Source organism: Nonomuraea sp. NPDC048882, assembly GCF_040649755.1.
GTDB lineage: Bacteria > Actinomycetota > Actinomycetes > Streptosporangiales > Streptosporangiaceae > Nonomuraea > Nonomuraea maheshkhaliensis.
The window spans coordinates 111,883-224,247 of sequence record NZ_JBEZGB010000004.1 but is presented as its reverse complement, the minus strand read 5'-3'; the positions used below and the strand labels follow the sequence as shown (position 1 = coordinate 224,247).

General features: G+C 70.1%; 90 protein-coding genes and 1 pseudogene. 42 read left to right on the top strand and 49 right to left on the bottom strand.

The genetic code is table 11. The features are described 5' to 3' along the window. Positions 1–441: 441 nt before the first annotated feature. Complete coding sequence (locus AB0C27_RS15430) at positions 442–2,508, bottom strand: DNA topoisomerase IV subunit B (RefSeq protein ID WP_357843612.1); 2,067 nt, start codon at positions 2,506–2,508, stop codon at positions 442–444. Positions 2,509–2,755: 247 nt separating this feature from the next. Here AB0C27_RS15430 and AB0C27_RS15425 point away from each other — a divergent pair, with 247 nt between their 5' ends. Further along, the gene (locus AB0C27_RS15425; RefSeq protein WP_357843609.1) at positions 2,756–2,986 is read left to right on the top strand and encodes a hypothetical protein; all 231 of its coding nucleotides are present in this window, start codon (positions 2,756–2,758) and stop codon (positions 2,984–2,986) included. A 312-nt stretch (positions 2,987–3,298) separates the two neighbouring features. Beyond that, positions 3,299–4,048 (top strand): peroxide stress protein YaaA, encoded by a 750-nt coding sequence (locus AB0C27_RS15420; protein ID WP_357843606.1) that lies wholly within the window; start codon positions 3,299–3,301, stop codon positions 4,046–4,048. Positions 4,049–4,746: 698 nt separating this feature from the next. On the opposite strand, the gene AB0C27_RS15415 is transcribed toward AB0C27_RS15420, so the two are convergent. From AB0C27_RS15415 to AB0C27_RS15405, 3 genes are all read right to left on the bottom strand, one after another. Next, a complete protein-coding gene (locus AB0C27_RS15415) occupies positions 4,747–6,405 on the bottom strand; it encodes an RNA polymerase sigma factor (protein WP_357843603.1) in 1,659 nt (552 codons plus the stop codon). 242 nt (positions 6,406–6,647) lie between these two features. After that, positions 6,648–8,741, bottom strand: a complete 2,094-nt coding sequence (locus AB0C27_RS15410; RefSeq protein WP_346112002.1) for a SpoIIE family protein phosphatase — start codon at positions 8,739–8,741, stop codon at positions 6,648–6,650. 264 nt (positions 8,742–9,005) lie between these two features. Then, positions 9,006–9,575, bottom strand: a complete 570-nt coding sequence (locus tag AB0C27_RS15405) for an HhH-GPD-type base excision DNA repair protein (RefSeq protein WP_357843599.1) — start codon at positions 9,573–9,575, stop codon at positions 9,006–9,008. A 154-nt stretch (positions 9,576–9,729) separates the two neighbouring features. Between AB0C27_RS15405 and AB0C27_RS15400 the strand changes: the two genes are divergently transcribed. From AB0C27_RS15400 to AB0C27_RS15375, 6 genes are all read left to right on the top strand, one after another. Next, positions 9,730–9,954, top strand: a complete 225-nt coding sequence (locus tag AB0C27_RS15400; protein ID WP_106250249.1) for a hypothetical protein — start codon at positions 9,730–9,732, stop codon at positions 9,952–9,954. Positions 9,955–10,096: 142 nt separating this feature from the next. Then, a complete protein-coding gene (locus AB0C27_RS15395; RefSeq protein WP_357843595.1) occupies positions 10,097–11,647 on the top strand; it encodes a hypothetical protein in 1,551 nt (516 codons plus the stop codon). A 33-nt stretch (positions 11,648–11,680) separates the two neighbouring features. Then, the gene (locus tag AB0C27_RS15390; RefSeq protein ID WP_357843592.1) at positions 11,681–12,451 is read left to right on the top strand and encodes a thioesterase family protein; all 771 of its coding nucleotides are present in this window, start codon (positions 11,681–11,683) and stop codon (positions 12,449–12,451) included. A 22-nt stretch (positions 12,452–12,473) separates the two neighbouring features. After that, the gene (locus AB0C27_RS15385) at positions 12,474–13,229 is read left to right on the top strand and encodes a 5-oxoprolinase subunit PxpA (RefSeq protein ID WP_346112007.1); all 756 of its coding nucleotides are present in this window, start codon (positions 12,474–12,476) and stop codon (positions 13,227–13,229) included. Continuing rightward, on the top strand, positions 13,226–13,843 hold the full coding sequence (locus tag AB0C27_RS15380) for an allophanate hydrolase subunit 1 (RefSeq protein ID WP_357843589.1): 618 nt from the start codon (positions 13,226–13,228) through the stop codon (positions 13,841–13,843). Before AB0C27_RS15385 ends, AB0C27_RS15380 begins: the two co-directional genes overlap by 4 nt. Further along, positions 13,840–14,676, top strand: a complete 837-nt coding sequence (locus AB0C27_RS15375) for a biotin-dependent carboxyltransferase family protein (protein WP_357843586.1) — start codon at positions 13,840–13,842, stop codon at positions 14,674–14,676. Before AB0C27_RS15380 ends, AB0C27_RS15375 begins: the two co-directional genes overlap by 4 nt. Here AB0C27_RS15375 and AB0C27_RS15370 read toward each other — a convergent pair. Further along, positions 14,654–15,484: a PhzF family phenazine biosynthesis protein gene (locus AB0C27_RS15370; protein WP_357843584.1), complete on the bottom strand. Its 831-nt coding sequence runs from the start codon at positions 15,482–15,484 to the stop codon at positions 14,654–14,656. The two genes, AB0C27_RS15375 and AB0C27_RS15370, sit on opposite strands and share 23 nt — an antisense overlap. 60 nt (positions 15,485–15,544) lie before the next feature. Here AB0C27_RS15370 and sthA point away from each other — a divergent pair, with 60 nt between their 5' ends. Then, positions 15,545–16,960 (top strand): Si-specific NAD(P)(+) transhydrogenase, encoded by a 1,416-nt coding sequence (sthA, locus tag AB0C27_RS15365; RefSeq protein WP_357843581.1) that lies wholly within the window; start codon positions 15,545–15,547, stop codon positions 16,958–16,960. A 22-nt stretch (positions 16,961–16,982) separates the two neighbouring features. On the opposite strand, the gene AB0C27_RS15360 is transcribed toward sthA, so the two are convergent. The 4 genes from AB0C27_RS15360 to AB0C27_RS15345 all read right to left on the bottom strand — a co-directional run bounded on the left by AB0C27_RS15360 (position 16,983) and on the right by AB0C27_RS15345 (position 22,340). Then, entirely contained in the window at positions 16,983–18,836 is a 1,854-nt protein-coding gene (locus tag AB0C27_RS15360) for a ricin-type beta-trefoil lectin domain protein (RefSeq protein WP_357843578.1), read from the bottom strand. A gap of 129 nt (positions 18,837–18,965) precedes the next feature. Continuing rightward, on the bottom strand, positions 18,966–20,006 hold the full coding sequence (locus AB0C27_RS15355; protein WP_357843575.1) for a LacI family DNA-binding transcriptional regulator: 1,041 nt from the start codon (positions 20,004–20,006) through the stop codon (positions 18,966–18,968). Between the two features lie 70 nt (positions 20,007–20,076). Then, positions 20,077–20,775, bottom strand: coding sequence for a DoxX family membrane protein (locus tag AB0C27_RS15350; RefSeq protein ID WP_357843572.1), 699 nt, complete (start codon positions 20,773–20,775; stop codon positions 20,077–20,079). Positions 20,776–20,810: 35 nt separating this feature from the next. Next, complete coding sequence (locus AB0C27_RS15345; protein ID WP_357843569.1) at positions 20,811–22,340, bottom strand: MFS transporter; 1,530 nt, start codon at positions 22,338–22,340, stop codon at positions 20,811–20,813. A 260-nt stretch (positions 22,341–22,600) separates the two neighbouring features. On the opposite strand from AB0C27_RS15345, the gene AB0C27_RS15340 reads away from it, so the two are divergent. The 7 genes from AB0C27_RS15340 (at position 22,601) to AB0C27_RS15310 (ending at position 33,566) form a co-directional block, all read left to right on the top strand. Then, positions 22,601–24,346 carry a tetratricopeptide repeat protein gene (locus tag AB0C27_RS15340; protein ID WP_357843566.1) on the top strand — a complete coding sequence of 582 codons (1,746 nt, stop codon included), beginning with the start codon at positions 22,601–22,603 and terminating at the stop codon, positions 24,344–24,346. A gap of 79 nt (positions 24,347–24,425) precedes the next feature. After that, a complete protein-coding gene (locus AB0C27_RS15335) occupies positions 24,426–25,322 on the top strand; it encodes a haloalkane dehalogenase (protein ID WP_357843563.1) in 897 nt (298 codons plus the stop codon). 64 nt (positions 25,323–25,386) lie between these two features. Continuing rightward, complete coding sequence (locus AB0C27_RS15330) at positions 25,387–27,738, top strand: AAA family ATPase (RefSeq protein ID WP_357843560.1); 2,352 nt, start codon at positions 25,387–25,389, stop codon at positions 27,736–27,738. Positions 27,739–27,867: 129 nt separating this feature from the next. Further along, positions 27,868–28,851: an ABC transporter permease gene (locus AB0C27_RS15325; protein ID WP_357845266.1), complete on the top strand. Its 984-nt coding sequence runs from the start codon at positions 27,868–27,870 to the stop codon at positions 28,849–28,851. Beyond that, positions 28,851–29,762, top strand: a complete 912-nt coding sequence (locus tag AB0C27_RS15320; RefSeq protein WP_357843557.1) for an ABC transporter permease — start codon at positions 28,851–28,853, stop codon at positions 29,760–29,762. Before AB0C27_RS15325 ends, AB0C27_RS15320 begins: the two co-directional genes overlap by 1 nt. Further along, the gene (locus AB0C27_RS15315; RefSeq protein WP_357843554.1) at positions 29,759–31,840 is read left to right on the top strand and encodes an ABC transporter ATP-binding protein; all 2,082 of its coding nucleotides are present in this window, start codon (positions 29,759–29,761) and stop codon (positions 31,838–31,840) included. Before AB0C27_RS15320 ends, AB0C27_RS15315 begins: the two co-directional genes overlap by 4 nt. 31 nt (positions 31,841–31,871) lie before the next feature. Beyond that, the gene (locus tag AB0C27_RS15310; protein WP_357843551.1) at positions 31,872–33,566 is read left to right on the top strand and encodes an ABC transporter family substrate-binding protein; all 1,695 of its coding nucleotides are present in this window, start codon (positions 31,872–31,874) and stop codon (positions 33,564–33,566) included. Positions 33,567–33,660: 94 nt separating this feature from the next. On the opposite strand, the gene AB0C27_RS15305 is transcribed toward AB0C27_RS15310, so the two are convergent. Together AB0C27_RS15305 and AB0C27_RS15300 are read right to left on the bottom strand one after the other, a co-directional pair. After that, a complete protein-coding gene (locus AB0C27_RS15305) occupies positions 33,661–33,912 on the bottom strand; it encodes a hypothetical protein (protein ID WP_346102880.1) in 252 nt (83 codons plus the stop codon). 114 nt (positions 33,913–34,026) lie between these two features. Then, positions 34,027–35,124, bottom strand: coding sequence for an MFS transporter (locus AB0C27_RS15300; RefSeq protein ID WP_357843548.1), 1,098 nt, complete (start codon positions 35,122–35,124; stop codon positions 34,027–34,029). Between the two features lie 78 nt (positions 35,125–35,202). Between AB0C27_RS15300 and AB0C27_RS15295 the strand changes: the two genes are divergently transcribed. From AB0C27_RS15295 to AB0C27_RS15285, 3 genes are all read left to right on the top strand, one after another. Further along, a complete protein-coding gene (locus tag AB0C27_RS15295) occupies positions 35,203–35,652 on the top strand; it encodes a hypothetical protein (protein WP_357843545.1) in 450 nt (149 codons plus the stop codon). 101 nt (positions 35,653–35,753) lie between these two features. Further along, positions 35,754–36,197, top strand: coding sequence for a carboxymuconolactone decarboxylase family protein (locus AB0C27_RS15290; RefSeq protein WP_346102875.1), 444 nt, complete (start codon positions 35,754–35,756; stop codon positions 36,195–36,197). 311 nt (positions 36,198–36,508) lie between these two features. Beyond that, positions 36,509–36,670, top strand: a complete 162-nt coding sequence (locus tag AB0C27_RS15285) for a hypothetical protein (protein ID WP_357843542.1) — start codon at positions 36,509–36,511, stop codon at positions 36,668–36,670. Positions 36,671–36,698: 28 nt separating this feature from the next. Here AB0C27_RS15285 and AB0C27_RS15280 read toward each other — a convergent pair whose 3' ends face one another. Together AB0C27_RS15280 and AB0C27_RS15275 are read right to left on the bottom strand one after the other, a co-directional pair. After that, on the bottom strand, positions 36,699–37,319 hold the full coding sequence (locus tag AB0C27_RS15280) for a pyridoxamine 5'-phosphate oxidase family protein (RefSeq protein WP_357843539.1): 621 nt from the start codon (positions 37,317–37,319) through the stop codon (positions 36,699–36,701). A gap of 25 nt (positions 37,320–37,344) precedes the next feature. Next, positions 37,345–37,872 (bottom strand): helix-turn-helix domain-containing protein, encoded by a 528-nt coding sequence (locus AB0C27_RS15275; RefSeq protein ID WP_357843536.1) that lies wholly within the window; start codon positions 37,870–37,872, stop codon positions 37,345–37,347. Positions 37,873–37,917: 45 nt separating this feature from the next. On the opposite strand from AB0C27_RS15275, the gene AB0C27_RS15270 reads away from it, so the two are divergent. Continuing rightward, positions 37,918–39,261 (top strand): MFS transporter, encoded by a 1,344-nt coding sequence (locus AB0C27_RS15270; RefSeq protein WP_357843533.1) that lies wholly within the window; start codon positions 37,918–37,920, stop codon positions 39,259–39,261. Positions 39,262–39,287: 26 nt separating this feature from the next. Here the strand turns inward: AB0C27_RS15270 and AB0C27_RS15265 are convergent, their stop codons facing one another. After that, entirely contained in the window at positions 39,288–40,373 is a 1,086-nt protein-coding gene (locus AB0C27_RS15265; RefSeq protein ID WP_357843530.1) for a PrsW family intramembrane metalloprotease, read from the bottom strand. A gap of 59 nt (positions 40,374–40,432) precedes the next feature. Next, complete coding sequence (locus AB0C27_RS15260) at positions 40,433–41,644, bottom strand: amidohydrolase (protein ID WP_357843527.1); 1,212 nt, start codon at positions 41,642–41,644, stop codon at positions 40,433–40,435. Between the two features lie 37 nt (positions 41,645–41,681). Here AB0C27_RS15260 and AB0C27_RS15255 point away from each other — a divergent pair, with 37 nt between their 5' ends. The 3 genes from AB0C27_RS15255 to AB0C27_RS15245 all read left to right on the top strand — a co-directional run bounded on the left by AB0C27_RS15255 (position 41,682) and on the right by AB0C27_RS15245 (position 43,902). After that, positions 41,682–42,080: an ester cyclase gene (locus AB0C27_RS15255; protein ID WP_357843525.1), complete on the top strand. Its 399-nt coding sequence runs from the start codon at positions 41,682–41,684 to the stop codon at positions 42,078–42,080. A 32-nt stretch (positions 42,081–42,112) separates the two neighbouring features. After that, positions 42,113–42,706, top strand: a complete 594-nt coding sequence (locus tag AB0C27_RS15250) for a TIGR03618 family F420-dependent PPOX class oxidoreductase (protein ID WP_357843522.1) — start codon at positions 42,113–42,115, stop codon at positions 42,704–42,706. 350 nt (positions 42,707–43,056) lie between these two features. After that, the gene (locus AB0C27_RS15245) at positions 43,057–43,902 is read left to right on the top strand and encodes a glycerophosphodiester phosphodiesterase family protein (RefSeq protein ID WP_357843519.1); all 846 of its coding nucleotides are present in this window, start codon (positions 43,057–43,059) and stop codon (positions 43,900–43,902) included. A gap of 14 nt (positions 43,903–43,916) precedes the next feature. Here the strand turns inward: AB0C27_RS15245 and AB0C27_RS15240 are convergent, their stop codons facing one another. After that, positions 43,917–44,507, bottom strand: a complete 591-nt coding sequence (locus tag AB0C27_RS15240; protein WP_357843516.1) for a hypothetical protein — start codon at positions 44,505–44,507, stop codon at positions 43,917–43,919. Between the two features lie 96 nt (positions 44,508–44,603). Between AB0C27_RS15240 and AB0C27_RS15235 the strand changes: the two genes are divergently transcribed. Both AB0C27_RS15235 and AB0C27_RS15230 read left to right on the top strand, forming a co-directional pair. Beyond that, positions 44,604–45,806 (top strand): leucine-rich repeat domain-containing protein, encoded by a 1,203-nt coding sequence (locus AB0C27_RS15235; protein WP_357843513.1) that lies wholly within the window; start codon positions 44,604–44,606, stop codon positions 45,804–45,806. Positions 45,807–45,953: 147 nt separating this feature from the next. Next, entirely contained in the window at positions 45,954–46,460 is a 507-nt protein-coding gene (locus AB0C27_RS15230; RefSeq protein WP_357843510.1) for a methylated-DNA--[protein]-cysteine S-methyltransferase, read from the top strand. 186 nt (positions 46,461–46,646) lie between these two features. Here AB0C27_RS15230 and AB0C27_RS15225 read toward each other — a convergent pair whose 3' ends face one another. The 7 genes from AB0C27_RS15225 to AB0C27_RS15195 all read right to left on the bottom strand — a co-directional run bounded on the left by AB0C27_RS15225 (position 46,647) and on the right by AB0C27_RS15195 (position 56,809). Continuing rightward, positions 46,647–48,278, bottom strand: coding sequence for a hypothetical protein (locus AB0C27_RS15225; protein ID WP_357843507.1), 1,632 nt, complete (start codon positions 48,276–48,278; stop codon positions 46,647–46,649). 674 nt (positions 48,279–48,952) lie between these two features. Then, positions 48,953–49,276 (bottom strand): helix-turn-helix transcriptional regulator, encoded by a 324-nt coding sequence (locus AB0C27_RS15220; protein ID WP_357843504.1) that lies wholly within the window; start codon positions 49,274–49,276, stop codon positions 48,953–48,955. Continuing rightward, complete coding sequence (locus tag AB0C27_RS15215) at positions 49,273–50,307, bottom strand: site-specific integrase (RefSeq protein ID WP_357845263.1); 1,035 nt, start codon at positions 50,305–50,307, stop codon at positions 49,273–49,275. Before AB0C27_RS15215 ends, AB0C27_RS15220 begins: the two co-directional genes overlap by 4 nt. 192 nt (positions 50,308–50,499) lie before the next feature. Further along, positions 50,500–51,555, bottom strand: a complete 1,056-nt coding sequence (locus AB0C27_RS15210; protein WP_357843501.1) for a CHAT domain-containing protein — start codon at positions 51,553–51,555, stop codon at positions 50,500–50,502. Between the two features lie 226 nt (positions 51,556–51,781). Then, positions 51,782–54,604, bottom strand: a complete 2,823-nt coding sequence (locus AB0C27_RS15205; protein ID WP_357843498.1) for a vitamin B12-dependent ribonucleotide reductase — start codon at positions 54,602–54,604, stop codon at positions 51,782–51,784. Beyond that, complete coding sequence (gene nrdR / locus AB0C27_RS15200; protein WP_090941385.1) at positions 54,601–55,056, bottom strand: transcriptional regulator NrdR; 456 nt, start codon at positions 55,054–55,056, stop codon at positions 54,601–54,603. Before nrdR ends, AB0C27_RS15205 begins: the two co-directional genes overlap by 4 nt. A 1,411-nt stretch (positions 55,057–56,467) precedes the next feature. Beyond that, on the bottom strand, positions 56,468–56,809 hold the full coding sequence (locus tag AB0C27_RS15195; RefSeq protein ID WP_357843494.1) for a LysM peptidoglycan-binding domain-containing protein: 342 nt from the start codon (positions 56,807–56,809) through the stop codon (positions 56,468–56,470). Between the two features lie 1,238 nt (positions 56,810–58,047). Here AB0C27_RS15195 and lexA point away from each other — a divergent pair. Next, entirely contained in the window at positions 58,048–58,755 is a 708-nt protein-coding gene (lexA, locus tag AB0C27_RS15190; protein ID WP_357843491.1) for a transcriptional repressor LexA, read from the top strand. 1,546 nt (positions 58,756–60,301) lie between these two features. Here lexA and AB0C27_RS15185 read toward each other — a convergent pair. Next, positions 60,302–61,144 carry an aminoglycoside adenylyltransferase domain-containing protein gene (locus AB0C27_RS15185; RefSeq protein ID WP_357843488.1) on the bottom strand — a complete coding sequence of 281 codons (843 nt, stop codon included), beginning with the start codon at positions 61,142–61,144 and terminating at the stop codon, positions 60,302–60,304. Between the two features lie 140 nt (positions 61,145–61,284). On the opposite strand from AB0C27_RS15185, the gene AB0C27_RS15180 reads away from it, so the two are divergent. Further along, on the top strand, positions 61,285–62,319 hold the full coding sequence (locus AB0C27_RS15180) for an aminotransferase class I/II-fold pyridoxal phosphate-dependent enzyme (protein ID WP_357843486.1): 1,035 nt from the start codon (positions 61,285–61,287) through the stop codon (positions 62,317–62,319). Positions 62,320–62,449: 130 nt separating this feature from the next. Here AB0C27_RS15180 and AB0C27_RS15175 read toward each other — a convergent pair whose 3' ends face one another. Further along, positions 62,450–65,638: a PDZ domain-containing protein gene (locus AB0C27_RS15175; protein WP_357843483.1), complete on the bottom strand. Its 3,189-nt coding sequence runs from the start codon at positions 65,636–65,638 to the stop codon at positions 62,450–62,452. A gap of 147 nt (positions 65,639–65,785) precedes the next feature. Between AB0C27_RS15175 and AB0C27_RS15170 the strand changes: the two genes are divergently transcribed. Both AB0C27_RS15170 and AB0C27_RS15165 read left to right on the top strand, forming a co-directional pair. Next, positions 65,786–66,214: a hypothetical protein gene (locus AB0C27_RS15170; protein WP_357843480.1), complete on the top strand. Its 429-nt coding sequence runs from the start codon at positions 65,786–65,788 to the stop codon at positions 66,212–66,214. 50 nt (positions 66,215–66,264) lie between these two features. Further along, positions 66,265–67,233 carry a TIGR03557 family F420-dependent LLM class oxidoreductase gene (locus AB0C27_RS15165; RefSeq protein WP_357843477.1) on the top strand — a complete coding sequence of 323 codons (969 nt, stop codon included), beginning with the start codon at positions 66,265–66,267 and terminating at the stop codon, positions 67,231–67,233. Between the two features lie 99 nt (positions 67,234–67,332). Here the strand turns inward: AB0C27_RS15165 and leuS are convergent, their stop codons facing one another. Then, a complete protein-coding gene (leuS, locus tag AB0C27_RS15160) occupies positions 67,333–69,780 on the bottom strand; it encodes a leucine--tRNA ligase (RefSeq protein WP_357843474.1) in 2,448 nt (815 codons plus the stop codon). A gap of 493 nt (positions 69,781–70,273) precedes the next feature. Further along, on the bottom strand, positions 70,274–70,744 hold the full coding sequence (locus tag AB0C27_RS15155) for a hypothetical protein (RefSeq protein WP_357843471.1): 471 nt from the start codon (positions 70,742–70,744) through the stop codon (positions 70,274–70,276). On the opposite strand from AB0C27_RS15155, the gene AB0C27_RS15150 reads away from it, so the two are divergent. Beyond that, positions 70,743–72,179 (top strand): hypothetical protein, encoded by a 1,437-nt coding sequence (locus AB0C27_RS15150; protein WP_357843468.1) that lies wholly within the window; start codon positions 70,743–70,745, stop codon positions 72,177–72,179. The two genes, AB0C27_RS15155 and AB0C27_RS15150, sit on opposite strands and share 2 nt — an antisense overlap. A gap of 16 nt (positions 72,180–72,195) precedes the next feature. On the opposite strand, the gene AB0C27_RS15145 is transcribed toward AB0C27_RS15150, so the two are convergent. From AB0C27_RS15145 to AB0C27_RS15130, 4 genes are all read right to left on the bottom strand, one after another. Then, a complete protein-coding gene (locus tag AB0C27_RS15145) occupies positions 72,196–73,437 on the bottom strand; it encodes a cytochrome P450 (protein ID WP_357843465.1) in 1,242 nt (413 codons plus the stop codon). A gap of 127 nt (positions 73,438–73,564) precedes the next feature. Continuing rightward, on the bottom strand, positions 73,565–74,404 hold the full coding sequence (locus AB0C27_RS15140; protein WP_357843462.1) for an alpha/beta hydrolase: 840 nt from the start codon (positions 74,402–74,404) through the stop codon (positions 73,565–73,567). Between the two features lie 42 nt (positions 74,405–74,446). Beyond that, positions 74,447–75,700, bottom strand: coding sequence for a cytochrome P450 (locus tag AB0C27_RS15135; protein WP_357843459.1), 1,254 nt, complete (start codon positions 75,698–75,700; stop codon positions 74,447–74,449). 31 nt (positions 75,701–75,731) lie between these two features. Next, positions 75,732–77,279, bottom strand: coding sequence for a GMC family oxidoreductase N-terminal domain-containing protein (locus AB0C27_RS15130; RefSeq protein WP_357843456.1), 1,548 nt, complete (start codon positions 77,277–77,279; stop codon positions 75,732–75,734). 149 nt (positions 77,280–77,428) lie between these two features. Here AB0C27_RS15130 and AB0C27_RS15125 point away from each other — a divergent pair, with 149 nt between their 5' ends. From AB0C27_RS15125 to AB0C27_RS15115, 3 genes are all read left to right on the top strand, one after another. Continuing rightward, on the top strand, positions 77,429–78,967 hold the full coding sequence (locus AB0C27_RS15125) for a long-chain fatty acid--CoA ligase (RefSeq protein ID WP_357843453.1): 1,539 nt from the start codon (positions 77,429–77,431) through the stop codon (positions 78,965–78,967). Positions 78,968–79,062: 95 nt separating this feature from the next. Then, on the top strand, positions 79,063–80,040 hold the full coding sequence (locus AB0C27_RS15120) for an aminoglycoside phosphotransferase family protein (RefSeq protein WP_357843450.1): 978 nt from the start codon (positions 79,063–79,065) through the stop codon (positions 80,038–80,040). Positions 80,041–80,176: 136 nt separating this feature from the next. Then, positions 80,177–81,478 carry a PHB depolymerase family esterase gene (locus AB0C27_RS15115; RefSeq protein ID WP_357843447.1) on the top strand — a complete coding sequence of 434 codons (1,302 nt, stop codon included), beginning with the start codon at positions 80,177–80,179 and terminating at the stop codon, positions 81,476–81,478. 89 nt (positions 81,479–81,567) lie between these two features. Here AB0C27_RS15115 and AB0C27_RS15110 read toward each other — a convergent pair whose 3' ends face one another. The 6 genes from AB0C27_RS15110 to AB0C27_RS15085 form a co-directional block, all read right to left on the bottom strand. Further along, positions 81,568–81,801, bottom strand: coding sequence for a DUF6289 family protein (locus AB0C27_RS15110; protein WP_357843444.1), 234 nt, complete (start codon positions 81,799–81,801; stop codon positions 81,568–81,570). 108 nt (positions 81,802–81,909) lie between these two features. Then, complete coding sequence (locus AB0C27_RS15105) at positions 81,910–85,263, bottom strand: family 16 glycoside hydrolase (RefSeq protein WP_357843441.1); 3,354 nt, start codon at positions 85,261–85,263, stop codon at positions 81,910–81,912. Positions 85,264–85,647: 384 nt separating this feature from the next. After that, positions 85,648–86,907: a cyclopropane-fatty-acyl-phospholipid synthase family protein gene (locus AB0C27_RS15100; protein WP_357843439.1), complete on the bottom strand. Its 1,260-nt coding sequence runs from the start codon at positions 86,905–86,907 to the stop codon at positions 85,648–85,650. A 4-nt stretch (positions 86,908–86,911) separates the two neighbouring features. Further along, on the bottom strand, positions 86,912–88,261 hold the full coding sequence (locus tag AB0C27_RS15095) for an FAD-binding oxidoreductase (protein ID WP_357845260.1): 1,350 nt from the start codon (positions 88,259–88,261) through the stop codon (positions 86,912–86,914). A 130-nt stretch (positions 88,262–88,391) separates the two neighbouring features. Beyond that, the gene (locus AB0C27_RS15090; protein WP_357843436.1) at positions 88,392–89,375 is read right to left on the bottom strand and encodes a 2-hydroxyacid dehydrogenase; all 984 of its coding nucleotides are present in this window, start codon (positions 89,373–89,375) and stop codon (positions 88,392–88,394) included. Further along, positions 89,372–90,913 carry a protein kinase gene (locus AB0C27_RS15085; protein ID WP_357843433.1) on the bottom strand — a complete coding sequence of 514 codons (1,542 nt, stop codon included), beginning with the start codon at positions 90,911–90,913 and terminating at the stop codon, positions 89,372–89,374. The genes AB0C27_RS15090 and AB0C27_RS15085 overlap by 4 nt, the downstream gene beginning before the upstream one ends. 187 nt (positions 90,914–91,100) lie before the next feature. On the opposite strand from AB0C27_RS15085, the gene AB0C27_RS15080 reads away from it, so the two are divergent. Further along, positions 91,101–92,222, top strand: a complete 1,122-nt coding sequence (locus AB0C27_RS15080) for a CaiB/BaiF CoA-transferase family protein (RefSeq protein WP_357843430.1) — start codon at positions 91,101–91,103, stop codon at positions 92,220–92,222. Here the strand turns inward: AB0C27_RS15080 and AB0C27_RS15075 are convergent. Then, positions 92,196–93,437 carry an FAD-dependent monooxygenase gene (locus AB0C27_RS15075; protein ID WP_357843427.1) on the bottom strand — a complete coding sequence of 414 codons (1,242 nt, stop codon included), beginning with the start codon at positions 93,435–93,437 and terminating at the stop codon, positions 92,196–92,198. The genes AB0C27_RS15080 and AB0C27_RS15075 overlap by 27 nt on opposite strands. Before the next feature lie 79 nt (positions 93,438–93,516). Between AB0C27_RS15075 and AB0C27_RS15070 the strand changes: the two genes are divergently transcribed. Next, positions 93,517–94,041 carry a helix-turn-helix domain-containing protein gene (locus tag AB0C27_RS15070; protein WP_357843424.1) on the top strand — a complete coding sequence of 175 codons (525 nt, stop codon included), beginning with the start codon at positions 93,517–93,519 and terminating at the stop codon, positions 94,039–94,041. 67 nt (positions 94,042–94,108) lie between these two features. Here the strand turns inward: AB0C27_RS15070 and AB0C27_RS15065 are convergent, their stop codons facing one another. Then, entirely contained in the window at positions 94,109–94,561 is a 453-nt protein-coding gene (locus tag AB0C27_RS15065) for an effector binding domain-containing protein (protein WP_357843421.1), read from the bottom strand. A gap of 98 nt (positions 94,562–94,659) precedes the next feature. On the opposite strand from AB0C27_RS15065, the gene AB0C27_RS15060 reads away from it, so the two are divergent. Next, positions 94,660–96,099 carry a GuaB1 family IMP dehydrogenase-related protein gene (locus AB0C27_RS15060; RefSeq protein WP_357843418.1) on the top strand — a complete coding sequence of 480 codons (1,440 nt, stop codon included), beginning with the start codon at positions 94,660–94,662 and terminating at the stop codon, positions 96,097–96,099. Between the two features lie 61 nt (positions 96,100–96,160). On the opposite strand, the gene AB0C27_RS15055 is transcribed toward AB0C27_RS15060, so the two are convergent. Then, positions 96,161–96,916 carry an SDR family oxidoreductase gene (locus AB0C27_RS15055; protein WP_357843415.1) on the bottom strand — a complete coding sequence of 252 codons (756 nt, stop codon included), beginning with the start codon at positions 96,914–96,916 and terminating at the stop codon, positions 96,161–96,163. 77 nt (positions 96,917–96,993) lie between these two features. On the opposite strand from AB0C27_RS15055, the gene AB0C27_RS15050 reads away from it, so the two are divergent. Both AB0C27_RS15050 and AB0C27_RS15045 read left to right on the top strand, forming a co-directional pair. Beyond that, positions 96,994–97,368, top strand: coding sequence for an FKBP-type peptidyl-prolyl cis-trans isomerase (locus AB0C27_RS15050; protein WP_346102799.1), 375 nt, complete (start codon positions 96,994–96,996; stop codon positions 97,366–97,368). A 268-nt stretch (positions 97,369–97,636) separates the two neighbouring features. Further along, the gene (locus AB0C27_RS15045; protein WP_357843412.1) at positions 97,637–99,163 is read left to right on the top strand and encodes an ATP-dependent DNA ligase; all 1,527 of its coding nucleotides are present in this window, start codon (positions 97,637–97,639) and stop codon (positions 99,161–99,163) included. Positions 99,164–99,254: 91 nt separating this feature from the next. On the opposite strand, the gene AB0C27_RS15040 is transcribed toward AB0C27_RS15045, so the two are convergent. After that, positions 99,255–100,406, bottom strand: coding sequence for a transposase (locus AB0C27_RS15040; RefSeq protein ID WP_357845257.1), 1,152 nt, complete (start codon positions 100,404–100,406; stop codon positions 99,255–99,257). Positions 100,407–100,443: 37 nt separating this feature from the next. On the opposite strand from AB0C27_RS15040, the gene AB0C27_RS15035 reads away from it, so the two are divergent. Both AB0C27_RS15035 and AB0C27_RS15030 read left to right on the top strand, forming a co-directional pair. Beyond that, on the top strand, positions 100,444–100,593 hold the full coding sequence (locus AB0C27_RS15035) for an Arc family DNA-binding protein (RefSeq protein WP_357843409.1): 150 nt from the start codon (positions 100,444–100,446) through the stop codon (positions 100,591–100,593). A gap of 521 nt (positions 100,594–101,114) precedes the next feature. Then, the gene (locus AB0C27_RS15030; protein WP_357843406.1) at positions 101,115–101,819 is read left to right on the top strand and encodes a septal ring lytic transglycosylase RlpA family protein; all 705 of its coding nucleotides are present in this window, start codon (positions 101,115–101,117) and stop codon (positions 101,817–101,819) included. Positions 101,820–101,928: 109 nt separating this feature from the next. Here the strand turns inward: AB0C27_RS15030 and AB0C27_RS15025 are convergent, their stop codons facing one another. From AB0C27_RS15025 to AB0C27_RS15005, 5 genes and pseudogenes are all read right to left on the bottom strand, one after another. Further along, the gene (locus tag AB0C27_RS15025; protein ID WP_357843403.1) at positions 101,929–102,969 is read right to left on the bottom strand and encodes an alpha/beta hydrolase; all 1,041 of its coding nucleotides are present in this window, start codon (positions 102,967–102,969) and stop codon (positions 101,929–101,931) included. Positions 102,970–103,199: 230 nt separating this feature from the next. Continuing rightward, complete coding sequence (locus tag AB0C27_RS15020; RefSeq protein WP_357843401.1) at positions 103,200–103,790, bottom strand: TetR/AcrR family transcriptional regulator; 591 nt, start codon at positions 103,788–103,790, stop codon at positions 103,200–103,202. 93 nt (positions 103,791–103,883) lie between these two features. Beyond that, positions 103,884–105,206 carry an MFS transporter gene (locus AB0C27_RS15015; RefSeq protein ID WP_357843399.1) on the bottom strand — a complete coding sequence of 441 codons (1,323 nt, stop codon included), beginning with the start codon at positions 105,204–105,206 and terminating at the stop codon, positions 103,884–103,886. A 364-nt stretch (positions 105,207–105,570) separates the two neighbouring features. After that, positions 105,571–106,392: pseudogene (locus tag AB0C27_RS15010) on the bottom strand (SDR family NAD(P)-dependent oxidoreductase); the annotation flags it as partial. A 298-nt stretch (positions 106,393–106,690) separates the two neighbouring features. Next, positions 106,691–107,536 carry an NAD(P)H-binding protein gene (locus tag AB0C27_RS15005; RefSeq protein ID WP_357843396.1) on the bottom strand — a complete coding sequence of 282 codons (846 nt, stop codon included), beginning with the start codon at positions 107,534–107,536 and terminating at the stop codon, positions 106,691–106,693. 606 nt (positions 107,537–108,142) lie between these two features. Here AB0C27_RS15005 and AB0C27_RS15000 point away from each other — a divergent pair. After that, positions 108,143–108,376: a hypothetical protein gene (locus tag AB0C27_RS15000; protein ID WP_357843393.1), complete on the top strand. Its 234-nt coding sequence runs from the start codon at positions 108,143–108,145 to the stop codon at positions 108,374–108,376. Positions 108,377–108,471: 95 nt separating this feature from the next. Here AB0C27_RS15000 and AB0C27_RS14995 read toward each other — a convergent pair whose 3' ends face one another. After that, complete coding sequence (locus AB0C27_RS14995; RefSeq protein WP_357843390.1) at positions 108,472–109,425, bottom strand: C45 family peptidase; 954 nt, start codon at positions 109,423–109,425, stop codon at positions 108,472–108,474. Positions 109,426–109,908: 483 nt separating this feature from the next. Next, positions 109,909–110,493, bottom strand: a complete 585-nt coding sequence (locus AB0C27_RS14990) for a DUF1707 and DUF4870 domain-containing protein (protein ID WP_357843387.1) — start codon at positions 110,491–110,493, stop codon at positions 109,909–109,911. Positions 110,494–110,635: 142 nt separating this feature from the next. Between AB0C27_RS14990 and AB0C27_RS14985 the strand changes: the two genes are divergently transcribed. Then, positions 110,636–110,980 carry a hypothetical protein gene (locus AB0C27_RS14985; protein WP_106250354.1) on the top strand — a complete coding sequence of 115 codons (345 nt, stop codon included), beginning with the start codon at positions 110,636–110,638 and terminating at the stop codon, positions 110,978–110,980. Positions 110,981–111,115: 135 nt separating this feature from the next. On the opposite strand, the gene AB0C27_RS14980 is transcribed toward AB0C27_RS14985, so the two are convergent. Continuing rightward, positions 111,116–112,159, bottom strand: coding sequence for a DUF4192 domain-containing protein (locus AB0C27_RS14980; protein WP_357845254.1), 1,044 nt, complete (start codon positions 112,157–112,159; stop codon positions 111,116–111,118). Positions 112,160–112,365 lie beyond the last annotated feature (206 nt).

Genomic DNA, 112,365 nt, shown 5'->3' with positions numbered 1-112,365 from the left:
GGCGACGGATGCTAGGCGGCCCTGTCATCCAGGCGGGGCCGTTCCCTCGTCGGCCGAGCGGTTCCGTTCACCGTCCCTGGCGGTCACCCCGGCCGCCGGGGCGCCCTTGTAGTTGGGACGCGCGCCCCAACAAGGCCAGATGCGCCCCAGAAGGCCCTGAAAGCCCGCAGGAGAGCCCAGGAGGCCCGGGACCGCCCAGAACTCCCTCCAGCCCCGACCGGCCGCCTGAGCCCCAGCAGGAGGCATCCCCCGAGAACACGCCCGAACGACCCGACGCCGAGCCCGAGGACAGGACCGGACGAGGAGACCGGCCCAGGCATCCGGCGTCGCAGCGCCGGACGCTCGGCGAGACGTCAGACCCGAGCACCGGCTCGGACGCCGAGCGCCGGCCCCGGCACAGCGGGTCAGGCGCTGAGCACCGGCCCCGGTGACAAGGCGGCGTCAGGCGTCGATGTGGTCGCGGTCGACCTCGGCCGCGCTGTTGACGATGAACTCCCTGCGCGGTGCGACCTCGCTGCCCATCAGCAGGTTGAAGATGCCCTCGGCCCCTTCGGCGTCCTCGATCCTGACCCGGCGCAGGATGCGGTGGCGCGGGTCCATGGTCGTCTCGGCCAGCTGGTCGGCGTCCATCTCGCCCAGACCCTTGTAGCGCTGCACCGGGTCCTTCCACCGCTTGCCGCGCCGTTCGAGATCCCGCAGCGTCTTGTGCAGCTCGGCGTCGGAGTAGCAGTAGATGTACTTCTCCTTGCCCCGCCCCGGGTTGGTCAGCTCGATGCGGTGCAGCGGCGGCACGGCCGCGAAGACCCGCCCGGCCTCCACCATCGGCCGCATGTAGCGGTGGAAGAGGGTCAGCAGCAGGCAGCGGATGTGAGCGCCGTCGACGTCGGCGTCGGCCATCAGGATGACCTTGCCGTAGCGGGCGGCCTCGATGTCGAACGAACGCCCGGAGCCGGCTCCGACCACCTGGATGATGGCGGCGCACTCGGCGTTTTTGAGCATGTCGCTCACGGACGCCTTCTGGACGTTGAGGATCTTGCCCCGGATCGGCAGCAGGGCCTGGAACTCCGAGTCGCGGGCCAGCTTGGCGGTGCCGAGCGCGGAGTCGCCCTCGACGATGAACAGCTCACTGCGGTCGACGCCGTCGCTGCGACAGTCGACCAGCTTGGCCGGCAGTGCCGAGCTCTCCAGGGCGCTCTTGCGGCGCTGGTTGTCGCGGTGCTCGCGGGCCGCGATGCGGGCCTTCGCGGCGGCCACGATCTTCTCCAGCACGGCGCGCAGCGGCTGCTTGTAGCCGCGCGGCGGGTTGGCGAACAGCTCCTTGAGCTCGCGCGAGACCACATGGGAGACGATGCGGGTGGCCGCGGAGGTGCCGAGCACCTCCTTCGTCTGGCCCTCGAACTGCGGCTCGGGCACCCTGACCGTCACCACGCCGGTCAGGCCCTCGGAGATGTCGTCCTTGGTGACGGGGTCGTCGCCGTTTTTCAGCAGGCGGGTCTCACGCAGCAGCTCGTTGATCGTACGGACGAGGCCGCGCTCGAAACCGGTCAGGTGGGTGCCGCCCTTGGGCGTGGAGATGACGTTGACGAACGAGCGCACGGTGGACTCGTAGCCCTTGCCCCAGCGCACGGCCACGTCGACGCTCAGCTCGCGCTCGACCTCGGTGGGCGTCATGTGGCCCTGATCGTCGAGGACGGGCACGGTCTCGTGGAAGTGACCGAGCCCCTGCAGCCGCAGCACGTCGCAGACGGGCTCGTCGCGGGCCAGGAACTCGGTGAACTCGGAGATGCCGCCGTCGAAGTGGAACTCGTCCTCGATGCGCTCCTCGTGCCGGCTGTCGACGACCGCCAGGGTCAGGCCGGGCACCAGGAACGCCGTCTGCCGCAGGCGCACGTGGATCTCGTCGAGCGAGACCTCGGCGTCGGGCAGGAAGATCTGCTTGTCGGCCCAGAAGCGCACGCGTGTGCCGGAGGGGTTGGTCGGAGGCTTGGAGCCGATGCGCAGGCCGGACTTCTTCTTGAACTTGGCCGAGGGCCCCTCGCCGTCGAAGATCCCGGGCACGCCGCGGCGGAAGCTGATCTCGTGGACCACGCCGTCGCGGTCGACCTCGACGTCGACCCTGGCCGACAGGGCGTTGACCACGGAGGCGCCCACGCCGTGCAGACCGCCGGAGGCGCCGTAGGAGCCGCCGCCGAACTTGCCGCCCGCGTGGAGCTTCGTGTAGACGAGCTCGACGCCCGCCAGACCGGACTTCGGCTCGATGTCGACGGGAATGCCCCGCCCGTTGTCGCGCACCTCGATGGACCCGTCGGCGTAGAGCTCGACCTCGATCCGGTCGCAGTGCCCCGCGAGCGCCTCGTCGACGCCGTTGTCCACGATCTCCCAGAGGCAGTGCATGAGCCCGCGACTGTCGGTGGACCCGATGTACATGCCGGGTCGCTTGCGAACGGCCTCGAGGCCCTCAAGCACCGACAGGTGACGAGCCGTGTAACCCGCCTCCACTAGCGTCACTCCAGCTCCTCCGGTCTAGGCATCGAACATGTGTGCGTAGCCTATCGCTCTTCCCCTACGCGCGCGTACAAGCTTGCCACGGTGGCGCGTTTGGTGTTACCAACCGGCTGATCGCCATTACTTTCGGGCACATTCTGCTCTGGGCGTAGCGAGGGGGCGGTTGGGAACGTCCACGTCCGGTTAGATGTTGTTCCAAGTGACTGACGCCAGATCCTCGCTTCGGCGGGGGTGACCCGAAAGGCGATACGTGACTGGAGCTCTCGCCCCCGTTAAGCCGCTGACGGCCCTCGACCGCTGCGACCGCTGCGGCGCCCAGGCCTACATCCGCGCAACCCTACCCGTGGGTGGGGAGTTGCTGTTCTGCGCTCACCATGGGCGTCAGCACGTCGCAGCGTTGCGTGAAAAGGGCGCCGACATCCTGGACGAGTCGGCTCGACTCAGCGAAACCCCTTCAATTGCCCCCAGCGACGAGCGCTGACAACGCCCGTCGTGTGAGATAACCACATATCGCGTGACACAACGGCGACCCCGGCACGTCCGGGGTCGCCGTTCTGCGTGGAAACCCCTGGCAGGGCAGGCGGCTGGGCTCGCGGTGGCCCGTCGTCGAAGCCGGTCGGCTTGGCGACGAAGGCGCCGGCGTGCGGCCGGTAGGTGCCATGCCGACAACCAGGTGCCATGCCGGCATCGGCGCGACCTGGCCGATCGGCCGCGACCTCGCGGGCCACGGGTCCGCGGGGCCTTGACCGGATCCGCGAGAGGGCGCGGACCAGGGCCAATAAGCTAGTGAGCTGTGCTGATCCTGCTGCCGCCGTCCGAAGGCAAGGCGTCCGAGGGCTCCGGCCCGCCCGTCGGCGAACTGTCCTTCCCCGCCCTTGACCGGTCCCGCCGCCGGGTGCTGAACGCGCTCGTACGCGCCTCCAAGCGCCGCGACGCCCTCGACGTGCTGGGGCTGACCCCTGGGCTGGCCGGTGAGCTGGCCAAGAACGTCGAGCTGAAGACCGCCCCGACACTGCCCGCGGCCGAGCTCTACACCGGCGTGCTCTACGACAATCTCGGTCTGGCCACCCTCTCCGCGGACGCCAGAAGGCGGGCGGAGGAGTCGCTGGTGATCTTCTCCGGGCTGTGGGGTGTGGTGAAGATCACAGATCACATTCCGCCGTACCGGCTGTCGATGGGCGTCAATCTGCCGCCCCTGGGAGGGCTGGCGGCGTTCTGGCGCGCACAGGTGACCAAGGAACTCGACCGCATCCCCGGGCTGGTGGTGGATCTGCGGTCGAGCACGTACGCGGGAGCCTGGCAGCCGGGCGAACGTTCTGTGACGGTACGGGTGTTCCGCGACGGCAAGGTCGTCAGCCACATGGCCAAGGCGACCCGAGGCGAGATCGCCAGGGCGTTGCTGTCCCAGGACGCGGAGCCCGCCACCCCGGACGACCTGGCCAAGCTCCTCGACAACCTCGGCCACACCGTCACCCTCACCACCCCCACCCGCCCCTCCCGCCCCTCCCGCCCCTGGACCCTCGACGTCCACATCCCCTCCTGACCCCACCCACGCGAGGACCCAACGGCTTTGGACACGCAGGGATCAGTCGGGCGGCCAAGTCCAGAGGCGCGCAGGGCCGGGAAGTGCGAGACGCCATCCGCTTCGATGGGACGTCATCGAAGCGCCCGGGGCCCGAAGTCGAAGGACGCGAAGGGCTTGGCGTTGGGAAGCCCAAGGTCCGGAGCCCCGGGAAGCCTCAGGTCGACAGCCGACAAGGTGCGAAGCCCGCGACACGTGAGGCAGGGGTGCGCGTGGACCTCAGCTGACACGCCGCGTCCGCCGGCAGGACATCAACACCACCGCACAACACACCTCGGCCGGCACGCCTCACCGGGCCGTGGGGTTTCCAACCGCTCAGCCGTCTCCACCCAGGTCGGCGATACGCGACAAGGCCCCTGCGCCACCTTTCGACGGGACGTGATCCACGATGCCGACCGTCACCAGGCCGACCCGACCGCCGCTACGTAAGCAAGAGCGCAGCCGCCACGAAACCAGACCCGCGATCACGAAGGCTTGAACAACGACCGTCACGAGACCAGGTCCACCATCACAGCAACGACCGTCACGAGACTAGGCCAACGTTCACGAAAGGCATGGGCACGACCGTCACCAGACAAAGCGGACGCCCCGCCGGGAAAAGTCCCGGCGGGGCGTGCCGTTACGTCTGGATCGGCCCGAAGGCCGACCATGACCGCATCTCAGTCCAGGTAGTCGCGCAGAACCTGGGACCGGGACGGGTGGCGCAGCTTGGACATGGTCTTCGACTCGATCTGGCGGATGCGCTCACGGGTCACCCCGTAAACCTTGCCGATCTCGTCGAGCGTCTTCGGCTGCCCGTCGGTGAGTCCGAAGCGCATCGACACGACGCCCGCCTCCCGCTCCGACAACGTGTCGAGAACGGAGTGCAGCTGCTCCTGGAGCAGCGTGAAGCTGACGGCGTCGGCCGGAACGATGGCCTCGGAGTCCTCGATGAGGTCGCCGAACTCGCTGTCTCCCTCCTCACCCAGCGGGGTGTGCAGGGAGATGGGCTCGCGCCCGTACTTCTGGACCTCGACCACCTTCTCGGGGGTCATGTCCAGCTCGCGGGCCAGCTCTTCCGGCGTGGGCTCGCGACCCAGGTCCTGCAGCATCTGCCGCTGGACGCGGGCCAGCTTGTTGATCACTTCGACCATGTGGACCGGGATGCGGATGGTCCGCGCCTGGTCGGCCATGGCCCGGGTGATCGCCTGCCGGATCCACCACGTGGCGTAGGTGGAGAACTTGTAGCCCTTGGTGTAGTCGAACTTCTCCACGGCCCTGATGAGGCCCAGGTTGCCTTCCTGGATCAGGTCGAGGAAGAGCATGCCACGCCCGGTGTAGCGCTTGGCCAGCGAGACCACGAGCCGGAGGTTGGCCTCCAGCAGGTGGTTCTTGGCGCGCCGGCCGTCTTCGGCGATCCATTCGAGCTCGGCCTTGACGTCGACGGGCAGCCCGTCGGTCTCGCCGCCGCCCAGCTGCTCCTCGGCGAACAGGCCCGCCTCGATGCGCTTGGCCAGCTCGACCTCCTGCTCGGCGTTGAGCAGGGGGACCTTGCCGATCTGCTTGAGGTAGTCCTTGACCGGGTCGGCGGTGGCGCCTGCGGCGGCGACCTGCGCGACCGGGGCGTCATCGTCGTCGTCGGAGAGGATGAGGACCTCGTCCTCGGTCTTCTCCACCGTGACGACCTCGGCGGCGGCCTTGGGCTCGTCGGTGTCGGTCTCGGTGTCGTCGTCGGAGTCACCCTCGGAGTCGGCCTCGGCGACGATCTCCTCGTCGTCGACGTCGATGTCTTCGAGGTCCTCCAGCTCCACGTCGCCGTCGAGCTCGAGATCCTCGTCGTCGTCCGACTCGCCCCGCGGGGCCTCGGATGCCTTCTTGGTGTCGGCAGGCCCAGCGTTCTTCTGCTCGGCCTTCTTGGCGGCGGCGGGTGCCGCGGCCTTCTTGGCCGCGGGGGCGGCCTTCTTGGCAGGGGCCGCCTTCTTGGCGGCCGGCTCGGCTTCAGCGGTGCCCACGACCGCGGTCACGGTCTCGGGCTGCTGCTCTTTGGCGGCCGCCGCCGTCTTGGTCTTGACGGGGGCGGCGGTGCGGCGCTTTGCTGGACCACGAGACTTCTTCGGCGCAGCCGAATCCGCGGCGGTCACCACCACGGTCACGCCCTCTTTGCTGAGGTTCCGCAAGAACGCGGCGGCGTGCGACATGGGGATGTCCGCCTCCTCGAAGGCCTGACGAACATCCTCAGACTCGAGGAAACCCTGCGAGCGCCCACGCTCGAGCAGTCGCTGAATGACGGGCTCGTTCAGCTCTTGTGGCTTCGAGCGAGTCGAACTTGCAGGCGACACGAACACCTCTCGAACGAACGCGTGGCGACAATGGACCCAGATGCCCGCTGGGGGGCTGTTGCCTCTCTCGGAGATCGGTGAGGCCGTGCGGACCGCGACGGACCTGCACAGCATTGTGGCACGACCCCGCACTCCATACGGCCACCTCCCGGCGGTTGACCTCCACCCTAGGCCGACCGAGACAGTAGTGCGTACGTAAGCGGGGCACTGATACCCGAAAGCAACCGTTATGACTGTTTCATTCAGTCACTCTTCGTGGCTGGTGGGACGTGGATTGCGAGCGCGGTAACGTCATCATCCTGTTCATATCCAGACAACATCCGGTCAACCAGGAAGTCCAGCAGCATGTGCGGACTACTGACGACCTCAGGCGGCGCTTCGGTCACAACACTGCATATCTCTGCGAGACCGGCATCCAGCCCGCGCTTCCTGTTCTCCACGAGTCCGTCGGAGTAGAGCACGGCGGTATGGCCGGGCGGCACCACGAACCGGAACTGCCTGCGGCTGGTCGGCCAGCCTAGCGGAGTGCCGGGCTCGGCGTCGCACAGGATCGCCGTGCCCTGGGGCGAAACCAGCACGGGTGGCGGATGACCGGCCATGGCCAGCGTGCCCTCACCGGTGACCGGCTCGACGACCATGTAGGCCAGGGTCGTGACCTGCTCTTCCTCTTCCGTGGCCTCGAAGACCCGGTCGAGGCCGGTGAGCACGGCCGCGGGCGGCGGGTTGGTCAGCGCCAGTGCCCGCATGGCGTTGCGGATGCGGCCCATGCCGGCGGCCGCCTTGACGCCCTTGCCCATGACGTCGCCGACGACGGCCGCGACGCGCCCGTCCTGGAGCACGAAGGCGTCGTACCAGTCGCCGCCGACCTGGACGTGGCGGCTGCCCGAGCGGAAGCGCTGGGCCAGCACCAGGCCCTTGACCACCGGCAGGCGGTCGGGCAGCAGGCTGCGCTGCAGCGTCTCGGCGGTGCGGTGCTCACGCTCGAACAGCGTGGCCCGCTCGACCGCCAGCGCGCACTGGCCGGCCAGCGCCTCCAGGAAGACGCCGTCCTCCTGGGAGATCTTCTGCGGGCGCGTGAAGGAGAATCGGAGCGCTCCCAGGGCGCGTCCCGCGGCGAGCAGCGGCAGGCCCACCCAGGCGCGCTCGTCGCCGTGGGCCAGGAACCCGGCCAGGACCTCCTCGTCGCCGCCCGCTTCGAGCAGCTGAGCCTTCAGCGACTCGGGGGACTCGGCGAACACGGGCCTGCGGCTGTTGACCGCCATGGTCATCACGTTGGAGTGGGACAGCGGGATCTCGTCACCGGTGGCGCCGGACGCCTCCAGGATGCCCTCGCCGTTGATCAGCTTGAGCGCGGCGCGGTCGGTGTCGAGCAGCGCGACCGCCGAGCGGTCGGCGGCCAGGGCGGTGCGGCCGACGTCGATGATGACCTGCACCACCTGCTCGACCGTGAGCGCCTCGGCCAGCATGGCCGTGGCGCCCTGGAGGCGGGCGGTGCGCAGGGCGGCGGCGCCGAGCTGGTCGGTCAGCCTGCCGCGCATCTCCTCGGCCTCGCGCTGCGGGGTCACGTCGGTGTTGGCGCCGACCCACTCGACCACCCGGCCGTGGCGGATGATCGGCACGGCGCGGACCTCGAAGTGGCGGTAACCGCTGGCCCTGGTGCGCACGCGGTAGTTCCACTCGAACATGGTGCGGCCGCGCAGCGCCTCGCGCCACGCCTCCTCGGTCTGCTGGCGCTCCTCGGGGTGGACGACCTCCAGCCAGCCGCTGGCCAGGTATTCCTCCAGGCCCTGGCCGGTGATGGCGCGCCACTGCGGGGCGTCCTCGACGACCGCTCCGGTGGGCGAGGTGATCCAGACGAGCTGGGACTGCGCCTCCACCAGCGAGCGGTAGCGCTCCTCGCTGCGGCGCAGCGCCTCTTCGGTCTGACGGCTCTCGGTCACGTCGAGTCCCACCAAGGCGATGGCGCGCAGCTCGCCGGCATCGTCGTGAACCGGCGAGAACGACAGCGACCAGTGCCTGGTGTCGCCCTCGGCGGACCGGACGCGCACGCGGCCCTCGGTGACCGGCGCGTCGCTCTCGATGACGGCCTGCACGGCGTGAGTGATGATCTGGCTGAGGTCGGCGGCCAGCACCTCGACGGGCGGCCGGCCGACCATGCGGTCCGCGGGCACGTTGACGACATCGCTGAACACGTCGTTGACCCGCTGGATGCGGCTGTCGGCGTCGAAGAAGGCGAAGGCGAACTCCGCCTCAGACAGCATGCCCTTGAAGAGGGCGGAGTCTGAGATGTCCACATCCGACTCCCGGGGACGGGGAACGGAGGTCTCGGCGCTCATGGTCCGCACCTCCGTCGCGTGCCAGGGTCTCCCACGCGGCACATCTCCATAACTGTGTATCGGCGTAGCGCAGCTCCGGGCGACCGGATCCTGCAGTACATCATCGACGATGGGCATGTACGGACGGAAGCCCCCGCCGCGGCCCGGTCGCCTTTAGGGTCTACGCATCCTGTCAAAGTCGCTCCACATTGCGCAGCAAGATCAGGTTACAGCGCCCAATTGCCGGGCCCGTTTCCCGGGCCGCGGGGGCGGCCGGCGGCACGGCTACTGGGCCTTGGCGGTGCGCTTGGCCTCCTGTTTGGCCTCCCGCACGCGGGCCAGGGAGTCGCCGTCGACCACGTCGGCGACCGATCGGTGTGAGCCCTCCTCGCCATAGGCTCCCGCCGCATCACGCCAGCCTGACGGCTGGACCCCCAACTGCTTGCCCAGCAATGCCAAAAAGATCTGGGCCTTCTGCTCACCGTATCCCGGCAGGGCCCTGAGTCGTTTCAACAACTCTTGACCGTCAGCGGCATCGTTCCATATCCGCTCGGGACGCCCGTCATAGTGTTCGACGAGATGGGCCGCGAGCTGCTGCACCCGCCCCGCCATCGACCTGGGGTAGCGGTGCACGGCCGGCTTCTCGGCCAGCAGGGCGACGAACGCCTCGGGGTCGTAGGAGGCGATCTCCCCGGCCGTGAGGTCGTGGCCGAGCCGCTGGGAGATGGTGTAAGGCCCCGTGAACGCCCATTCCATGGGGATCTGCTGATCGAGCAGCATGCCGACGAGCAGGGCGAGCGGGCTGCGGCCGAGGAGCTCGTCTGCCTCGCTCCGCTGGGCGAGCTGGATGCGCATGGAGACAGCTTCGCACGAAAGGGCGCCCGGTGAAGTGAACACAGGCGTCGTGGAGCCTTGACACATCGCGGCAAAGGGGTGGAATGAGAGCGCAAGTCGCCCTGCATGCATTCCTGGGGGTTTGCCCCCCGGTTTCTAGAGGAATCTCACATCTATGCTCGCTCTGGCCACACGTTTCCTGCGGGAACCGGTCAGTCTCAGGCTGGCCGAAGAGTTCCTTACCGTACCCGTGGACACGATCGACCGCTGTGTGGCCGACGTGTGCGCGTGCGCGCAGCATCTGGGCATCTCAGCGACGCCCGAGATCGTGGAACGCATCGCCCGCGAGCACCTGCTCGCGATCGTGAACTCCGCACCTCCGCCCCGGGGCATCCGCTAGCGCGCCCGGGGAGGAAAGTCCGACGGCGTACGGTGCGCCCATACCGGCCTGCCCAGGCGGAAAACGCCACTCCCGATAACATCGGGGTCACCGGGCCGAGTTCTACGCACCGTTTGCGCCTGGAATACGAGAGAGTGAGGGTGTGCGCCGACACCGACGAGATCCCCGGGAGAGCACCCCGCCAGACGACGTGTTCAAGGAGATGGTGCAGGCGGCTCGCGAGCTGCTGGCCGTACGCAGCCCTCTCGACGCGGAGCTGATGGTCTCCGACATGATCGGAGCCTGGTGGGGCAGGCGGGTCCGTGGTGGCGACGTCGAGCAGGTGCTCGGGGAAGGTCTGGTCGACTACGCGGCCAAGGCCGGCACGCCCGCCTCGCTGACACTGCTGATCTGCCTGGCCTATCTGGGCAACGCCCGCCAGGGCGCCAAGGCCGAGGGCGCGGCGCTGGCGATGATGGAGTCGGGCGTGGCCAGGCCGGGCTGGGCCGACCGGGTGGGCGCGGTGAAACCGGCCGGCTGCTACGTCTCCCGTGACGCCTACGGCGACGAGGACACGGTGATCTGCACCTTCGCCTACCGCTGGAACGACAGCGAGCAGCCGATCGACCGGCACGCGCTGGTGATGGTGGTCGACTACAACATGAACGGCATGGCGCGCGACGCCTGGGTCTCCTCCCACGTCGACAAGCTTCTTGAGCAGGCCAGGGCCGAGGCGGCGGGCAACCCGCTGCTGCTGTTCGAGGAGATCCAGCCCGAGCAGGCCAGGGCGCTGCTGGAGTCGGCGATGAAGGCCACCAGGGAGCCGAAGACGCCGCCGCCGGTGAGCGACAGCTACAGCGCCTACCACGCCTTCGCACGTTCCAGGCTCAAGGCCCTGCCCCCCGGCCGCAAGCGGCCGGCGCCGCTGCACATCGAGGCGCCCTACAGCAGGGAGCGGCGGGCCATGCTGGCGGCGGAGTTCCTCGCCTCCGACGCGGCCGAGCACCTGTCGGACCCGTCGGCGGCCTCGCGCTGCGCCGACCACATCATCGACTACGGCTGCGAGCAGGACTTCAACCGCCCGCTGCGGGTGAGCCCGACCAAGTGCCGCACGTTCCTGCTCGACTGGCTGCCACGCAAGGTGATGCTGAGCGTGGCCGAGCAGGAGGCGATGCCGCACGCGCTGTCGGCGTGGGTCCGCTTCGCCGCGGCCCGCACGCAACTGCCCGAGCAGGGGCTGAAGGCCACGCTGGACGCGGTGTGGGAGGCCATCGGGAAGTTCCCCGAGGCCTACCGGGATCCGACGTCGTTCGGGCTCGACCGGCCGCTGCTGGAGCGGCTGCTGCCGGACGGCGACCTGTCGGCGCTGGCCAGGCGGGCCTTCGCCTTCCCCTACCTCCAGGGCACGCACAACGGGATCGAGCTCGACCGGCTCGATCCGGCCGACCAGGCCGACCGGCGTACGTTACTCGAGATCGACCACGGCGGCGCGATCGACCAGGAGCACCTCGCCTGGCACGAGGAGATCGCCACCCGCCTGTGGGACGGCGACCCGCCGCAGCTCTGGGAGGCCGCGCAGCGCCTGCTCGATCTCGGGCACGACCGTCACGACGTGCTCCACGTGCTGATCGAGATCGCCGAACGGATCGGCGGCGACCCCGAGGAGCTGGCGGCGGCGCTCGACGACATCGCCGACATCCCCGACGAGATCTGACGGCGCGACCCCGAGCACGAGAGAAAACGTTCCATGGCGATGTTCAGCAAGACCGGGCAGGGCTGTTACCTGGCGTCGGAGCACACGCAGGGCCCGTGGGACCCGCGTACGCAGCACATGGGGCCGGTCACCGCGCTGATCGTCCACGAGCTGGAGCGGGCGTTCCCGCGGCCGGAGCTGGAGCTGTCCAGGCTGGTGGTGGACGTGTTCGCTCCGGTGCCCGTGGCGGAGCTGGAGGTCACGACCGGCGTGGTACGCGACGGCAAGCGGGTGCAGTGCCTGTCGGCGAGCGTGTCGTCGGGCGGGCGCGAATACGTCAGGGCGAGCGCGTGGCGCATCCGCACGGCCGGCACCCCGCCCACGCCGGTCCAGGCCCCGCCCGCGCCCGTGCCGCCGCCCTCAGCCGAGCACACCGGCTCCTGGCTCGGCTCGGGCTTCGGCTACGGCCGGGCGATGGACTGGCGTTTCGTGACCGGCGGCCCGATGGCGCCAGGGCCGGCCACCGTGTGGGGCAGGCTCACGATGCCGCTGGTCGAGGGCGAGGAGCCGACTCCGGTCGAGCGGGTGGCGGTGCTCGCCGACAGCGGCAACGGCGTCAGCATGGCCCTCGACTTCGGCACCCACCTGTTCGTGAACGTGGACCTGACGATCTCGCTGTTCCGCGCGCCGGCCGGCGAGTGGGTGTGCATGGACGCCGCCACCGTGATCGGCCCGTCGGGCCGCGGGCTGACCCGTTCCACTCTCTACGACTCCGCCGGCGAGATCGGCGCCGCCACACAGACGCTCTTCGTCGCGCCGAGGTAGCCGATAGCGCCATGATGGTGCCATGGTGATCGACCTCAACGCGGACCTCGGCGAGGGTTTCGGCATCTGGCGGCTCGGCGACGACCTCGCGCTGCTCGACATCGTCACGAGCGCCAACGTGGCCTGCGGCTTCCACGCGGGCGACCCGGTGACGATCAGGCGCACGTGCGCGGCGGCCGTCGACCGCGGCGTGGCCATCGGGGCGCAGGTGTCCTATCGCGACCTGGCCCACTTCGGGCGCAGGGAGATGGACGTCGAGGAGGAGGAGCTGTGCGCCGAGGTGCTCTATCAGCTCGCCGCCGTGGACGGCATCGCCAGGGCGATGGGCGGGCGGGTGTCGTACGTCAAGCCCCACGGCGCGCTCTACAACCGGATCTGCCGCGACGAGGCGCAGGCGGCGGCGGTGATCGACGCGGTGGCCGACTACGACCCTTCGCTGCCGGTGCTGACGCTGCCGGGGTCGGTGGTGCACAAGGTGGCGGCGGCCGAGGGGGTGCCGACGGTGAGCGAGGCGTTCGCCGACCGGGCGTACACGCCCAGGGGCGCTCTGGTGCCGCGCCGCGAGCCTGGAGCGGTCATCCACGACGCCGCCGCGGTGTCCGCCAGGGCGCGCCAGATGGTCGTGGAGGGCTCTGTGACGGCCGCTGACGGCAGTTCCGTCCCGATTTCCGCCCGTTCCATCTGCGTGCACGGAGACACGCCTGACGCGGTCAGGCTGGCGCAGGGCGTGCGGGACGAACTGCTCGCGGCCGGAGTGGTCCTCCAGGCGTTCGCGTGATCCGCACGGCCGGGGAGCACGGGCTGCTCGTGGAGACCGGCTCGCTGGAGCTGTCGCACCGGCTCGACGCGACGCTGCGGGCGGAGCGGCCCGAGGGCGTGGTGGAGATCGTTCCAGGCCCCGAGACGGTGCTCGTGGTGGCTCCGGGGGTGGATCGGGCCAGGTTGCTGGCGCGGGTGGAGGAGCTCGCGGTGCGGGAACGGGCCAAGGCCGACCGCGGCGCGGACGAGGAGCAGCCGCTGGTCACCATTCCCGTCGTCTATGACGGGGCGGATCTCGATTCCGTGGCGGCGCTGGCGGGCATCTCCGTCGGCGAGGTGGTGGCCCGGCACACCGGGCGGGAGCTGGTGGTGGGCTGGCTCGGGTTCGCGCCGGGGTTCGCCTATCTCACCGGGCTGGATCCGGTGCTGGAGATGCCCAGGCTGGACACGCCGCGCACCTCGGTGCCCGCCGGGTCGGTGGCGGTGGCGGGGCCCTACTCCGCGGTCTATCCGTCGGCCTCCCCCGGCGGGTGGCGGTTGCTCGGGCGCACCTCGACGCGGGTGTGGGACGTCACGGCCGATCCGCCCTCGCTGTTCCGGCCGGGCATGCGCGTGCGGTTCGAGCCGGCATGATCGAGGTCCTCTCGCCCGGCCCGTACGCGACCGTCCAGGATCTCGGCCGGCCCGGGCTCGCCCACCTGGGGGTGCCGTGCTCGGGAGCGGCCGACGCGCCGAGCCTGCGGCTGGCCAACCGGCTGGTCGGCAACCCCGAGGAGCTGGCGGCGATCGAGCTGACGTTCGGCGCGGCGCGGCTGCGGTTCCTGGACGCGGCCTGGGTGGCGCTGGCGGGGGCGCCGCTGGTGTCGGGGGCCGACATGGGCGTGCCGATCTGGGTGCCGGCGGGCGGCGAGCTGCGGCTGGGCACGACCGTGTGGGGGCTGCGCACCTATCTGGCCGTGCGCGGCGGGATCGCGGTGGATCCGGTGCTGGGCAGCCGGTCCACCGACTCGCTGTCGGGTCTTGGTCCCGAGCCGCTGCGGGCGGGCACGCTGCTGCCGGTCGGGCCGCCTTCCGGGGTCATCTCCGTGGACCTCGCGCCGCAGCCGAAGCCGCGGCCCGCCGTGCTGCGGGTGCTGCCGGGGCCGCGCGACGACTGGTTCGTGCCGGGGGCGCTGGCCGCGCTGTGCGGGAGGACGTACACGGTGAGCCAGGACAGCAACCGCGTCGGCGTGCGCCTGAGCGGGCCCGAGCTGGCGCGGGTCAGGGAGGGCGAGCTGCCCAGCGAGGGCATGGTGACGGGAGCGGTGCAGGTGCCGCCGAGCGGGCAGCCGATCGTCTTCCTCGCCGACCATCCCCCGACCGGCGGCTATCCGGTGATCGCCGTGGTGCGCGGCGCCGACCTGCCCGTCGCCGCCCAGCTCCGGCCGGGCGACGAGGTGCGGTTCACAGCTCGACCTGGCCGATGACGCACGTACGGACGTCGCCGCCGACCCACACCTCCCCCTGCTCATCGGCGGTGATGCGCACCCGGCCCGCGCGGCCGATCACGGTGCCCTGGGCCGCCACGTACGGCGCCGAGGCCCGCCCTGTACGCAGCAGCCACTGCGCCAGCGAGGCGTTCAGGCTGCCCGTCACCGGGTCCTCCACCATGCTGCCCTGAGCGGGGAAGAACGCCCGCACCTCGAACGCGACCTGCGACCCCGCCGGATACGGCCCTGCCACGCCCACGTCGTGCGGCACCGTCTCCGGGCGCAGCGCGAGCACCTGTTCGGCGTCCTTGAGCAGCAGCCCGACCCAGCCGGGCCCGTTGTCGGCCCATTCCGCGGCCACGACGTCGGCGCGCGTGATCCCGAGCGAGGCGACGATCCGGTCCAGGAACTCCTCCTCCACCGGGCCCGAGCGGATCAGCGGCGGCGCCGCGAAGGCGAGCCCCGCGTCCGTGGCCGCGATCCGGACCAGCCCGGCCCCGCACTCCTGCACCACCCGGCCCTCGGTGCGCGGCCGGCCGCCGGACTCCAGCCAGGCGTGACAGGAGCCCAGCGTCGGGTGCCCGGCGAAGGGCAGCTCGGCCTCGACGGTGAAGATCCGTACGCGGTAGTCGGCCTCCTGCGTGGTCGGCGGCAGCAGGAACGTGGTCTCGGACAGGTTCGTCCAGCGGGCGAAGCGCCGCATCTCCTCCGTGCTCAGCCCTTCGCCGTCCACCACGACCGCGAGCGGGTTGCCGGTGTACGGGCCCGAGGCGAACACATCGACTTGCGTGAATCTGCGCAACATACCCAGGAGTCTTCCAGGAAGGTCTTTTCCCACCGACATGCCGCCCCCAGACTGGTCGTTGTGGCGGATTTCGATGTGGTGGTCCTGGGTTCCGGACCTGGTGGGCAGAAGGCGGCCATCGCGGCCGCGAAACTCGGCCGGAGCGTGGCGGTCATCGAGAAACGGAACATGATCGGCGGCGTCTGCATCAACACGGGCACGATCCCGTCGAAGACACTGCGTGAGGCGGTCCTCTATCTCACAGGGCTGAACCAGCGGGAGCTGTACGGCGCCAGCTATCGCGTCAAGGACGAGATCACGGTCACCGACCTGGGCATGCGCACCCAGCACGTGATCGGCAGGGAGATCCAGGTCATCCGCAGCCAGCTCGCCCGCAACCACGTGACGGTGCTGCAGGGCACCGGACGCTTCCTGGACCCGCACACCATCGGGATCGTCCACGACGAGGGCAAGACCGAGGAAACGAAGATCACCGCCGAGAAGATCGTGATCGCCACGGGCACGTCGCCCGCGCGGCCGTCCAGCGTCCAGTTCGACGACAGGACCGTGATCGACTCCGACGCCATCCTGCACCTCGACCGGGTCCCCGAGACGCTGGTCGTGGTGGGGGCCGGGGTCATCGGCATCGAGTACGCCTCCATGTTCGCCGCCCTCGGCACCAAGGTCACGGTGGTGGAGCGGCGTGACCGCATGCTGGAGTTCTGCGACCTGGAGATCGTGGAGGCGCTGAAGTACCACTTGCGCGACCTCGCGGTGACCTTCAGGTTCGGCGAGAACGTGGCGGCCGTCGAGCGCCGCCCGCGCGGGGCGCTGACCCTGCTGGAGAGCGGCAAGAAGATCCCCGCCGACTGCGTCATGTACTCGGCCGGCCGCCAGGGCAAGACCTCCGAGCTGTGCCTGGACGCCGCCGGCCTGGCCGCCGACGACCGGGGCCGGATCAAGGTGGACGAGAACTACGCCACCGAGGTGCCGCACATCTACGCCGTCGGGGACGTGATCGGCTTCCCCGCGCTGGCGGCCACGTCGATGGAGCAGGGGCGGCTGGCCGCCCAGCACGCCTGCGGCGAGCCGGGCGGCGACCTGAACGAGCTGCCGCCCATCGGCATCTACACGATCCCCGAGATCAGCTTCGTCGGCCGTTCCGAGGACGAGCTGACCAGGGACAAGGTGCCGTTCGAAGTGGGCATCTCACGTTACCGGGAGCTGGCCAGGGGGCAGATCATCGGCGACTCGTACGGGATGCTCAAGCTCCTGGTGTGCTCGGAGACGCGGCGGCTGCTCGGCGTGCACGTGTTCGGCACGGGGGCCACGGAGCTGGTGCACATCGGGCAGACCGTCATGGGGTGCGGCGGCACCGTCGACTACCTGGTCAACGCGGTGTTCAACTATCCGACGCTGGCGGAGTCGTACAAGGTGGCTGCGCTGGACGCGATGAGCAAGATGCGGACGATCGCCCGGCTCACCGCGGAGATGTGAGCCGGGCGACCTGCCGGGATGCTCAGCTGAGCGTCCACTTCTGGTTGGCGGCGCCCGTGCAGGTCCAGAGCTGCAGGCGGGTGCCGTCGGCGGAAGTGTTGCCGGTGACGTCGGCGCACTTGCCCGCGGCCGGGTTGACCAGGTCGCGGCCGGCGGTATGGGTCCACTGCTGGTTGGGCGCGCCCGTGCAGGACCACAACTGCAGCTTGCTGCCGTCGGCGGTGCCGTGGTCCACGACGTCGAGGCACTTGCCCAGGGCACGCAGCGTGCCGTCGCCGGGGCGGGCCCACTGCTGGGCGGCGGTCCCGTTGCAGGTGTACAGCTGTACGGCGGCGCCGTCGGCGCTGCTGCCGCCGGCCACGTCCATGCACTTGCCGGCCAGCCCCGTCACCTGGCCGCCGCCACCTCCCGGGTTCTCGCCGGGCGTGCCGTTCCAGGTGAACGTGGCGGTGGTGCGGGCGGGCAGCGAGTACGTGAAGGACTGGCCGCCCCAGTTCACCCTGATGGACTGGGCCGAGCCGCCGCCGTTGTGGGCGATGAGAGCCTTGGAGCCGTCGGGGTTGCGGTAGGCCACGTTCTGGACGGTCGCGTTGGCGGTCGAGGCGATCCGGAACGCCCCGGGCTTGACGAACTTGGTCAGGTGGCCGGTCGTGTAGTACTCGATCGTGTAGTCCACCTGGCCGGCCCGCGAGCCGCCCTCCTGGACGGTGATCAGGCCGGTGCAGGTGCCGCAGCCGCCGTTGTGCGGGCCCATGTTCTGGTTGAGCGCGAGGCTCCACTTGACCAGGCTGCCGCTCCAGTTGCGGGCATAGGTCACGATGTCGGCCATGTCCTCGTTGTGCTGGTTGCCGACCCAGGTGCCGCCGGAGTGCTCGGTGCTGAACTGGCGTACGGACGGGTACTGGTCGTGCACCTGCGTGCCGACGGCCGGGTCACCGAAGTAGCCGTGCCAGGCGATGCCGCCGAACAGCGGGTCGTTCCGCACCGCGGAGTCGGCCAGGATGGGGCCGCCGATCTGGCCGTAGTCGCCGTAGTTCCAGTCGTGAACGAGCACCTTGGTGGTGATCCCGGCCGCGCGGAAGGCCGGATAGACGAAGTTCTTCGTCAGCTCGACGAGGCCGGAGGCGTTCCACGACATGCCGGGGTAGTTCATCGCGGTCGGGTTGCCGGCCTGGCAGCAGTTGGGCTCGTTCTGCAGCGAGACGTAGTCGACCTTGACGCCGGCGGCCTGGTAGCTCTGCACGTACTTGACCAGGTACTGGGCGTACGTGCCGTAGTGCTCGAACTTCAGCCAGCCCATCTGGTCCATCCGGCCGTTGTCCTTCATCCAGCCGGGCGCGCTCCACGGCACGCCCTTGACCCGCAGCGCCGCGTTGAGCTGCTTGGCCTGGACGGTCAGCAGGCGGACGTTCGTGTCGTAGCCGTTGGCGCCGAAGTCGTTGAGGTCGCAGCAGGTGTCGTCGAGCGAGACCATGCCGGGCCTGGACAGGTCGGAGGCGCCGATCGGGTTCCGGACGAAGGACAGGCCGATGCCGTCCGTGGGCGAGAACAGCCTGCGCATCACCTCGTCCCTGGTGGCCGCGCTGATCGCGCCGCCGCGCAGCAGGTGCGCCGTGGTGTCGGTGATCGACGCCCCACCGCCCTCGAACTGCTGGTACGTGGTGCCCTCGTCGACGGTGACGGTGTGACCGGAGCCGCCCGGCGGCCCGAAGGCGGTCGGTGACTGCTGCTGGAGGCCACGGGTGACAGCCCGGCCGCCCGCGTCGGAGGTGGTGGTGAGCCAGACGTTCACGGGTTCGCCGGCGGCGAGGGCCGGAACGGGCGCCGCCAGGCACAGGGCGGCGGCGCATGCGAGCGCGATGAGGATTCTGGACAAGGCGAGTCCCTTCAGGGCGGGGGGGTGATTGCCCTTGAAACAAATGAAACAAACTCGTAACGAGACTTGCACTGAGCAGAGAAACACAAGTCAGAGTGGGCGGTCAACCGATGTAACAGATGAAACAGATCAGCGCGGGGCCGGCCCGGTCGAGCCCCTGACGACCAGCTCGGCGCCGAGCGAGACGTGCAACGCCTCCAGCGTGTGCCTGCTGAGCAGCCTCATCAGCAGCGTGACCGCCATCCGGCCCATCTCCTGCAGCGGCTGGCGCACCGTGGTCAGGGCCGGCGAGGTCGCCCGGCTGACGTCGATGTCGTCGAAGCCCGCCACCGACAGGTCCGCGGGCACGCGCAGCCCGCGCTCGGCCGCCGCCCGCAGCGCGCCGACCGCCGTCTTGTCGTTGAAGGCCACCAGCGCCGTCGGGCGCTCCGGCAGGTCGAGCAGCTCGCACGCGGCCAGGTAGCCCTGCTCGATGTTCGGCTCCGGTACGTGCCGCAGCAGCTCGGGGGCCTGCAACACCCCCGCGTCGGCCAGGGAGGCGGTGTAGCCGGCCAGCCTGGCCTCGCTGGGCAGCCACTCCACCGGGCCGCCGATGATCCCGACCCGGCGGTGGCCCAGCTCTGTCACGTGGGCCATCAGCTTGCGCCCGCCGGCGAAGTGGGCGGCCGACACGGCGGCGATGTCCTTGGGCGGCGGGGTCCGGGGGTCGATCACGACGAAGGGGAAGCCGCGGTCGCGCAGGCGTACGAGAGCGTCGCCCGGCTCGGGCGGCAGGATCAGGATCGCCCCCGCGACGCCCGGCCGGTCGGGCAGCCCTGGCAGCACCTCGCTCTCCTGCGCCGCCTCCCCCGCGCCCAGGATCATCTCCCTGCCGTGCAGTTCGATGGTCTCGCCCACCGAGGAGACGATCAGCCCGAAATAGTCGGTCAGCACGTACGGGCAGCGTACGTAGACGGCCCCGCCATCGGCCGGGCCGTGCACGTCCGGCGCCACGCGCGGTCTGGGCGCCTGGTCGCCGAGGCGGCCGACGGCGCGCAGCACCAGGTCGCGGGTGTGCGGAGCCACGTTGGCCTGGCCGTTGAGCACGCGCGAGACGGTGGCGATGGACAGGCCGGTCTCGGCGGCGACGTCACGCACCGTCGCGCGCGCCCTGCCTTCCCTGGCCGCCATGCACGCTCCCCGCTCGGCTGTGCGGCCAGGATATTCACCCGGCCGAGCCGATCACCACCCGCTGGCGCGGTCAGTCGGCGGTGGTGCGGCGGCCGCGGGCCGGGGGTTTCTTGCGTCCCGCCACCAGCGTGTCGCCGGGCGCCGGTGCGGGGGCCGGCTCCTCGCCGCGCTTGTTGTCCGCCGGACGCGTACGGGGCCGGGGATGCGGCGCCGTGTCCTCGGACGCCTTGGCCTCGGCCTCCTTACCGGAGGACTCGGTCGCGGGGCTCGCGGACTCCGCCGATTCGCCGGAGTCGCCGGGACCGTCGGGGTCGCGCAGCGACGCGATGACCCGGTCGGCCTCCGAGTCGGCGGCGAACTCGTCCGCCGCCTCCGATTCCCTCCGCCGGATCACCACCATGTGATCGACCGAGACCCGCCCCGCGCCGACCACGGCCAGCAGCAGGGACGCGGCTCCGAGCAGGATGAGCTCGTTCAGGCTGATGGGGTTGAGCGGCGGGGCCACCACGAAGACCGCAAGCGCCTCGGCGAAGAGGATCAGCCCGGTGACGGAGACGGCGAGCCCGGCGATGAGCAGGGCGCCGCCGATGAGCTCGGCGAGCATGGTGACCGTGGCCCACGCGCCGGGGGCAGGGGCACCTTGCTGCAAGAACTTCGCGCCGGTGGTGATGAGACCGTCTTCGAGCTTGGTCCAGCCGTTGGCGAAGAAGATACCGCCCACACCGATGCGGGCGACTAAAGCGGCAAGATCACGAAGGACCTGTTTCACGGTAGTTGTCTGCCCTAATCGGGACATGGCACACCTCAATCACGGCTGAGCAGCATGGCCACCGCGACGGCGGTCAGGCTGAGCAGGACGACGCTCACGACCACTGTCGTGTGCAGGGCGTTGACGAAGGCCCACCGGGCGGCGTCGAGCAGCGCGCCGCCCGTGTTGCCGCCGATCTGGTCGGCGACGTGGGCGGCGGAGGCCAGTGACTGCCTGGCCTGGTCCATGCCGCCCGCCGAGACGCCGGGAACGGCGGGCAGGCCGGGCGCGTACACGATCGCGGTGATGGTGCCGAGCACGGCGACGCCCAGGCCGGCGCCCAGTTCGTACGCGGTCTCCTCGATGGCCGCCGCCCCGCCCGCCTGGGCCTCGGGAGCCGACGCCATGATCGTGTCGGAGGCGGCGAGCAGCGCCACCTGGACCCCGAAGCCGATCCCGACGAAGCAGACCGCCAGCATCACAGGATGCCCCTCGACCCCCCAGGTCAGGGTGGGCGTCAGGGCGAGCGCGACGAGCGCGAGGCCACCGCTCATGGTGGCCCGCATGCCGACCCTGGGCAGGATGTGCGCGGCGGCGAGGCCGCCGGAGACGGCGGAGATGACCAGGGGCAACATCCTGAGCGCGGCCCGCACGGGGCTGTCGCCGAGGACGAGTTGCAGGTATTGGGCGAGCATGAGCTGCAGCCCCACCAGCGCGAACACGCCGAGCAGCACTCCGAGGACCCCGGTGGTGAACTCGCGCCGCCGGAACAGCCCGATCTCCAGGAACGGGGCCGGCAGCCGGGTCTGCCGCCGGACGAAGGCGATCAGCAGCCCCAGCCCGGCCGCGAAGACCAGCACCGAGGCCCAGAGCGGCAGCAGGCTGCCCGAGCCCGCCTCCTTGAGCCCGAACGCCAGCGCCAGGATGCCGAACACCGACAGCGCGGCGCTGACCGCGTCCCACGGCCGGTCGCGGCGCCCGCGCGACTCGGGCAGCAGGCGCTTGGCCGCGGGCAGCAGCACGAGCAGGATCGGCACGTTGATCAGGAAGACCGCGCCCCACCAGAAGCCGACGAGCACGCCGCCGACGAGCGGCCCGATCGCCGCGCCGGCCGCCGCGACCGCGCTCCAGACGCCGAGGGCGATGGCCCGCTCGCGTCTGTCGGTGAACACCTGGCGGATCAGCGAGAGGGTGGCGGGCATGATCATCGCACCGCCGACGCCGAGCAGCGCCCTGGCCAGGATCAGCGTCAGCGGGGTCGGGGCGCACGCGGCGGCGGCCGAGGCCACGCCGAAGAGTACGAAGCCCCACAGGACCAGGCGTTTACGCCCGTATCTGTCGCCGAGCGTGCCGAACATGATCAGCAGCGGCGCGACCACCAGCGAGTAGATGTCGATGATCCAGAGCAGCTGCACTGCGGAGGGCTCCAGCGCGGCCGTGAGCGCGGGCACCGCGATGTGCAGGACCGTGGCGTCGACCGTGATCAGCAGCAGCGCCAGGCAGAGCAGCACGAGAATGGACCAGCGGCGGTCCTGATGCTCTCGGTCTGCGGTCCGTACGAGGGGTGCGGCCTGCGTGACGGTCATGGCCCTCCTTGCAGGCCGATCCGTTGTCCAGGGCCCGCACGTGCTGTGGTCGGTGGCGTCGGAAGCCGCGGCTCGGCGCTCGCTCCTCCCGAGCTCTGCCGCCTGACTCCGGCCCTCCGGCTTGCGTGGCAGCTTAGGCCATGTCACGGACTTGTCATAGCGGTATCGGTCGATCCACGGTCACCCCGTACCTCTCTAGAGAGATACAGCCATATGTCGGTATCTATCCAACGATCACGCGCCAGCCGATCATGGGACGTGTGGGGACCGACGCACGTGGCACCAAAGGCGATCATCCCGACCGGTCCTCACGCGAATGGTGCGACGAGGCCCTGACCAGGCTCGACGCCGGACGTCCCGAGTCCGCGCTGGAGGCCGCGCGGCGGGCGGCGGACCTCGACCCGGTCGCCGAGTGGCCGCAGCGGCTGATCAGCCTGGCCCACGAGCGGCTGGGCCGCGACGCCGACGCGGTGCCCGCCGCCGAGCGGGCCGTAGACCTGGCCGGCGGCTCATGGCCCGCCCGGCTGCGGCTGGCGGGAGCGCTGCGCCGCGTGCCCGGCCGGTGGAGGGAGGCGGCCGGACACGCGGCGCTGGCCAGGAAGTTCGCGCCCGAGCGGGCCGGGCCCCAGGTCATGCTGGGCGACCTGGCTCTGCTGCGGGGCGAGCACCGGGAGGCCGAGCGGGCCTACCGGGCCGCGCTCGCCATCGACCCCGGCGACCCACAGGCCCGGGTCAATCTCGCGCTGGCCCTGCTGCGCTGGGACCCGCCGCGGCCGCATCACGACCCGGCCTGGCCCGTCGACCCGCGCGAGACCGGGCGGGCCAGGCGGGCGTTCGAGGTCTGGTCGCGGCAGGTCCGCCTGCTGGTGGCCGTGGCCACGATCGCGATCGCCGGGTCCGCGCTGCTGCTCGACTGGGGCACGCAGGCGCGGCTCGCCGGCTTCGCCGTGCTCGTGCTGCTGGTGCCGGTGACGGTCCGGCAGGCACGGCGGGTGGGCCTGTGGCCGTACGCGGGCGCGATGCTCGCCCGGGACCCGTGGCTCGGGGCCTCCGTGGTGTCGGCGGCACTGTCGGCGCCGGCCTTCGCCGGCTGGCTGCTGCTGGGTTCTGTGCACGTGCTGCCGGCCGCGCTCGACCCGGTCTGGGCCGGGCTTGCGGGCATCGCCGTACTCGGCTGGCCGGCGCTCGCGGCCCTGCGTGCCCTGACCGAGGCCTGGCGCGGCCACCCCCTGCGCGCCCTCGCCGAGACCGAACGCGCGGGCGAAACAACGCGGGAGGCCGAGCGGGCGGTGCGGCGGAACGCCGGGGTGGCGTTGTGGCTCGTGCTCGGACGGACCTGGTCGGTGCTGGTGGCGCTGCTGGGTGCGGCACTCGCGGTGGAGCCGGGGCTGGCGGTGGCCGCCGTGGTGGTGCCGTACCCGCTGGTGCGCGGTTATCTGCGCGCCCGGCGGCGCGGCGATCGGTGGCTGGCCGCCGCGACCTGGCTCGTCGTGCTGGCGGCCGGCGCGGGCGCGGCCGGCGGGCTGCTGGGAGCGGCGTGGGCCTGGCGGGCCGGTACGGGCGCGCTCGGGGCGGCGGCGGTCGTGTTCGTGGCGCGCGCCCTGCACGCGTGGTGGCGCGGCGGCCCGGGCCCGTGGCGGTCGTCGCTGCTCATGTGCGACCTGCCCATGGGCGCCGAGCCGTCGGTCGCGCTGGACTCCGGGGTGCGCCAGACCTTCTCCTACGCCCGCAGCATCGTCCTGGCCTACGGCGACGCGTACGGCCCCAGGGTCGCCGGGGCGGTGGCCTCGGTGACCTCCTCGGGCGAGCTGCGCCTCATCGCCGAGACCGAGGCGTGGCAGGCCATCGAGGACGACCCCCGGGTGGCGGTGTTCGCCTCCGACCCGCTCCAGCGGCGGTTCTGGGTCGAGGTGCGCGGGATCGCCCTGGCCGACTCCGACGTCATGCGCGTCACGCCGAAGCAGGTGCTGGTGGGCGAGTTCCCCGGCCGCCACCAGCGCCGCTGACCGCCCGCCGGATCCGGCGCGCACGCGTGCCACGGACCGGTCACTGGACGCGGCCACACCCACGGTAGAACATTGTTCTATGGACATCCTGCGCACCCCGGAAGAGCGCTTCGCGGACCTGCCCGGTTTCCCCTACGAGCCCCGCCACACCGAGGTCACCGGCGGCCTGCGCATGGCGTACGTGGAGGCGGGCCCGGAGGACGGCCCGCCCGTCGTGCTGCTGCACGGCGAGCCGAGCTGGTCGTTCCTCTACCGGCACGTCATGCGCGAGCTGGCCGCGGCCGGGCTGCGCGCGATCGCCCTCGACCTGATCGGCTTCGGCCGCTCGGACAAACCGGCCGACCCGGACGCGCACACCTACGCCGCGCACGTCGAGTGGACCCGCTCCCTGCTGTTCGACGCGCTGGAGCTGAAGGACGTCACCATCGTCGGCCAGGACTGGGGCGGCCTCATCGGGCTGCGCATCGCCGCCGAGCACCCCGCGCACATCGCCAGGATCGTGGCCGCCAACACGGGCTTGCCGACGGGTGACATTCCCATGCCCGACGTCTGGCACCGGTTCAGGGACACCGTGCGCAAGGCGCCGGTGCTGGACGTCGCCCGGCTGGTCCAGGCCGGCTGCCGGACGACGCTGCCGCCGGAGGTGCTGGCGGCCTACGACGCGCCGTTCCCCGGCGAGTCGTACAAGGCGGGACCGCGCGCCATGCCGGGCCTGGTGCCGATCACGCCCGACGACCCGGCGGCGCCCGCCAACCGCGCTGCCTGGACGATCCTCACCACACTCGACCGGCCGTTCCTGGTGGCCTTCTCCGACAGCGATCCGATCACGGGAGGCATGGCGCCCGTTTTGCGGAAGAACATGCGCGGGGCGGCTGGCCTGCGACATCCCGTGATCAAGGGCGCAGGCCACTTCCTCCAGGAGGACGCGGGGGCGGAACTCGGCCGTCAGATAGCCGGTTTCGTGACCTCCGCCTAGCGTGTCAGGACCGCCCAATCGTCGGTCTGGTGCGGTATAACCGGGGGCGGACCGGGGAGGCGTGATGCGTGAGTCCGACAGGGCCCAGGCCGCGGGGCGGGCCGCGGCGCGGGATCTGTTCGAGAAGGTTCGGCAGCGTTATTTCCAGATTCCCCCGGCCGTGCGCCGGGTGCTCTACGTGGCCGCGCTCGTGGCCACCATGGGCCTGGGCGCCGCACTCGGGTGGGATCTGCTCAAGACCTTCCCGCTCGTGCTGCTGCTGCTCGCGTTCGTCGCGCTGACCATGCGCTATCCCAGGGCCGCCGCCACCGCGCTGGTCGTGGCGGGCTGGGCGGTGCTGGCGCTGGTGGTCTTCAGCACGCTGTTCATCCCCGGCGCGCCGACCGTGCACCTGATGGTCTTCCTCGCCCTGCCCGTCGCCGGGGCGGCCCACCTCATCCGCTGGGTGACGCCGTGGGTGACCACGCTGATGGCGCTCGCCCCCGCCGGGCTGCTGGCCGCCGCCCTCTCCCCCGTCTCCGACCGGATCGCCGTCTGGGTGGCCTGCGCCGCCGCCGCGGCCGTCCTCGTCCACCGGTTCCTGCTCGCCCGCCGGGCCAAGGCCGCCAGCGCCGCGGCCGAGGCGCAGCAGGTGCGGGTCAGGGTGCGCGAGGGCCGGCCCGACGCGCCCGGCGACAAGCAGGGCGCGCCGCCGCAGATCTCGGTCGAGGAGGCGCTCGGCGAGCTGGAGGCCATGATCGGGCTGGTGCCGGTCAAGGAGCAGGTACGCTCCATCGCCGCCTCCATCGAGGCCGGCCGGCTGCGTGCCGAGGCCGGCTACACCACCGGCAGGCCCACCAGGCACTTCGTCTTCGTCGGCCCGCCCGGCACCGGAAAGACCAGCGTGGCCCGCGCGCTGGCCAAGATCTTCTACGCGTTCGGCCTGCTGGAGACCCCCTACGTGGTCGAGGCCCAGCGGGCCGACCTGGTGGGCGAGTTCCTGGGCGCGACCGCGATCAAGACCAACGAGCTGGTGGACCGGGCGCTCGGCGGCGTGCTGTTCATCGACGAGGCGTACGGGCTGATCAACTCCGCGGACGGGCAGCCCGACCGGTTCGGCGCCGAAGCCGTGCAGACCCTGCTCAAACGGGCTGAAGACGACCGCGACCGGCTCATCATCATCCTGGCCGGCTACGAGCAGGAGATGGGCGCGTTCCTGTCCAGCAACCCCGGCCTGGCCAGCAGGTTCGCCACCCGGGTGCGCTTTCCCGGCTACTCCCCCGCCGAGCTGGTCGAGGTCACCGAGCTGCTGCAGCGGCGCAGGGGCGACACGATGGACGACGAGACCCGGCGGGTGCTGCTCGGCCTCTTCGACGACGTGCACCGCCGCGGCCTGATCGACGAGCTGGGCAACGCCCGCTTCGCCCGCAGCCTGGTCGAGGCCGCCGCGCAGGCCCGCGACGTGCGCGTGGTGGGCGCGGGCGGCACGCCGAGCACCCACGACCTGGTGACGACCATCACGCCCGACGTGACCAAGGCGTTCGACGAGCTGACCGCGCGCTTCCGCGGCTACGTGGCCACCCCCACGCTGGAGGAGGCGCTGGCCGACCTCGACAGGATGGCCGGCCTGGCGCCGGTCAAGCGACAGGTGCACGCCATCGCCGCTCAGCTCCAGGTGGCCAGGATGCGGCAGGAGCGCGGGCTGCCCACCCCGCAGCAGATGCGCCACTTCGTCTTCCTCGGCCCGCCCGGCACCGGCAAGACCACGGTCGCCCGGGTGCTGGGCCGCATCTTCGCCGCGCTAGGCCTGCTGGCCAGGCCCGACGTGGTCGAGGCGCACCGGGCCGACCTGGTCGGCCAGCATCTCGGCGCGACCGCGATCAAGACCAACGAGCTGGTGGACCGGGCGCTCGGCGGCGTGCTGTTCATCGACGAGGCCTACAGCCTGGTCAACCCCGGCTACCAGGGCGGCGACGCGTTCGGCGCCGAGGCCGTGCAGACGCTGCTCAAGCGGGCCGAGGACGACCGCGACCGGCTCGTCATCGTGCTGGCCGGCTACGAGCGCGAGATGGGCGCCTTCCTGTCCAGCAACCCCGGCCTGGCCAGCCGCTTCAACCAGCGGGTGGCCTTCCCCAGCTACTCGCCTGGCGAGCTGTCGCAGATCGCGGTGCTGCTGGCGGAGAAGGCCGGCGACACCTTCGACGACGAGGCGCTGCGCCGCCTGGACGAGGTCTTCACCTGGGTGTGCGAAGACCGGCTGATCGACGGACTGGGCAACGGCCGCTTCGCCAGGTCCCTGTTCGAGCGGGCGGCCATGCGGCGTGACGTGCGCCTGGCCGCCCACGCCTCGCGCGGCGGGTCGGCCAGCGCGGCCGATCTGACCACGATCACCAGCGAAGACGTCCGCACCGCCGTGGACGAGCTGTCCGGCCGCTGAGCTTCTTTGCCGCTTCCGTGCGCGGAGGCGCTCGCCTGGTGTAGCTATATGACTACGATGAGCCACGAGTCGGTGGCGGTCGGTGTAGCCGCGCTGCGTACGTGCGGGATGCGCGCAGGAGGTGGGGCGATGGCGGGGTTCCTGGCCCGCAGACTGCTCAACTACGCCGTGCTCGTCGTGCTGGCGGCCAGCCTCGCCTACCTGGTGGCGGCCACGGCCCTCGACCCGCGCTCCAACTACGCCGATCGCACGCCCAAGCCGCCGCCCGCCGCGGTCGACGCCCAGCTCGACGCGCTCAACCTCAACGACAGGACCCCGCTGCTGCAGCGCTACGCCACGTGGGCCGGCGGCGTGCTGCGCGGCGACTTCGGCAAGACGGTCGCGGGCGCGCCGGTCGGCGAGGAGCTCAAGCGGCGGATGGGCGTGACGTTCCGCCTGGTCATCCTGGGCCTGCTCTGCGGCAGCCTGCTGGGGGTGGCCGTGGGGGCGCTGGCGGCGGTGCGGCAGTACGGGTGGTTCGACCGGCTCTCTGCCGGGCTGTCGTTCCTGGTGCTGGCCGTGCCGGTGGTCGTGCTGGCCAACATGCTGATCCTGCTGGCGGCGTGGGCCAACCAGAACGTGTTCGGCCGCCAGTTGCTGCTGGTCAGCGGCGAGTACAGCGACGGGCTGGCCACCGGCTGGTGGGGCCAGGTGGTGGACCGGTTGCAGCACCTCGTGCTGCCGACGATCTCGCTGTCGGTGGGGCTGATCGCGGTCTTCAGCCGCTACCAGCGCAACATGATGCTCGACGTGCTCGGGGCCGACTTCGTCCGTACCGCCAGGGCCAAGGGGCTCAGCAGGCGCCGGGCGCTGACCCGGCACGCGCTGCGCACCGCGATGATCCCGGTCGTCACCTACTTCGCGTTCACGTTCGGGGCGCTGCTGACGGGGGCGACGTTCACTGAGAAGATCTTCGGCTGGCACGGCCTGGGCGAGCAGCTGATCGACTCGATCTTCGGCAACGACGTCAACACCGTCGCCGCCATCTCCCTGCTGGCCGCGGTCGCCGTGCTGCTCGCCGCGCTGGCCGCCGACCTGCTGCACGCCGCGCTCGACCCCAGGGTCCGGGCCTGATGACGCTGTCCGAGGAGGAGCTGGCCGAGGACCTGACCGTCGGCGCGCCGGTCAGGGCGCCGTCGCGGGCGCGGACGGTGGCCGGGCGCTTCTTCCACTCCCCGCAGGGGTTGATCGGGTTCGCGGTGCTGGCGCTGATGTTCCTGCTGGCGTTCGCGGGGCCACTGGTCAGCCCATGGACCTACACCGACAAGGACTTCACCGCGTTCATGCAGCCGCCGTCGGCGCACCACTGGTTCGGAACGCTCCAAACGGGCTCCGACGTCTTCGCGGTGACGCTGCGCGGCATGCAGAAGTCGCTGGTCGTGGGACTGCTGGCGGCGCTGGTGTCCACGGCGCTGGCGGCGGTCGTGGGGGCGTTCGCCGGCTACTTCCTGGGCTGGACCGACCGGGTGCTGAGCTGGGTGACGGACCTGCTGCTGGTCTTGCCGGCGTTCCTGGTCCTGGCGATCATGTCGCCGCTGTTCGGCTCTGGGCAGTGGCCGCTTTTCGTGATCATGCTGGCGCTGTTCCTGTGGATGGTCACCTCCAAGATCGTGCGGGGGATGGCGATCTCGCTGCGGGAGCGGGAGTTCGTCCAGGCCGCGCGCTACATGGGCGTGCCGCCGGTGCGGATCGTCTTCCGGCACGTGATCCCCAACCTGTCGTCGCTGCTGATCGTGGACGCCACGCTCAACGTCAGCAGCGCGATCCTGACCGAGACGTCGCTGTCGTACTTCGGGTTCGGCATCCAGCCGCCCGACGTGTCGTTCGGGACGCTGATCGCCGAGGGCTCCCTGACCGCCGTGTACGCGCCGTGGACGTTCTGGTTCGTGGCCGGGCTGCTGGTGGTCACCGTGCTCGCGGTCAACCTCGTCGGCGACGCGCTGCGTGACGCCTTCGACCCGTCCTCGGCGAAGGGGGCGCGATGAGCCCGGCCCGAGGCGCGGGGGCCGCGCCGAGCCCGGTCCGCGGTGAGGGCGCCGCGACGCGGCCGGTGCTTGAGGTCAGCGACCTGACCGTGTCGTTCGGCGACGTCCGCGCCGTGCGCGGGGTGAGCTACTCCGTACGTCCAGGCGAGGTCCTCGGCATCGTCGGCGAGTCGGGCTCGGGCAAGTCGGTCACCTCGGCGGCCGTGATGGGGCTGCTGCCGCCGGGGGCGCGCGTCACCGGCTCGGTGCGCCTGCACGGCCAGGAGCTGATCGGCGCCCCGGAGCGCCGGCTGAACGCCGTCCGCGGCAGGTCCATGTCGATGGTGTTCCAGGATCCGCTCTCCGCGCTCACCCCGGTCTACCGGGTGGGTGACCAGATCGCCGAGGCCGTACGCGTGCACCAGCGGGTCAGCAGGGAGAGCGCCCTGATCAAGGCCGTCGAGCTGCTCGACCTCGTCGGCATCCCCCACCCCTCCGAGCGGGCGCTGGCCTTCCCGCACGAGTTCTCCGGCGGCATGCGCCAGCGCGTGGTGATCGCGATGGCCATCGCCAACGACCCCGACGTGATCATCTGCGACGAGCCGACCACGGCGCTCGACGTCACCATCCAGGCACAGGTGCTGGAGGTGCTGAAGCGGGCGCAGGCCAAGACCGGGGCGGCGATCGTCATGATCACGCACGATCTCGGGGTGGTGGCCGGGTTCGCGGACCGGGTGCTGGTGATGTACGCCGGCCGGCCGGTCGAGGTGGGCGACGTGGACGACATCTACTACCGGACGCGGATGCCGTACACGGTGGGCCTGCTCGGCTCGATCCCGCGGGTCGACCGGGGCGCGCGGCAGCCGCTCGAGCCCATCGAGGGCAACCCGCCCTCGCCGGCCGCGCTGCCGCCCGGGTGCCCGTTCGCGCCGCGCTGCCCGATGCGGATCGACGCGTGCGACGAGAGCGAGCCGCCGCTGGCCGAGGTCGCCGGCGGGCATCGGGCCGCGTGCATCCGCTGGGAGGAGGTGGGGCCGCGCGGGCCGGCCGCGCCCGAGGCCCCCGGCGGGCTCCCGCTGCTGCGGGTGCGCGGGGAGCGGACCGTGCTGGAGGTCAGCAACCTCGTCAAGGAATATCCGCTGCTCAGGGGGGCGGTGTTCAAGCGCAGGGTCGGCACGGTGCACGCGGTGGCGGGCGTCAGCTTCGACCTGCGGCAGGGCGAGACGCTGGGGCTGGTCGGCGAGTCGGGCAGCGGCAAGACGACCACGCTGACCCAGATCCTGGAGCTGGCCCCGCCGCAGGAGGGCAGCGTCGTCGTGCTCGGCCACGACACCGCGCGCCTGCGCCGCTCGGAGCGCACGGAGATCAGGCGCGACATGCAGGTCGTCTTCCAGGATCCGCTCGCGGCGCTCGACCCGCGCATGACCGTGCACGACATTCTGGCCGAGCCGCTGCGCACCCACGGCCGGCCCGATGCGGGGCGGCGGGTGCGCGAGCTGCTCGCCCTGGTCGGGCTCGACCCCTCCCACGCCGCCCGCTATCCGCAGGACTTCTCCGGCGGGCAGCGGCAGCGCATCGGCATCGCCAGGGCGCTCGCGCTGGAGCCGCGGCTGCTGGTGCTGGACGAGCCGGTCTCGGCGCTCGACGTGTCGATCCAGGCCGGGGTGATCAACCTGCTCGACTCGCTCAGGGCCAGGCTCGGGCTGTCCTACCTGTTCGTGGCGCACGACCTGGCCGTGGTGCGGCACATCGCGGACCGGGTGGCGGTGATGTACCTGGGCAGGATCGCCGAGATCGGCCAGGTCGACGCCGTCTACGACGCGCCCGCGCATCCGTACACGCAGGCGCTGCTGTCGGCGATCCCGCTGCCCGATCCGGTACGCGAGCGCTCCCGCGCGCGCATCCTGCTCGAAGGCGACCTGCCCAGCCCGGCCCACCCTCCGACGGGCTGCCGATTCCGCACCAGGTGCCCCAAGTTCCGTGCCGAGCTCACCGACGCCGAGCGCGAGCTGTGCGTCGGCGTCGAGCCCGAGGTGCGGCTGCTGGGGGCGGACCAGGGGGCGGCCTGCCACTACGCAGACAGGCGCGAAGTCGTGTAGACCTCGCTCGATCCAGGAGGAAATCCGCTCGATGAAAGCATCACGTCTAGTCGTGTCCGCCGCGGTGACGGGCTCGCTGCTGCTGGCGGGCTGCGGGAACGTCCGGGGAGGCGGTTCCGGGCTCCAGGACAGCCCTGGGGACGAGCGTACGATCAGGGCCTTCGACATCAACCCGCAGCCGCGCGAGAACGTCAAGGACGGCGGGACGCTGCGCTGGGGCATCAACGAGTTCCCCACGCAGTGGAACAGGAACCAGGTCGACGGCAACCTGGCGATGGCGGCCGTGGTCAGCAACGCGCTGCTGCCCTCGCCGTTCGTGTCGAACGAGAAGGCCGAGATCTCGATCGACCGCGACTACGTGCTCAGCGCCGAGGTGAGCGACCAGCGGCCCAAGCAGGTGGTGACGTACACGCTCAACCCGAAGGCGAAGTGGTCCGACGGCAAGCCGATCACGTGGGCCGACTACGAGGCGCAGTGGCGGGCGCTCAACGGGCGCGATCCGGCCTACCGCATCGCCTCCTCCACCGGCTACCAGGACATCGAGAAGGTGGCGCGGGGCAAGGACGACTTCGAGGTGGTGGTGACGTTCGGCAAGCCGTTCGGCGACTGGCAGGCGCTGTTCGGGCCGCTGCTGCCGGCCTCGACCAACCGCAGCGCGCAGGCCTTCAACGACTCCTGGGTGAACAAGATCCCGGTGACGGCGGGGCCGTTCAAGTTCGGCGGCTTCGACCAGACGGCCAAGACGATCACGCTGGTACGGGACGACGCCTGGTGGGGCGACCGCGCCAAACTGGACAAGATCATCTACCGTGCGTCGGAGCAGGACTCGCTGATCGGCGCGTTCGGCAACGGCGAGCTCGACATCATCGACGTGGGCCCGTCCGCGCCCGGTTACGCCCGTGCCAAGTCCACCGTGGGCGCCCAGGTGCGGCAGGCCGCCGGGCCCGACTTCCGCCATTTCACCTTCAACGGCGCGAGCGAACTGCTGAAGGACCGCGAGGTCCGGCAGGCCGTGCAGCTCGGCATCAACCGCCAGGCCATCGCCCAGTCCGACCTCCAGGGCCTCGACTGGCCGATCACGCTGCTGAACAACCACTTCTTCATGAACACCCAGGAGGGCTACCAGGACAACGCCGGAGCCCTCGGCGCCTACAACCCCGAGCGGGCCAAGCAGTTGCTGGACGCGGCCGGCTGGAAGCTGCACGGATCGGTCAGGCAGAAGGACGGCAAGCCGCTCGACCTGCGGTTCGTGGTGCCGTCGGGGGTGCAGATCAGCAAGGCCGAGGGTGAGCTGGCGCAGAGCATGCTGGCCCAGATCGGGGTCAAGCTCACCATCAAGGCCGTGCCCAGCGACGACTTCTTCAGCAAGTACGTCATCCCCGGCAACTTCGACATCACGCCCTTCGCCTACATCGGCACGCCCTTCCCCGTCTCCAGCAGCTACGCGATCTACGCGAACGCGGAGGACGGCAAGACCTGGAACGCGAACTTCGGGCGTACCGGCTCGGCCGAGATCGACCAGGCCATGAGCCGGGCCGCGCAGAGCCTCGACCCCGTCAGGGCCCGCGCGGCCACGAACGCGGCCGACGCGCTGCTCTGGAAGGAGGTCAACGTGCTGCCGCTGTACCAGCGGCCGCAGAACGTGGCCGTGCGGGAGACGCTGGCCAACGTGGGGGCGCGCGGCTTCTTCGACCTCCGGTACGAGGACATCGGCTTCACCCGCTGAACCGCGGGCCGCGCGCGGGCGGGGTGACTTTCACCGCTCCGCGCGCGGTGTTCAGGACGCGGCCTTCAAGGACGCGGCCTTCAAGGACGCGGTGTCAAGAAGAAGTACCGGCCATGACGCGGTCGACGATGCCGCTGTCGCCCTCCTGGCGGGCGCAGTGCGCGCAGCAGTACCAGTGCTCGCCCGCCTGCACGCCGTGCCCGATGACCTTCGTGCCGCAGTGCTCGCAGATGGGCGCCATGCCCTCGATCGCGCACTGGAAGCAGTCGAAGGTGTGCACCGCTCCCTGCGCGTGCACCTCGAACGCCATGTCATAGTCGTTGCCGCAGGTCTCGCAGACAGCCATGATGATCCCCTCATACAGTCGATCCGCCCGGAGGACTACCCGATTCCGGGGTTGATTTGCCCCAAGAAACGGCCATATTCCGCCGCTCGTCCGGGCCGGCGGCGCTCGTCTGGGTCAGCGGCGTTCGACGGCGGAGCGGGCCACCAGCGGCAGGCCCAGCAGGCCCAGCGCGGCCAGCGCGGCGGGCAGGCCGAGCCCGCCGCTCAGCCCGGCCACGAGCAGCGGGCTGAGCACGAAACCCGTGTAGGACAGCGTGGACACCCCCCACACCATCGTGCCGCTGGAGTCGTCGGCCGCGGCCCGGCTGAGCAGGGCGGGCACCATCGGGCCGAGGGCCAGCCCGGTCACCGCGAACCCGGCCAGCGAGACCGCCACGCCGCCGCCGAGCGCCGCCAGGGCGATGCCGGCGCCGCCCCCGAGCCCGGCCACCAGGTAGAGCGCCCTGAGCGACGTCCTGGGCAGCGCCTGCACGATCAGCCGGCCCGCCGTCAGCGCCGCCATATAGACCGAGGGGGCGGCGCTGGCGACCAGCGGCGTGGCGTCCCTGTGCTCCTCCAGGAGCAGGACCGACCACTGCTCGACCGAGTTCTCGATGATCAGGACGCAGGCGGCCAGCGCCCCCAGCACGACCACCGCGCCCCACAACTTGCGCCAGTCTGTCCCGGTGGCGGATGGTTCCGGCAGGCCGCGGCCCAGGCGCAGCGCGAGCGGGGTCAGCGCCGTGGCGGCCACGAGCAGGGCGACGACGACCAGCACCGTGCCGGCGCCGAGGCCGTACGAGCGGGCCAGGCCGGTGAGCGGGGCCGCCGCGATGACCGCCACCGGGAAGGCGGCGTGCACCGGCTGGAAGAGCCGGCGCCCGCTCTCCCGCTCGGCGCGGCCCGTGGCCAGGTTCAGCGCGATGTCGAGGGCGCCGCTGAACGCGCCGACCAGCAGCAGCGCCAGCGCGAGCTGCCAGGCGGTGCCGGCCAGGCCGATGACGGCGACGGAGAGCGCGAACAGGCCCGTGGTCGCCATCAGTGCGGCCCGCTCCCTGCCCCTGGCCAGCCGCCCGGTCAGCGCCATCGCGGGCAGGGCCCCGACCGGTACGGCGCTGAGCGCCAGCCCCAGCTCACCCGCCGAGATCCCCAGCTCCAGCTTGACGGCGGGCAGCAGGGCCGACCACGACCCCCAGAACACGCCCCACACCGCACAGACCGCGATCAGCGGCATTTACCGGCACCCCTTGATATTTCGGTCAAGTCGCAGTAAAGATCGTCCTTGCCTTTATTACCCTTTGAAGGGACGCTCGTGCTCCTCCGTACGGTCATCGCCGCCAGCCTGGTCGCCGCCGGGATCGCCGCCACCCCCTCCGCCGCGTACGCCGCCTCGGCCGCGTACAGCCCGGAACGGGTCTGCGGCAAGGGCTTCAAGCGGGTCGAGGACGGCCACCGGGCGATGAGGACCTCCAGGGGAGCCGTGTTCGGGCACGTGTACCTGATGTATAGCAAGCGCAGCGGCAAGAACTGCGTCGCCACGATCAAGACGCGGTACACCGGCACCCGTACGCTCACCGGCGCCTCCATCGAGGTCAGGGGCGGCGGCCGGAGCGAGGACCAGCAGAAGTACCGCTACTACGCCGAGACCGGGCACATTCAGGGCGCCTGGAAGTGCGTGCGTTACGCCGGCTGGACCCGCGATCCGCGCGGCCGGATCGAGGCGTCGGGCGGGCGCGCGCACTGGGGCAACTGCCGCGGCTGATCAGGGGTAGGGGTCGGGGAACGAACCTTTTTCGCCGGAGCTGTCACAACGGGACCCGCTGTCCTGTCCTAGCTGGCACCGACGAGAATACGGAGGTTCCCATGAGCCAGAGGCTTGACGTCTCCAAGCACGTTCCCGAGATCTACCGCCACTTCTTCGCGGTGGAGAAGCTGCTGCACGACAGCGAACTGCCCGCGGCTACGCTGGAACTGGTCAAGCTGCGGGCCAGCCAGATCAACGGCTGCGCCTACTGCGTCGACATGCACAGCAGAGACATGAAGAAGTCCGGCGAGAGCGACGAGCGGCTGTGGATGGTGGCGGCGTGGCGAGAGGCCACGGTGTTCACCCCGGCCGAGCGGGCGGCGCTGGCGCTGACGGAGGAGGCGACCAGGATCGCCGACCGCGCCGTCGTGGCCGACGACGTGTGGCGGCGCGCGGCCGAGTTCTACAGCGAGGAGCAGCTCGCGGTGCTGGTCGTGGCCATCGCCATGATCAACACGTGGAACCGGATCAACGTGACCGCGCGGGTCGCGCCGCCCGTGTGAACCCAGCCGAGTCCGCAGAAATGCATTGAGCGGACGCCCGGGCCCGGTTAGGTTGACGCGCATGGCGGGTGCGGACCCCGCCCGCCATGCCGTCGCCCGGACGGAAGGGGGAGCTCCATGAAACGCGTCAGAGTCAGGAAGCAGGCCGCGAGGCGGCGCCGCCGGCTGACGGTCGAGCTGGATCTGCGTACGCCGTCCGGCCGCGATCTTCCCTACTGAGGTGCTCCTTACACCGAACTTACGGGGGTATCTGTAGATAACATAGGTAACAAGAACATCACGGGGGGCTCACGATGAACAGGCTTGTGGCAGTGCCGCCACACATCGCCAGGCACAAGATCCGCGACATCCGCTCGGTGGATCGCCGCAAGCGACCCGCAGAACCCGCGCCGGCCGACCCGGTGATCGATCTGCGTGCCTACGCGGGCAGAAACGTCATCCGCTTCCCCGGCGGCCCCACGCCGGCCGCCTGAGAACGCGGTGAAGACGTAAGACGGGCCGTCAGCCGTACAGGCGCTTGGCGTACGTCTCGCCGTAATAGCTTTCGAGCTCTTCGAGGCTCTCTTCCACCTTCTGCGTCTCCTTGACCAGCTTGGCATGGGACGGCAGCGCGTCGGTGGTCCAGTTCTCCGGCTTCCACAAGGACGAGCGCATGAACGCCTTGGCACAGTGGAAGAAGATCTGCTCGATCTCGACCACGAGCGCCAGGTCCGGCCGGTGCCCCTTGACGATCAGCTCGTCGAAGAAGGGCGCCTCGCGCACGAGCCGGGCCCGGCCGTTGATCCGCAGCGTCTCGTTGCGGCCGGGGATCAGGAAGATCAGCCCGACGTGCGGGTTTCTCAGGACGTTGAGGAATCCGTCCGCCCTGCGGTTGCCGGGGCGGTCCGGGATCGCGATCGTGGTGTCGTCGATGACGTGCGCGAACCCCGCCGGATCGCCCTTGGGCGAGACGTCGCAGGTGCCGTCGGCGCCGGACGTGGCGATGAGGCAGAACGGCGAGGCCGCCAGCCACTCCCGGTCGCGCTCGTGCAGGAGCATCCGTTCCTTGGTCGCGGCCCTCGGCATGACCTCGCCGAGCAGCTCGCGCAACTCGGCCTCCGACTCGATCTCCGCCCAGCTCATGCGATCTCCATTCGGGGTGTTTCGCTTATTTTGTCAGGAGCGGGGTCAGTAGCCGATGGGGTTTTCGCAGGGCGAGACTCACCTGGTCCTGCCGGGTGTCGTCGCGCAGCCCGGGCCCGGGGCGGACCTCGATCTCCTCGATCGGCACACCCCTGCCGCAGGCGGCACAGAACGACACGTCGTCGAGCCTGGTGCCGCAGGACACGTGGTGGTACAGCCGGCGAGGGCCGTTGGCGGCGAGGTGGCGCTCACCCCACGCGCCCAGTGACAGCACGGGGATCCAGAGCCCGCGCCCGACCGGGGTCAGGACGTATTCGTCGCGCGGAGGCGCGTCCTGGTAGCGGCGTCGTTCGAGGACGCCCGCCGCGACGAGCGCCGACAGCCGCTGGGACAGCACGGCCTTGGGGATGTCGAGGTGGGCCTGGAAATCGCCGAAGCGGCGCACGCCGTACATGGCGTCGCGGATCACGAGCAGCGTCCATCGCTCGCCGATCACTTCCAGGGCACTGGCCAGTGAGCAGTCCTGGCCGTCGTAGTTCTTGCCGAGCGCCATGAGCCCATGTTAGTTCATTCACCGAACCGTGGTAGCCTGCGCGCCATGAGTTCAGTGACCGAACCGACACGTGTGCCTCCGTACACGCTGGCCGTGGCCTCGTCGGCGCCGCTGCTGGTGATGGCCTCTTTCACGCTGCCGATGGTGACGCTGCCGCAGATCTCCCGATCGCTCGGCGCCGGTCCGACGGGGCCCGTGTGGATCTTGGGCTCCATCGCGCTCGGGCTCGCCTCGCTGCTGCTGGTCGCCGGTGGTCTGGCCGACGACTACGGGCGCCGGCGGGTGCTGGTGACGGGCACAGGCGTGCTGGCCGCCTCCAGCGTGGCGGCGGCGCTGAGCACGAACGTCGCCGAGTTCGTGCTGGCCAGGCTGGTGCAGGGCGGGGCGAGCGCGGCGATGCTGGCCGCCAGCCTCGGCATCGTGGGGCACGCCTATCCGGCGGGATCCGAGCGCGTGCGGGCCACCGGACGGTACGGGGCCATGATCGGGCTGGGCACCCTGGCGGGGCCGCTCGTGTCGGGGCTGGGGTATTCGGTGATGAGCTGGCGGGCGACGTACTGGCTGATGGGGTTGTCCGCGCTGCTGCTGACGCTCGCCTCGGCCCGCGTGCTGCGGGAGTCGGGCGGGACGGTGCCGCGCAGGTTCGACCTGCCGGGGGTGGTGCTACTCAGTCTGGGCATCGCGGCGCTGGTCGCGGGGGTGACCGAGGGGCGTGTGGGGTGGTCGCGGCCGGTCGTGCTGGTGGCGTTCGCCCTGGCCGCGGCGCTGATCGCGGCGTTCGTGGCGGTGGAGCGGCGGCGGCCGGAGCCGCTGCTGGACCTGCGGCTGTTCGGCCGGGCGGAGTTCCTGGTGGCGACCGCGGGCGCGCTGGTGGTCGGGGTGGCCATCGTCGGGCTGATCGGCTATCTGCCGACCGTGCTGGAGGCGGCCCACGGGCTGACACCGCTGGACGCGGGGCTGCTGCTGAGCGTCTGGGCGGGGCTGTCGTTCGTGTCGTCGCTGCTGGCCAGGCACGTACGGCTGGGCACGGCCGCCCGGCTGGCCCTCGGCTTCGGGCTCAGCGCGGCCGGGTTCACCGGGCTGCTGGCCACGGGCGCGTCACTGTCACTGCCGCTGGTCGTCGCCGGGCTGGCCGTGAGCGGCGTGGGATCGGGGCTGATCAACTCCTCGATCACCCATCTGGCCATCGAGAGCGTGCCCGCGCACCGGGTCTCCATGGGGTCGGGGGCGAACAACACCGCCAGGTCCTTCGGCTCCTCGCTGGGGTCGGCCGGGATGGCGGCGTCCGTCGGGGGCTTCGGGCTCGCGCAGGGAACGGCCGTCGCGGTGGGGGCCTGCGTGGCGCTCACGGGCGTAGCCGCCCTCGCCGCCCTGCGGGTCCGCTCGTAAGTCATCCCCCTTCGTCGTTGAGAGCGTCACCAGCGGCGGGCCTGGGCCATCGCGCCGAGGAGGGCGTCGCGTTCCAGCGCGAACCTGCGCGGGTCCATCCCTTGGCGCTCGGCCCGCAGGTGCAGCAGGGTCAGCTCGGTCGCCGCCTGCTGGTAGTCGCCCATCGCCCGGCCGAGCCCCGCTCCCCTGGCCCACTTGCGGGCCGCCTTGCGCGTGGGCAGCGTGGTCAGCATCCGGACGTCGGCGTCGGTGACCAGCCCGGTCTGCTGGTAGGCGGGCAGGTAGTAGGCCATCCTGGCGACGAGGTGGCGGCGTTCGACCACGGTCACGACGATGAGCAGCACCAGCGCCGCCATGATCACCAGGTAGGCCGCGCCCAGCCAGGACAGCGAGTTGGTGGTGGCGGCGCCGTTCCAGAGGCCGTGCAGGAAGACCGCGGCGCAGTAGCCGAGCGGGATCGCGGCGTACCTGAACGCCGTGCGCCGGGTCAGCGCGTACGCGACGCCGAGCCCGATCATGGAGGTGTAGATCGGATGGCCGAGCGGGTCGATCAGCCCGCGCAGCACGAAGAGCTGCACCGCGCCGCCCGCACCGTCCTCCCCGAACGCGAGCAGGTAGTAGCCCACGTTCTCCACGGCCGCGAAGCCGAGGCCGGCCATGGAGGCGTAGACGATGCCGTCGGTCAGGCCGTCGATCTCGACCCGGCGGCGCAGCAGGAGCAGCAGCGCCGAGCCCTTCAGCGCCTCCTCGATCACCGGCGCCAGCACGACGGTGCCGATGTTCTCGACCGCGGACGACGTGTAGCCGGCCCGGAGGAACAACTGCTGGCCGGCCAGCGTCAGCGCGATCCCCGCGACGATGGCCACCCCCGCTCCCCACGCGAAGGCGAAGGCGAGGTTGAGCTTCGGCTCGGGTTCGAGCCGGTCGAGCGAGAGCACGGCCGCGAGCAGCACCGGCAGCGGCGCCACGGCCAGCAGCGCGGACAGGCCGAACCCGATGGGACCGCCGGAGAGCAGCATGACGGCCAGCACGATCAGGGCGAGGACGCCGGAGACGACCAGTCCGATCAGCAGGGCCTTACTGGGACGCTGAACGAGCAACGGAGCAGTCATGGTGGTGCCTCTTTTCCCTTCGGCTCCGCCCACTATGCGTGCCGCGTATCTACAGCCGCTTAACGATCGCTTGATTCGCGGTAGTACGGGTCTGCGACCACGGGCTCACCCTCGGTGTACGCATACACCTCCCGGCCGGAGACGAATACTCTCAGCGCCCGGCTCATGACGTCCAGTGGATCGCCCGACCAGATGACCACGTCCCCGTCGAGCCCCGGCCGCAGCGCGCCGACCCGGTCGTCCAGGCCCATGATCCGGGCCGGGTTCACGGTGATCGAGCGCAGCGCCTCGTCGCGGTCGAGCCCTTCCTTGACCGCCAGCGTGGCCTGGTGGACGAGGAAGTGGATGGGCACGACGGGATGGTCGGTGGTGATCGCCACCTCGACCCCGGCGCGGGCCAGGATGCCCGGGTTGCGCAGGCTGCGCTGCCGCAGCTCCACCTTCGACCGGCTGGTGAACAGCGGGCCGATGATCACCGGCACGTTCCGCTCGGCCAGCGTGTCGGCCAGCAGGTGCCCCTCCGTACCGTGGTTGATCACCAGGCGGTAGCCGAACTCGCCGGCCAGCCTGAGCGCGGTGGCGATGTCGTCGGCGCGGTGGGTGTGCTGGCACCACGGCAGCTCGCCGTCCAGCACCCGGACCAGGACCTCCAGCGTGCCGTCACGATCGAACGGCTTGCCCTCCGCCTCAGCGGCCGACCTCTTGGCCTTGTAGTCCTGCGCCTTCATGAACGCGTCGCGGATCACGGCGGCCACGCCCTGGCGGGTGGACGGCAGCTTCTTCTGGTCGCCGTACACGCGCTTGGGGTTCTCACCGAGCGCGCTCTTGACGCTCACCGGCTCCCGCAGCAGCATCTCGTCCACGGACCTGCCCCAGCACTTGATCGCGACCGTCTGGCCGCCGATCGGGTTGCCGGAGCCCGGCTTGATCACGGCGGTCGTCACGCCGCCCGACAGCGCGTCGCCGAAGGCCAGGTCGGCCGGGTTGATGGCGTCGAGCGCGCGCAGGCGGGCGCCGTTGGGGTCGGTCATCTCGTTGGTGTCCTGACCGGCCCAACCCTCGGCCTCCTCGTAGACGCCGAGGTGTCCGTGAGCCTCCACGAAGCCGGGCAGCACCCAGTCGCCCGCGGCGTCGACCACCGTGGTCCCCTCGGGCACCTGCACGTCCCGGCCGACCGCGATGATCTTCCCGTCCTGGATGAGGACGGTTCCGCCGTCGATGGGGTCGCCGTCGACGGGTACGACATATCCGCTGGTGATAGCAAGATTCATGACTCGTAAACTATCGGGGAGTGGGTAGCGGGCCATCATGACCTCACAGCTGTACCGCCGATGGCTGCTCGAACTCTGGAACGGCGACTTCGGCCTGGCCCGCGAACTGGTCACCCCGTCCTTCGCCGGCCACTGGCCCGGCATGGAGGTGTCGGGGCCGGAAGGGCTGGTCGAGGCACTGGAGCAGGCGCACGCGCCGTTCGCCGACGTCAAGGTCAGCCTGGACGTGGGACCGATCGTGGACGGCGACCTCGTGTCGGCGCGGTGGACGTTCGCGGGGACGTACCGGGGCGGGCTGCCCGGCGCGACGGCGGCGGAGGGGACCAGGATCGCCTTCAGCGGTCACGACATTCTGCGGGCCGAGGACGGCAGGTTCGCGGAGTACTGGGTGATCTCCGATGCCCAGACCTTCATGCGACAGCTCGGTATAGGTTGATAATTCCTGATTTCTGAGCGCGAGGGTGGTGCATGTCCTCCGAGATCCACGGCCCCGGCGCGGGCCCGGCCCCACGACCGCTGGGGGACGAGGAGCTGACGGGCCTGCTGGCCAAGCAGCAGTTCGGCGCGCTGTCCACCGACCAGGGCGGCGGGGACCCGCAGATGTCCACCGTGCTCTACACCTGGGACCCCGAGCAGCGCGTGGTACGGATCTCCACCAAGGCCGACCGGCCCAAAGTCCGCCAGCTGCACAAGGACCCGCGCTGCGCGCTCTACGTGGCCAGCGACGACTTCTGGTCGTACGCCGTGGCGGAGGGCCAGGCGGAGCTGTCGCCGGTGACCGCGGAACCGGGTGACGAGGTGGGCCTCGAACTGCTGGCCATGCGGCCGGCGTTCGCCGCACCGGCCGACGCGCAGACGTTCCTGCGGCAGATGGTGGCGGATCGGCGGCTGGTGATCAGGCTCAGAGTCTCGAATCTGTACGGGACCGCGCTGTCGGGCCTGCCTGATCAGCCCGACCTGCCCGGTCTACCTGGTTTGCCCGGCCAGTCCGGTCACCCTGGCGCGCCCGGTCAACCCGGCCTTCCTGGCCTCCCTGACCTGTCCGGCTTGTCCGGCGGGTGAGGCCACGGCGAGCGCAGCCGTCCACCTGATCGCCAACCTCCCGCCCCACCCTGACAGCACCGCGCGTACCGAATGCCCGCGCGAATGCTCGCGTATCGAACGCCCGAGCGTCGCATAGCCGCCCACCGCATACCCGCACGTCCCATACCCGCGCGCCGCATACCCGCACGTCCCATACCCGCGCGCCGCATACCCGCACGTCCCATACCCGCACGCCACATGCTCGTCTGCCGGATGCTCGCGTGTCGAATGCTCACCCGCAGGGCATCCCAGGGCTACTCTTCTCTCAACTTCAAGTCACGAGACGTTGTCATCGTCGAGTCGTTGTCTCTCCCCAGCTGAGGAGACCCATGTTCAGGCGACTCGCCGTCACCGTCTCGACCTCCCTCACCCTCCTGATCACCACCACGGCCCTGCCCGCCCACGCGGAGACCACCACTTTCGCGGACACTCCCACCATCGTGGCCCACCGCGGCGCCTCCGCCTACGCCCCCGAAAACACCATCGCCGCGTTCGAACTGGCCGCCACGATGGACGCCGACATGTTCGAACTCGACGTCCAGGAGACCAAGGACCACCAACTGGTCCTGATGCACGACACGACCCTGACCAGGACGACCGACGCCGAACGGGTCTTCCCCGGCCTGTCTCCCTGGAACGTCGGCGACCTCACCCTCGCCCAGATCCGCCGCCTGGACGCCGGTTCGTGGCTGTCCGGCGAGTACGACGGCGAGCGCGTCCCCACCCTCGCCGAGGCCCTGCGCGCGATGAGCGGTTCCGGGCTCGCGCTGCTGCTCGAAGTCAAGTCACCCGGCCTCTACCCCGGCATCGAGGCCCGCATCGCCGACGAACTGCGGCGTTCCCCCTGGTGGCTGGAGCCGGGACGGCTGGTGGTGCAGTCGTTCGACTGGGACTCGATGCGCGCCTTCGACCGGCTGCTGCCCGGAACGCCGATCGGCCTGCTCGGCACACCGTCCACCGGGCAACTGCCCGCCCTGGCCAGGTTCGCCGACCACATCAACCCGCCGTACACCACACTCACGGCCGCGTACGTGCGCCGCGTCCACTCTCTCGGCATGGACGTCCTCACTTGGACCGTCGACAGCCCCGCGACCATGCGCCTCATGCTCTCCCACGGGGTGGACGGCATCATCACCAACAGACCGGACGTCCTCCACGACCTGATCACCGCCTGACGATCACCCACGAATCACGGCGTGCGACCGGCGAGCTGGGCCGACGCGTGGGCCCGATCCCACGCCCACCGCAACGCAACCCAGAACACCACCGCATACCCGCCGAACATCCCCAGCAGCAACACCATCAACGCCTGCTCCGGCAACCCGGTCGCGTCCATCGCGTAATCGATCACGGCCACGTAGTCGCGTTCGGCCCAGTGCCAGATCACGTACACGAAGAGCTGCAACAACGGGCTGACCACGAACGCGGTCACTGCCACCGTCACAAGCACCCGCCCCCGCCCAACCCGGTCACCCCCACTCTGACCACGCGACCCCTGATCACTTCCAGCCCGATCACGGCGGCCCCGGCCACTCCTGCTCCGGGCCGCCAACAGCCCGATAGCCGTCCACGCCACCACCTGGGTAGCCACCACACCGGAGACAGCAACCAGAACATTGCCCCACGGATCCGGCGCATCCCTGTGGTAGTCGATGCAACAATCCAGCCCGACGATCATGTCCTCATTGCCGATCAACCAGGCCACCACCACCATCGCCAGCCGATGCACCCCGTACAACAGCGCCCCGAACCCCACGGCGAGAACCGCGATCCGCCTCATAAGTCGGAGCATGACCGACACACCCCACCAGGTCCAGCGCGCATAGGGTGTCGCGTGATGATCACACAACCACCTGAGCCGCCCTACATCACGGCCTTGCGACCCAAGTTGGCGACAACGTCGGAAGCTCGGGCATGGCAAGCCGTACGAGAACTGGCCCGGCATCCGGCGCCCGCCGGTCAGGCGCGTACGGCGCTGACGCTGGCCGGCCAGTTCGCGGCCAAGCTGACCTCGCCGCACACCGACAAGCTGCTGAAGCTATGGCCGGAGTCGACCGATCCCGAGGCATTCGCGGAGTTGGTGCTGACGCCCGCGTTCGTACGGGAAGGGCGTACTGAGCTGACGTTGACCAAGGTCGCTTCCGTCCCGGGCCTGCGCCACCTGACCGCCCTGCGCTCCTTGCGCTTCGAACGCTGCCGGAACCTGTCCGACCTCTCCGAGCTCGCCGGGCTGACCGGCCTGACGGAACTCGACCTGAGCGGCTGCGTGTCGGTCACGGACGTGGAGCCGCTGGCCGGTCTGACCGCATTGAGCAGCCTCGACTTGCAAGGCTGCTCCCTGGTGTCGGACATCTCCCCGCTGATGAGGCTGCACGAGCTGCGCACCCTGGACCTCATGGGAACCTCGGTGGCGAGCCTCGACGGCATCGCGGAGGGCATGCCCCGGCTGGAGGACCTCAATCTGCAGTCCTGCCGTGCCCTCCGGGACATCGCACCCCTGTCGGGTCTGCGGCACCTGACCGCGTTGTGGCTCAGCGGCAGCCCGAACCTGAACGGTCTCGACGGCCTGGGCCACCATCCGCATGTGACCTCGCTCGGCGCCCCGACCTGCCCGCTCACCGATCTGAGCGCGTTGTCCCGCCTGCCGACGCTGACTGAGATCACCATCTTCAAGCGTAACCGGCTCACCTCGCTGAACGGGCTCGAAGGGCATCCGTCGATCAGAACGGTCCATCTGGTCGAGACCGAACGTCTCAAGGACCATTCCGCCCTGGCCACCATGCCCGTCCTCCGCGAGCTGAGCCTCCACCGACTGCACCACCTCACCGATTTATCCGCCTTCAGCGGCCTGTCGCACCTGGAGCGGCTCGTCATCCACCAGGGCCGGCAACTGCGCAGCCTGGGCGCAATCGAGCTTCCGGCGCTGCGCTCCTTGAGCCTGTACGGCTGCGAGTCCTTGACGGATCTCGGCGACTTGTCCGGACTGCCGGCGCTGTCCAAGGTCCTGATCCATGACTGTCCGAAGCTGCCCGCCACCACAGCCGCCGACCTCGTGGCCTCGGGCATCGAGGCGCTCTAGTACTGAGCGGGAAGCCGCTACCCAGCCATGGTGATCACGTCCGATTTCCGCCAGCCGAGACACCCTGCCACCAGCGATGCTGGAAGCGTGGGAACGGAATCAATTTCGCCGACACCCCCTCGCACTCACGGAACGAAGGGAGGCACGATGCCCCTGACCGGGCACAGGACCCACACGGTGGTGGACAGCCCCGTCGGCCCTCTCACCCTCGTCGCGATCGACGGAACCCTCACGGGCCTCTACATGCGCCGCCAGCGCCACCGCCCTCCCGAGGAGACCTTCGGCGTACCGGACCCGGAGCCGTTCACCGAGGTCATCACCCAGCTCCGGGCCTACTTCGAGGGCCGTCTGACCAGCTTCGACCTGCCCATGGTCTTCAACGGCACCCCGTTCCAGCAACAGGTCTGGACGGCCCTGCAAGAGATCCCGTACGGCGAGACGATCAGCTACGCCCAGCTCGCCGACCGCATCGGCCGCCCGACCGCCGCCCGAGCCGTGGGCCTGGCCAACGGCAAGAACCCCATCGGCATCATCGTCCCCTGCCACCGCGTCGTGGGCTCCACCGGCGACCTCACCGGCTACGGCGGCGGCCTGCCCACCAAACGCCACCTCCTCGCCTTCGAAGCCGGCACCCTCGACTCCACCCTCTTCTGACCCTTGGCTCCTGTGACGCTTCTTCAGGATGATGGCCGAATCCAAGGGTGGCATCCCGAAACCTGCCGATCAGAGGCCCGGCATTCCCCCTTGCACAAGTTAAGGGCAGAAAGCGAACAGTATGCCCGCTTTCTGCCCTTAATCAGGCGTTCTCGCCTACGCCACCAAGGTACTGGGGGAGATCACTTATTCGGAGGGTGCGGTATTCCCCCGCTGGAGGTCCTCAGCTCGGGCGGCGAGGTAGACGCTCCAGTCTCGTTTGGCGATATCGGCCCATCGGACGGCGGTGTTGATGTGCAGGCCGAGGATGTCGGCAAGGACCGGTGGGGGGATGTCCTCGACCAGGGCGATGAGGGCGGCGTTTCGGGCCGGGCGGGCGTCGATGCCGTGCTCGAGTAGCTTGCGGCTGAACCCTGACGGGCCGGCGGGCTGACCAGGGACGCGGCCGGGAAACAGCCAGGTGACCGGGACGGCCATGCGGCTGCGGTTGACCGGGGCGGCGGCCAGCTGGCGCAGGAGGGCTGCGAGGCGGGGCGGGATGAGCAGCGGATGGCGTCCAATGTCCAGGTAGGTGCCGTCGTCGTGATCTCGTAGGTGCTCGCCGCGCAGCTTTCTGATGCGTGAGGTGGGCATGCCGAACAGCAGCAGCAACGCTCCGGCGGCTCGGACGTCGAGCGGCAGGGCGCTGTCGGTGAGGCAGCGCTGGAGCTGGTCCCAGCGCTCTTGCTCATCCAGGATGTGGGCCGGGTCCTGGCGAGGGATGGCCGGGATGCTCAGACGAGGAGCGATGCCGCGGTCCGCGGCCCAGCCCAGGAAGTAGCGGATGGTGTAGTTGCGGGTGTTGCCGACGGCCAGCCAGCGGTCCAGGTCGGACTGGGTGAGGGTGGCTAGGCTGATGCCGTGCTCGTCGAGCCAGGTCAGCAGTTCCAGTGCGATGCGGATCCAGGTGCGTAGGAACGCGCCCGTGCTGGCAGGCTGCCGGCGCTGCGTGGCTCGGCGGCGGGCGCGTTTGAGCAGGAACCAATGGACATAGGGGCGGACCAGGCGGCCGTGCTCGGCGGGACGGCCGGCCAGGAGCGTGTTCAGCCAGGCGGGGATGCGGTCGAGGTCTTCGTGGCGCTCGGGCAGCACGCCGGCGTGCACCAGGGCCTGGCGGACGTAGTGCTCGTAGCGGCCGGGCGGGAGTTCGTCGAGCAAGTCGTGGGTGATCGTCTGGCCGCTGGCCGCCAGTTCGGCGAGCAGGCGGGCGTTCGGGCTGCGGTGGAGCCAGCACAGCACTGCGCGGGCGTCATCGGCGCTGGCCATGGCCTTCACCAGGGGCTGCAATTGGGCGCTGACCTGACCGTCGGGGCCGGCCAGGTGCTGTTGGAGGCGGACCTGCAAGATGCAGCGGGGGCAGCGGCCGTCGGCGTAGAGGCGTCCTCCGGCGCCGCAGCCGGGGCAGATGTAGGCGCCGGGCAGTCCGGCGCAGGGTCCGCAGATTTCCTCACCGTCATCGCCGCGGGCGATCAGGGGCTGGCTGCTGCCGCAGGTGGCGCACTGCTCGGGGTGATCCAGCACCCGGACGTAGCAGGCCGGGCAGACCGGCCCGAGCGGCCAGTAGGCGTGGACCCGTCGTAGCTGGTCGCAGAGTGCGCAGGGGGTCTGTCTGTGGGGGCGGCATGAGCGGCAGACGAAGCCGTACTCGGCGTTGTTGGAGCCGGGCTTGACCTGGTGGCAGATCGAGCATTCGGCCGGCGGCGGCAGGTTGCAGCTTTCACAGATGTCGGGGCTGTCGGCGGTGGCCCGCCGGCCGATGATCCGCTGTTTGCCGCACATGCCGCAGGTCCGCCTCGGCTGGCGAAGCCGCCGGTAACAGGACTGGCAAAGGACGGCGTCGGCGTCATTGACCTTGGCCGGGCCCACTCGTCCGCAGGCGGTGCAGGTGCGCGCGGGAGCCGTCCAGCAGTTCAGGCATAAGGCTTGGCCGTCCGGCTGCCGGGTGACAGGCATGCGCGTGTGTCCGCAGCCCGCGCACTCCTCGACGACCTGAGGGTCGACGCGGTAGCACGCGGCGCAGATGCCGCCCTCTGGGCGGCGGGCCAGGATGCGCGCGGTCCGGCCGCAGCGGCTGCAGGTCTTCTTGTCGCCCCGGGCGCCGCAGGCTTGGCAGACGCGCCCGCCAAGCCCGAATCGAGGCAGATCGATCCCGGTGCGGCCGCACTGCGAGCAGCCTGGGACGACGGCTTCGGAGCATCCGGCCTCCCGCAGGGCATGCGCGAGGCGCACCACCACGGCCGGACAGCGCGGATCAGCGGAGATTAGGGCGTCAGGGTGAGCGGCCAGGTGCTCATCCAGAGCGCGCAGCGGAATGCCTCGATCTGCGCCGATCTCTGCTAGCGCCTGCCTGGCTGCGGCTTGGTCGAGCCCTGGTAGGCGGGCGGTCAGCGTGGCGGTGATCCGTTCCCGGCGTTCCTGCCGCTCTTCGGCCCGTCGCTGGTCGCGGGCCCGGCTCATGAGCCGGGGCGGCGGATCTGGGTCCGCCGGTGCTGGGGCAGCGACGGTGGCTGGCTGCCGTCGGCGGTCTTGGGGACTTGGGTGTTGACCGCGTCGATGTGGATCAGGTCGTTCGGGGTGCACTCCAGGATGTCGCAGAGCGCGGCCAGGGTGTCCATCGACAACCGTTGCGGTGGCTGGGTGACCAGCCGGAACACCTGCTCACGAGACAAGTGGACGCCGCGCTCGGCCAGCGGCGCGACCAGGTCGGTTGTCTGGAACATGTCCCGGGTGGCCATCAGCTTGCGCAGGTTCCAGACGATGCCCATCTTCTTGATCACTCGTTCTCCCAAAGGTCGGGGTGGCGGCCCTGCAGCGCGCGTCTCACCAGCCGGTTGCGGTACTCGTCCGAGATGCCGGTGTAGATCGCCGTGGTGCTCGCGTACTCGTGTCCGACCTGCAGTGACACGAACCGCTCGGGGTAGTCGAACTCCACCAGGTGCGTCACGTAGCTGTGCCGCAGCGAGTGCAGATCAAGCTCGGGCGGCAGGTTGGCCGCATCGCGAGCCTGGGCGAAGGCGGTGTTGAGGCCCCGTAGCGACATGCGGCCAGCCCGCTCGGTGACGAACAGGGCGGGCAACCGCCCCGGGGAGAATGACGGCCGGACGTCGGTGATCCAGTCGTCGAGCACGTCGACGATCCAGTCCATCTCCTGGACCGTCAGCACGGTGCGGCGCTTGGGCGGGCTGCCGCGTGAGGCTTTGCCGTAGCGGACGTATAACCCGCCATACTGCCGGAACTGGGGCATTTTCGGGGCGCGCCGCAGATCTCCCAGATCCAGCATGCGGGCCTCGTTGCGGCGCAGGCCGAACGCATAGATGGTCTTGAGCAGGGCTGCGTCCCGCCGCGCGGTGAGGCTGCCTTTGCGGCCGAGGGCCTGGGTTTGCTCGACTCGTGCGTCGACGGCGTCGAACAGGGCCTGGACCTCATCGAAGGTCAGCGGGCGCCGTCCCGGCTGCCCCTCGTACTCGGCGACGTGCGCGACCCGGTTGTCCTCGGTGAAGATCTGCTGCGGTGTCATCCCGAAGCGGCGTTCGCACTCCTCCGGCCAGCCGTAACGCCGGTCGATGAGGTAATTCATGAACAGCGCCAGCGTCGTCTCATAACCGCGGCCGGTCGACATCGCGATCGGCCGTGACCGGTTCGGGGAGCGCAGGTGGGCGATGAAGTCCTCGGCGTCGGCCGGTCGCCATTGCCAGGGGTAGGCGTTGGTGAACTCCACCAGCCGCCGCACCATCGACAACCGCGGACTGATCGTGGCCTTCTCGCTCAGGAAGCGGGTCCGATGCTGACGCGCCCACCCCGCCAGCATCGCCTCCAAGACGGCCTGCTCCGGGTCGAGCGGGACGACGCCTTCGACCAGTTCCAGATGTGCCGCGCTAGGCAGATCAGCAGCTTGAGCCACAGCCACCTCCGTTGCATCGATTGCAACATTGTTGAGGCTGTGAGGTAGCGGCGCAACCACATCTGGACAGCCCGCCCTGTGCAGGCGGCCATAAGCCAGTCAGACCTGCGAGTTGTCGTCCGGGGGAAGGATGAGTGGCGAGGCCAGGTCTCCTTCGTCGCGCGCTATGACTTCGACGGTCGCACCTTCACCGGCCAGATACTCCATCATCACTTGCCCCTGCTTGAGCGCCGAGGCCAGGGACTGCCCACTGGCGATGGCAGTGTAGAACTTGGCCGCGAACGCCTTGGCCGCGATGTCACTGACCGCGTCGAGCATGGCGATCACCACAGGAACGCTGGTCAGCAGCTTCTCCACGCCGGCGAAGGAGTGGCAAGCGTTGAGGACAACAACCTGCGGAGGCTTGTCAGTAGCTCCCAAGGCTGTGGCCAGAAGTCCGTAGTCGACGTCGGCTCCCTCGGGCATGTTGCCCTCTGTCCCATCGAAGACCAACCCGTCTTCGAAGCCGTGACCGGAGAAGTGGACCAGCTGCGGACGCTGTTCGTTGAGAGCGGTGATCAAATCAGGGAGGGTCGCCGCTGGCCAGTCCCGGATGTCTATGAGCTCGCGATGGAGAGCACCGCGCACTCCCTCTCGAACCTCTCGCACTTCTCGGTCCACTCGAAGACGATCTTCCCCGGTTGGACTCGCGGTGAGATAGGCCACCCGAAGGATTTCCGGCGCGGGGGCGGAACGGCGAGGCATGAGCTCCGCAGGCGAGTCATCACGGACCTGCACGAGTTGCCGTGCATGGGCGAGTTCGTTCCGTCGCCGCTTGCGGGCGGCCTGTTCTTCGAGCTTCACGGCAGCCTCTCTCGCCCGTAGCAATATGCCTTCTTTATCAGCAAGCCTCTTCTCAGCCCTGCCGAGGCTCTTTGCTAGGTCTGCAGCCTTCTTATCCGCCTTGTTCGCGCTGTCCTCATAGCGCAGCGCGTCTCTGAGATATCTCTCGGCGATCGAGGCCGAAGACGTACGCCTCGCCGACCCCGTCTTCTTCGCGGCAGCCACCCTCGCCTTGGTAGCTGCGGCCTGCTGATCTGTCAGCTTCCTGCGGAGATCTGCGATCTCGCTGGTCACTGTGGCGACCTGCTGCTGAGCGAACTTCACACTTGCCACCGGGTTCCTCCCAGGTGAGACCTGTCCGCCTTTCGATCGAAAGCGCCGTCCGACACCGCCCCCAGTAGGACTTCAACTCTCGATCGTGGTGGGTGCCCGCTTCTCAGGCCGGGCACCCACCATTTACGACCGCCGCCTACAGCGGCTGTGCAATCTGCCGCTGTAGCGGATATTTTCTTCCTCACTCGGCGCAGAGCTGTTGCGCCTAATACAACTTGGCCCGTTTTCAGCTGCAGCCGCTGGTCGAGCCGCAGCCCTCGCAGACGTAGCAGCTGCCCGCCGGTCGCATCTTCGTGCCGCACGTCATGCAGAGCGGTGCGTCCGCCGTGAAGCGCTGGTGGCTTTCCAGGGTCAGCTCCTGGACCGGCTGCTCCTCCGTCTTCGGCTGGGCGGCCTCGATCGGTGCCGACTGGGCCAGAGTTTCCCGGTCCATCGTCTCCTGCAGCGCCGCCGGGTCCTCGCCACGCTGCTGGGCGGCGCGTTCGGCCGCCGAGAAGATGCCCAGCGCCGCTCGCTCGTCGTAGGGCAGGTGGTCGAGCGCCAGGCGGCGGAAGATGTAGTCCATCACCGAGGTGGCCATCCGGATGTCCGGGTCGTCGGTCATCCCGGCCGGCTCGAAGCGCATGTTGACGAACTTGCTCATGTACGTCTCCAGCGGCACCCCGTACTGGAGCCCTATCGAGATCGCCACCGAGAAGGCGTCCATGACGCCCGCGAGCGTCGAGCCCTGCTTGGACATCTTGAGGAAGACCTCGCCGAGCCCGTCGTCGGGGTAGGACGAGGCGGTCATGTAGCCCTTGGCGCCGCCGACCGTGAAGCGGGTGGTCATGCTCGGCCGCTGGTTGGGCATGCGGCGCCGGGTCGGCCGGTTGACCTCGATGACCTTGACCTCGGGCTCCTGCGGCTGCGCCTCCTTGACCTCCTGCTTCTTGGAGCCGTCGCCGGCCGACAGCGGCTGGCCCACCTTGCAGTTGTCGCGGTAGACGGCCAGCGCCTTGAGGCCGAGCTTCCAGCCCTCCAGGTAGACCTGCTCGATGTCGTCGATGGTGGCCGACTCGGGCAGGTTGACCGTCTTGGAGATGGCCCCGGAGAGGAACGGCTGCGTGGCCGCCATCATGCGCACGTGGCCCATGGGCGCGATGGCGCGTTCGCCCATGGCGCAGTCGAACACCTCGTAGTGCTCGCGGCGCAGGCCGGGCGCGTCGACGACGTGGCTGTGCTCGCCGATGTACTCGACGATGGCCTCGATCTGCTCCTGCTGGTAGCCGAGCTGCTTGAGCGCGCGCGGGATCGTCTGGTTGACGATCTGCATGGACCCGCCGCCGACGAGCTTCTTGAACTTGACCAGCGCCAGGTCCGGCTCGATGCCGGTGGTGTCGCAGTCCATCATGAGACCGATCGTGCCGGTGGGCGCGAGCAGGCTGGCCTGGGCGTTGCGGTAGCCGTTCTTCTCGCCCAGCTTGAGGCACTCCGACCACTGCCGGGACGCCTCGTTGTGGATCTTCGCGTCCATGCCGCCGACCGTGCGCAGGTCGTCGTTGGCCGCGGCGTGCTTACGCATGACGCGCTTGTGCGGCTCGGCGTTGCGGGCATATCCGTCGTACGGGCCCACGACCGCGGCCAGCTCGGCGCTGCGCCGGTAGGACACACCGGTCATCAGGGACGTGATCGCCGCCGCCACGGCCCGGCCGCCGTCGGAGTCGTACGCGTGCCCGGTCGCCATGAGCAGCGCGCCCAGGTTCGCGTAGCCGATGCCGAGCTGCCGGTACGCCCGCGTCGTCTCGCCGATCTTCTCCGTGGGGAAGTCGGCGAACGTGATCGAGATGTCCATCGCGGTGATGATCAGCTCGGTCAGCTTGACGAAGTCGGCGATGTTGAAGGTGTTGTCGTCCTTCAGGAACTTCAGCAGGTTGATGCTGGCCAGGTTGCAGGAGGAGTTGTCCAGGTGGACGTATTCGCTGCACGGGTTGCTGGCCGTGATCCGCCCCGTCTCGGGGGTGGTGTGCCAGTCGTTGATCGTGTCGTCGTACTGGACACCCGGGTCGGCGCACTCCCAGGCGGCCTTGGCCATTTTGCGGAACAGGTCCTTGGCGTCGATCTTCTCGATGACCTCGCCGGTCAGGCGGGCCCGCAGACCGAAGTCGCCGCCCTGCTCCACCGCGCGCATGAACTCGTCGGAGACGCGCACGGAGTTGTTGGCGTTCTGGTACTGGACGCTGACGATGTCCTTGCCGCCGAGGTCCATGTCGAACCCGGCGTCCCGCAGCGCGCGGACCTTGTCCTCCTCGCGCGCCTTGGTCTCGATGAACTCCTCGATGTCGGGGTGGTCGACGTCGAGCACGACCATCTTGGCCGCCCGGCGCGTGGCGCCGCCCGACTTGATCGTCCCGGCCGAGGCGTCGGCGCCGCGCATGAACGACACCGGCCCGCTGGCCGTGCCACCGCTGCTGAGCAACTCCTTCGACGAACGGATCCGCGACAGGTTGACCCCCGACCCGGAGCCGCCCTTGAAGATCACGCCCTCTTCCTTGTACCACTCCAGGATCGACTCCATCTGGTCATCCACGGAGAGGATGAAACACGCGCTGACCTGCTGCGGCGACTGCGTGCCCACGTTGAACCAGACCGGCGAGTTGAACGCGAACACCTGGTGCGCCAGCGCGTGCTTCAACTCGTGGTCGAAGATCTCGGCATCCTCTTCAGAGGCGAAGTACCCGTTCTCGATGCCGGTTCTGGTGTAGACGCCGACGACCCGGTCGATCAGCTGCTTCAGGCTCCACTCGCGCTGCGGCGTGCCCACGGCGCCGCGGAAGTATTTGGTCGTCACGATGTTGGCCGCGTTGACCGACCAGAACGCGGGGAACTCGACGCCTCGCTGCTCAAAATTGATCGAGCCGTCGCGCCAGTTCGTCATGACGACGTCGCGGCGCTCCCACTGGATTTCGTCATACGGGTGCACACCGGGCTTGGTGAAGATCCTCTTCATCTTCAGTCCTTTGCGCGGACGCTTACCCCCGCGCGCGACTGAACCGCTGGCCGTCTCCGTCATGACTCCCCCTTCTCCGCCTTCAACTGTGAGATCTCGGCCTCGAAGTCCGCCAGGCTCTCGAAACCGCGATATACCGATGCGAACCGCAGGTAGGCCACCTCGTCGAGCTCCCGCAGCGGGCCCAGGATGGCCAGGCCCACCTCGTTGGAGGGGATCTCGGCCGCGCCCTTGGCCCTGATGGCCTCTTCCACCCGCTGCCCGAGCTGCGCCAGCGAATCCTCGCTGACCGGCCTGCCCTGGCACGCCCGCCGCACGCCCGCGACGACCTTGTCCCGCGAGAACGGTTCCGTCACTCCGCTGCGCTTGCTGACCATGAGCAGTACGGTCTCCTGCGTGGTGAACCTGCGCCCGCATTCGGGACAGGTGCGCCGGCGCCGGATGGCCGCGCCGTCGTCCGTGGAGCGGCTGTCGATGACCCTGGTGTCAGGGTGGCGACAGAACGGACAGTGCACGCTTCTCGCCTCCAAGACCTGCGGCCACCACACGCGCCCTCACCGCCATGACGGGATGCTCGCGCACACTCCACGGGTGCCCATGGAGCGGTCATAGAAACACAAGGTGTGGTGAACTACATCGGTGTAACTACTAGATGTTGTGGTCCAACCGTAGAAGCGAGCGACCATGAACGCAAGTTGAGCCGGCCCTTCCCGCCGAAGTCCCACCGAAGTCGCTGATCAGCCCACTGCCCCCATCCGCCCCGGGCGTGTCGGCCGATCGTGAGTGATCTTCTTGCAGGTGAGGCGTCACATCGGTTGCTCCGGGCCTCGTTCGTGAACAAACCTCACAACGGTACCGAACGACACCTCCACCGCTTCCGCCCCGCCCCATGAGCCTCCGTCACACACCGGTCTTCAGCACTTTCCATACGTACGCCCATTACGCCCTCTGATCCCTCGCACCGGGATCCGTTATGTATAACCCCTCTCACCTGCGCTCTCATCCCTCCACAGGGCCTGTCCGCCCAGGATTCCTCGGGCTTTTTCGGCCGCTCCCAGGCTTGTTCGCGGTCGGCGTCATACGACTGCGCCGGCCCCCTCGGGCCGCTCTCGTGCGCCGGTCGCTTCGGGCGCGACATTCGTCTGCCGGTGCTTCACGGCCCCGGCGGTTCACGACGTGCTCGGGAATGGTGGCGCCGGGCAACCCGCCCGGGCGGCCACGGCTGAGCTCTGTGCCACTCTCAGCCGCTGCCCGGACGACGAGGACTTCCAGCCCCTGCACGCGGGGTTGTCCGAGACCAGTGTGGCCTTCCGCGATCGGGCAGCCGGGCACAGGCCGCCAGGCAGAGGACGCCTGGGACGGGGCCGTCACCCGGCGCTTGCCGGCAGGACGCTCCCGTCTGACCAGGCAGGCCCAGCTCTCGGCCTCTGCGAGAACCCGTGGCGAGCGACGGCCCGACCGAATGTGGCGGCCGGGGGCGGACGGGCGGGGGTCCTCCTCGTCAGCCCGTCAGCCGCCGTAAAGCCGTCGGCCGCCGTAAGGTCGCCACTCGCCGTGAGGTCATTGCTCGCCGTGAGATCGCCGCCCATTGTGGGATCGCTGCTCGTTGTTGATTCGTTGCTCGGCGTAATGCCCTCACCAGTCGCGGGGCTGCTATTCACCGTGAAGCCGCTGTATGCCGGGAATGCCCTCGCCAGCTGTGTAGCCGTCACTCACCGTGGGCCGTTGTACGCCCACAATGCCCTTGTGCGCTGTGGAGCCGTCACTCACCGTCGGGCCGTGGTACGCCCGCAATGCCCTCGTCCGCCGTAGGGCCGTTGTTCGCCTTGGCCGTTGTTCGCCTTGGCCGTTGTTCGCCGCCAAACAGTCAGCAGCCGTGAGCCCCGAGATCGTCGCAGTGCCAGCGGTTGTTGTGATCCCCCACAGTCACCGTAAGGCGGCGGTGTCGTTCGGGACGTACAGTCGGCTGCCGGGTCGGATGAGGGAGTCGGGCAGGCCGTTCAGCCGCTTGATCTCCTCCACCAGGGCCGTGGGGGTGTCCCCCTCGGAAAGTGCCTCGGCGATCTTCCACAAAGTGTCCCCCTCGTGAACTTCCACCCACGGCAGCCCAGCGTGGCCAGTCACTACGACCTGGACGTCCGCGTGCCCCGCCGCCCGCGTACCGAGCCAGAATCCCCCGAGCGACAGCAGCGCCACCACGGTCACCAGCACGACCCGGCCCCGGCGCGTCAGCCGGACAGGGGTAGCGCCGTTCCGGGTCAACCGCACCGGGGCAGCACCGGTCTTGCTCAGCCGAACGGGACCGGTCCCGGTGCCGGTTCCGGTACTGCGCCGCCCCTGGGCACCACGTCGCCTCGCAACGCTACGCTGCCCGGCGCTGTCGCGCCGCCCTACGCCGTCGCGCTGCCCCTCGCTGTCGCGCCAGCCCTTGGTGTCGCGCCGCCTCCCCTCGGCACCGGGCTTTCTGCCAGCGATGCGCCGCACTTCAGCGCCGTTGGGCCGGCCGGAAGGGCCGTTCGGACGGGATGCGTCGCCCGCCCGGGAGGACGAGCTTTTCCGTCGCAGGAGACGACCACCTGCCCGGGAGAGCAGGCCGCCCCGTGCAGCGACACCCCGTACTGCACCCTGGGAAGTCGCACCCCGTGCAGGGACGCCCCATGCAGCGGGGGGAGCGCTCTGCCGCGAGGTCGATCCGGCTCTCCGAGGTGGTGATCCCATCCGTGAACCGGCCCACCCAGGCGGTGATCCGATCCGTGAACCGGCTCGCCCAAGTGATGCTTCGTTCCGCCGAGACGGAGATCCGCCCTCTTGAGCGGGCGAGCCCGCCCCCTGGATGAGGGAGCCGATCCGCCATCGTCCGCCGGCGGACGATGATCGTCTTGCGGCGGATGACCGCTCGTCGCTGATCGTGGATCTGCTCCCTTCGGTGGTGACCGGGCGGAGCTCCACTCCTGGTTTGCGGGCCGACGCGGCGTCATCCGCGCCGTCCGGCGTGCCGCTTCTCCGCCCCCGTCGCGATCTCGTGTTCGCGGACGGCATTGTGTCGTCGGAGTCGTCACTCCCCGTACGCGGTGGCGGGACGAGGCGCAAATGGGATCTTCCCCCACCAGTTGCGCGGGGCCCCAACCTCTTACCGGAATTCGCTCGGACACCGGCCTTCACCCGCGTATTGTCTCCCCGTCGATCCTTACTCTGCGTGGCATCGGCTATCAGTGTGAGCTGGTTGACGTCTTCGCTGGTCGTGTCCATATTTGTGGGCGTTCGCATGGATGACCTCCTGCCGTGTGGCCTGAGGAAAAGGCCAATAAAGATCAGCAAATCGAACACGGTGTCGATCGAACTCCCGTACGATGTTGTACACCACACTGGCGACTTTTTCGAGGAAGACTCGAACAATTGTTTGAAGATGATCTTCAACAGCGATACGGTCGCTGTGTGCGACATCAGGACCACGGACCGGGAGGTTCGCCGGTAAGGCGGGCCGCCAGGCGAGGAGGAGGAAGAGCATGACCGAGCGGGATGGCGCAAACGGGGTCAGCGACCTCGCGGTGCGCCGGCGAGACTCCCTGGGGCTGACCCCCAGGCAGCGCAAGATCCTCGAGGTGATCCGCGACTCGGTGCAACAGCGCGGATATCCGCCGTCCATGCGCGAGATCGGCGAGGCGGTGCAGCTGACGAGCACCTCCAGCGTGTCGCATCAGTTGACGGCGTTGCAGCGCAAGGGCTACCTGCGGCGCGACCCGCACCGGCCGCGCGCGCTTGAGGTCCGGCTGCCGGGCGAGCCCGTGCTGTGGGTCGACCCCGACGCCGGCGACGAGGAGCCGACGGTCAACCGCCCCACCGCCGCCTACGTCCCGCTCGTGGGCCGTATCGCCGCCGGTGGGCCAATCCTGGCCGAGGAGAGCGTCGAAGACGTCTTCGCGCTGCCCAAGCAGCTCGTCGGCGAGGGCACGCTGTTCCTCCTCCAGGTCGCGGGTGACTCGATGATCGAGGCCGCCATCGCCGACGGCGACTGGGTGGTCGTCCGCCAGCAGCCGGTGGCCGAGAGCGGCGACATCGTGGCGGCCATGATCGAGGGCGAGGCCACGGTCAAGACCTTCAAGCGCAAGGACGGGCACGTCTGGCTCGTCCCCCACAACCCCAACTACGAGCCGATCCCGGGCGACGAAGCCAGCGTCCTGGGCAAGGTCGTAGCGGTCCTGCGCCGGCTCTAGCGCGGAACGGGGCCGGGGCAGTCCTGTTCGTTCCGTTCGTTCCGGGTCACACCGTCTGGGATTCGGAGTCGCAGGCCGGAAGGCGTGTGTTCTGATCGTCTCGGGTCAGAGGCCCTGGGATTCAGCGGCGCAGGCTGAAGGGCATGTGTCCCGTTCGTCCCGGGTCAGACGTCCTGGAAGTCGGAACTGCAAGCTGAAGGGCATGCGTCCATTCGTTCCAGGTCAGAGGTTCTGGAAATCGGAGCCGCAGGAGCTGAAAGGCGTGCGTCCCGTTCGTTCCAGGTCAGAGCTCCTGGGGTGCAGAGCCGCAAGGCCTGGGTCCTGTTCTTTCCGTGTCGCACCGCCTGCGGCGCAGAGTCGCAGGCCGCAAGACGTGCGTCCCGTCGCCGCCATCGCGCCGGCGGTCGCACCGCATGATTGATCGATGAGGTACGCCGCATCCGCGCCTCCAGGGGGCGTTTGGTGCTGCTGCCTGGTCACCGGTTGACGGGTCCGTCGCCGCTCCTACGCCGACAGCCACGGCGTGGGGGCGGCAGGCCATACGTCTCGGGCATCTCCGACATACGACCGCAACTCGCTCCCGGCTTCCTCCTCCCGGTGAGCGACAGGGTCGCCTCGGGATGCCCGGCGACGGCACGCAACGAAGACGGCCTGGCTCATGGCTCGTGGCTCATGATCCCCGTCTCCTGCACCCGTGATGGGGCACCCGTCTCGTTGCTTAGGGTGTTCGTTCCACTCGGGGTGTTTGTCTCAGATGACGCGTCCTCAGGGACGAGGGCCGGGCCGTGGATGGTGCCGGTCGGCCCAGGGCAACACGATGCGGGCGTAGGCAGTGATGGCGGCGACGATGGTGATGGCGAAGCAGTCGTAGCCGTCGGAGTGGCGGAAGCCGTGCGGGTTGGGTGCTGCCGTTGCCGCCGATCTTCACGCCGCTCGGAGTGTCTTGTCGATCGTCGCCCTGGACAGGGTGCCGGTCATGGTCGCGCGGCCGGCCTGGATATCGCGCGCCGGAGAGGTTGGGGACGGTGGCGATTCTGCTCGTCAGCTCGCTTCCGGCGTGCGCGGGTACCAGCGGAGCCGGCTGCGGTATAGCTGTTCGGGGTCGCTCATGGGGCACCTCCGGTGGAGCGCGTGCGCTGCCGGGCGGCAGCGCGGACCGATGGTCGGCACGTGGGAAAGATCGAGAAGCCTGCTCCTCGGCGAAGCGGCGTAGGTGTGTGAGGGCGCAGGTGCGTTGGGGCGTGAAGGCGTGAGGGCGCAGACGCGTTGGGGCATGAGTGCGTGAGGGGGTAGGGGCGCCTCCGTGTCGGCATCAGCCTCGAACGGCTCAGGCTGATGATCGTCCGGAGACTGCCTCTCCGCAGGGCAGGTGCGGCTGACGGTCCGCAGGGCAGGTCAGCTGTGGGTGTGGCAGTTGTTCGTCCGCAGAGCGGGTCAGCTGTGCGTGTGGCAGTTGTTCGTCCACAGCGCAGATCAGCTGTGGGTACGGCGGCTGTCTGGCCGCCGGGCAGGTCGGCCGCGCGTGCGGCGGCTCGCCCGCGAGGCGTCAGCGGTTGTGGTAGAGCTTGTGGGCTGCGGCGATGGTGTGGTCGGCGAAGTCCAGAACGTCTCTTCTGCGTTCGAACGGGGAGCCGTACAGCGAGCGTCTCGGCGTGCCGAAGTGGTCGCCGAGGCCCGAGAGGACTCCCGCCACCGTCGGCGTGGCCGTGTCCTCCTCGCGGAGTCGCAACGCCTCGTTCACCACCCGGTGCCAGCGCTCCGGGAAGACCTCCAGGGCGTGGCGCCCAGCCTCTGTCTTGGAGGTGATCTCGCCGGTCGCCAGCGTGTAGTGCAGCCGGGCCACGCCCGTCACCAGCCAGACGGCGCCGTACCCGCCCAGGCAGGTGAGGCCCCACGGGGAGAGGGGGCGGGCGGCGCGGGTGAGCAGGCGGCGCCAGTAGAGGTCGAGGTTGCGGTCGGTCCAGGCGGCCAGGGCGCTGGGATCGTTCCAGATCTTCAGCTCCTCCGGCTCGGGCCCCCGGCAGGTCAGGCCGTGGCGGGCGAGGGTGTGCCAGGTGACGGGGTTGAGGGTGCCCCGGCGGTCGAGCCGTCCCGCGCGGGCCTGGGGGCGCTCGCCCAGGCCGGAGGGGTCGTGGCCGAGGTCGTCCCAGGTGAGGTAGACGCCTTCGAGCGGATGGGCGCCGAGCTTGGTGTGGATGCGTTCCAGCACCTCGGCCGGCGGCGGGTCGGCCGTCACCGCCACGAAGTCGACGTCGCTGGTACCGGGCCGGTAGTCGCCCAGTGCCGCCGAGCCCTCCAGATAGAGGCCCTCCACCAGACCGGGAGCCTCCGCGTCGGCCAAGATGAGATACGTCTCAACTATCGCGGCGATCTTCGGGTGGGGCGTCATGGCCGCCCAGCCTGCCACAATCCGCCGCACCGCCTCATCACAATCACGAATCCTAGAATGAGCGAGTGAAGGACGTATATCCCCCCATAGACCTAAAATCCACGCATGATGGGCTTAAGTGGTCGGCAGTCGAGCCCGGGGTGATCCCCGCCTGGGTCGCCGACATGGACCTGCCCACCGCCCCCGCCGTCACCGAGGCCCTGCTGCGCCGGGCGGCCGGCGATCTCGGCTATCCGACCTGGCTGCTGGACCAGAACGCCGGCCCGCTGGCCGAGGCGTTCGCCGAGCGCATGGCCGCCCGCTACGACTGGCGTCCCGACCCCGCCCACGTGCGCCCGTTCAGCGACCTCAACCAGGCCGTCCAGGCGCTCCTCCAGGTCTGGACCAAGCCGGGCGACGGGGTGGCCGTGCACGCCCCGCTCTACCATCCGTTCCTGGACACGTTGCAGATCATGGAACGCCCGCTCCACCCGATCCGGATGGAGCCGGACGGCGCCACGTGGCGCTTCGAGGTGCCCGACCTGTCGGACTGCCGGGTGCTGCTGCTGGTGAACCCGCACAACCCCACAGGCCGTGTGTTCACCCACGCGGAGCTGACCGCGCTGGCCGAGAGCGCCGAACGCCACGACCTGCTCGTCATCGCGGACGAGATCCACGCCGACCTGGTCTACGAGCCGCACCGGCACATCCCGTTCGCCACGATCCTGCCCGAGCGCACGGTCACGCTCACCTCCGCCACCAAGGCGTTCAACCTGGGCGGCATCCGCTGCTCGGTGGCCCACCTCGGGCATCCCGGCCTGCGCGCGGCCATGGACGCGCAGCCCCCGTTCGTGTACGGCTCCCCGAGCGTCTTCGGCGTCGAGGCGACGGTGGCGGCCTGGCGGCACGGGGACGACTGGCTGGCCGAGACCGTGGCCCTGCTCGACCGGCACCGGCACACCCTCGCCCGGCGCCTGCCCACCGGGTTCGGCTACCGCGTCCCGGAGGCGACGTACCTGGCCTGGCTGGAGGTGGGGCGGCCGGGCATGGCGGAGGTGATCGAGCGGGAGGCCAGGGTACGGCTGAACGATGGCGCGGCGTTCGGCCCCGGTGGTGAGCACTGTGTACGGCTCAACTTCGCCACCACCGAAGCCATCCTGGACGAGATCATCGACCGGTTGATCCGCGTCGTCTGACCCGCGTCGTCTGACCCGCGTCGTCTGACCCGCGTCGTCTGACCCGCACCGCCGGGTCCGCACCGCCGGGTCCGAGGCCCGCCCGGGCCGGTTCATACCGGACCCGAGCAGGCCTGTGGCAAGGCCGCGGTCAGCTCAGCGGGGGAAGGTCCGGCGGGGTGGCCGCCGGGTGTTCGTCGAGGGCCGCGAGCGCGAGCTCGATCGCCTTGTCGAGCTGCGGATCCCGCTCCGCCACCCGGTCCTGCGGCGTCATCACCACCTCGACGTCAGGGTCGACGCCGTGGTTCTCCACGCCCCAGCCGGGCCCTTCGAGCCAGAACGAGTACCGGGGCTGGGTGACCACGGTCCCGTCCACCAGCGAGTAGCGGCTGTCGATGCCGATCACGCCGCCCCACGTCCGTACGCCGACCAGCGGCCCGATCCCCCGGTTCTTGATGCCCGCGCTGACGATGTCGCCGTCGGACCCGGCGAACTCGTCGGCGATCGTCACCACCGGCCCGCGCGGCGAGTCCTCGGGGTAGCGCATCGGCTTGTAGCCGCGCGGCAGCGCCCAGCCGGTGACCCTGCGGGACAGCTTCTCCAGCACCAGCTCGGACAGGTGCCCGCCGCCGTTCTCGCGCACGTCCACGACGAGTCCTTCGCAAGCCATCTCGGTACGCAGGTCGCGGTGGAACTGCGCCCACCCACTGGCCACCATGTCAGGAACGTGCAGGTATCCGAGCCGACCGCCCGACGCCTGCCTGACGTGGGCCCGCCGGCTCTCCACCCACTCGTGGTAGCGCAGCTGCGACTCGTCGGCGATCGGGGTGACCACGACGCGGCGCACGTCACCGCCTGAGCCGGGCCGTACGGTCAGCTCGATGGGATGGTCCGCGGTGCCGGCCAGCAGCGCCAGCGGCCCGCGTACCGGATCGACCGGGCGTCCGCCGACCGCGAGGATCGCGTCGCCTGGACGGACCGCGACGCCGGGCGCGAGCAGCGGCGAGCGGGCGGCGTGGTCGGACGACTCGCCCGGCAGGATGCGGGCGACGCGCCACACGCCGTCGTCGTCCCTGGTCAGGTCGGCGCCGAGGAGCCCCTGGCGGCGTCTCGGGTCGGAGCCGCCGCCGGTCGCGTACGCGTAGGCGTGGGAGGTGCCCAGTTCGCCCTGCGCCTCCCAGAGCAGGTCGATCAGCTCGGCGCGGGAGCCGATGCGCTCGACCATCGGCTCGTAGCGGTCGAGCACGGCCTGCCAGTCGACGCCGTTCATGTCCGCGCGCCAGTAGTGGTCACGCATGAGCCGGCCCGCCTCGCGGTAGGCCTGCCGCCACTCGGCCACCGGCTCGATCTGGACGGCGATGCGGTCGAGGTCGATGGTGACGACGTCGTCGCCCTCGCTCGCGGCCCTGGTCTGCAGGCCGTTCTTGCCGTGGGTGACGAGCCTGGAGCCGTCGCCGCTGACCTCGAACGAGCGCACCTCCTTGGCCAGCTCGGACTTGGAGCGCTTCTTGAGGTCGTAGCGTTCGAGGACGACGTCCGGGCTCTGGTCGCTGCCGTCGCCGAGGCGCCCGGCGATCGGGTGACGCAGCCAGAGCAGCGCGTCCTTGGCCGCGCGCAGGTTGCCGTAACGTCCGGCCTGCACCGGTACGGGGACCACACGGCCGAAGATCCCGTCGGGATCGACCTCGGTGCGCGGCGGCTCGTCGTCCTTCTTCTCCCCCTTCGCGGGCTTGTCGTCCTCGCCGTTGAAACCGCGCCCCTGCAGCGAGGGGTCGAACGGTGACGGCGTGGCGGCCTGCAGCGGCACGATGTACGGCTTGGTCCCGTACGCGAACGCCAGGTCGAAGGCGTGCGCGTCGTAGACGGGGTCGAACGTGCGCACCGACAGGAAGGCCAGGTGCTTGCCGTCCTTGGTGAACACGGGGTCGTAGTCGACGAAGCGCGGCGGGGTCACCTCGATCACGGAGGTGCCGTCCACCCGTCCCATCTTGATCTGCGTCAGGCGTACGTCGTGCGGATGCGCCCAGGCCAGCCAGCCGGAGTCGGGCGAGAACGTCAGGCCGCTCACGTCGCCCTGCTCGGTCCTGTCCAGCTCCCTGACGTTCTCGCTGTCGAGGTCGACGACGAGCAGCCGGCCGTCGTGCGTGGCCACGGCCACGTGTTTGCCGTCGGGGGCGGCGGCCAGCTCCAGCACCCGCCCGAGCTGACCCGCGGCCAGCGTCCTGACCTCGCCGCCCGGGGTGCCGATCTCCAGGCCGTCCTCGCCGGTGGCGTCGGACACCCACACGGCCTTGCCGTCGGCGTCGAGGACCTGCGGCAGCCGTACGCGGACGCCCGGCTCGGCCCGCAGCGCGCCCGCGGGCCCGTCGCGGTGGGTCACCCAGTGGGCGGTGCCGCGAATCTCGACGGCGCTGGCGCGCCCGGTCGTGTCCGGCGCGTACGCCCCGACCCGCAGTGGCGCCGGCCGCCTGGCGCGCCCCGGCCGCGGCCCGCCGAGCGTCACGTCCAGCCGGTACGGCTCCGCGTCCAGGCTCTCCATCAGCCACAGGTCACCGGCGTGGCTGTAGACGACCCGCTCGCCGTCACTGGTGGCGTGCCTGGCGTAGAACTCCTCGTGGGAGCTGTACCGGCGCACGTCCGACCCGTCGGGCAGGCAGGAGTAGACGTTGCCGACGCCGTCCACGTCGGACAGGTAGACGATCCGGTCGCCCGACCAGCTCACCGACCAGTACTGCGCCGCGCTGTCGGCGAACAGGCGGGCGAACTCGCCGTTCCCCTCGGCGTCCACCCAGATCTTGGCGGCCGTGCCGCCCCGGTACCGCTTCCACTGCGACGGCTCACGCCAGATCGACGACACGGTGACGACCCGCGCGCCACCCCCGGCCCCAGCCCCGGTCGCAGCCTCGCCGATGGGCCCGTTGACGCTCACGTCGCTCACCCAGCCGTACGGCAGCCGCGTGGCCGGCCCGCCGTCGAGCGGCACCGCGTACGCCCACCGCCGGGTGTCGGAGCTCTGCCCGGTCGCGCTGACGGCGAGCACCCGCCCGTCCGCCGTCCAGCCGCGGACCGAGGTCGAGCCGCCGCCCCAGTGCGTCAGCCGCTCGCCCTCCCCGCCGTCGATCTCGGCCGCGAACACCTCGGCGGCGCCCTCCCTGGTACCGGTCCACGCGATGCGCGCGCCATCGGGCGAGAACCTCGGGTACGACACGGAGACGCGGTCGGCGGTGAAGCGCCAGGCTCTTCCTCCGGTCAGCGGGGCGAGCCAGACGTCGTCGTCGGCGACGAAAGTGACCAGGTCACCGTGCAGGTGCGGGTATCTCAGGTATGCGCCATTTGTCACAGCTGCACACTAGTCCGCGCGGTCAAGCCCGGCCTATGGATTCTTCCGCCAGCGGACGTGCCCTGTCCCAGGAAACCGCATATCAGAGAGGCGGAGGTATGGAGGGGTAAGGGATTGAATGTCGGGTTTTCGGAGAGATGAGGACACATGAAGATCTTCGCTCGCGCCCACCAGGTGCCACCACGCCTGGCCGCCGCGGCCATCATCCTGCACTCCGGCCTCGGCAAGACCCACGTGGACGAGCAGGACGCCGCGGCCACGCACGGCATGGCCGCGGCCGCCTACCCCTTCCTCGGCCGCATGGACCCTGCGGCGTTCGTCAGGCTGCTGTCAAGGTCCGAGATCGCCCTCGGCGTGGCCCTGGCGGCGCCGTTCGTGCCGTCGCTGCTGGCCGGAGCCGCTGTGACCGGCTTCGCGGCGGGACTGCTCGGCCTGTATCTGCGCACGCCGGGGATGCGGGAGGAGGGCAGCCTGCGCCCGTCCGCGCAGGGACTGGCCGTCGCCAAGGACGTCTGGCTGCTGGGCATCGGCCTCGGCCTGGTGATCGAGGAGCTGCGCGAACGCGGCCATCATTGATCTCCGCTTCCTCGACGCTAGACCAGACAAAGTCGGGGTAGCCGGGACGCATGGTACAGATCGGCTACACCTTGATGTCCGAGCAGACCCCGGCCCGTGAGCTGGTCGACTACGCCGCCGCGGCCGAGCGCACCGGCTTCGACTACGCGGTCATCTCCGACCACTATTTTCCCTGGCTGGAGGAGATGGGGCACTCGCCCTACTGCTGGTCGGTGCTGGGTGCCGCGGCGCAGGTGACCGAGCGGCTGCCGCTCATGACGTACGTGACCTGCCCCATCATGCGTTACCACCCGGCCGTGGTGGCGCAGAAGGCGGCCACGATGGGGGTGCTCAGCAAGGGCAGGTTCACCCTGGGGCTGGGCGCGGGCGAGAACCTCAACGAGCACGTCATCGGCGAGGGCTGGCCGCCCGTGGACACGCGGCACCGGATGTTCGCCGAGGCGGTGCAGATCATCAGGGAGCTGTTCAGCGGCGCGTACATCACCCGCCAGGGCGAGTTCTACGACGTGGACTCGGCCAAGCTGTACGACCTGCCGGAGCGGCCCGTCCCCATCGGCATCGCCGCCTCCGGCGGGCAGTCGGCCGAGCTGGCCGCCGAGTTCGGCGACGTGCTGGTCGTCAACGAGCCGATGCCGTCGGTGGTGCGGCAGTTCAAGGCGGCGGGGGGTGAGGGCAAGCCGATCTACGGGCAGCTGCCGATCGCGTACGACACCGACCGCGAGGCCGCCGTGCGGCGTGCGCACGAGCTGTGGCGCTGGTCGAGTGTCGGCGGCTGGAAGGTCATGGCGGAGCTGCCGGGACCGGTGAACTTCGCCGCGGCCGCCGGCACCGTCCGCCCCGAGGACGTGGCGGAGAGCGTGCCGTGCGGCGACGACGTGGCGGCCGTGGTGGAGGGCGTCAGGAAGTTCGCCGACGCGGGTTACACGCACGTGGCGCTCGTGCAGATCGGGCACGACCAGCAGCAGCCGTTCTTCGACTGGGCGGAGAGGAAGCTACTGCCGGCCCTGCGCGAGCTGTGACCCGCCCCGGGGGCCGACCCAGTGATCGGCGCTGTGTCCGATCCTATGTCAGATCCTATGTCCGATTTTGGGGCCGGCCGCAGGGGGGACGAAGGGTGACTAGGGGACGATGTTGACCAGCTTGGGCGCGCGGACGATCACCTTGCGCGGCATGCCGGTCAGGTAGGGCGAGACCTTGTCGGAGGCCAGCGCCAGCGCGCGCAGCTCGTCCTCGCCGATGCCGGGCGGCACCTCCAGGCGGTCGCGCACCTTGCCCGCCACCTGCACCACGCAGGTGACCGACTCCTGCACCAGCAGCGCGGGATCGGCCACCGGCCAGCCGCCGAAGGCGACGGGCCCGGTGCGGCCCAGCCGCTCCCAGCCCTCCTCGGCGGTGTAGGGGGCCACCAGCGACAGCAGGATCGCCAGCGTCTCGGCGGCCTCGCGCACCGCCGGGTCGGCCGCGCCGGGACCGGAGTCGATGGCCTTGCGCGCGGCGGAGGTCAGCTCCATCATGCGGGCCACCGCCACGTTGAAGCGGTAGGAGTCGATCAGCTTGGTGACCTCGTCGATGGTGTGGTGGGTCACCTTGCGCAGCTCGGTGTCACCGCTCTCGAACGCCACCCCTGGCTCGCTGGCGACCTCGGACATCACCCGCAGCGCGCGGGCCAGGAACTTCTGCGAGGCGCCCGGCGACAGGTCGGCCCAGTCGATGTCGTCTTCCGGCGGCCCGGCGAAGATCATGGTCAGCCGGACGGCGTCCACGCCGAACTCGTCGATCTGCTGGCCCAGGTCCACGCCGTTGCCCAGGGACTTCGACATGGCCTTGCCGCCGTTGATCACCTGGCCCTGGTTGAGCATGCGCACGAACGGCTCGGTGAAGTCCACCATGCCCATGTCGTGCAGGACCTTGGTGAAGAAGCGGGAGTAGAGCAGGTGTAGCACCGCGTGCTCGATGCCGCCGACGTACTGGTCGATCGGGCCCCACTTGCGCACCTGCTCGGGGTCGAACGGGCCCTCGGTGTAGCCGGGCGAGCAGTAACGCAGGAAGTACCAGGACGAGTCGACGAAGGTGTCCATCGTGTCGGTGTCGCGCCGGGCCGGGCCTGAGCACTTGGGGCACGCGACGTTGACCCAGTCGGTGGCGCTGGCCAGCGGGGAGACACCCTTCGGCGCCAGCGCCTCGCCACGCATGTCGGGCAGCGTGACGGGCAGCTGCTCGTCGGGTACGGGCACCTCGCCGCAGTCGGGGCAGTGGATGATCGGGATCGGCGTGCCCCAGAAGCGCTGGCGGGACAGCAGCCAGTCGCGCAGCCGGAAGTTCACCGCGCCGGTGCCCCTGCCGTCGACCTCCAGGATCTCGATGATCTTGGCGATGGCCTCGGTCTTGGTCAGGCCGTCGAGCGGCCCGGAGTTGACCAGGGTGCCCTCGCCCGGCGTGGCCTCGCCGGTCTCGCCGGGGTCGGCCAGGCCGGTGTGCACGACGACCCGCACCGGCAGGTCGAACTTGCGGGCGAAGTCGAGGTCGCGCTGGTCGTGCGCGGGCACGGCCATGATGGCGCCGTGGCCGTAGTCGGACAGCACGTAGTCGGCCGCCCAGACCGGGATGCGCTCGCCGTTGACCGGGTTGATCGCGTGGCGGCCCAGGAAGACGCCGGTCTTCTCCTTGTCGGTGGCCAGCCGCTCGATGTCGCTCAGCTTGGCGACCTCGGCGCGGTAGGCCTCGAACGCCGGGCGCTGCTCGTCGGTGACGATCTCGTCGGCCAGCGCGGCGTCGGCGGCGACGACGAAGAACGTGGCGCCGTAGAGCGTGTCGGGGCGCGTGGTGTAGACGTGGACCGGCTCGTCGCGGCCCTCGATCTCGAACAGCACGTCGGCGCCCTCGGAGCGGCCGATCCAGTTGCGCTGCATGGTCAGCAGCCGCTCGGGCCAGGCGTCCAGCTGGCTCATGTCGTCCAGCAGCCGCTGCGCGTAGTCAGTGATCTTGAAGTACCACTGCGTCAGCTCGCGGCGGACGACGTCGGCGCCGCAGCGCTCGCACTTGCCCGCCACGACCTGCTCGTTGGCCAGCACCGTCTGGTCGTTGGGGCACCAGTTGACCAGGCCGCCCTTGCGGTAGGCCAGGCCGCGCTCGAAGAAGCGGTTGAACAGCCACTGGTTCCAGCGGTAGTAGTCGGGGTCGCTGGTGTGCAGGCGGCGCGACCAGTCGAAGGCGATGCCGTAGCGCCGGAAGGAGTTGGCCTGCGTCTCGATGTTGGCGTAGGTCCACTCGGCCGGGTGCGCGTTGCGCTTGATGGCGGCGTTCTCCGCCGGGAGACCGAAGGAGTCCCAGCCGATGGGATGCAGGACGTTGTAGCCCTTCTGCATCCAGTAGCGCGCGACGACGTCGCCGATGGCGAACACCTCGCCATGGCCCATGTGCAGGTCGCCGGACGGGTAAGGGAACATGTCGAGCATGTAGCGGCGCTCGCGGGGGTCCGCGGCGTCCTCGCTCGCCCGGTAGGGTTCCTGCTCCTCCCATCGCTGCTGCCACTTGGCCTGCAGCGCCTGCGGGTCGTACTCACTCACGGCTTGTGTCCTTCTGGCTTGACTCGGACCCAATAAGAAAACCCCCCGTGCACACAACGAGGGGCGGAGCCGCGACGGCGGACTCTTCAGGGCCGTCGCGGCCCGCTAAGAAGCAGGGTCGCGGAACGCACGTGTCAAGCCTAGCGCACCTCTTCGGCTGAATGCAGACACTCGATCGAGGTCCGGGGGCACAATGGATCCTTCAGGCCCGGCGAGACCTGATGGTGATGTATCCGTTGTGACCTCATTCGTCCCAGAAGAATAGCCTTGTTGAAGTGGTGTACCCAGCTGAGCCCCATAGACCGGACGGCGACCTGCCGATGCAGGACCCGCCGACCGATCCTCATGGCTTCGCTCGTTTCGCTGCGGAACCGCCTACATCTCCTGGAAAATCCCATGAGATCATGCGTGAGACGTCAAATCCGGATATAACGGGACATCCGGACACAACCTCGGGAGGGCCGGCAGTAATGGCAACGGAGAATTCCGGACCTCACCTGCCATCCTCCTGGCCTGAGGCACCTCGCCGCGAGGCGCCCTCCTGGCCTGACTCGCCCGCCGAGGTGCCGACGTCCTGGCCCGACAGTTCGCGGTCGTCCCACCCCGAGCCGTCCTGGCCCGAGCCGCCGCGCAAGGATCCGGCCTGGCCCGATCCGCCCGGCGGCGGGCGCAGGGAACCGGCCGGCGGGCCGCCGTCGTGGCAGGACTCCTCACACGGAACGTCGCCCTCCTGGCCCGAGCCGCCCCGCCAGGACGCCGGCCGCGCGCCACTCCCGTACGACGCGGGCCGGCCCGAGGGACCCCAGCAGGACGTGCCGATGTCGTGGCCGGAGGCGTCCCCGCAGGACGCGCCCGGCTCCTGGTCGGGGAACTCCTCGCCGGACGTGCGGAGCTCCTGGCCGGACGCGCCGCCCCAGAGCACCGCGGGCCCGGCCGCCTGGCCGGAGGTCTCGTCGAAGGGCATGCCCTCGCCCGGCGGGCCGGCCGTCCCCGACCCGGTCCCCGCGTGGGCGCAGCCGCCCACCCCCTCCCCCGACGCCTGGTCCAACCTGTCCAGCCCAGCCCCGTGGCCGGCCGAGCGCCCCGCGGCCGACGGCGAGCGCGCGACGCAGTACGGCTCCCCGAACATCCCGGCCGACGCGCCACCCCCGCCGCAGGTGCATCCGGCCGACGAGCGCACGGTCACCTACGGCCAGCACACCGAGAACCTGCTGAACGAGCGCGCCGTGCCGTCCGCACCCGGCGACCGCGTGGTCCACCCGGCCTCCCCCGGCGACCGGGTCGTCCACCCCGCCCCTCAGCAGCCCGGCGGCGGCCAGCACGGCGGCGGCCAGCACGGTGGAAATCAGCACGGCGGCAATCACCAGGGTGGCGGCCAGCACGGCGGCGGCCGCCCCAACGGCCAGCCCAACGGCCACCAGGGCCCTCAGCACGGTGGTCCGCCCAACGGCCAACAGGGCCCTCAGCAGGGCGGCCGCGGCGACGGGCCTCCCGACGAGTCCGCCCGTCCCGGCCACAAGCTCAGCCGCGACCCCTCCGACCCGGAGCACCGCTTCGTCACGGCCGGCCAGATCAGCGGCTCGCGCACCCCGCCCCCCGAGCGCCAGCAGGAGCTCTGGAACACCGTCTTCGGCGACAACTACCAGGCCATGGGCGAGCACGACGCGCTGGACGACGAGGACGCGGGCCGGCCGGTCTGGGTCTTCGCGCTCGGCGGCTCGGTGGCGGTCGCCCTGGTGGTGGCGCTGCTGTGGGCGTTCCTGTGGGGCCCGCTGGCCGGCGAGGACGCCTCAAGCGCCGGCGTGGCCGAGAAGGCGACGGCCACCCCGACCAGCCCGAAGAGCACCAAGACCTCGTCCTCGATCGGCGCGCTGCCGAAGTATCCGGGCAAGGCGTCCCCGGTGATCGGGCGCGTCCCGGACGCGGCGGCCGGGATCTCGATGCCGCGCCTGGGTGGCACGTGGCAGCTCGACCAGCGCGCCACGGTCAAGGCCACCTACGGCTTCGACACCCGCCAGTACGTCCAGGTCGCCCCGGAGCGGTACGCCACGGTCATGTCGGGCCCGCTGTCGGCGCGGCTGGCCACGTACTACGAGCGTGACGACCTGGAGCCGGCCATCAGGCAGGTGGTGCTGAACGCGCGCAAGCGGTTCTTCCCGGCGGACAACAAGGTGCGCAAGATCGCCCAGCAGCCGATCAAGGTGGGCGACCAGACGGGCCGGCTGATCGCCTACCAGCTGACGTCCAGCACCGAGAAGGCCACGCTCGTGACGATGGCGGTGAACACCGGCGCCGACGTCCCCGCGATCGTCTACATGTCGATCCCGTCCACGAGCAAGCAGTTGCTGCCCGACATCCGCACGGTGATGAACCAGATCAGGCTGAACACGCAGTCGTGACCCGCTGAGCGGGCGGTCAGAAGGTGCACTCCATGTGCTTGATCCCGTTGATGAAGCTGGAGTGCAGCCGGTCCGGCTTGCCGCCCTCGACGTTGGGGACGCGGCGCAGCAGCTCGCGGAACATCACCGTGATCTCCCGCCTGGCCAGGTGGGCGCCCAGGCAGAAGTGGGGTCCGGGGCCGCCGTAGCCGACGTGGGGGTTGGGGTGGCGGGTGATGTCGAAGCGCTGCGGGTCGTCGAAGACGGCGGCGTCCCTGTTCGCCGCCCAGTAGAACAGCACGGCCTTCTGCCCCTTGCGGTAGAGGTGGCCGTTCATCTCGAAGTCCCTGGTGAGCTTGCGGCGCATGAAGTTCACCGGGGAGGCCAGCCGGACGATCTCCTCGACCGCGCCGGGCGCGCGGCCGTCGAGGTCCTCCAGCCACAGGGCCCGCTGGTCGGGGTTCTTGGTGAGCAGGCGCAGGCCGTAGGAGATGGCGTTCCTGGTGGTCTCGTTGCCGGCCACGACGAGCAGGATGAAGAACGAGCCCAGCTCCTGCATGGTCAGCCGCTCGCCGTCGATGTTGGCGTTGACCAGGGACGACGTCAGGTCGGCCGTGGGGTGGTCGGCGCGGTGGGCGGCCAGGTCCTGGACGAGCTGCTGCAGCTCCACGCCGGCGTTGAGCAGGCGCTCGGCGATCTGGTCGAGGTCGCCGCCGGTGTACTCGGGGTCGAAGCCGCCGAGGATGATGTTGGAGCGGTCGAAGACGTAGCCGTAGTCGCGCTCGGGGATGCCCATCATGTCGCAGATGATCTTCAGGGGCAGGCGGGCGGCCACCTCGGTGACGAAGTCGCACCCGGGCCCCTTGGCCAGCAGGTCGTCCACGATGGTGACGGCCGCGGCCTCGACGTCCGCCTCGAACTGTTTGATCATCTTGGGGGTGAAGGCCCTGGAGACGATCCGGCGCAGCCTGGCGTGGCGGGGGTCGTCCATGTTGATCATCGAGCCGAAGTACTCGGCGAACTCCGCGGGCATGTCGGGGATGTTCGTCGCCCCTCCGTCGCCCGAGCAGAACACCTCGGGGTTGCGGCTGGCTTCGAGGATGTCGGCGTGCTTGACCAGGGCGTAGTAGCCCGGCCCCTTGGGCGCGTAGGACATCTCCATCTCCTCGAAGAAGGCGGGGGTGTCACGCGCGCGCAGCCGCTCGAACGCGTCCTCGCGCTCGCTCATGGGCTTGGCCCAGAAGTCGCGGTCCGACAGGTCGAAGTCCAGGACGCTCATGTGCCCATCATGGGAAAAGCGGGCACTTACGTCAATGGTTTCGACGTACACCGTACGTACGCGGCCGGGAAGCCGGTGCCTCCCAGCCGCGCGAGCGGCGTACGAGAAGGGGAACCCCAGCAGAGGCTCAGGCCGCTGGGCCGAGCCAGTCGAGGATGAGCCGGTTGACCTCGGCCGGCCGTTCGAGCTGCAGGAAGTGCCCGGCGCCCGGCACCACCTCGGTCCGCGAGCCCTCGGGCAGGTGGCTCAGCGCGTCCTTGGTCAGGTCGGCGCTCAGGCAGCCGTCCTCGGCCCCGTGCAGGTAGAGGACGGGCCCGGCGACCCCGCCCTCGACGGCCGGATAGCGGCCCGAGGGCGGCGTGGTGCCGAGCATGGCCCGGTAGTAGCCGATGGCCGCGGCGAGGTTCGCCGGGGCGCCGATGCTGCGGCGGACGAACTCCAGGTCCTCGCTCGCGTCGTACCCCGGCGACCAGTCGCGCCACAGGTTGTCGATGAAGCCGGGAGCCGCGGCGGCCGACTCGGCCAGCGCCGTCTGGAAGAGGAAGATGTAGAACGAGCGCTTGAGCTGCTCGTACTCGAGGAACCCGCCCGCCAGCGAGCCCGGCGGCGGCACCGAGAGCGTCACGGCGCGGCGGAAGCGGCCGGCGGTGGCGTAGACGGGGAACGCGCCCCAGTCGTGTCCGATGACGACGGCGTCGTCGCCGCCACCCAGCTCCTCGTGCAGCGCGCGGAGGTCGGCGACCAGCGCCGCGTCCTCGTAGGCGCCGTCGGCCGGGACTTCCGTGGGAGCGTAGCCCCGCATGAAGGGCGCGACCGCGCGGTAGCCGTGCTCGGCCAGGGCGGGCATCAGGTGCCGCCAGGTGTGCGCGGTGTCGGGAAAGCCGTGCAGGCACAGCGCCAGCGGCCCCTCGCCCAAAGACAGATACGCGAACTCCACACCATTGGCGTGGATAGTCCTGATCTCCATGACTGCGAAACCTAGCACGACGGCCGCGCTCCGACCGGGCGCTCAGAAGGTGTAGCGCAGGTGCTTGATCCCGTTGATGAAGTTGGACAGCAGGAACTCGGGCTCCCCCACCGCCCTGATGCCGGGCAGGCGGGTGAACAGCTCGCGGAACATCACGGTCATCTCCCTGCGCGCCAGGTGGGCGCCCAGGCAGTAGTGGGGCCCGGGGCCGCCGAAGCCGACGTGCGGGTTGGGGTCGCGGGTGATGTCGAAGCGGTCGGGGTCGGTGAAGACCGACTCGTCGCGGTTGGCCGAGTTGTAGAAGAGCAGCACCTTGTCGCCCTTGTTGTACGCGACGCCGTTCAGCTCGTGGTCGCGGGTCAGCGTACGGCGGAACTGGATCACCGGCGTGGCGTAGCGGACGATCTCGTCGCAGGCCCCGACGATGCGGCCGTCGAAGTCCGCCAGCAGCAGCTCGCGCTGCTCGGGATGGTCGGTGAGCAGCTTGAGCCCGTACGCGATCGCGTTGCGGGTCGTCTCGCTGCCCGCCACCACCAGCAGGATGAAGAACGAGCCGAGCTCCTGGGACGACAGCCGCTCGTCTCCGTTGACCAGCAGGCTGACCAGGTCGCCCGTGGGCCTGCGGCGGCGTTCGTCGCCCAGGCGGGCGGCCAGGCGGTTGAGCGAGAAGCCGGCGTGCAGCAGCTTGACCAGGCCGCGGGCGACGTTGACGCGGCTGAAGTCGGGCGACAGGCCGGTGTACTCGGGGTCGGCGTTGCCCAGGATGACGTTGGTCCGCCGCAACACCATGTCATGAAATTTCTCGGGAATGCCCATCATGTCGCAGATGACCCGCACCGGCAGCCGCGCCGCCACCTGCGTCACGAAGTCGCCGGGACCCTCGGCGACCGCCCGGTTCACGATCTCGGCGGCGGCGCGCGCCAGGTCCTCCTCCATCTTCGACAGCACGCGCGGCGTGAACGCGCGGGAGACGATCCGGCGCAGCCGCGCGTGCCTCGGGTCGTCCATGTTGATCATCGATCCGAAGTAGACGCTCATCCAGCGCGGCATGTCGGGGATGCTGTTGGAGCACGGCTCACTGCTGAAGACGGCCGCGTTCCTACTGGCCTCGGTCACGTCGGCGTGGCGGACCAGGGCGTAGTAGCCCGGCCCGCCGCCGACGAACGGCACGGCCTGCTCCGGCACGAAGGCCGGACGCTCCAGCTCGCGCAGCTTGCGGAAGGCTTCCATGCGCTCGGCCTGCGGCCGTCCCCAGAACGGGATCTGCGACAGGTCGAGGTCCACGGGCAGCGTCATACCGTCGAGCCTACGCAAGTGACCACTTACGTCAAGCCTCGGCGCCCTTGATCAGGTCGGCTCCCTTCTCGCCGATCATGACGGCGGGCGCGTGGGTGTGGCCGCGATTCAGGGTCGGCATGACGGAGGCGTCGGCGACCCTGAGCCCCTCGACGCCGCGCACGCGCAGCTCCGGGTCCACGACGGAGCCGTCGTCGGTGCCCATCCTGCAGGTGCCGACCGGGTGGTAGAGGGTCTCGCCGCGCTCGCGTACCCACCGGGCCAGCTCCTCGTCGGTCTCCGGCGCCCAGTAGGGCGCCATCGGCCCGCCCGCGAACGGCTTCATGGCGTCGGTGGCGAACACCCGCTGAGCCGTCCGCAGCCCCGCGACCAGGCGTCTGACGTCGGCCTCCGCGCTGAGGTAGGCGGGGTCGATCAGCACGTCCGCGCCGTTCAACCCGACCCGGCCGCGGCTCTCCGGCTGCAGCAGCACGACGCCGACGGTGAGCCCGTGACCGGTCGGCGGCGTGAGCCCGTGGTCGATGAACGGCCCAGGCGCGAAGATCAGCTCGATGTCGGGAGCGGGCTCGCCGTCCGAGGTCCTGATGAACGCCACCGCCTCGCCCACGTTCGTGGTCAGCATGCCGGAGCGCGTGACGAGGTAACGCAGCAGGTTGCCGATCGACTCGGCCCCGGTCAGGGTCACCGGCCTGGTGCACTCGACGAACACGCCGCTGGACAGGTGGTCCTGGAGGTTCTTGCCGACCTCGGGCAGCTCGTGCACGATCGGCACCCCGGCGTCGCGCAGCTCGTCGGCCGCGCCCACACCCGAGCGCATGAGCAGGTACGGCGAGCCGATCGCGCCCGCCGCCAGGACGACCTCCCGCCTGGCCCCGATCCGGGTGCCGCCGCCGTACTCGATGCCGGTCGCCCGCTTGCCGTCGAACGTCACCCGGTCCACGGCGGTGCCGGTGACGACGGTCAGGTTCGGCCGCGAGACGGCCGGGCGCAGGTAGGCGTCAGCCGAGCTCCATCTCCTGCCCCGGTTCTGGGTGACGGGGGTGGGGCAATAGCCCTCGTTGGAGCGGCCGTTCAGCTCGCCCAGGCGGGTCATCCCCATCTCCTCGCACGCCTGGAGGAAGGCGGCCGTGGTGACGTTGGGGCTGCGCAGCTCGGAGACGTAGAGGGGGCCGCCGGTGCCGTAGACGCCGCCCTCGTTGCTGCCGACGCGGCGCTCGGCCCTGGTGAAGTAGGGCAGGACGTCGTCGTACGCCCAGCCGGGGACGTCCCACTGGTCGTAGTCCAGCTGGCAGCCGCGTACGTACATCTGCGCGTTGAGCGAGGACGAGCCGCCGAGCACCCGGCCTCTGGGCCAGTAGAGCTCGCGGCCGGACATCTCGCCCTGCTTGGCCGTGGTGAAGTTCCAGTCGTACTCGGTCTTGAACAGCTTGGCGAAACCGGCCGGCATGCGGATCTCTAACTTGTCGTCCTTGCCGCCCGCCTCGACCAGGGCCACCGAAACACCGGGATCCTCCGACAGCCGGGCGGCCAGCACGCAGCCGGCCGAGCCCGCCCCGACGATCACGTAGTCGTACTCCATGACCCCCTCCTGGGGTAAGTAACGTCCTCCTTGCTTAGCGGAAGGGCTCACGCGCGTCCATATCCAGTTGTGACCTGAGTTACCTACCAGTCGGTATGTGGGGCCTGCGAAGATGGCGCCGAAGCCGGTTCTAGAGGGAGGAAGGCGTCATGCTGAATCTGTCGATCGTCCTGGAGGACAGCGCCAGAAACACCCCCGACGGCACCGCCATCGTCTTCGGCGACATGCGGCTGCCGTACTCCATGATCGACACTGTGGCCAACCAGGTCGCGAACCTGCTGATCTCACGCGGAATCACCAAGGGCGACAAGGTCGCGCTGGCCTGCCCCAACCTGCCCTACTTCCCGTTCGTCTACTTCGGCATCCTGAAGGCCGGTGCCACGGTGGTGCCGCTCAACGTGCTGCTGCAGTCACGCGAGATCGCCTACCACCTCGACGACAGCGACGCCAAGGCGCTGTTCTGCTTCGAGGGCACGCCGGAGCTGCCGCTGGGCGAGCGCGGCCGGGCGGGCTTCGAGGCGGCGGAGGGCTGCGAGCACTTCTTCGTGCTGCCCGCCACGCCGCTGGCCACCGAGTCCGAGCACGGCGAGTCGATCTGGGCCGCCCTCGGCGGGATGCCGGCGGAGTTCCAGACCGTGCAGACGGCCCCCGACGACACCGCGGTGATCCTCTACACCTCGGGCACCACGGGCCAGCCCAAGGGCGCCGAGCTGAGCCACCAGAACATGCTGCTCAACGCCATGGTCAGCGACAAGATGTTCCCCTCGGACGCGGAGCAGGGCGACACCTACCTCGCGGTGCTGCCGCTGTTCCACTCCTTCGGCCAGACCGTCGTGATGAACACCGGCTTCCTGCGCGGCGCCACGGTGGTGCTGATGCCGCGCTTCGACCCGGGCGAGGCGCTGGCGCTCATGGTCAAGGAGAAGGTGACCTTCTTCGCCGGGGTGCCCACGATGTACTGGGGCATGCTCACCAAGATCCACGCGGACGGCGCGGAGGTGCCCACGTCGCTCAGCGTGGCGGTGGCCGGCGGCGCGTCCTCCCCGGTCGAGGTGCTCAAGGACTTCGAGAAGACCTTCGGCATCGGCATCCTGGAGGGCTACGGGCTGTCGGAGACCGCGCCGGTCGCCAGCTTCAACCAGCCCGGCCGGCCCACCAAGCCCGGCACCATCGGCACGCCCATCTGGGGCGTGGAGATGAAGCTGGTCGACAGCGACTGGAAGACCGTCGAGGGCGAGGGGCCCGGCGAGATCGCCATCAGGGGCCACAACATCATGAAGGGCTACTACGGCCGCGCCGAGGCGACGGCCGAGGTGATGAAGGACGGCTGGTTCCGTACGGGCGACATCGCCACCCGCGACGCCGACGGCTACTACTCCATCATCGACCGGGCCAAGGACATGATCATCAGGGGCGGGTTCAACGTCTACCCGCGCGAGATCGAAGAGGTCCTGATCAGCCACGACGACGTGTCGCTCGCCGCCGTCGTCGGCGTCGCGCACGAGTCGCACGGCGAGGAGGTCAAGGCGTACATCATCCGCACGCCGGGGTCGACGATCACCGAGGACGAGCTGATCGCCTGGAGCCGGGAGAACATGGCGGCCTACAAGTACCCGCGGATCATCGAGTTCCGCGACTCGCTGCCGATGACCGCCACCGGCAAGATCCTCAAGCGCGAGCTGCGCTGACCGTCTCTCTTCCGAGGCGCGGGCTCCGCGCCTCGGACCCCTTTGTCCGCTTATCCGCGTGCTCGGTCGGGCCGGGGTTCGGTAGCTTGGCCTCCATGCGAGATCGGCCGGACGACTTCGACGAGGGGCTGCTGCGGCCCGCGCTGGCCGCGTGGGGCATCGAGGCCGCCACGCTCGACTACGCGCCGGTCGGCTTCGGGGACTTCCACTGGGTCGCGGGCGGCCGGGGCGGGCGGCGCTGGTTCGTCACGGTCGCCGACGTGCGCCGGCGGACCTTCGACGGGCTGCGGCTGGCCATGGAGACAGCCGCCACGCTGCGCGAGGAGGCGGGGCTCGGGTTCGTGGTGGCGCCGCTGCGCGCCGGTGACGGCACGACCCTGCGCCGGCTCGACGCCCGTCGTCACGCCATGAGCGTGTTCCCGTACGAGGAGGGCCGGGCCGGCGACTTCGGCGACGAGCCGCCGGCCGGCGAGCGTGCCCAGATCATCGACCTGCTGGCCGAGCTGCACCGCACGCCGCCGCCGCTGCCGGCCCCGGCCCGCCCGCTGGAGCTGTCCGGGCGGGCCGCCCTGGAGCAGGCTCTCGGCGACCCCTCCCTGCCCTGGCTGGGCGGCCCGTACGCGCGGCCGGCGCAGGAGCTGATCGCCGAGTACGCCACCGTGCTGCGGCGCAGGCTGGCCGAGTTCGACCGGCGAGCGGCCGAGCCGGGCGAGCCCGTGGTGACGCACGGGGAGCCGCATCCGGGCAACCTGCTGCGGGCACCGGGAGAGCGGCTGCTGCTGGTCGACTGGGACACGGTCGGGATGGCCCCGCCGGAGCGCGACCTGTGGCTGGTGGCCAGGGACGCGGACGACCTGGCCCGCTACGCCGACGCGACCGGCCGCCGCCCCGACGATGACACCCTCGCGCTCTACCGGCTGCGCTGGGCGCTCGACGACGTGGCGGAGTTCGTCGAGTGGTTCCGCTCGCCGCACGCGCGCACGCCGGACGCCGAGCAGTCCTGGGCCGCCCTCACCGGCACGCTCAAGCAGCTCGCGGACGACGACGCGGCAGGAGCGCCTCTCCTCCGGTAGCCGAAACTTTCACGGAGCGCCGCCGCTCACCCGCAGCTCACGAACGCGCCGGCCGGTCAGCTCACTGGCGACATTGCGATGCCGAAATTTTCTTTGGACACTCGCAATGTTTCGGCCGCCGAGCGAGAGGACCTCGATGAAGCTGAGAGCACGTATCGCGAGCGCCGTGATCGCCGCCGCGGCACTCGTGACCGCCGGCCTGATCACCGCGACCCCGGCCGCGTCGGCCCAGCTCACGGAGGTGACCGGCTTCGGCGCGAACCCCACCGGCCTGCGTATGCACCTCTACGTCCCCGACGGCGTCCCCGCCCGCCCGGCGCTGCTGGTGGCCGTCCACTACTGCACCGGCTCGGGCCCCGCCTTCTACTCGGGCACGGAGTTCGCCTCGCTCGCCGACCGGCACAAGTTCGTCGTCATCTACCCGTCCGCGACCAGGAGCGGCTCCTGCTACGACGTATCCTCGCCGCAGGCGCTGCGGCACGACGGCGGCAGCGATCCGGTGGGGATCGTCTCCATGGTCAGGTACGTGCAGGCGCGCTACAACGCCGACCCCGCCCGTACGTTCGTGACGGGGGCCTCCTCCGGCGGCATGATGACCAACGTGCTGCTGGGCGCCTACCCCGACGTGTTCAAGGCGGGGGCGTCGTTCATGGGCGTGCCCTTCGCCTGCTTCGCCACCACCGACGGCTCAAGCTGGAACAGCGCCTGCGCCAACGGCCAGGTCGTCAGGACGCCGCAGCAGTGGGGCGACCTCGTCCGCGGGGCCTACCCCGGTTACAGCGGCGCCCGCCCGCGCATGCAGATCTGGCACGGCACCGAGGACGCCACGCTGCGTTATCCGAACTTCCAGGAGCAGATCAAGCAGTGGACGAACGTCCACGGCGTGAGCCAGACCCCCAGCCTCAGCGACCAGCCGCGGGCCGGCTGGGCCAGGACCCGCTACGGCGGCACCGGAACCATGGCCCCGGTGGAGGCGATCAGCCTGGCGGGCGTCGGCCACAGCCTGCCGCAGGGCGGGATGGCGGCCGCGGCCATCGACTTCTTCGGCCTGTCGGGCAGCGGCCCCGACCCCACCACATCACCCACCGTGTCCCCCACCGTCTCCCCCACCCAGCCGGTGGGAACGTGCGTGGTCACGTACACGATGAACACCTGGAACACCGGCTTCACCGCTGAGGTCAAGCTCACCAACACCGGCACGGCCGCGCTCTCCTCGTGGAACCTGGCCTTCACGCTGCCGGCCGGCCAGACCATCACCTCGGCCTGGAACGCCACGGTGTCGCCGTCCAGCGGCCAGGTGACGGCCCGCAACGCCCCCTACAACGGCGCCGTCGCGCCGGGAGCGTCGGCCTCGTTCGGCTTCCAGGCCACCCACGGCGGCGGCACCGGCGAACCGGCCGCCTTCACCCTGAACGGCACCGCCTGCACCACGACCTGACCGCACGCTCCGCACCGCCACCCCGCCGGCCGAGAAGTCCTGAGCCGTCCCTGCCACCGGCGTCACCGGGGGCGGGGACGGCTCTCGCGTCAGCAGGGGCTCTCGTAGAAGTCCTGGTAGCCGCTGCGGACGCCCCACATGTCCACTGCCCCGTCGCAGTCCTCGTACTTCTCCCCGACCACGGTGGTGCGGGTGGAGTCGCTGTAGAAGACGGTGACGCACGCGTGGCCGTGCTTACAGGCGCGGGCCTGCGCGGGACCCGTGGTGACGGCGGTGACGGCGGCCACGGCGAGGACGGTGGCCGGCAGGAGACGGCGGAGCATGGGTTCCTCCGGAGGAGTGGGGGCGTTGCCTCGATCGTCGGCTCTCCCGGCCGATCGATCAAGAGCCGCAAGGGGCCTGGCCCCGGCCGGGCCAGACCCCCTCGCGGATCAGGTGACGGGTTCGATCCACACGTTGCGGAAGCGCGGGTTCTCCCCCGGGTCGCCGTGGTCCTGGAGGCGGATGCCGGCCGAGGCCGCGTTCTCCGGGATGTTGTCGCCGGTGCCGCCGTCGACCGCGACGTCGTCGTGCACCACCGTCCCGTTCCAGACGACCGTCACCCTGGCGTCGTCGACCTTGGCGCCCGCGCTGGTGAAGCGGGCCGCGCGGAAGGTGATGTCGTACGTCTGCCAGGTGCCGGGCGCGGTGGCCATGTTGCGGTCGGGCGCGCGCTTGGAGTAGATCGAGCCCGCCTCGTTGGCCTCAGGCGTGGTGTCGCCGTACGACTCCAGCACCTGCACCTCATAGCGTTCTTGCAGGTAGACGCCGCTGTTGCCGCGCTGCTGGCCGGTCACCTCCGGCGGGTAGTCGGGTTCGTACCACTCGACGTGCAGGGTGAAGTCGCCGAACGTGCGCCGGGTGCGGATGTCGCCGCCGTACGACTCCATCGAGCCGTTCGCGACCGGCCACGTCGCCGCACCGCCGGCTCGTCTCTCCCACGCCGCCAGGCTGGAGCCGTCGAACAGGGTGATCCGCTCCCCCTTCGACACCGTGACGTGGTCGAGCCCGGCATTGCCCCCGTCGCCGGAGTCGTAGCGGTAGACGACGGTGTTCGTCCCGCGCTTGAGCGGCAGCGCCTCGGTCTGCACCTCCCAGGCGTCCCGGCCGCCGGTGGCGGCCAGCCGTACCTGCCTGACCTTCTTGCCGTTGACGTGCACGCTCACCGACGTGCCCGCCTCCGCCGCGTAACGCAGCCCGACGTTGTACGTGCCTGCCGCGTCGGTCCGGACGGAGAACGACGTGCTCGCGCCCGGCTTGCTGTAGCCGTCCACGAAGCCCGTGCCGGTGAAGCCCTGGTGGGCGGTGCTGACCGCGGCACCGCCGCGCAGCGTGGCCCGTTCGGCCTCCAGCACCGGGCGGGCGGCCACGGTGATCGCGTCCAGGTTGACGTTGCCCGTGTCGCCGGTGTCGTAGCGGTAGGCGATCGTGTTGACGCCCGCCTTCAGCGCCAGCGGCTCGACCCGGGTGGCCCACAGGTCCCACGTGCCCGTGGACGGCAGTTGCGCCTGCCTGACCTTGGTGCCGTTGACGTACACGCTGAGCGACTTGGTACCGGGCGCCGGGTCGGGGCCGTTGGAGTAACGCAGGCCCACGTGGTAGGTGCCGGCCTGCTCCACCTGGACGGCGAACCGCGTCGTGGCGCCCGCGTTCCAGTAGCCGTCCACGAACCCGGATCCCGAGTAGCTGGGGTGATCGGTGTTCAGCTTCGCGCCGCCGCTCTGGGCCGCGCTCTCGGCCTCATAGGTGGTGTCGGCGCTCGCGCCGCCGGGCAGCGAGTTGAGCGTGTACCACGCCTCCGTGCTCCACAGCGGCTCCCCTGAGGCGGAGCTGAACGGGCGCGGCGAGCGCAGGTGCACCACCCGGCCCGGCTTCAGGCCGGCCACCTTCAGCGTGACCTTCCGGCCCGACGCCTTCGCCGAGGTGACGGTCAGCGGCTCCTCATCCACCTTCGGGCCGCCGTACGTGACGGCGGGGACGTAGCGCCACTGGGTGAGCTGGTAGCGGCCGGCCAGCGACTCGATCGTCTCCGCCGACAGCGGCTGGGTGTACTCCAGCTCGAAGCCGCCCTCGATCGCCCGCATCTTCAGGAAGTCGAACGCCTTCTCCTTGCCGGGCGTCAGCTTCTGCAGGCCGTAGGTGAGCTTGCCCGGCTGGCCCCAGTTGCCGCCCGCGCCCAGGCCGCCGGCGTAGATGGCACCGTCGGGCCCCAGGCTGATCCGGTTGACGCCCGCCTCGAGCCCCTGGGTGAACCGGAACACCGCGCCCTGGTACTCACCCTTCACCTTCTCCAGGTAGGCCCGCTGGATCCCGCCGTACGTGACGTCGCCGAAGAAGAGCTGACCCGCGTACCTGCCCTGCTTCATCAGCAGCGGCGTGCTGGGCGAGTTGGCGATCTCGTTGTGCGGCAGCCACAGCACCGGCGGGCTCACCGCCCCGGCGTCGAACAGGCCCTCGGGCGTCGTGTAGTGGTTGAAGAAGCGGCCCTTCTCGATGTGCACCAGCTTCGAGGCCGGCAGCCAGCCGCCCTGGTTGTCCAGCACGAACAGGTCGTCGTCCGGGCCCCAGCCGATGCCGTTCGGGGTGCGCAGGCCGCCGGCGAGATACTCGACCTTCCCGGTCGCCTTGCTGACCTTGACGGTCACGCCCCGGTCGCGGGCCGGCTGCGGGACGGTGGTGGCGCCGCCGTAGTCGATGGCCACCGACAGGTTGAGGTAGAAGTGACCGCCCCGGTAGAGCAGGCCGAAGGCGAACTCGTGGAAGTTCCCGCCGAACGGCCAGGTCGCGACCGTCCTGAGGGAGTCGGTGACCTCGTCGCCGTTCGTGTCGTTCAGCTCCACCAGGCGGGACTTCTCCGACACGTACAGCTTGCCGTCCACGTACGCGATGCCCATGGGCTCCTGCAGCCCCTCGGCGATCTTCTTGGCGGTCACCCGCGCCGGGGAGGTCGTGCCGGTCACGCCGCTCAGCAGGTACACCTCGCCGAGCCGGTTCTCCGAGCCGCCCCAGGTGGTGACCGCCAGCCGGCCGCCGGGCAGCCAGGCCATCGCGGTCACCTGCGGCTCGAACCCGGCCGGTCGCAGGTCGGTGAGGGTGTAGTCGGGGTGCACCGCCTGCAGCGGCAGGCCGTCGCCCGGGGAGTCGGCGCCGCTCTCGCACTCCTTGCGGCCGGGGGAGGTCACCCGGACGACGTCCGCGTCCGTGCTCAGCGCCTCGGTCGGGACGAGGGTGAACGCCTGGGCGCCCGGCGGCTTCCACTCCAGCCTGAGCTGCTGGCCGTACAGGTGCTCGAAGTGGTCGACGCGCAGCGGGTGGTAGCCGGCGGTCAGCGTGATCGTGCCGTCCACCGCGATCGGCCCGTGCCGGCCGTCGTTGACGATCACGACGGTGTCGCCGATCCGCAGCCGGGAGCCGTCGTCGCTGATGAGCCGGAACTCGTACGTGCCGGCGGCCGGGACGGACAGGTTGCCGGTGACCTCGGTGACGAACAGGTCGGTGAGGCCGAAGTCGGCGTCGGACGTCCAGTCGATCGCGGGCATCAGCTTGTCCACGTTGGGCGTCTGTCCTGGCTTGAGCGTGCACATCTTGGACAGCTCGACCTGGACGTCATAGGTGCGCAGGGTGACGCCCGGCACCTGTGGCGGCACGTCGGCGCCCGCGCGTGCGGGGACGGTCGCGTGGGCGGGGACGGTCAGGAAGGAGAGCGCGATGATCAGCAGAGCGGATAAGAGGGGTAATCTCCGCATGACTTGGCCCATCTCGTTGAGGGCGCCCTGGTACGGCGCGGGTGGGGGTGCGGCATCGCCGGGCCGGCCGTCGGCGGATGCCGGGTCACGTGAGTCGGAAAGCAAGGGGGATAACGCTGCTCTGCGCCGTAATATAAGGCGAAATTTCCGACTTGCCCATAGCCTTTCGCCGAAAATCGGTGAAAGTCACGATGCATCGGGGCAGAAGCTGTGCGAGGGCACAAGAGGCCGCACACAGACGCCCCACACAGCGGAACGGCGCGACAGGTCCGCGGGGTGAGACCCGCGGACCTGTCGCGCCGTTCGACGATCAGGCCGTGCTAGGTGATCCGGCCGTACTCGGTTGCCGACCGTGCCAGACGATCTGTCAGGGCCGACGATCTGTCAGGGCCAGTCGATGGACGGCCGCAGCGGAACGCCCGAGCGCCCGTTCTGGTCAAGCTTGACGCCCAGCACCTGGTGCAACTGGACCTTGTTGCGCTCGAAGCCGACGATGCAGCCGGCCATGTAAAGGGCCCACACCCGGGCCGTGCCCAGGCCGACCTCCTGCACCGCGTCGTCCCAGTTGGCATCGAGGTTGTCGCACCAGTGGCGCAGCGTCTTGGCGTAGTGCTCGCGCAGGTTCTCCTCGTGGCGGATCTCGAAGCCGAGGTCCTCCATCTGCCTGATCAGCCAGCCCACCGACTCCAGCTCCCCGTCGGGGAAGACGTAGCGGTTGATGAAGCCGCCCTTGTTGAACGTCTTCTCCTTGCCCGTCGGCCGGGTGATGCAGTGGTTGAGCAGCCGGCCGCCGGTCTTGAGCTTGCCGTACAGGAAATCGAAGTACGACGGCAGGTTGTCCTTGCCGATGTGCTCGGTCAGGCCGATGGAGCTGACCGCGTCGAAGCCCGTCTCCTTGACGTCGCGGTAGTCCATGAACCGGACCTCGGCCAGGTCCTGCAGACCCGCGTCGGCGATGGCCTTCTGCGCCCACTCCGCCTGCTGGCGGCTCAGCGTGACGCCGAGGGCCTTGACGCCGTAGTGCTGGGCCGCGTGCATGACCATGCCGCCCCAGCCGCAGCCCACGTCGAGCAGACGCATGCCGGGCTCAAGGCCGAGCTTGCGCGCCACCAGGTCGAACTTGGCGAACTGGGCCTCTTCCAGCGTGGCGTCCTCGCCCGGGTAGCAGGCGCAGGTGTAGGCCATGGACGGGCCGAGCACCCACCGGTAGAAGCGGTTCGAGACGTCGTAGTGGTGGTGGATGGCCTCGGCGTCGCGCTGCTTGGCGTGCCTGGAGCCCAGCCGGGCCAGCGCGCTCTGGCGCATCTCCTGCGGGGGCGGGGGCACGCGCATGAGCAGGGGCTTGACGCCCAGCGCGCGGACGGCGGCCAGCTTCTCGGATGTCGTCAGGTCGTTGGTCGTGATGTTCCACATGCGGTCCAGCAGCGCGTAGAGGTCGCCCTGGACGTCGAGATGGCCGGACACGTATGCCCTGGCCAGGCCGAGCTCCCCCGGTGCGTGGGCCAGGTACGCCACCGCGATCGGGGACTTCACCTCGATCGCGAGGTCGGCGCCGTCGGGCCCCGCCTTGCTTCCGTCGTAAGCCGTGAACGCGATGTTCGCTTCGCGGCCGACGATCTTTTCAAAGATGGTTGCCAGAGCCATCTGCTCACCTTCCCCGTACACACTTTTCGTACAGGTCCAGCAGGCGACCGTTCGGGTCGTAATCCCGCTTGACCGGCCAATAGGCGTCGCCGTTGTACAGCTGCCAGAACCGCTCACGGGCGTAGAACGAGGTCGAGTAGAGCGACTTGTGGCCGTCGAGCTCGTGCACGGAGTGCTCGATCAGCCGGTTGTAATACCCGTCGAACTGCCCCCGCGGCAGCGGCACCATTCCCCAGAAACCGAAGTTGACGTAGAGCTTGCCCGGCTCCAGCGGGTAGAGCGGCCACCGCGAGGCCGCCCGCAGCGGGCACATCCACACCGGGGTCATGCCCACCTTGTCGTGAAAGAACTCCAGGAACTCCGCCCCGCGCTCGACCGGGACCTCGACGTCCTGGATCACCGCCTCGCTCACCGGCAGGCCGCGCCACCTGTCGACGCGGGCGGTCAGGCCGTGCTTGCGGTCGAGCGCCACCAGGCGGCGGTAGACGTCGGAGCGCATCCAGCGGCGCGGCATGAGCGAGCGGACCACCGGCTGCTGCACTCCAAAGGCGCGCGAGCACCAGAACCAGTCGGTGTCCCAGCGCCACAGGTAGTCGCGGACGGTCAGCCAGTCGCGGCTGCGCTGCCTGATCGACTGGTAGTAGATCCGCATCCCGGTGTAGTCGGAGACGTAGGGGGCGCGGTCGGCGAAGCGGCCGAGCGTGATGTACATCTCGCCCGGCTCGAAGAAGACGCCGTCGATGAAGTCGACGCTCTCGCCGTCGTGGACCATGCTCTCGCTGATCTCCTGCATGGCCAGCATGCACTTGCCCGCGTCGGTGAACTTGAGGTGGGTCAGGTGCACGTACGGCTGCACCTTGCGCAGCTTGATCCTGATCCGCAGCGCGTAGCCGAGCGTGCCGTAGGAGTTGGGGAACGCGCGGAACAGCTCGCGGTGCTCGTTGTCGTCGCGGGCCACCACCACGCGCCCGTCGCCGGTGAGGATCTCCAGCTCCTCCACCGACTCGTGCGGCAGCCCGTCCCTGAAGCTGGTGGACTCGATGCCGAGCCCGGTCACGGCCCCGCCCAGCGTGATCGTCTTGAGCTGAGGCACCACGTACGGCATGAGCCCGTGCGGCAGCGTGGCGTCCACCAGGTGCTCGTACGTGGTCATGCCCTGGACCTCGGCCGTCATGGTCTCAGGGTCGACGCTGATGACCTCGTCGAGGTCTCTGGCCGAGAGCTTGGCCGTCCTGCCGCCGTCGCGGAACCTGAACAGGTTGGACGTGGACTTGGCCAGGCGGGGCGCGGCGTCGCCGGGAATCTCGGCGTACGACTGCCGGATCTGCTCTACTGCCCGTCGGTGTGTCGACATCTTCGTCGTCACGAGAGCACCCCCTTGAGCTGGTAGAGATCGTCCGTAAGACGGTATCTCCCATGGCCGATCCGGACCAGACCGGGGTCGTTAAAGACACGAAAACTGTTCATCGTGCCAGGTGAATCCCCTACGTAGCAGGCGATTGCGTAAACTTCCTGAAGATCACCGGCATTACGCCGTTGACCACGCTGTTCACCTCCCCACCCTCGACCGCGGCGGCCAGATTTTCCACGGTTGCGGCGAGCAGCCGGCCGCTGGCCTCGGGGGTGACGCCGGCCGCGTGCGGGGAGAGCAGGACGTTCGGCAGCTCCCGCAGCGGGTCGCCGGCGGGCAGCGGTTCGACGTCGAACACGTCGAGGGCGGCCCCGCCCAGGTAGCCCTCGCGCAGGGCGGTGACGAGCGAGCCCTGGTCCACCACGCCGCCCCTGGCCGCGTTGACGAGCAGGGCGCCCTGCTTCATGCGCGCGGGGTCGATCAGCCCTCTGGTCTCGTCCGACAGCGCGATCACGACGACCAGCACGTCGCTGCCGGCGACGAGCGTGTCCAGGTCGGTGTGGCCGGGGTCCTCGCGCGGGGTGCGCGTCCAGTAGGAGACCTCGCAGCCGAGCGCGCGGAACAGCCGGGCGCAGGCGACGCCGATCGGGCCGTAGCCGACGATCCCGACCCGCTGCCCGTGCAGCTCGCGCGGCTGCAGCCCCTGCTGGGGCCACTCTCCGGCGCGTACGGCCGCGTCGGCGGCGCCCAGCTTGCGCGCCAGCGACATGGCCGCGGCCAGGCACCACTCGGAGACCGCCACGGCGCTGACGCCCGGCGTGTTGGCCAGGGGCACGCCCGCGGCGCTCAGAGCGGCGAGGTCGTGACCGTCCACGCCCACCGACGGCTGCTGCACGAATGCCAGCCGGGGCGCCGCCGCGACCGCCTCCGCGTCCAGGACGAGCGCGCCCGTCCAGTCGCCGAGCACGATCTCCGCCTCAGGCAGCGCCGCGAGGAGCGCCGCACGGTCACGGGTGGCCGGGACGCGTATGGTCACCCGGTCGCCGAGCGGGGCCAGGAGGCGGCGGATGAGCTCCTCGGGGAGGGGCGGCAGGGCGAGCAGGTTCCAGGGACTCATGCCCTCACAGTAAAGCTGGCGATCACCTGGCGCATCAGGGCTCTGCTGCGCACCCACTGCCCCTCGGCCACCGTCCACGACAGCAGGTAGGCGGCGTCCCCGGTCGAGACGACCCGCCGGACCTCGTGGTAGCGGGTGCCGGGCCGGACCCAGGGCGCGTCGCTCGTCTCGCCCGCGATCCAGGTGAACTCCCACTCCACGGCCTTGACGCCTCGGTGCGAGACGATCCTGCGGCCGCGGTTGATCACGGTCTGGGCCTCGGCCTTGAGCCGCTCCTCCGAGTCGCGCATGACCTGGTTGGCGTCGCGGTTGGCGTAGAAGGACTCGACCCCGACGTGGGCGTTGCCGTCTCTGCGGGTCCATTCGGTGTAGCCCTCGCCGAGCGCTCCGCGCCAGCCGATCGGCCGCATGATCGACCAGCCGTCCTTGGACCGCCACGCCCGCACGGCCGGGGCGAGCCTGGTCACGCTGGGCGACGGGGTCGCGGACGGCGTCGTGCTCGGCGTCGGTGCCGCGGTCGGCGTGAGCGGGCTGGTCGCCGCGGCCGGCTGCGTGGTGGTGCGCGGCGCGCCTTCGGCGGGCGAGGCGGTCCTGAAGTAGGCCACCGTGCCGCCGGTGACGACCAGCACGACCGTGGCGGCCGCCGCGAGCAGCGCCCGGCCGGGGCCCGAGCCCTTCTTGCGCTCTCTGGGCGAGTCGAGGTCGGCGCTGGCGGGCTTGGCGGCGAGGATGGCCGCGAGCAGCTGGTCCGCCTCCTCGACGCCCACCCGGTCCTGGGGCTCCTTGCGGAGCAGGCCCTTCAGGATCGGGTGCATGATCGGCGGGATCCTGCGGTAGTCGGGCTCCTCGGTGAGCAGCGCGTTGAGCGTGGCCATGGCGTCGCCGCGCTCGAACGGGGAGCGGCCGACCATGCACGCGTACAGCGTGGCGCCCAGCGACCACAGGTCGGACTCGGGGCCGGCGTTCTCGGCGCGGACCCGTTCCGGCGCCAGGAAGCTCGGCGAGCCCGTGACCATGCCGGTCCGCGTCAGCGACGCGTCACCCTCGACGGTGGCGATGCCGAAGTCCATGAGCACGGCCCGGCCGTCGTCGGACAGCAGGATGTTGCTCGGCTTGACGTCGCGGTGCAGGATGCCGGCCGCGTGGGCGGCCCGCAGGGCGGACAGCACCTGCCGGCCCACGCTCGCCGCCTCGCGCACGGGCAGCGCGCCCGTCGTCAGCACGACCTGCTCGACCGAGGGATGGCTGACCAGCTCCATCACGATCCACGGCCGGCCGCCCTCCTCGACGACGTCGTAGACCGCGACGACCGAAGGGTGATTGAGCTTCGCCGCGGTGCGTGCCTCGCGGGCGGTGCGCAGCAGCTGACGCTCCTGGTCGCCCGGCGACAGCCCGTCGGGCAGCAGCACCTCCTTGATCGCCACCTGCCGGTTCAGCAGTGTGTCGCGGCCTTCCCAGACCACGCCCATCCCCCCGCGACCCAGTTCGCGCAGTAACTGGTAGCGCCCTGCGATGAGCCGGTTGCCATCCGAAACCATGTCCTACCCCTGTAGCGGCGCACGCGCCTGCTGCAGACGGACGCTGAACGCGACCGCCTGTAGACCACCCGAACAGTGGGCAAGTTTCCCATACCTCCCGGGACTTCGCGGGAAGTCGGAAAGGCCGCTTGCACCAGATCACCGAATGTTGTTCTACTGAGGCAGGGTCAGCAACGAGGAGAGTCCGATGCCTGAGGTTCGCCAGGGTCCCCTGTCCGGTGTGCGAGTGCTGGAGCTCGCCGGGCTCGCTCCTGGGCCGTTCGCGGGGATGATGCTAGCCGATCACGGCGCCGAAGTCCTGCGAGTCGACCGGGTCGGAGCGGTTTCCGACCGCCCCCGCGCCGACGTCATGGACCGCGGCAAGCACACGATCGGGCTGGATCTGAAGTCGCCCGAGGGCGTGGCCGCGTTCAAGGAGCTTGTGCGCCACGCCGACGTGGTGATCGAGGTGTTCCGGCCGGGCGTGGCGGAACGGCTCGGCATCGGGCCCGCCGACCTGCACGCGGTCAACGAACGGCTCGTCTACGGCCGGATGACCGGCTGGGGCCAGGACGGCCCGCTCGCCCCGACGGCCGGGCACGACATCGACTACATCGCGGTCTCGGGCGTGCTGTCCATGCTGGGGCACGAGGGCGAGCGGCCGACGCCGCCGATGAACATCCTGGGCGACTTCGCCGGAGGCGGGCTCATGCTCGCGTACGGGGTGCTGCTCGCCCTGTTCGAACGGGAGCGCACCGGCGCCGGACGGGTGATCGACGCGGCCATGGTGGACGGGGCGGCCATCCTGTTCTCCATGTTCTACCAGGCGGTGCAGAGCGGCCACTGGGGCCCGCGCGGCACCAACCTGCTCGACACCGGCGCCCCGCAGTACGACACCTACGAGACGGCCGACGGCGAGCACATGGCCGTGGGCGCGCTGGAGCCGCAGTTCTGGGAGGCGATGGTCGGCCTCATGGGCCTGACCGACCTGCCCGACAGGAACGACCGGGCCCAGTGGCCCGCGCTGCGGGCACGCCTGGCCGAGGAGTTCAGGAAGCGCACGCGGGCCGAGTGGGAGGCCCTCTTCGAGGGCTCGGACGCCTGCGTCTCGCCCGTGCTGTCCATGGCCGAGGCCGCCGCCCATCCGCACAACGTCGCCAGGGAATCGTTCGTCCAGGTGAGCGGCGTGACCCATCCGGTGCCCGCGCCCCGGCTGCTCGGGACGCCCCGCCAGGGCCTCTCCCCCGCCACCCGCCTGACCGACCTGTCGGAGTGGGGCCTGCCGGCAGAGGAGGCGGACAAACTACGCGCCCTTGGAGTGCTCGCGTGAGGGCGTGCGACCGTCCTTCGCCGCGTAGTCCTTGAGCACGATCGAGTCGTGCAGGCGCACGCCTCTGCTCGTCCCCTGCGCCACGGCCTTGGTCAGGGCGGTCGGCAGGCGGTTGACCAGCCGCAGGCCGCGGTTGAGCGCCCACAGCCCGAAGCGGCCGCCGGGCATGAGACTCCGCGCGGCGTTGACCGCGAACGTCCGGCTGCGGCGCACGTACTCGCCGAGCTCGGCCTCGTAGGCGGGGAAGGCCCGCGTGTGGTCGCCGTCGCAGGCGGCCAGCTCTCCCGCGAGCACGTACGCCCCCACCACCGCCAGGCTCGTGCTGCCCCCGACCGCGGGCCCCGGGCAGTATCCCGCGTCGCCCACCAGCGTCACCCGGCCCTGTGACCAGGTGTCGAGGCGGAGCTGGGTGATCGAGTCGAAGTAGAAGGCGGGCGAGCGGTCCGCCTCGTCCAGGAGCCTCGGCACCTCCCAGCCGGCGTCGCCGAAGTGATCGCGCAGCAGCTCCTTCTGCCGGGCGACGTCCCTGTGGTGGTAGTCGAGCGGGCGCGGCGTCCTGAAGAGGAACACCGCCCGCGCGTCCTCCATGTGCGCCGCCCCGTACATCGCGGCCGTCCTGTCCACCCCCACGAGGCCCTCGACCCTGCGGTCGAGACCCAGGTGGTTGGGCACCGACGCGACGGCCAGGTAGGCGCCGATCCAGGTGGTGAAGTCCTCCTCGGGGCCGAACACCAGGCGGCGCACGTTGGAGTGCAGGCCGTCGGCGCCGATCACCAGGTCGTACGCGGCCGGCGCGCCGCGCTCGAACGTCACCTCCCCGTCCTGCGTGATCGACGTGATCGAGTCGCCGAAGACGTAGCCGACGTCGTCGCGGGTGAGGTCGTGGAAGATCTCGCTCAGGTCGTCGCGCATGATCTCGGCGTGCCGGTCGGAGAAGGCCCCCATGAGCCTGCGCATCTCCAGCTCGGCCGCTCGCGCGCCGTTCTCGGTGTGCATGGTGAGCGTGTGCGTGCCGGTCGCATGCGCCATGACCGGCTCCAGCGCGCCCATGCGTTCCACGATGTCCATCGCGGGCCGGAACAGGTCGACCGCGTGCCCGCCCGTCTTGCGCGGAGCGGGCGCGCGCTCGACCACGGTGACGTCGAAGCCCGCGCGGACGAGCCAGTACGCCAGCACCGGCCCCGCCACGCTCGCTCCGGAGATCAGGATCCTCATCGCTCCTCCTTACCTAACGTTAAGTAAGACGGTAGCACGCGTGCTTACTTAACGTTAGGTAAGTACTAGGGTGGGCTGCATGCCCGGTGACACGAAGAGCCGCATCCTGGCGGTCGCCCGCGAACTGTTCGTCGAGCAAGGCGTGCAGAACACCAGCCTGCGCCAGATCTCCGAACGGCTGGGCCTGACCAAGCCCGCGCTCTACTACCACTTCGCCTCACGCGACGACCTGGTGCGCAGCATCGTGCAGCCGCTGATCGAGGACTTCCAGCGGTTCGTCGACGACCGCGAGCCGGCCGGCGGCGATCCCAGGCGGTTGCTGGGCGACTACTTCGACCTGATGTGGCGGCACCGCGACGTGATCGTCATGATGGTGCGCGACCTGTCCACGCTGAGCCACCTCGACCTGGGCACGCGCATGTTCGGCTGGCGGCGGCAGATCGTCGCCCTGCTGCTCGGGCCCGACCTGACGCGGGAGCAGCACATCCGGGCGACGGTGGCGCTGGGCGGCATGTCGGACTGTGTGGTGGAGTACGCCGAGCTGGCGCTGGAGGAGGTCAAGCCGACGGCCGTCGAAGCGGCGGCCGTCGCACTCGGCATCTGACCGGGCTCTCTCGTCCTCCCGGCCCGTGTATCCCGGCCCCTCGTTCCGGCCGTTGGGATGTTTTCGGTCAGACGGCGATGTAGAGGTCGACGCCGTCGCGGTGGTGCACTTCGAGGTCGGTCGTGAACGAGCGCGACGGCGTACCGCCCGACTCGGTGTGCTTCCACACCTCCTGCCACGACTCGACCAGCGCCTGCGGCATCGGGCCGCGCGCCTCCAGCTTCAGCGCCTGACCTGCCGGCACCCGCACGGCCACCATGCCCTCGGGCAGCCGCGGCGCCGTACGCACGCCCGTGCCGACGATCTGCGTGTAGGCGCCGTGGTGGTCGCTCTCGTAGTCGGTCAGCACCGCGTAGAGGTTTTCGTCCACGCGGCCGGGCACGTGTGCGAAGGCCCCCGGCACCCCTGCCCGCTGCCAGAGCCCGGGCAGCCTGGCCCGGGCCGGATCCATCTCGTCGGCGTTGCTCGTGCGCACGGCGAAGCCGACCACGATCAGCTCGCCTCGTTCGGTGACGTTCACAGACCCTCCCCCTCCCCCAAATGTGTCCCGGCCGATCATAAGCCCCCGAGAAAGGGGGAAACCCCTAGTTAAGCTGTCCGCACATAAGATGGATGAACGTGAGATTTCTCAACGACCTCGAGCCGCAATACGACCTGACCTATAGCGACGTGTTCATGGTTCCTTCACGTTCGGCGGTGGGTTCCCGGCTCGCAGTCGACCTGTCGACGAACGACGGCACCGGCACCACCATCCCCCTCGTCGTGGCCAACATGACCGCCGTGGCCGGCCGCCGCATGGCCGAGACCGTGGCGCGCCGCGGCGGCATCACCGTGATCCCTCAGGACATCCCCCTGGACGTCGTGGCGAACGTCGTCGACTGGGTCAAGAAGCGCGACCTCGTCCACGACACGCCGCTCACCCTGACCCCGCACGACACCGTCGGCGAGGCCCTGCAACTGCTGCCCAAGCGCGCCCACAACGCGATCATCGTGGTCGACTGGGAGAACCGGCCCGTGGGCGTCGTGACCGAGGCCGACTGCCAGGGCGTCGACATGTACACCCAGCTCGCCCAGGTCATGTCGAGCGAGCTGCTCACCCTGCCCGCCGGGCTCGACCCGCGCACGGCCTTCGACCGCCTGCACGAGGGGCGGCACCGGCTGGCGCCCATCGTGGACGGGGACGGGCGGCTGGTCGGCATCCTCACCCGTACCGGCGCCCTGCGCGCCACCCTCTACCAGCCCGCCGTGGACGCTCAGGGCCGGCTGCGCATCGCCGCCGCCGTCGGCGTGAACGGCGACGTGGCCGCCAAGGCCAAGGAACTGCTCGAAGCGGGCGTCGACTGCCTGGTCGTCGACACCGCGCACGGCCACCAGGAGAAGATGATCAGCGCCCTGCGCGCCGTCACCGCCCTCGACCCCGGCGTGCCCGTCGCGGCCGGCAACGTGGTGACCGCCGCCGGCGTGCGCGACCTGGTGGACGCCGGGGCCGACATCCTCAAGGTCGGCGTCGGGCCCGGCGCCATGTGCACCACCCGGATGATGACCGGCGTCGGGCGTCCCCAGTTCTCGGCCGTGCTGGAGTGCGCCGCCGAGGCCCGCCGCCTGGGCCGGCACGCGTGGGCGGACGGGGGCGTGCGCCATCCTCGGGACGTGGCCCTCGCCCTGGCCGCCGGGGCCTCCAACGTGATGATCGGCTCGTGGTTCGCGGGCACGTACGAGTCGCCCGGCGACACCCGTACCGATGCCTCCGGGCGCAAGTACAAGGAGAACTTCGGCATGGCCTCGGCGCGGGCCGTGCGGCTGCGGACGGCCGAGGACTCGGCGTTCGAGCGGGCCAGGAAGGCGCTGTTCGAGGAGGGCATCTCAACGTCCAGGATGTATCTGGACCCGAAGCGGCCCAGCGTGGAGGACCAGATCGACGCCATCGTGGCCGGGCTGCGGTCCGCGTGCACGTACGCGGGGGCGTCGAACCTGGAGGAGTTCCACGCGCAGGCGGTCGTGGGGATCCAGAGCTCGTCGGGGTACACGGAGGGCATGCCCTTGCACCAGAGCTGGTGACCGGGCCGCCTGCTCGGGCCCCAGGGGCACGCCGGGACGACGCGTGCGGGGCTCGCCGGCGTCAGGATCTACGCCAGCCACCCGCCGCGTTGATGCCGCCGTCCACGTGCAGCGTCGTCCCCGTCACGAACCTGGCCAGATCGCCGGCCAGGAACACGGCCGCCGCCGCGGCGTCGCCTGGATCGCCCAGGTGACCCAGCGGCGGCACGCGTACCGGCTCGTAGGGCAGTGAGCCGGCCAGCATGCGCGCCCGCACGCCCGACTCCCCGGCCGTCTGGATCGCGTCGGGCGCGATCGCGTTCACCCTGATGCCTCTGGGGGCCAGCTCCAGCGCCAGCGACTTCGTCAGGCTCTCCAGACCGGCCTTCATCGCCGCGTACACCGCGAACCCCGGCGCCGCCTGGTGCGCCTCGCTCGACGTCACGTTGATGATCGACGCGCCCGGCGGCATCAACGGCAGCAACCGCCTGATCATGCCGGTGACCTGGGTGAAGTTCTCCTCGATCAGGATCTGCTCGCCGCGCGCCGAGGTCTCGGCGAACCCGGCGTGGAAGGTGCCGCCCGCGTTGTTGACCAGCACGTCCACCCGGCCCCAGCGCTCGCGTACGGCCTGGGCGAAGACCTCGACCGCCACGTGGTCGCGCACGTCGAGCGTCATGGCCAGCTCGGCCTCCGGCTTGTCGCGGTCGCAGACCGCGACGTGAGCGCCTAAGGCCGCGAACGCCCGCGCCGTGGCCAGCCCGATGCCTCTGGCCGCTCCGGTGACGACGGCCACACGGCCGGTGAGCAGGATCGTGTCGGGCGAAAGGGCGGCCATGAACGACGACCATATCCCGACCGCATAGAGTCGTCGGGTCCGTTCTCATCGACAACAATCGTCAACAGGAGCACTTCGTGGCACTCGAAAAGCCCGAGATCGACTTCCCGGGGGGCAACCCGCCCGCCGACCTGGAGATCGAGGACCTGACCGTGGGCGACGGCCCCGAGGCCAAGCCCGGTCAGACCGTCCGCGTCCATTACGTGGGCGTCTCGTTCTCGTCCGGGGAGGAGTTCGACGCGTCGTGGAACCGCGGCCAGCCGTTCGAGTTCCCGCTCGGCGCCGGGCGCGTCATCGGGGGCTGGGACCAGGGCGTCGCGGGCATGAAGGTCGGCGGCCGGCGCAAGCTCGTCATCCCGCCGCACCTCGGCTACGGCGACCGTGGCGCCCCGCCGCGCATCAAGCCGAAGGAGACGCTCATCTTCGTCGTCGACCTGCTCGGCGTGAGCTGACGTCCCGTCCGCCGCCCGCGGTGTGACGTCCAACCGACGTCCCACCGCTTCACGCGACGCGACGCCTCGTTCCGTCGCCCCGCGCGGTACGGCGTGCCCGGCGCCGGTCGGCTTCCACGATCCGGCGCCGGCACGGCCCACCGCTCACCCACTCGCTTCGCCCTCTTCTCGCCCTCTTCTCGCCAGATTTGTCGGCCGCGCCGACACACTCCGCGAGTGTGCCGATATCGGGTAGGGAAATGTCACCTGCGTGAGGCACCATAGGCGTGTGCTTCTGATCGACGTGGTGCGGGTTTCGGAGGCGGTGACACGCACGTCCGCCAGGCTCGGCAAGATCGGCCATCTGGCGGAGCTGCTGGGCCGAGTCGGCCCTGACGAGGCGGAGATCGCCATCTCCTACCTCTCGGGCGAGCTGCCGCAGCGGCAGGTCGGGGTGGGCTGGCGCACGCTGGAGGACATCCCGCAGCCCAAGCTGGCCGCCACCGCCACGCTCACGGCGGTCGACGAGCTGCTGAGCCGCATCAAGGCCGTGTCAGGCCAGGGCTCGCAGGCGGCCCGCAAGGCCCTGGTGGCCGAGCTGTTCGCGGGCCTGACGAGCCAGGAGCAGCAGTTCATGAGCCGGTTGCTGCACGGCGAGCTGCGGCAGGGCGCGCTCGACGGCGTCATGATCGAGGCCGTGGCCAAGGCGTCCGGTGCGCCGTCCGCCGACGTGCGGCGCGCGCTCACCCTGCGCGGCTGGCTCCCGGCCGTCGGGGCGGCGGCGCTGGGCGGCGGGGTCGAGGCGCTGCGCGCGTTCCGGCTGGAGGTGGGGCGTGCGGTCTCACCGATGCTGGCGGGCAGCGCGCCCAATGTGGCCGCCGCCCTGGAGAAGGCCGGCACGCCGGCGGCGCTGGAGTGGAAGCTCGACGGCGTACGCGTTCAGGCCCACCGCTCCGGCCCTTCGGCCGTGAAGGTCTTCACCCGTACGCTCGACGACATCACCGCCCAGGTCCCCGAGCTGGTCGAGGCGGTCCTCGCCATGCCCTCCGACGACCTGGTCCTCGACGGAGAGGTGATCGCCCTGCGGCCCGACGGCCGGCCGCACCCGTTCCAGGTGACGGCGAGCCGCGTCTCCAGCAAGACCAACGTCGAGCGGTTGCGCGAGCAGACGCCGTTGAGCGTGTTCTTCTTCGACGCCCTGCGCGTCGACGGCGCCGACCTGCTCGACCTGCCCTACGCCCAGCGCCAGGAGGCCCTGGCCGGCGCGGTCCCGCCGGGTCTGCTGACGCCGCGGCTGGTGACGGGGGACGTGTCGGAGGCGGAGAAGTTCTTCACCGACGTGGTCAGGGCGGGCCACGAGGGCCTGGTCGTCAAATCCCTCACCTCCCCCTACGCGGCCGGGCGGCGGGGAGCGGGCTGGATCAAGGTCAAGCCCCGTCACACGCTCGACCTCGTGGTCCTGGCCGCCGAATGGGGCCACGGCCGGCGCGAGGGCAAACTGTCCAACCTCCATCTGGGCGCGCGCGACCCGGAGGGCGGGTTCGTGATGCTCGGCAAGACCTTCAAGGGCCTGACGGACGAACTGCTGGCGTGGCAGACCGCGCGCTTCCTTGAGCTCGCGGAGGGCCCGACGGACGAGTGGACGGTCGTCCTGCGGCCTGAGCTCGTGGTGGAGATCGCCTTCGACGGGGTGCAACGCTCGCCCCGCTATCCGGGTGGCATGGCGCTACGCTTCGCCCGCGTACTCCGCTACCGGCCCGACAAGCGCGTCGAGGACGCCGACACGGTCGACACGGTCCGCTCCCTCATGCTTTGACACGCTCCCCAGTCTGAAGGCTGGGGATTCAGCCTGTGCCGCGCGTGCGGCACTTCTGATGGCTTCCTGTTTCTCTGGGTCCTGCCCTCCGCTAGGCGGCGGGTCTTACGGTCCCTCCGCAGGCGTTTAACCTCTCCGCCCGTCCGGCGGTGAGGATGTTGATCGCCGCGTTCACGTCCCTGTCGTGGACCGCCCCACACGGGCAGGTCCACGACCGGATGTTCAACGGCATCTTGTCTGCGACGGTTCCGCAGGCCGAGCACAGCTTGCTCGACGGGAACCAGCGGTCGATCTTGGCGAAGGTGCGGCCGTACCGCTTCGCCTTGTACTCCAGCATGTTCACGAACTGCGACCAGCCCGCGTCGTGCACCGACTTGGCCAGCTTCGTGCGCGCCATACCCTTCACGGCAAGCTCCTCCACGTACACCGCTTGGTTGTCGCGGATGATCTGTGTGGAGAGCTTGTGTGCGAAGTCCCGGCGCGTGCCGGCCACCTGGGCGTGCGCCTTGGCGACCTTCAGCCTGGCCTTGGCCCGGTTCGCCGAGCCCTTCTCTTTCCTGCTCAGCGCTTGCTGTGCCTTGCGGAGCTTCTTCGCCGCGCGCCGCAGGATGCGCGGGTTGGCGATCTTGCGGCCGTCCGAGGTGACCGCGAAATGCGTCAGCCCCAGATCGATGCCGATCTCGTTCGGCGAGTCCAGCAGCGGCTCGTCGGCCGTCTCGACCACGAACGACGCGAAGTACCGTCCTGCGGCGTCCTTGATCACCGTCACTGAGGACGGCTCGGCGGGCAGGTCCCGGGACCAACGAATCGGCACGTCGCCGATCTTCGGCAGGCACAGCTTCCCGCCACGGGTGATCGCGAACCGGGCGTTCCTGGTGAACCGGACCGCTTGCCGGTTGTCCTTGCGCGACCGGAACCGGGGCGGCGCGACCTTCGAGCCCTTTCGCTTCCCGGTGATCGAGGCGAAGAAGTTGCGACAGGCGATGTTCAGGTCGGCGAGCGCCTGCTGAAGCACCACGGCCGACACCTCGCCCAGCCATGCCCGTTCCGGCGTCTTCTTCGCCTGCGTGATCACCTGCTTGGACAGGTCCCCGTCCGAGATATACCGCAGCCCGTTCTCGCGGGCCTCTTGCCTTGCGCGCAGCCCGTCGTTGAACACCGTCCGCGCGCACCCGAACGCCCTGGCCAGCGCTTGACGCTGACCGGCGGCCGGGTAGAGGCGGAAGTTGTAACGCAGCTGCACCATCCGATCTTACCGCAGATGACACTACAGTGGTGTCATGATCCGGATCACGCTCAGACTCCCCGACGACGTACACGCCCGGCTGCTCACCCAGGCCCAGACCGATCGCCGGTCCCTCAACTCCGAGATCGTGCACCTGATCGAGGTGGCGCTCAACACCGTAGCCGGAGACGACGAATCGCCTTGACAGCGATTCGTCCACCCCTGCCCCGCCGCACGGGAGAGTCGGCTTCACCCCCGCCTGAAGGGCGGAGCACTGCCGACGCCTTGGTAGCCGACACCACCCACCTTTCGCCGACACCACCCACCCGACACTGCACGCTTCGGCTAGCACCACGCGCCTATGGCTGGCACCGCCGCCGCCGCCCACGTCCCTGCCCCTTGCATCCCCGTGTCCTGCGGTTCATGGCGCCCCCACCCCCGCGCTGCGGCGGACCGGGGCTTGCGTGCGGTCGAAGGTGTGTTGCGGCGTTCGCCTGAAAGGCGAAGATCCAGGCTTACGCTTGGCGATCTGGGCACTCTTGTGGCATAAGTGAGATATTTCACTGAACATCCCTTTAAGTTGCCTTTACCTGGCATTTGTCGCATATGTTCGTGCTCGCCGCGCGGGGCCCCTGCCCCGCCGACGGATCGGCCGCCGCGACGCCCTCGCTCCCCCACGGTCCGGCCTTTCCTCGCCTTTTCCCCTACTGAGGACCGTGGTTTACCTTGGGCCAGCACTCCCGCACGCCGTCCCCCGACGCCCGCAAGTCGTCCGTGAACAAGCGCCGCTGGACCACCGTCGCGATCGGTGCGGCCGTCGTGGCAGCCGCCTCGACCACCGCCTGGGCGGCCATCGGCAACGACGACTCCTCCAAGCGCGCGGCGACGACTCCGAACCCGCCCTCCGCCGTCCCCAGCAGCACCAAGACGGACTCCGTACCCATGCCCCCGAACCAGGGCGCGGCACCCCAGCAGCCACCGGCCGCGTCCAGGCCGAAGAGCACCCGTTCCCCGCGACCGACCGGAACCCCGCGCGCGACCGGATCCTCCGCGTCCGCCAAGACCTCGGAGCGGGAGACCAGCGCCCCTGAGCCGGCTGCCAGGACCGTCAAGAACGAGGCGAAGAAGCCGACGTTCCGGGTGCTGTCGTCCGGCAGGTGTGGCGCCTCGTACTACGGCGAGCCCCAGCTGACGGCGAGCGGTGAGCGCTTCAACCCCGCCGCCATGACCGCCGCGCACAAGACCCTGCCGCTGGGCAGCAAGGTACGCGTCACGAACCCGCACAGCGGCGAGTCGGTGACCGTCCGCATCAACGACCGGGGCCCGTACGTCGGCGGCCGCTGCCTCGACCTGTCCAGGGCCGCCTTCGCCGCCATCGGCGACGTCGGTGCCGGGGTCATGCGGGTGAAGTACGAGGTTTTGGCCCACTGACGCCACGACCGTCGTCTTCGCGCCACGTCAGCAACTCAACCACCGGCCCAGAAGCGGCGGGCTCCCGCCGAGGTCTGAGCCACAGCGGCCGGCATCGGCCGAGGTCCGATCAGAGGCGCCCGGCGTCGATGACGACCTGGGCGAACTCCGCCGGGGCCTCCTGGGGCAGGTTGTGGCCGGCGTCCTTCAGCAGACGGTGCTCGTACGTTCCGGTGAATCTGTCGCGCCACGCGGAGCCGTCGCCGGGCGGGTCCGTGAACGGGTCGCTGCCCCCGTCGACGGCGATGGTCGGAACCGTGACGGCCGGACGCGCGGCGAGTCGCTCCTCGTACGGGTCGTAGCGGCGTTCGCCGTCGGCGAGGCCGAGCCGCCAGCGGTAGTAGTGCAGCACGACGGCGACGTGGTCGGGGTTGTCGAAGGCGGCGGCGGTGCGCTCGAAGGTGGCGTCGTCGAAGTCCCAGGTCGGCGAGACGAGTTCCCAGAGGTACCGGGTCAGGTCGCTGCGCGTGGCCCTGTCCTCCATGGCGTTCTTGCCACGCGGGGTGCCGAAGTAGAACATGTACCACCATGCGCGCTCGGCCTCGGGGGACTTGGGCCGGAGGTTGTCGCGCAGGTCGGTGATGCGATAGCCGCTCACCGGGACCAGGGCCGTGCAGCGTTCCGGCCACAGGGCTCCGATGACGGTGGCGGTTCGCGCGCCCCAGTCGAAGCCGGCGAGCACGGCCTTGCCGATCCCAAGAGCGTCCATCAGCGCGATGATGTCGAGAGCGACCGCCGCCTGCTGACCGTTGCGGAACGTCTCGTCGGAACGGAACCGGGTCGTGCCGAAGCCGCGCAGGTAGGGCACGATCACGCGGTAGCCCTCGGCCGCCATGTGTGGTGCGGCGTCGGCGAAGTTGTGGATGTCGTACGGCCAGCCGTGCAGCAGGACGACCGCGGGGCCGTCCGCGGGGCCCAACTCGGCGTAGCCGACGTCCAGCAGGCCCGCCTCGATCCGTTTGAGGCGGCCGAAGGACGCGTGGGCCCCGGTCTCTTCCGGCGCCGGGTCCTGTCGCGTGGCGGAGCCGCTCGGGGTGTGCGCACTGGTCGTCGCGGCGGTGGTCACGCCCGGTCCCTTCTGGGCTTTGGTGAAGGTGTTCGTGCTGGTCATGAGAGTCTCCGAGCGTCATACGTGTCTTCGACAGATCTGCCCTGTACGAGGGGGTATGCACCGGACGACTTGGCGTTTCGGCGGGCGTGAGATCACGGTGGTGTGCAGGGGTCGTACGCGGCGGCCGTGTGCAGGCGCGCCCTGTCCGGGGCACGGTTCCTGCGGAGTGGGCACGCCTTGACCGGGCAGGCTTCCCACGGCGTGAGCACGCCCTGCGCGGGGTGCCGTTCCTACGGGGTGGGCGTCTTGAGCGGGGCCGCGTCGAGGAGGACGGATGCGGCGGCGCGGGCGGTCGTGGCGGCCGAGGGGTCATGGTCCAGGCTCGCGGACTGCGCCGCGCCGTCGTACAGCAGAAGGAACTGGCGGGCCAGGGTGTCGGGGTCGGCGCATCCGGACGCGGTGAGCAGCCCGGCGAAGAGGTCACGGATCCAGACGCGATAATCCTCCGCGACCTTGCGGATGGCGCTGTTCTCCGGCGCCTCCGAGGTCGCCCGCGCGAAGGCGCAGCCGTTGTACTGCGGGTCCGTGAACGTCTCACCCAGCGCGTCGAAGACGCCGAGCACCTGCTCGCGCGGGGTGCGGAAGCGGGTCATGGCGCGGGCGACGCGGTCTCTCCTGCGTGCGAAGCGGTGTTCGAGGTAGGCGCAGACCAGACCCTCCTTGCTCTTGAAGGTGTTGTAGAGCGAGGCCTTGGCCACCCCGGCGTGTTCGATCACCCGGTCGATGCCGACGGTCTGTATGCCTTCGCTGTAGAACAGCTCGTCAGCCGCCTCCAGAAGCCGCTCACGTGCGGACGCCTTGGCCGCGGTCCTGGCCGCCATGGCTGCCACCATCCTTCGGGTAGACCTGTTCACTCTGACCTTGAAGAGTCGCCTATTCGACAGACCTGTCTACTCTAGCGCGGGAAAGATCCATCAGCCCTCTGAGACCTGTACCGCGCTCTCCTGGTAACCGGGGCTCACCGGCCTCCGTTCGGCGCGACGGCCGCTGAGCACGAGGACCGTCAGGGCCGCGAGGGCCAGCACGATGACGGCGATGCCGTACTCCTCGGACGTCCGCACCAGGCCGCCGCCGTACACGACCAGCATGCCGGCGATCACGGCGGGAACGCCCAGGCCGACGTAGCAGACGACGTACAGGAGGGAGAGCACGCCGGCTCGTTCGTGCGACCGCACCTGCGGGACGACCAGCCTGAGGCCGCCCTGGAACCCGGTGCCGAAACCGACGCCGGAGATCGCGGCGCCGACGAAGAACCCGATCGCCGACAGCGTGCCGCCGTCGCCCCAGGCGATGGACAGCAGCGTGATCAGTACGCCGACGATCAGTGTGCTGATGCTGGTCCGCAGCATGACCTGCGTCCTGGCCCCGCGCAGCAGCACGACGGCCAGGCCGGCGGGAGCCGCGAGGACGAACAGCGGCAGACCGCCCCACAGCACGGACGTGGAGTGCAGCAGGGTCCGCATGATGGCCGGGCCGAGCGCGCCGTACAGGCCGCTGAGCGCCCACACCGCGAACATCAAGGGGGCGGCGATCGCTATCGACGTACGCGCCGACCTGGGCAGCTTGAACTCCGGAACCATGCTGGCCAGCGCGCCCGGCTGTCGGGTGACCGTCTCCTTCAGCGCCAGTACGGCCAGCGTCTGCAGCACGAAGATCCCGAGCAGGATCGCGTAGACGAGACGAGTGGGGGCCGGCAGGTACTGCACGATCAGTCCGGAGGCCAGGACGCCGACCACGGTGCCCATCAGTGGTGCGAAGGAGTTGAGGAAGCCGCCTTTGCGCGCGTCGATGTCGAGCATCCCGGCGCCGATGGCACCGACCGCCGCGCCCGCGCTCAGCCCCTGGAGAACTCGGCCGGCCAGCAGGGCGCCCACGCTGTCAGCGGCGATGAACACGACCATGGCCAGCACCTGCACGATCAGGGCCGTCAGGAGGACCGGGCGCCGGCCGACCTGGTCGGAGACCCTGCCGAAGATCAGGAGTGAGGACAGGACGGCTAGCGCGTAGACGCCGAAGACGATGGTGGTGGTGATGGGCGAGAAGCCCCAATGCTGCTGGTAGACGGCGTAGAGGGGGGTCGGCGCACTGGACGATCCCAGGAACGACACCAACATGGAGGCCAGCACGGCGATGGACGCTCTGGGGCCTAGCTTGCGGCGTGGGGCCGCGTGGGCGGGGGGCTGCTTGGTCGGGACTATGTGGGGCGTGGGGGCGGCTGTGGCGGATGTGCAGCTCATGGGGTCACTTATCTCTTGGTATGCAACAAACGTCCCTAACTATACAGACCTGTCTGTTCAATATGATTCCGAGGGAGGTAAAACCACCCGCCGCGACCTTGCGTACGCGGAGAAGGACCGATCGCGGACGGGCGTCGCGATGAACTTGCCCCGCTGCGCGCCGGGACTCCCGTCGAAACCGGTGAGCCGCGATCCCCTTGACGACGCCGGCGCCCATCGCGGCCATACGGGCTCACACCGGGGGTGTCGTTGCCCGGCATGAGCCTGTACGGCCTTGTTGTCGGCCCGGCTGGAGACCCGCGCCCGGATCGCTGCCGGCATCACGCTGTGATCGTGCGCGAGGCCGCCATCCGAGCCGCGCTCCTCAACCGGCCTGACCGTGCGCCTCCATCGGCAGGTCCTGCCAGTCGTCCCAGGTCTTGAGCCGGGCGGCGTACGCCTGCTGGATCATCGGGTAGAAGCCCTTACCGAAAAGCACCCGCAGCGGCGGGTTGTCGACGTCGACGATCTTGAGGAGGGCCTGGGCCGCGGCGGCCGGGTCGCCGGCGGGCAGCTTGCCCGCGACCCCAGCCAGGGCCTGGCGGACACCGTCGTAGCTCGGCAGGGGCTCGACCTTGTGGCCGTTGTCGAGGGGGTTCGGGTTCTTGCCGGACCTGGTGGCGAACCCGCCGGGCTCGATCATGGTCACCTTGATGCCGAAGCCGGCGACCTCGCCCGCGAGCGATTCGTTCAGAGCTTCCAGCGCCCACTTAGACGCGTGGTACGCCCCGCCGAGCGGCATGGCGATGAGCCCGGCCGCCGAGGACATCTGGATGATGTGCCCCGACTTCTGCTCGCGCAAGTACGGCAGCGCGGCCTGAATGACCCAGAACGCACCGAACACGTTGGTCTCCAGCTGATCGCGCAACTGCTGCTCGGTCAGCTCCTCGATCGCACCGAACTGGGCGTACCCGGCGTTGTTCACGATGACGTCGAGCCGGCCGAAGTGCTCCCTGGCCCGCTTGACGGTCTCGACGACGGCGGCCTTGTCGGTCACCTCCAGCTCCAGCGGGAGCACGGCGTCACCGTAGGCGCGGACCAGGTCATCGAGGTGCTGGACGTTGCGGGCGGTGGCGGCCACCTTGTCGCCGCGCGACAGGGCGGCTTCGACGAAGTTGCGCCCGAGGCCGCGCGACGAACCGGTGACGAACCAAACCTTTGCTCATGATCTCATTCCATTCTTTGTTCTGATTAAGGGGGTGATGACGCCTCGTTCGTGGCGGGCAGTGGCGGCGGCCGGGAGATCCCTGTGATGGGCATGCTTCGCGACCCCCACCACCACACCGCCGCCCCGAGTAGTCGCTCGGACGCGCGCCGCAGATCCCGGGTCGTTCTGGCGCGCGCCGCAGGTCCCGGCACGTCAGGCAGTACGCCCGGCGACAGAAGCCATTACTTGGCCAAAACCCCTCGGTGAGCGCACCGGGGGCTGTTTGATCGGGTGGTGATCAGCCGCCGCTGAAGGCGGATGCGTTGTCGCGGGCCCAGTCGGCGAAGGTGAGTGCGGGGCGGCCTAGGAGGTCTTGCACGGTTCCGGTGGTGGGGCCGGAACGGGTGGCGTAGTCGGCCAGAGAGCCGAGCAGGCGGGCCGGAACCTCCTCGGGCAGTCCTTGCGCGAGCATGCCTTGCCGTACCTGCTCGGGCGGGAGCTCCTGGAAGGACAGCGTCCGGCCGGTGGCGGCGCCGATGAGACGCACCTTCTCGTACTGGTCGAGCGACTCCGGCCCGGTCAGCGTGTACGTCTTGCCCGCGTGGTCGCTGGTACGGAGTGCTTGTACGGCGACGGCCGCGATGTCGGTTTCGTGGATCGGGGAGGTCGCCGCCTTGCCGTACGCGCCGCGTACCACGTCACCGGCCCTGAGCTGAGGCGCCCAGGCCAGGGCGTTGGCGGCGAAGTCGGCCAGGCGTAGCACCGTCCAGTCCAGGCCGGAGCCGGTGACGAGGTCCTCGGCGAGCTTGAACTGAGCGGCGAAACGGGCCTCCCCGGCCGGATGCTCCACGGTGGTGGCCGACAGCAGCACCACGCGCCGCACACCTTGCCCGGCCGCCACCTTCAGCAGCTCGCCGAGACCGGGTCCGGTGGCGCGCGGGCTGATCTGGATGGCTTCCACCCCTTCCAGCGCCACCTCGATCCACTGAGGACGGAACAGATCTCCACTGACGGCTTTCACACCCTCAGGGAACGGGGGCGCGGCGGGACCTCGGGTGACCGCGGTGACGGAGATGCCGTCGTCGAGCAGTTGCTTCATGACCTGGCGTCCCACGACACCGTTGGCTCCGGTGAGCAGAATCATGACGTTCTCACTTTCAGTCGATTGATGAACACAGCACCAGGCAGGCACAGAGCCGAAGTCCTGGACGCAGCAGAAGGCGCCACACCTGCAGGCACAGCGCGGCCATCCGACGATCCCGCCGATCACCAATGGGACCGGCAAGGCCTTGCCGTCCCAGACCCGGAAGACATCCCCGCACCCGCGGGCACAGGCCAGCCATCCGCTGTTCCGGCCAGCGCCGACAGGACCGGCACGGCCTTGCGGCCCCGGACGCAGAAGACGACCCCACACCCGCGGATACAGACCGGCCACCCGACGATCCCGCCGATCGCCGGCAGGACCTGAACGGTCTCGGCCGCCCCGAACACCGGAAGACGACCCGTACCTGCAGATACAGGTCGGCCACCCGACCATCTCACCGAGCACTTGCAGGACCGGCACGGCAATACCGTCTCAGACGCGGAGGCCGGTCCCACATCCGCAGGTACGAAACCGGCCGTCCAGCGATCCCACCAGCCGCCGACGGGACCGGCACGGCCATACCGTCTTGAACCCAGCAAACGACCCCACACCCGCAGATACAGGCCGGCCACCCGCCCCTCACACACCCCGGGCGGCAACCGGATCGTGCGCGGCCCGCTCGTCACCCACATGGAGGAACTGCTCTCGCTGGTCAGCTTCGGCGAGGTCGTCAACGCCCTGCCCGCCCACTCCGCCCGCTACTGGAACCGCCCGGACATCGCCTGGCTGCCCTTCGCCGACTTCGAACCCCTGGCCCACGGTCTGGTGTGGCGAGCCGAGAACGCCGCCATCCGCGCACTCGCCCAGACCGTACGGGACCTCGGCCCGCTTCCCCTGTGACTGTCGGCCTCCCTGGCGAGACGCTCGAAAGATCGGCACCGAACTCATGGCCGGCCCGATTTCGCGCAGGGGTGAGCAGGAGTCCGGAAGGTCTCTCAGCCGGCCAGGCCCCAGCCCACGGTGCGGAATCCGGGGGTGAAGTCACCGAAGGACTGGTGCCAGGACTCACCGGGCCAGTAATACGTCACACGGCCCTCAACGGGCTGGTAGCAGGCGGTGTAGAGCGTTACCGTTCCCTGCTCGTCGACGGATCGATACAGCGGCGGCTTCAGCATCGCCGCCACGTCAGCACCCGCGGCGCGAATGGCGTGCAGCCGCTCCTGCGTCCGCATGTCCCGCTCCTGCTCGTCGGTCACCGGCAGGTGCTGGTGATTGGCGGCGCAGGCATCCGGTGCCATCGTCGGCGACATGTCCGGCCCGACGAACACCGTCACCGCCTTCGCGGGATCGACCAGGGTGAGGTTCTGAGGGACGGCGATCGGCAGGGTCCGCAGCCTGCCGACCGCCTCATCGACGGTGTCGCACGTCTCCAGCAGGTAGCGCACCACGATGAGAATGGCGAAGCCGCGTCCGTAGACGGAACGTCCGCCGTAGGTGAGCGAGATCGCGAGACCGGCGTCGTTCATCCCGTCCAGCAAGCCCCACAGCAGGTCCTGCATCCCGATCACGGGGCGCAGGAAGCAGGAGGAGACGATGGTGCCCTCGCACTGATCGGGCGGGAAGTCATAGTTGCGGAGCAGAATGCCGTTCCTGCCGATCTGGGTGCAGGCCGGGGAGAACGGCCGCAGTGCCGCATGGGTGAGGAAGGCTTCCGCCTCGGGCCGGTCGAGCTGGCCGGTCAGGCGGTTCAGCACCGGAACCATTTCCGGCATGTGCGCACAGAACAGCGCCCGGACGCGGTCCGCGCCCTCCGGAGTCCGGCCCTCCGCGGTCAGCAGGCCCTCCATGTCCTGCCACAGGGCCCGCGCGTGAGCGGCCCACCGCCCGTCGCCGCCGTCGCCGACCTCGATCGCCTGAAAGGTCTTGTGCTGTTGCCGCACGGCTGCCACTCCCTGTGAGAATCAAACGAAGTGACGGCAACCTAGCTAATTGTGCGGAAGATTCACCAGGTGACCGCCATCATCGACGGCCAGGCACGGGTCCCGATGAAACCGCTGAACGCGAGCCCGGCCGATTCCGTCTGGGCGATCATCTAGCCAGGCGGTGAGGGTCCCGCGCCGGAGAAGCCGAGAGCCATGCAGGCGGGAGCGGCGAGCCCACACCGACCCCCATCACCCCCGCGCTGGAAGCCGAGAGGCACGGAGGCGAGGGCGGCGAGCCCATACCGGCCCCCATCACCTCGATCCACCATCAGCTCACACCGATCTCGTCATCGCCGTCCGCCCGCACCATGTGCGGCCCGGACGCTCCCAACCCGAACGTGAATGGACGTCGCGACCGACCGAACACCTGGCAGACGACGCGAACGCCTTGAGACGGCGCGGAGAAGGGGTTGTGCCGCGGAAACCGCTGACAGCCCCCTCCCCGCCAGGTCACTTCACAAGACGGATCGTCATCGGGTAGCGGTAGTTACCGTCCGAGAGGGCCGAGACACCGGCGACGACCGAAAGGACGACGGCCACGACCCAGATGACGGGAACGAGCAGGGTCCCGATGATGGTCAGCGGCAGCAGGATCGAGGCGCCGACGACCGTGATCTGGAAGTTGAGCGCTTCGACGGCCTGCGAGCGGATGTACGGCGAGGTCTTGCCGCCGGTGAGCATCAGGAGCAGCGGCCCGAGGATCGGAAAGCCGACGATGGGCAGCGTGTGCGCCAGGGCGGCGCCGAGACGCTCGTTGCTCTCCGTCGTACCCTGAGGACGAGCCGGGGTCGACACCGGAGCGACCCGGGGGACGGGCGCGGTGCCGTACAGCTCCTTCATGATGGGCATCAGGTCGCCGTGGGTGCGCGCGGTCATGGCGCGCTCCAACCGGTCGTCGAACTCGAGCTCGTCGAGGCGACCCTCCGCGTAGGCGGTCTTGACGTGCTCGACCACGTGTTCACGGTCCTGGTGGGTGACGCGCAGATGAGCTGGCGGCACCTGTCCCGGCCCGGGGGTCTTGGGTACCCCAGCCATAATCGCCATGCCTCTCCTTAGAGAATCGAGCTGTCTCCTCACATACTGCGTCCGCCGAACCTTCGATGCCATCGGGAGAATCCCCGATCTGTCCCCTAGATCATCCCCGACGCGAGGGCTCCAGACGGTATAAAAAGGATTCATGAGATGGCGAGACCGCTACGGCATTCGTCGACTGCGCGGCCGCAAGATCGCGAAGTTCGACCGCGAGGCGACAGACGCCGACATCGAGGCTCTTATCGCCTTCGCCCGTTCGCGGCGTGGTGTCGAGTTTTATGTCGAGCCAGAAACTTTTGCCACCGACACGACCGCTGTGGCGGTGGCCGACGACGGCGAGTGGACCCGGCGCAGGGTGGGTTCACCCGCAGTGATCCGCAAGGTCGCCCGCGACCTTGCCCTTCCGGTGTACGACGTGCAGCTCACGGGTTACCCGCAGCGCATGCGCGCCTACAACGAACGCCGTAAGAAGGAAGAAGGCAGTCTCTAAAGCGGCTCCTTTCTCCCTCCTTTGGTACACATGAGCCGGCCCGGGTGAGGTCGACAGCACAGGGGTCCCCCGCCCCTGTGCTTCCTTCGTTCTCTTTCTCCTTCGGCTCTGCTCTTCGCTTCCGTGATGCGGAGATTATTGGAGGGTGGGGGGTGGGTCCTCGTCGTCGAGGAGGTTGACCAGGGGGAGCAGCCAGACGGCGGTGGCGGGGCCCATGGTGGCGTCGAGTTCTGCGGGGGTCGGGAGGCGGCCTCGGAGGATGGCCGGCGAGAGCAGGTTCTGCAGGGCGTGCATGAGCAGGTTGGCCATCGAGTAGGTCGGGTCGGCGGCGAGGGCACGTTCGAGGGCGATGGTGGCCTGAACGTTGTTGCCCTCCCGCCACGCTGCTATGGCCAGCAGTGACGCGGCCGGTGGCACGAAGCGGGGCTCCAGCCTGCGGGTCAGGTCTTTCCAGAGCGGGGCGTGGGAGTCTTCCATGAGGGTCCAGCCCTCATCGCGCACCCTCATGATGACCAGGTCCAGGCCGAGTTTCGCCGCCTCCAGATCGTCCAGCCTGCCGCCCTCGGAGTGGGTCTTCAGCGCGGCCCGGACCCGTTCCAGGCCGTCGGAGACGAACTGCCCGGCGAAGGCGTCCAGGTCGGTGGCGGCCATCAGCCGGGCGCGGAAGTCGGCGATCGCTTCGGCCGTGGCCCGGCGCATCGCCATCCGTACCGGACCTGTGATGGGGGCAAGTGTGCGCTCCAGGGACTCGCGGTCCGGGAGTGCCACCAGGCCGCGGACGGTGGCTTCGGCCGCTATCTGGCTGGTGGAGGGGTCGTACGGGGTGCCTTCCGCCGGGCAGCACGTCGCCAGGTCGCAGACGTACGACCAATAGCGGCCCTCGTGGGCCCGTAGCGCCTCGCCCACCCGCACCCCTGACTTGGCCGCGAGCAGCCTGGCCTCGTCGGCTGCCGGGGTGACCAGCTCCCCCGGGCCGTAGCCGATCACGACGATCTCCGTGACACCTTCGCGTTCGAAGAGGGGTGCGAGGGCGTCGAGGGTGCCCTGCGGGAACGGCAGGCCCCACCTGGCCACCATCTTGGCCTGCCCGCGTGCGAGGCCGACGACTACGAGGCTGCTGGTGGGGTGGAAGCCGACCAGGTAGGGCACGGCGGCCAGAACGTCGGTCGGGCTTCTCAGAGTGAGACAGGCATCGGTGTCGAAGGTCGAGAAGTCCTGTGGGAGATCGGGAGCGGAGGTGGTTGTGTCGGGGGTGAAGGGGAGCGGGTCTTTGCGGTGGCGGCCACGCTGACTGTGATTTTGGTGGCGGTGGTGGTCAATGACAGGCCCGGGGTTGGAGTCACCTCCCGGGTTGGGCACACGACTGCGGCTTCCTTGCGCGCGGG

What these genes read in the sequence shown, in the direction of transcription:
- AB0C27_RS15405 (WP_357843599.1), bottom strand. Translation starts at nt 9,575, where the DNA reads ATGCGCATCCAGCTCGCCCAGCGGAGCGAGGCAGACGAGCTCCTCGGC.
- AB0C27_RS15135 (WP_357843459.1), bottom strand. Translation starts at nt 75,700, where the DNA reads ATGACGCTGCCCGTGGACCTCGACCTGTCGCAGATCCCGTTCTGGGGA.
- AB0C27_RS15150 (WP_357843468.1), top strand. Translation starts at nt 70,743, where the DNA reads ATGCCCTCGCCCGGCGGGCCGGCCGTCCCCGACCCGGTCCCCGCGTGG.
- AB0C27_RS15205 (WP_357843498.1), bottom strand. Translation starts at nt 54,604, where the DNA reads ATGACGGAGACGGCCAGCGGTTCAGTCGCGCGCGGGGGTAAGCGTCCG.
- AB0C27_RS15310 (WP_357843551.1), top strand. Translation starts at nt 31,872, where the DNA reads ATGAAAGCATCACGTCTAGTCGTGTCCGCCGCGGTGACGGGCTCGCTG.
- AB0C27_RS15240 (WP_357843516.1), bottom strand. Translation starts at nt 44,507, where the DNA reads ATGAGGCGGATCGCGGTTCTCGCCGTGGGGTTCGGGGCGCTGTTGTAC.
- AB0C27_RS15275 (WP_357843536.1), bottom strand. Translation starts at nt 37,872, where the DNA reads ATGGCGCTCGGCAAGAACTACGACGGCCAGGACTGCTCACTGGCCAGT.
- AB0C27_RS15215 (WP_357845263.1), bottom strand. Translation starts at nt 50,307, where the DNA reads ATGCTGGCGGGGTGGGCGCGTCAGCATCGGACCCGCTTCCTGAGCGAG.
- AB0C27_RS14985 (WP_106250354.1), top strand. Translation starts at nt 110,636, where the DNA reads ATGAGATGGCGAGACCGCTACGGCATTCGTCGACTGCGCGGCCGCAAG.
- AB0C27_RS15265 (WP_357843530.1), bottom strand. Translation starts at nt 40,373, where the DNA reads ATGACTGCTCCGTTGCTCGTTCAGCGTCCCAGTAAGGCCCTGCTGATC.
- AB0C27_RS15095 (WP_357845260.1), bottom strand. Translation starts at nt 88,261, where the DNA reads ATGTCGACACACCGACGGGCAGTAGAGCAGATCCGGCAGTCGTACGCC.
- AB0C27_RS15320 (WP_357843557.1), top strand. Translation starts at nt 28,851, where the DNA reads ATGACGCTGTCCGAGGAGGAGCTGGCCGAGGACCTGACCGTCGGCGCG.
- AB0C27_RS15105 (WP_357843441.1), bottom strand. Translation starts at nt 85,263, where the DNA reads ATGCGGAGATTACCCCTCTTATCCGCTCTGCTGATCATCGCGCTCTCC.
- lexA (WP_357843491.1), top strand. Translation starts at nt 58,048, where the DNA reads ATGACCGAGCGGGATGGCGCAAACGGGGTCAGCGACCTCGCGGTGCGC.
- AB0C27_RS15290 (WP_346102875.1), top strand. Translation starts at nt 35,754, where the DNA reads ATGAGCCAGAGGCTTGACGTCTCCAAGCACGTTCCCGAGATCTACCGC.
- AB0C27_RS15325 (WP_357845266.1), top strand. Translation starts at nt 27,868, where the DNA reads ATGGCGGGGTTCCTGGCCCGCAGACTGCTCAACTACGCCGTGCTCGTC.
- AB0C27_RS15375 (WP_357843586.1), top strand. Translation starts at nt 13,840, where the DNA reads ATGATCGAGGTCCTCTCGCCCGGCCCGTACGCGACCGTCCAGGATCTC.
- AB0C27_RS15080 (WP_357843430.1), top strand. Translation starts at nt 91,101, where the DNA reads ATGCCTGAGGTTCGCCAGGGTCCCCTGTCCGGTGTGCGAGTGCTGGAG.
- AB0C27_RS15130 (WP_357843456.1), bottom strand. Translation starts at nt 77,279, where the DNA reads ATGGAGTACGACTACGTGATCGTCGGGGCGGGCTCGGCCGGCTGCGTG.
- AB0C27_RS15020 (WP_357843401.1), bottom strand. Translation starts at nt 103,790, where the DNA reads ATGGCGGCCAGGACCGCGGCCAAGGCGTCCGCACGTGAGCGGCTTCTG.
- AB0C27_RS15345 (WP_357843569.1), bottom strand. Translation starts at nt 22,340, where the DNA reads ATGACCGTCACGCAGGCCGCACCCCTCGTACGGACCGCAGACCGAGAG.
- AB0C27_RS15170 (WP_357843480.1), top strand. Translation starts at nt 65,786, where the DNA reads ATGAAGATCTTCGCTCGCGCCCACCAGGTGCCACCACGCCTGGCCGCC.
- AB0C27_RS15250 (WP_357843522.1), top strand. Translation starts at nt 42,113, where the DNA reads ATGTCCTCCGAGATCCACGGCCCCGGCGCGGGCCCGGCCCCACGACCG.
- AB0C27_RS15015 (WP_357843399.1), bottom strand. Translation starts at nt 105,206, where the DNA reads ATGAGCTGCACATCCGCCACAGCCGCCCCCACGCCCCACATAGTCCCG.
- AB0C27_RS15035 (WP_357843409.1), top strand. Translation starts at nt 100,444, where the DNA reads ATGATCCGGATCACGCTCAGACTCCCCGACGACGTACACGCCCGGCTG.
- AB0C27_RS15400 (WP_106250249.1), top strand. Translation starts at nt 9,730, where the DNA reads ATGCTCGCTCTGGCCACACGTTTCCTGCGGGAACCGGTCAGTCTCAGG.
- AB0C27_RS15225 (WP_357843507.1), bottom strand. Translation starts at nt 48,278, where the DNA reads ATGTGCGGCAAACAGCGGATCATCGGCCGGCGGGCCACCGCCGACAGC.
- AB0C27_RS15005 (WP_357843396.1), bottom strand. Translation starts at nt 107,536, where the DNA reads ATGATTCTGCTCACCGGAGCCAACGGTGTCGTGGGACGCCAGGTCATG.
- AB0C27_RS15100 (WP_357843439.1), bottom strand. Translation starts at nt 86,907, where the DNA reads ATGGCTCTGGCAACCATCTTTGAAAAGATCGTCGGCCGCGAAGCGAAC.
- AB0C27_RS15090 (WP_357843436.1), bottom strand. Translation starts at nt 89,375, where the DNA reads ATGAGTCCCTGGAACCTGCTCGCCCTGCCGCCCCTCCCCGAGGAGCTC.
- AB0C27_RS15280 (WP_357843539.1), bottom strand. Translation starts at nt 37,319, where the DNA reads ATGAGCTGGGCGGAGATCGAGTCGGAGGCCGAGTTGCGCGAGCTGCTC.
- AB0C27_RS15110 (WP_357843444.1), bottom strand. Translation starts at nt 81,801, where the DNA reads ATGCTCCGCCGTCTCCTGCCGGCCACCGTCCTCGCCGTGGCCGCCGTC.
- AB0C27_RS15245 (WP_357843519.1), top strand. Translation starts at nt 43,057, where the DNA reads ATGTTCAGGCGACTCGCCGTCACCGTCTCGACCTCCCTCACCCTCCTG.
- AB0C27_RS15230 (WP_357843510.1), top strand. Translation starts at nt 45,954, where the DNA reads ATGCCCCTGACCGGGCACAGGACCCACACGGTGGTGGACAGCCCCGTC.
- AB0C27_RS15300 (WP_357843548.1), bottom strand. Translation starts at nt 35,124, where the DNA reads ATGCCGCTGATCGCGGTCTGTGCGGTGTGGGGCGTGTTCTGGGGGTCG.
- AB0C27_RS15315 (WP_357843554.1), top strand. Translation starts at nt 29,759, where the DNA reads ATGAGCCCGGCCCGAGGCGCGGGGGCCGCGCCGAGCCCGGTCCGCGGT.
- AB0C27_RS15355 (WP_357843575.1), bottom strand. Translation starts at nt 20,006, where the DNA reads ATGGCGGCCAGGGAAGGCAGGGCGCGCGCGACGGTGCGTGACGTCGCC.
- AB0C27_RS15025 (WP_357843403.1), bottom strand. Translation starts at nt 102,969, where the DNA reads ATGACCAGCACGAACACCTTCACCAAAGCCCAGAAGGGACCGGGCGTG.
- AB0C27_RS15075 (WP_357843427.1), bottom strand. Translation starts at nt 93,437, where the DNA reads ATGAGGATCCTGATCTCCGGAGCGAGCGTGGCGGGGCCGGTGCTGGCG.
- AB0C27_RS15255 (WP_357843525.1), top strand. Translation starts at nt 41,682, where the DNA reads ATGACCTCACAGCTGTACCGCCGATGGCTGCTCGAACTCTGGAACGGC.
- AB0C27_RS15410 (WP_346112002.1), bottom strand. Translation starts at nt 8,741, where the DNA reads ATGAGCGCCGAGACCTCCGTTCCCCGTCCCCGGGAGTCGGATGTGGAC.
- AB0C27_RS15385 (WP_346112007.1), top strand. Translation starts at nt 12,474, where the DNA reads ATGGTGATCGACCTCAACGCGGACCTCGGCGAGGGTTTCGGCATCTGG.
- AB0C27_RS15370 (WP_357843584.1), bottom strand. Translation starts at nt 15,484, where the DNA reads ATGTTGCGCAGATTCACGCAAGTCGATGTGTTCGCCTCGGGCCCGTAC.
- AB0C27_RS15145 (WP_357843465.1), bottom strand. Translation starts at nt 73,437, where the DNA reads ATGAGCGTCCTGGACTTCGACCTGTCGGACCGCGACTTCTGGGCCAAG.
- AB0C27_RS15185 (WP_357843488.1), bottom strand. Translation starts at nt 61,144, where the DNA reads ATGACGCCCCACCCGAAGATCGCCGCGATAGTTGAGACGTATCTCATC.
- AB0C27_RS15330 (WP_357843560.1), top strand. Translation starts at nt 25,387, where the DNA reads ATGCGTGAGTCCGACAGGGCCCAGGCCGCGGGGCGGGCCGCGGCGCGG.
- AB0C27_RS15125 (WP_357843453.1), top strand. Translation starts at nt 77,429, where the DNA reads ATGCTGAATCTGTCGATCGTCCTGGAGGACAGCGCCAGAAACACCCCC.
- AB0C27_RS15115 (WP_357843447.1), top strand. Translation starts at nt 80,177, where the DNA reads ATGAAGCTGAGAGCACGTATCGCGAGCGCCGTGATCGCCGCCGCGGCA.
- AB0C27_RS15070 (WP_357843424.1), top strand. Translation starts at nt 93,517, where the DNA reads ATGCCCGGTGACACGAAGAGCCGCATCCTGGCGGTCGCCCGCGAACTG.
- AB0C27_RS15120 (WP_357843450.1), top strand. Translation starts at nt 79,063, where the DNA reads ATGCGAGATCGGCCGGACGACTTCGACGAGGGGCTGCTGCGGCCCGCG.
- AB0C27_RS15305 (WP_346102880.1), bottom strand. Translation starts at nt 33,912, where the DNA reads ATGGCTGTCTGCGAGACCTGCGGCAACGACTATGACATGGCGTTCGAG.
- AB0C27_RS15165 (WP_357843477.1), top strand. Translation starts at nt 66,265, where the DNA reads ATGGTACAGATCGGCTACACCTTGATGTCCGAGCAGACCCCGGCCCGT.
- AB0C27_RS15085 (WP_357843433.1), bottom strand. Translation starts at nt 90,913, where the DNA reads ATGGTTTCGGATGGCAACCGGCTCATCGCAGGGCGCTACCAGTTACTG.
- AB0C27_RS14990 (WP_357843387.1), bottom strand. Translation starts at nt 110,493, where the DNA reads ATGGCTGGGGTACCCAAGACCCCCGGGCCGGGACAGGTGCCGCCAGCT.
- AB0C27_RS15335 (WP_357843563.1), top strand. Translation starts at nt 24,426, where the DNA reads ATGGACATCCTGCGCACCCCGGAAGAGCGCTTCGCGGACCTGCCCGGT.
- AB0C27_RS15055 (WP_357843415.1), bottom strand. Translation starts at nt 96,916, where the DNA reads ATGGCCGCCCTTTCGCCCGACACGATCCTGCTCACCGGCCGTGTGGCC.
- AB0C27_RS15140 (WP_357843462.1), bottom strand. Translation starts at nt 74,404, where the DNA reads ATGGAGATCAGGACTATCCACGCCAATGGTGTGGAGTTCGCGTATCTG.
- AB0C27_RS15260 (WP_357843527.1), bottom strand. Translation starts at nt 41,644, where the DNA reads ATGAATCTTGCTATCACCAGCGGATATGTCGTACCCGTCGACGGCGAC.
- AB0C27_RS15270 (WP_357843533.1), top strand. Translation starts at nt 37,918, where the DNA reads ATGAGTTCAGTGACCGAACCGACACGTGTGCCTCCGTACACGCTGGCC.
- AB0C27_RS15155 (WP_357843471.1), bottom strand. Translation starts at nt 70,744, where the DNA reads ATGCCCTTCGACGAGACCTCCGGCCAGGCGGCCGGGCCCGCGGTGCTC.
- AB0C27_RS15390 (WP_357843592.1), top strand. Translation starts at nt 11,681, where the DNA reads ATGGCGATGTTCAGCAAGACCGGGCAGGGCTGTTACCTGGCGTCGGAG.